General features: G+C 37.1%; 107 protein-coding genes, 3 tRNA genes, 1 pseudogene, 1 CRISPR repeat array and 2 other annotated features (1 of these 114 running past the window's edge). Of the genes and pseudogenes, 22 read left to right on the forward strand and 89 right to left on the reverse strand.

The features are described 5' to 3' along the window. The 4 genes from IGJ76_RS09190 to IGJ76_RS09205 form a co-directional block, all read right to left on the reverse strand. Positions 1 to 2,155 carry the 5' portion of a sigma 54-interacting transcriptional regulator gene (locus tag IGJ76_RS09190; RefSeq protein WP_218657888.1) on the reverse strand. Its footprint begins 659 nt before the window's first position, so 2,155 of the gene's 2,814 nt are visible here — the first part of the coding sequence; it begins with the start codon at positions 2,153 to 2,155; its stop codon lies beyond the left edge, outside the window. A gap of 223 nt (positions 2,156 to 2,378) precedes the next feature. Then, positions 2,379 to 2,531 carry a hypothetical protein gene (locus tag IGJ76_RS09195; RefSeq protein ID WP_270492380.1) on the reverse strand — a complete coding sequence of 51 codons (153 nt, stop codon included), beginning with the start codon at positions 2,529 to 2,531 and terminating at the stop codon, positions 2,379 to 2,381. A 219-nt stretch (positions 2,532 to 2,750) separates the two neighbouring features. After that, complete coding sequence (locus IGJ76_RS09200) at positions 2,751 to 2,906, reverse strand: hypothetical protein (protein WP_157495812.1); 156 nt, start codon at positions 2,904 to 2,906, stop codon at positions 2,751 to 2,753. Positions 2,907 to 3,040: 134 nt separating this feature from the next. Next, complete coding sequence (locus IGJ76_RS09205; protein WP_067480478.1) at positions 3,041 to 3,268, reverse strand: helix-turn-helix domain-containing protein; 228 nt, start codon at positions 3,266 to 3,268, stop codon at positions 3,041 to 3,043. A 255-nt stretch (positions 3,269 to 3,523) separates the two neighbouring features. Here IGJ76_RS09205 and IGJ76_RS09210 point away from each other — a divergent pair, with 255 nt between their 5' ends. Then, the gene (locus tag IGJ76_RS09210; RefSeq protein WP_067480475.1) at positions 3,524 to 4,231 is read left to right on the forward strand and encodes a GntR family transcriptional regulator; all 708 of its coding nucleotides are present in this window, start codon (positions 3,524 to 3,526) and stop codon (positions 4,229 to 4,231) included. A 132-nt stretch (positions 4,232 to 4,363) separates the two neighbouring features. Here IGJ76_RS09210 and rpmA read toward each other — a convergent pair whose 3' ends face one another. The 3 genes from rpmA to rplU are packed head-to-tail and all read right to left on the reverse strand — an operon-like array spanning position 4,364 to position 5,351. Next, positions 4,364 to 4,657: a 50S ribosomal protein L27 gene (rpmA, locus tag IGJ76_RS09215; RefSeq protein ID WP_010751514.1), complete on the reverse strand. Its 294-nt coding sequence runs from the start codon at positions 4,655 to 4,657 to the stop codon at positions 4,364 to 4,366. 12 nt (positions 4,658 to 4,669) lie between these two features. Beyond that, on the reverse strand, positions 4,670 to 5,014 hold the full coding sequence (locus IGJ76_RS09220; RefSeq protein WP_067480472.1) for a ribosomal-processing cysteine protease Prp: 345 nt from the start codon (positions 5,012 to 5,014) through the stop codon (positions 4,670 to 4,672). Between the two features lie 28 nt (positions 5,015 to 5,042). Continuing rightward, positions 5,043 to 5,351, reverse strand: coding sequence for a 50S ribosomal protein L21 (gene rplU / locus IGJ76_RS09225; RefSeq protein WP_067480469.1), 309 nt, complete (start codon positions 5,349 to 5,351; stop codon positions 5,043 to 5,045). Positions 5,352 to 5,370: 19 nt separating this feature from the next. After that, positions 5,371 to 5,446: a sequence feature (ribosomal protein L21 leader region), on the reverse strand. A gap of 149 nt (positions 5,447 to 5,595) precedes the next feature. Here rplU and IGJ76_RS09230 point away from each other — a divergent pair. Further along, positions 5,596 to 6,255 (forward strand): uracil-DNA glycosylase, encoded by a 660-nt coding sequence (locus IGJ76_RS09230; RefSeq protein WP_067481322.1) that lies wholly within the window; start codon positions 5,596 to 5,598, stop codon positions 6,253 to 6,255. Between the two features lie 35 nt (positions 6,256 to 6,290). Here IGJ76_RS09230 and IGJ76_RS09235 read toward each other — a convergent pair whose 3' ends face one another. From IGJ76_RS09235 to IGJ76_RS09260, 6 genes are all read right to left on the reverse strand, one after another. Beyond that, entirely contained in the window at positions 6,291 to 7,919 is a 1,629-nt protein-coding gene (locus tag IGJ76_RS09235) for a SulP family inorganic anion transporter (protein ID WP_270346167.1), read from the reverse strand. A gap of 253 nt (positions 7,920 to 8,172) precedes the next feature. Continuing rightward, entirely contained in the window at positions 8,173 to 8,724 is a 552-nt protein-coding gene (locus IGJ76_RS09240; RefSeq protein WP_067480463.1) for a DUF1697 domain-containing protein, read from the reverse strand. Further along, positions 8,721 to 9,182 carry a GNAT family N-acetyltransferase gene (locus IGJ76_RS09245; protein WP_067480460.1) on the reverse strand — a complete coding sequence of 154 codons (462 nt, stop codon included), beginning with the start codon at positions 9,180 to 9,182 and terminating at the stop codon, positions 8,721 to 8,723. Before IGJ76_RS09245 ends, IGJ76_RS09240 begins: the two co-directional genes overlap by 4 nt. A gap of 266 nt (positions 9,183 to 9,448) precedes the next feature. Continuing rightward, positions 9,449 to 9,522, reverse strand: a tRNA-Arg gene (locus tag IGJ76_RS09250). Between the two features lie 274 nt (positions 9,523 to 9,796). Next, positions 9,797 to 10,492 carry an O-methyltransferase gene (locus tag IGJ76_RS09255; protein ID WP_067480457.1) on the reverse strand — a complete coding sequence of 232 codons (696 nt, stop codon included), beginning with the start codon at positions 10,490 to 10,492 and terminating at the stop codon, positions 9,797 to 9,799. A 113-nt stretch (positions 10,493 to 10,605) separates the two neighbouring features. After that, complete coding sequence (locus tag IGJ76_RS09260; protein ID WP_067480455.1) at positions 10,606 to 11,118, reverse strand: signal peptidase I; 513 nt, start codon at positions 11,116 to 11,118, stop codon at positions 10,606 to 10,608. 213 nt (positions 11,119 to 11,331) lie between these two features. Here IGJ76_RS09260 and IGJ76_RS09265 point away from each other — a divergent pair. Next, positions 11,332 to 13,163 (forward strand): annotated as a pseudogene (locus IGJ76_RS09265) (hypothetical protein). Between the two features lie 65 nt (positions 13,164 to 13,228). On the opposite strand, the gene IGJ76_RS09270 reads toward IGJ76_RS09265, so the two are convergent. From IGJ76_RS09270 to IGJ76_RS09320, 11 genes are all read right to left on the reverse strand, one after another. Further along, positions 13,229 to 14,233: a lipoate--protein ligase gene (locus IGJ76_RS09270; protein ID WP_067480448.1), complete on the reverse strand. Its 1,005-nt coding sequence runs from the start codon at positions 14,231 to 14,233 to the stop codon at positions 13,229 to 13,231. Between the two features lie 10 nt (positions 14,234 to 14,243). Next, a complete protein-coding gene (locus IGJ76_RS09275) occupies positions 14,244 to 14,984 on the reverse strand; it encodes an MBL fold metallo-hydrolase (protein WP_218657890.1) in 741 nt (246 codons plus the stop codon). A gap of 62 nt (positions 14,985 to 15,046) precedes the next feature. Continuing rightward, positions 15,047 to 15,859, reverse strand: a complete 813-nt coding sequence (locus IGJ76_RS09280) for a DUF975 family protein (RefSeq protein WP_067480442.1) — start codon at positions 15,857 to 15,859, stop codon at positions 15,047 to 15,049. A 3-nt stretch (positions 15,860 to 15,862) separates the two neighbouring features. After that, the gene (locus IGJ76_RS09285; RefSeq protein ID WP_067480439.1) at positions 15,863 to 16,942 is read right to left on the reverse strand and encodes a M42 family metallopeptidase; all 1,080 of its coding nucleotides are present in this window, start codon (positions 16,940 to 16,942) and stop codon (positions 15,863 to 15,865) included. Between the two features lie 264 nt (positions 16,943 to 17,206). Further along, on the reverse strand, positions 17,207 to 18,466 hold the full coding sequence (gene dltD / locus IGJ76_RS09290; protein WP_218657891.1) for a D-alanyl-lipoteichoic acid biosynthesis protein DltD: 1,260 nt from the start codon (positions 18,464 to 18,466) through the stop codon (positions 17,207 to 17,209). 2 nt (positions 18,467 to 18,468) lie between these two features. Continuing rightward, on the reverse strand, positions 18,469 to 18,702 hold the full coding sequence (dltC, locus tag IGJ76_RS09295; RefSeq protein WP_067480435.1) for a D-alanine--poly(phosphoribitol) ligase subunit DltC: 234 nt from the start codon (positions 18,700 to 18,702) through the stop codon (positions 18,469 to 18,471). 50 nt (positions 18,703 to 18,752) lie between these two features. Continuing rightward, on the reverse strand, positions 18,753 to 19,958 hold the full coding sequence (gene dltB / locus IGJ76_RS09300) for a D-alanyl-lipoteichoic acid biosynthesis protein DltB (protein ID WP_270344775.1): 1,206 nt from the start codon (positions 19,956 to 19,958) through the stop codon (positions 18,753 to 18,755). Continuing rightward, positions 19,955 to 21,469 carry a D-alanine--poly(phosphoribitol) ligase subunit DltA gene (gene dltA / locus IGJ76_RS09305; protein ID WP_075491622.1) on the reverse strand — a complete coding sequence of 505 codons (1,515 nt, stop codon included), beginning with the start codon at positions 21,467 to 21,469 and terminating at the stop codon, positions 19,955 to 19,957. Before dltA ends, dltB begins: the two co-directional genes overlap by 4 nt. Positions 21,470 to 21,479: 10 nt before the next feature. Continuing rightward, positions 21,480 to 21,629 (reverse strand): teichoic acid D-Ala incorporation-associated protein DltX, encoded by a 150-nt coding sequence (locus tag IGJ76_RS09310; protein WP_067480430.1) that lies wholly within the window; start codon positions 21,627 to 21,629, stop codon positions 21,480 to 21,482. Between the two features lie 317 nt (positions 21,630 to 21,946). Beyond that, a complete protein-coding gene (locus IGJ76_RS09315; protein ID WP_429941398.1) occupies positions 21,947 to 24,031 on the reverse strand; it encodes an ABC transporter permease in 2,085 nt (694 codons plus the stop codon). Beyond that, the gene (locus IGJ76_RS09320; RefSeq protein WP_071868189.1) at positions 24,021 to 24,788 is read right to left on the reverse strand and encodes an ABC transporter ATP-binding protein; all 768 of its coding nucleotides are present in this window, start codon (positions 24,786 to 24,788) and stop codon (positions 24,021 to 24,023) included. Before IGJ76_RS09320 ends, IGJ76_RS09315 begins: the two co-directional genes overlap by 11 nt. A 304-nt stretch (positions 24,789 to 25,092) precedes the next feature. On the opposite strand from IGJ76_RS09320, the gene nrdD reads away from it, so the two are divergent. Together nrdD and nrdG are read left to right on the forward strand one after the other, a co-directional pair. Next, entirely contained in the window at positions 25,093 to 27,276 is a 2,184-nt protein-coding gene (gene nrdD, locus IGJ76_RS09325; protein ID WP_067480422.1) for an anaerobic ribonucleoside-triphosphate reductase, read from the forward strand. Between the two features lie 145 nt (positions 27,277 to 27,421). Next, positions 27,422 to 28,024: an anaerobic ribonucleoside-triphosphate reductase activating protein gene (gene nrdG, locus IGJ76_RS09330; protein ID WP_067480419.1), complete on the forward strand. Its 603-nt coding sequence runs from the start codon at positions 27,422 to 27,424 to the stop codon at positions 28,022 to 28,024. Positions 28,025 to 28,108: 84 nt separating this feature from the next. Here the strand turns inward: nrdG and IGJ76_RS09335 are convergent, their stop codons facing one another. The 14 genes from IGJ76_RS09335 to dnaX all read right to left on the reverse strand — a co-directional run bounded on the left by IGJ76_RS09335 (position 28,109) and on the right by dnaX (position 42,845). Beyond that, a complete protein-coding gene (locus tag IGJ76_RS09335; RefSeq protein WP_067480416.1) occupies positions 28,109 to 29,629 on the reverse strand; it encodes an MFS transporter in 1,521 nt (506 codons plus the stop codon). 20 nt (positions 29,630 to 29,649) lie between these two features. Continuing rightward, the gene (gene uxaC / locus IGJ76_RS09340; protein WP_430596572.1) at positions 29,650 to 31,065 is read right to left on the reverse strand and encodes a glucuronate isomerase; all 1,416 of its coding nucleotides are present in this window, start codon (positions 31,063 to 31,065) and stop codon (positions 29,650 to 29,652) included. A gap of 101 nt (positions 31,066 to 31,166) precedes the next feature. After that, positions 31,167 to 32,240 (reverse strand): mannonate dehydratase, encoded by a 1,074-nt coding sequence (uxuA, locus tag IGJ76_RS09345; protein WP_067480411.1) that lies wholly within the window; start codon positions 32,238 to 32,240, stop codon positions 31,167 to 31,169. A 2-nt stretch (positions 32,241 to 32,242) separates the two neighbouring features. Continuing rightward, positions 32,243 to 33,871 (reverse strand): mannitol dehydrogenase family protein, encoded by a 1,629-nt coding sequence (locus tag IGJ76_RS09350; RefSeq protein ID WP_067480408.1) that lies wholly within the window; start codon positions 33,869 to 33,871, stop codon positions 32,243 to 32,245. Positions 33,872 to 34,299: 428 nt separating this feature from the next. After that, on the reverse strand, positions 34,300 to 35,415 hold the full coding sequence (gene dinB / locus IGJ76_RS09355) for a DNA polymerase IV (protein ID WP_067480405.1): 1,116 nt from the start codon (positions 35,413 to 35,415) through the stop codon (positions 34,300 to 34,302). Positions 35,416 to 35,983: 568 nt separating this feature from the next. Further along, on the reverse strand, positions 35,984 to 36,856 hold the full coding sequence (gene rsmI, locus IGJ76_RS09360; protein ID WP_067480403.1) for a 16S rRNA (cytidine(1402)-2'-O)-methyltransferase: 873 nt from the start codon (positions 36,854 to 36,856) through the stop codon (positions 35,984 to 35,986). A gap of 84 nt (positions 36,857 to 36,940) precedes the next feature. Next, positions 36,941 to 37,288 carry a DNA replication initiation control protein YabA gene (locus IGJ76_RS09365; RefSeq protein WP_067480400.1) on the reverse strand — a complete coding sequence of 116 codons (348 nt, stop codon included), beginning with the start codon at positions 37,286 to 37,288 and terminating at the stop codon, positions 36,941 to 36,943. Beyond that, positions 37,281 to 38,105, reverse strand: a complete 825-nt coding sequence (locus tag IGJ76_RS09370; RefSeq protein ID WP_067480397.1) for a PSP1 domain-containing protein — start codon at positions 38,103 to 38,105, stop codon at positions 37,281 to 37,283. Before IGJ76_RS09370 ends, IGJ76_RS09365 begins: the two co-directional genes overlap by 8 nt. A gap of 19 nt (positions 38,106 to 38,124) precedes the next feature. Further along, the gene (gene holB, locus IGJ76_RS09375) at positions 38,125 to 39,078 is read right to left on the reverse strand and encodes a DNA polymerase III subunit delta' (RefSeq protein WP_270344780.1); all 954 of its coding nucleotides are present in this window, start codon (positions 39,076 to 39,078) and stop codon (positions 38,125 to 38,127) included. 8 nt (positions 39,079 to 39,086) lie between these two features. Next, positions 39,087 to 39,416, reverse strand: coding sequence for a cyclic-di-AMP receptor (locus IGJ76_RS09380; RefSeq protein ID WP_067480388.1), 330 nt, complete (start codon positions 39,414 to 39,416; stop codon positions 39,087 to 39,089). Between the two features lie 14 nt (positions 39,417 to 39,430). Further along, positions 39,431 to 40,075: a dTMP kinase gene (gene tmk / locus IGJ76_RS09385; RefSeq protein WP_071868183.1), complete on the reverse strand. Its 645-nt coding sequence runs from the start codon at positions 40,073 to 40,075 to the stop codon at positions 39,431 to 39,433. A gap of 64 nt (positions 40,076 to 40,139) precedes the next feature. Continuing rightward, positions 40,140 to 40,736, reverse strand: a complete 597-nt coding sequence (gene recR / locus IGJ76_RS09390; protein WP_067480382.1) for a recombination mediator RecR — start codon at positions 40,734 to 40,736, stop codon at positions 40,140 to 40,142. Positions 40,737 to 40,760: 24 nt separating this feature from the next. After that, positions 40,761 to 41,075 (reverse strand): YbaB/EbfC family nucleoid-associated protein, encoded by a 315-nt coding sequence (locus tag IGJ76_RS09395; protein ID WP_067480379.1) that lies wholly within the window; start codon positions 41,073 to 41,075, stop codon positions 40,761 to 40,763. A gap of 21 nt (positions 41,076 to 41,096) precedes the next feature. Then, positions 41,097 to 42,845: a DNA polymerase III subunit gamma/tau gene (dnaX, locus tag IGJ76_RS09400; protein WP_075491638.1), complete on the reverse strand. Its 1,749-nt coding sequence runs from the start codon at positions 42,843 to 42,845 to the stop codon at positions 41,097 to 41,099. Between the two features lie 217 nt (positions 42,846 to 43,062). Between dnaX and IGJ76_RS09405 the strand changes: the two genes are divergently transcribed. The 3 genes from IGJ76_RS09405 to IGJ76_RS09415 are packed head-to-tail and all read left to right on the forward strand — an operon-like array spanning position 43,063 to position 46,320. After that, a complete protein-coding gene (locus IGJ76_RS09405) occupies positions 43,063 to 44,310 on the forward strand; it encodes an SPFH domain-containing protein (RefSeq protein WP_067480373.1) in 1,248 nt (415 codons plus the stop codon). A 19-nt stretch (positions 44,311 to 44,329) separates the two neighbouring features. Next, positions 44,330 to 45,523, forward strand: a complete 1,194-nt coding sequence (locus IGJ76_RS09410; protein ID WP_067480370.1) for an ATP-binding protein — start codon at positions 44,330 to 44,332, stop codon at positions 45,521 to 45,523. After that, positions 45,520 to 46,320, forward strand: coding sequence for a TPM domain-containing protein (locus tag IGJ76_RS09415; protein ID WP_067480367.1), 801 nt, complete (start codon positions 45,520 to 45,522; stop codon positions 46,318 to 46,320). The genes IGJ76_RS09410 and IGJ76_RS09415 overlap by 4 nt, the downstream gene beginning before the upstream one ends. A 57-nt stretch (positions 46,321 to 46,377) precedes the next feature. On the opposite strand, the gene IGJ76_RS09420 is transcribed toward IGJ76_RS09415, so the two are convergent. Together IGJ76_RS09420 and IGJ76_RS09425 are read right to left on the reverse strand one after the other, a co-directional pair. After that, positions 46,378 to 47,292, reverse strand: a complete 915-nt coding sequence (locus tag IGJ76_RS09420; protein WP_067480364.1) for an N-acetylglucosamine kinase — start codon at positions 47,290 to 47,292, stop codon at positions 46,378 to 46,380. 8 nt (positions 47,293 to 47,300) lie between these two features. Continuing rightward, positions 47,301 to 48,749, reverse strand: coding sequence for a glycoside hydrolase family 1 protein (locus tag IGJ76_RS09425; RefSeq protein ID WP_075491642.1), 1,449 nt, complete (start codon positions 48,747 to 48,749; stop codon positions 47,301 to 47,303). Between the two features lie 232 nt (positions 48,750 to 48,981). On the opposite strand from IGJ76_RS09425, the gene IGJ76_RS09430 reads away from it, so the two are divergent. Beyond that, entirely contained in the window at positions 48,982 to 49,287 is a 306-nt protein-coding gene (locus IGJ76_RS09430) for a hypothetical protein (RefSeq protein WP_067480359.1), read from the forward strand. A 27-nt stretch (positions 49,288 to 49,314) separates the two neighbouring features. Then, on the forward strand, positions 49,315 to 50,661 hold the full coding sequence (locus tag IGJ76_RS09435) for a PTS sugar transporter subunit IIC (RefSeq protein WP_067480357.1): 1,347 nt from the start codon (positions 49,315 to 49,317) through the stop codon (positions 50,659 to 50,661). 384 nt (positions 50,662 to 51,045) lie between these two features. Here IGJ76_RS09435 and IGJ76_RS09440 read toward each other — a convergent pair whose 3' ends face one another. Continuing rightward, a complete protein-coding gene (locus IGJ76_RS09440; protein WP_086270781.1) occupies positions 51,046 to 51,702 on the reverse strand; it encodes a Crp/Fnr family transcriptional regulator in 657 nt (218 codons plus the stop codon). A gap of 193 nt (positions 51,703 to 51,895) precedes the next feature. Here IGJ76_RS09440 and IGJ76_RS09445 point away from each other — a divergent pair, with 193 nt between their 5' ends. Together IGJ76_RS09445 and IGJ76_RS09450 are read left to right on the forward strand one after the other, a co-directional pair. Beyond that, entirely contained in the window at positions 51,896 to 52,180 is a 285-nt protein-coding gene (locus IGJ76_RS09445; RefSeq protein ID WP_067480348.1) for a hypothetical protein, read from the forward strand. Positions 52,181 to 52,198: 18 nt separating this feature from the next. Beyond that, entirely contained in the window at positions 52,199 to 53,386 is a 1,188-nt protein-coding gene (locus IGJ76_RS09450; protein WP_071868177.1) for an MFS transporter, read from the forward strand. Between the two features lie 164 nt (positions 53,387 to 53,550). Here IGJ76_RS09450 and IGJ76_RS09455 read toward each other — a convergent pair whose 3' ends face one another. The 25 genes from IGJ76_RS09455 to IGJ76_RS09575 form a co-directional block, all read right to left on the reverse strand. Beyond that, positions 53,551 to 54,195 (reverse strand): sugar O-acetyltransferase, encoded by a 645-nt coding sequence (locus IGJ76_RS09455; protein WP_270492367.1) that lies wholly within the window; start codon positions 54,193 to 54,195, stop codon positions 53,551 to 53,553. Between the two features lie 28 nt (positions 54,196 to 54,223). Further along, a complete protein-coding gene (locus IGJ76_RS09460; protein ID WP_067480340.1) occupies positions 54,224 to 54,613 on the reverse strand; it encodes a VOC family protein in 390 nt (129 codons plus the stop codon). A 68-nt stretch (positions 54,614 to 54,681) separates the two neighbouring features. Continuing rightward, entirely contained in the window at positions 54,682 to 55,317 is a 636-nt protein-coding gene (locus IGJ76_RS09465; RefSeq protein ID WP_270346662.1) for an SdpI family protein, read from the reverse strand. 262 nt (positions 55,318 to 55,579) lie between these two features. Next, positions 55,580 to 58,423 (reverse strand): endo-beta-N-acetylglucosaminidase, encoded by a 2,844-nt coding sequence (locus tag IGJ76_RS09470; RefSeq protein ID WP_430596573.1) that lies wholly within the window; start codon positions 58,421 to 58,423, stop codon positions 55,580 to 55,582. 247 nt (positions 58,424 to 58,670) lie between these two features. Next, positions 58,671 to 58,934, reverse strand: a complete 264-nt coding sequence (locus tag IGJ76_RS09475) for a type B 50S ribosomal protein L31 (protein ID WP_067480331.1) — start codon at positions 58,932 to 58,934, stop codon at positions 58,671 to 58,673. A 98-nt stretch (positions 58,935 to 59,032) separates the two neighbouring features. Continuing rightward, positions 59,033 to 60,328 (reverse strand): transcription termination factor Rho, encoded by a 1,296-nt coding sequence (gene rho / locus IGJ76_RS09480; protein ID WP_067480328.1) that lies wholly within the window; start codon positions 60,326 to 60,328, stop codon positions 59,033 to 59,035. Further along, entirely contained in the window at positions 60,325 to 61,596 is a 1,272-nt protein-coding gene (locus IGJ76_RS09485; protein ID WP_067480325.1) for a UDP-N-acetylglucosamine 1-carboxyvinyltransferase, read from the reverse strand. The genes rho and IGJ76_RS09485 overlap by 4 nt, the downstream gene beginning before the upstream one ends. 223 nt (positions 61,597 to 61,819) lie before the next feature. Then, positions 61,820 to 62,752 (reverse strand): ROK family protein, encoded by a 933-nt coding sequence (locus IGJ76_RS09490; protein WP_067480322.1) that lies wholly within the window; start codon positions 62,750 to 62,752, stop codon positions 61,820 to 61,822. Between the two features lie 4 nt (positions 62,753 to 62,756). Continuing rightward, entirely contained in the window at positions 62,757 to 63,383 is a 627-nt protein-coding gene (locus tag IGJ76_RS09495) for a YesL family protein (RefSeq protein ID WP_071869267.1), read from the reverse strand. 315 nt (positions 63,384 to 63,698) lie between these two features. Then, positions 63,699 to 65,342: a sugar ABC transporter substrate-binding protein gene (locus IGJ76_RS09500; protein WP_067480317.1), complete on the reverse strand. Its 1,644-nt coding sequence runs from the start codon at positions 65,340 to 65,342 to the stop codon at positions 63,699 to 63,701. 12 nt (positions 65,343 to 65,354) lie between these two features. After that, positions 65,355 to 66,269, reverse strand: coding sequence for a carbohydrate ABC transporter permease (locus IGJ76_RS09505; RefSeq protein WP_067480314.1), 915 nt, complete (start codon positions 66,267 to 66,269; stop codon positions 65,355 to 65,357). A gap of 16 nt (positions 66,270 to 66,285) precedes the next feature. Continuing rightward, a complete protein-coding gene (locus tag IGJ76_RS09510; protein WP_197485188.1) occupies positions 66,286 to 67,146 on the reverse strand; it encodes an ABC transporter permease in 861 nt (286 codons plus the stop codon). Between the two features lie 126 nt (positions 67,147 to 67,272). Next, entirely contained in the window at positions 67,273 to 68,292 is a 1,020-nt protein-coding gene (locus IGJ76_RS09515) for a LacI family DNA-binding transcriptional regulator (RefSeq protein ID WP_067480307.1), read from the reverse strand. 174 nt (positions 68,293 to 68,466) lie between these two features. After that, a complete protein-coding gene (locus IGJ76_RS09520; RefSeq protein WP_311798174.1) occupies positions 68,467 to 70,584 on the reverse strand; it encodes a glycoside hydrolase family 3 N-terminal domain-containing protein in 2,118 nt (705 codons plus the stop codon). 16 nt (positions 70,585 to 70,600) lie between these two features. Then, complete coding sequence (locus IGJ76_RS09525) at positions 70,601 to 72,028, reverse strand: 6-phospho-beta-glucosidase (protein ID WP_075491648.1); 1,428 nt, start codon at positions 72,026 to 72,028, stop codon at positions 70,601 to 70,603. 175 nt (positions 72,029 to 72,203) lie between these two features. Then, positions 72,204 to 72,929, reverse strand: a complete 726-nt coding sequence (locus IGJ76_RS09530) for a MurR/RpiR family transcriptional regulator (protein WP_075491650.1) — start codon at positions 72,927 to 72,929, stop codon at positions 72,204 to 72,206. 408 nt (positions 72,930 to 73,337) lie between these two features. Further along, positions 73,338 to 74,207 (reverse strand): class II fructose-bisphosphate aldolase, encoded by an 870-nt coding sequence (locus IGJ76_RS09535; RefSeq protein WP_067480296.1) that lies wholly within the window; start codon positions 74,205 to 74,207, stop codon positions 73,338 to 73,340. A gap of 338 nt (positions 74,208 to 74,545) precedes the next feature. Beyond that, the gene (locus IGJ76_RS09540) at positions 74,546 to 76,156 is read right to left on the reverse strand and encodes a CTP synthase (protein ID WP_311798172.1); all 1,611 of its coding nucleotides are present in this window, start codon (positions 76,154 to 76,156) and stop codon (positions 74,546 to 74,548) included. 206 nt (positions 76,157 to 76,362) lie between these two features. Further along, a CRISPR array of direct repeats spans positions 76,363 to 76,728; the repeat unit is 36 nt; unit sequence GTTTTGGAAGCATTCTAAACAACATAGCTCTAAAAC. A gap of 184 nt (positions 76,729 to 76,912) precedes the next feature. Then, positions 76,913 to 78,253 (reverse strand): type I glutamate--ammonia ligase, encoded by a 1,341-nt coding sequence (gene glnA, locus IGJ76_RS09545; protein ID WP_067480290.1) that lies wholly within the window; start codon positions 78,251 to 78,253, stop codon positions 76,913 to 76,915. 41 nt (positions 78,254 to 78,294) lie between these two features. Continuing rightward, positions 78,295 to 78,687 (reverse strand): MerR family transcriptional regulator, encoded by a 393-nt coding sequence (locus IGJ76_RS09550; RefSeq protein ID WP_067480287.1) that lies wholly within the window; start codon positions 78,685 to 78,687, stop codon positions 78,295 to 78,297. A gap of 163 nt (positions 78,688 to 78,850) precedes the next feature. Continuing rightward, positions 78,851 to 80,104 (reverse strand): aminotransferase class I/II-fold pyridoxal phosphate-dependent enzyme, encoded by a 1,254-nt coding sequence (locus tag IGJ76_RS09555; protein ID WP_071869272.1) that lies wholly within the window; start codon positions 80,102 to 80,104, stop codon positions 78,851 to 78,853. Next, entirely contained in the window at positions 80,088 to 81,341 is a 1,254-nt protein-coding gene (hflX, locus tag IGJ76_RS09560; RefSeq protein ID WP_067480282.1) for a GTPase HflX, read from the reverse strand. The genes IGJ76_RS09555 and hflX overlap by 17 nt, the downstream gene beginning before the upstream one ends. After that, positions 81,338 to 82,267, reverse strand: a complete 930-nt coding sequence (gene miaA, locus IGJ76_RS09565) for a tRNA (adenosine(37)-N6)-dimethylallyltransferase MiaA (RefSeq protein ID WP_067480279.1) — start codon at positions 82,265 to 82,267, stop codon at positions 81,338 to 81,340. Before miaA ends, hflX begins: the two co-directional genes overlap by 4 nt. Before the next feature lie 7 nt (positions 82,268 to 82,274). Next, a complete protein-coding gene (locus IGJ76_RS09570; protein WP_067480276.1) occupies positions 82,275 to 83,006 on the reverse strand; it encodes a glycerophosphodiester phosphodiesterase in 732 nt (243 codons plus the stop codon). Between the two features lie 280 nt (positions 83,007 to 83,286). Then, a complete protein-coding gene (locus tag IGJ76_RS09575; protein ID WP_071869273.1) occupies positions 83,287 to 83,814 on the reverse strand; it encodes a hypothetical protein in 528 nt (175 codons plus the stop codon). Between the two features lie 182 nt (positions 83,815 to 83,996). On the opposite strand from IGJ76_RS09575, the gene clpP reads away from it, so the two are divergent. Continuing rightward, positions 83,997 to 84,590 (forward strand): ATP-dependent Clp endopeptidase proteolytic subunit ClpP, encoded by a 594-nt coding sequence (gene clpP, locus IGJ76_RS09580; protein ID WP_067480270.1) that lies wholly within the window; start codon positions 83,997 to 83,999, stop codon positions 84,588 to 84,590. Between the two features lie 397 nt (positions 84,591 to 84,987). Here the strand turns inward: clpP and IGJ76_RS09585 are convergent, their stop codons facing one another. The 4 genes from IGJ76_RS09585 to efrA form a co-directional block, all read right to left on the reverse strand. Further along, a complete protein-coding gene (locus tag IGJ76_RS09585; RefSeq protein WP_086270767.1) occupies positions 84,988 to 85,464 on the reverse strand; it encodes a gamma carbonic anhydrase family protein in 477 nt (158 codons plus the stop codon). Between the two features lie 136 nt (positions 85,465 to 85,600). Then, complete coding sequence (locus tag IGJ76_RS09590; RefSeq protein ID WP_370629887.1) at positions 85,601 to 85,774, reverse strand: hypothetical protein; 174 nt, start codon at positions 85,772 to 85,774, stop codon at positions 85,601 to 85,603. Between the two features lie 107 nt (positions 85,775 to 85,881). Then, a complete protein-coding gene (gene efrB, locus IGJ76_RS09595) occupies positions 85,882 to 87,642 on the reverse strand; it encodes a multidrug efflux ABC transporter subunit EfrB (protein ID WP_067480260.1) in 1,761 nt (586 codons plus the stop codon). Continuing rightward, positions 87,639 to 89,369, reverse strand: a complete 1,731-nt coding sequence (gene efrA / locus IGJ76_RS09600) for a multidrug efflux ABC transporter subunit EfrA (RefSeq protein ID WP_067480257.1) — start codon at positions 89,367 to 89,369, stop codon at positions 87,639 to 87,641. The genes efrB and efrA overlap by 4 nt, the downstream gene beginning before the upstream one ends. Before the next feature lie 382 nt (positions 89,370 to 89,751). Here efrA and IGJ76_RS09605 point away from each other — a divergent pair, with 382 nt between their 5' ends. Together IGJ76_RS09605 and rnjA are read left to right on the forward strand one after the other, a co-directional pair. After that, positions 89,752 to 89,964 carry a DNA-directed RNA polymerase subunit epsilon gene (locus IGJ76_RS09605; protein WP_067480254.1) on the forward strand — a complete coding sequence of 71 codons (213 nt, stop codon included), beginning with the start codon at positions 89,752 to 89,754 and terminating at the stop codon, positions 89,962 to 89,964. Between the two features lies 1 nt (position 89,965). After that, the gene (gene rnjA / locus IGJ76_RS09610; RefSeq protein WP_067480251.1) at positions 89,966 to 91,648 is read left to right on the forward strand and encodes a ribonuclease J1; all 1,683 of its coding nucleotides are present in this window, start codon (positions 89,966 to 89,968) and stop codon (positions 91,646 to 91,648) included. Between the two features lie 202 nt (positions 91,649 to 91,850). Here the strand turns inward: rnjA and IGJ76_RS09615 are convergent, their stop codons facing one another. From IGJ76_RS09615 to IGJ76_RS09670, 12 genes are all read right to left on the reverse strand, one after another. Further along, positions 91,851 to 92,051, reverse strand: a complete 201-nt coding sequence (locus IGJ76_RS09615) for a cold-shock protein (RefSeq protein WP_067480248.1) — start codon at positions 92,049 to 92,051, stop codon at positions 91,851 to 91,853. A 149-nt stretch (positions 92,052 to 92,200) separates the two neighbouring features. Continuing rightward, a complete protein-coding gene (gene radC, locus IGJ76_RS09620; RefSeq protein WP_067480245.1) occupies positions 92,201 to 92,893 on the reverse strand; it encodes a RadC family protein in 693 nt (230 codons plus the stop codon). A gap of 54 nt (positions 92,894 to 92,947) precedes the next feature. Beyond that, entirely contained in the window at positions 92,948 to 93,598 is a 651-nt protein-coding gene (locus IGJ76_RS09625) for an HAD family hydrolase (protein WP_067480242.1), read from the reverse strand. Then, positions 93,588 to 94,901: a bifunctional folylpolyglutamate synthase/dihydrofolate synthase gene (locus IGJ76_RS09630; protein ID WP_067480238.1), complete on the reverse strand. Its 1,314-nt coding sequence runs from the start codon at positions 94,899 to 94,901 to the stop codon at positions 93,588 to 93,590. The genes IGJ76_RS09625 and IGJ76_RS09630 overlap by 11 nt, the downstream gene beginning before the upstream one ends. A gap of 255 nt (positions 94,902 to 95,156) precedes the next feature. Further along, a complete protein-coding gene (locus tag IGJ76_RS09635; protein ID WP_075491917.1) occupies positions 95,157 to 97,802 on the reverse strand; it encodes a valine--tRNA ligase in 2,646 nt (881 codons plus the stop codon). 46 nt (positions 97,803 to 97,848) lie between these two features. Beyond that, positions 97,849 to 98,087 (reverse strand) — a binding site (T-box leader). 55 nt (positions 98,088 to 98,142) lie between these two features. Next, positions 98,143 to 98,796: a redox-sensing transcriptional repressor Rex gene (locus tag IGJ76_RS09640; protein ID WP_067480232.1), complete on the reverse strand. Its 654-nt coding sequence runs from the start codon at positions 98,794 to 98,796 to the stop codon at positions 98,143 to 98,145. Between the two features lie 534 nt (positions 98,797 to 99,330). Then, positions 99,331 to 100,542 (reverse strand): tRNA uracil 4-sulfurtransferase ThiI, encoded by a 1,212-nt coding sequence (gene thiI, locus IGJ76_RS09645; protein ID WP_071869414.1) that lies wholly within the window; start codon positions 100,540 to 100,542, stop codon positions 99,331 to 99,333. A gap of 16 nt (positions 100,543 to 100,558) precedes the next feature. Next, positions 100,559 to 101,701: a cysteine desulfurase family protein gene (locus IGJ76_RS09650; protein ID WP_067480227.1), complete on the reverse strand. Its 1,143-nt coding sequence runs from the start codon at positions 101,699 to 101,701 to the stop codon at positions 100,559 to 100,561. 744 nt (positions 101,702 to 102,445) lie between these two features. Continuing rightward, positions 102,446 to 104,167 carry a septation ring formation regulator EzrA gene (locus IGJ76_RS09655; protein WP_075491913.1) on the reverse strand — a complete coding sequence of 574 codons (1,722 nt, stop codon included), beginning with the start codon at positions 104,165 to 104,167 and terminating at the stop codon, positions 102,446 to 102,448. A 232-nt stretch (positions 104,168 to 104,399) separates the two neighbouring features. After that, positions 104,400 to 104,936 (reverse strand): HAD family hydrolase, encoded by a 537-nt coding sequence (locus IGJ76_RS09660; RefSeq protein WP_067480217.1) that lies wholly within the window; start codon positions 104,934 to 104,936, stop codon positions 104,400 to 104,402. A 34-nt stretch (positions 104,937 to 104,970) separates the two neighbouring features. Next, entirely contained in the window at positions 104,971 to 105,816 is an 846-nt protein-coding gene (locus tag IGJ76_RS09665; RefSeq protein WP_067480214.1) for a Cof-type HAD-IIB family hydrolase, read from the reverse strand. A 17-nt stretch (positions 105,817 to 105,833) separates the two neighbouring features. Beyond that, on the reverse strand, positions 105,834 to 106,667 hold the full coding sequence (locus tag IGJ76_RS09670; RefSeq protein WP_071869410.1) for a DUF72 domain-containing protein: 834 nt from the start codon (positions 106,665 to 106,667) through the stop codon (positions 105,834 to 105,836). A gap of 247 nt (positions 106,668 to 106,914) precedes the next feature. Here IGJ76_RS09670 and IGJ76_RS09675 point away from each other — a divergent pair, with 247 nt between their 5' ends. Continuing rightward, on the forward strand, positions 106,915 to 107,883 hold the full coding sequence (locus tag IGJ76_RS09675) for an asparaginase (protein WP_071869409.1): 969 nt from the start codon (positions 106,915 to 106,917) through the stop codon (positions 107,881 to 107,883). Positions 107,884 to 107,946: 63 nt separating this feature from the next. Here the strand turns inward: IGJ76_RS09675 and IGJ76_RS09680 are convergent, their stop codons facing one another. The 4 genes from IGJ76_RS09680 to IGJ76_RS09695 all read right to left on the reverse strand — a co-directional run bounded on the left by IGJ76_RS09680 (position 107,947) and on the right by IGJ76_RS09695 (position 111,323). Then, positions 107,947 to 108,684 carry an acyl-ACP thioesterase domain-containing protein gene (locus IGJ76_RS09680; RefSeq protein WP_067480208.1) on the reverse strand — a complete coding sequence of 246 codons (738 nt, stop codon included), beginning with the start codon at positions 108,682 to 108,684 and terminating at the stop codon, positions 107,947 to 107,949. 15 nt (positions 108,685 to 108,699) lie between these two features. Beyond that, complete coding sequence (locus tag IGJ76_RS09685; protein WP_071869408.1) at positions 108,700 to 109,533, reverse strand: fructosamine kinase family protein; 834 nt, start codon at positions 109,531 to 109,533, stop codon at positions 108,700 to 108,702. A 236-nt stretch (positions 109,534 to 109,769) separates the two neighbouring features. Further along, positions 109,770 to 111,098, reverse strand: coding sequence for an aminopeptidase C (locus IGJ76_RS09690; protein WP_067481320.1), 1,329 nt, complete (start codon positions 111,096 to 111,098; stop codon positions 109,770 to 109,772). A gap of 151 nt (positions 111,099 to 111,249) precedes the next feature. After that, positions 111,250 to 111,323 (reverse strand) — tRNA-Asn (locus IGJ76_RS09695). Positions 111,324 to 111,584: 261 nt separating this feature from the next. Between IGJ76_RS09695 and IGJ76_RS09700 the strand changes: the two genes are divergently transcribed. The 6 genes from IGJ76_RS09700 (at position 111,585) to IGJ76_RS09725 (ending at position 113,722) form a co-directional block, all read left to right on the forward strand. Further along, positions 111,585 to 111,657 (forward strand) — tRNA-Thr (locus tag IGJ76_RS09700). A 195-nt stretch (positions 111,658 to 111,852) separates the two neighbouring features. Next, positions 111,853 to 112,149 (forward strand): DUF5960 family protein, encoded by a 297-nt coding sequence (locus IGJ76_RS09705; RefSeq protein WP_430596574.1) that lies wholly within the window; start codon positions 111,853 to 111,855, stop codon positions 112,147 to 112,149. Positions 112,150 to 112,154: 5 nt separating this feature from the next. Beyond that, a complete protein-coding gene (locus tag IGJ76_RS09710) occupies positions 112,155 to 112,427 on the forward strand; it encodes a hypothetical protein (protein WP_430596575.1) in 273 nt (90 codons plus the stop codon). A gap of 95 nt (positions 112,428 to 112,522) precedes the next feature. Beyond that, entirely contained in the window at positions 112,523 to 112,657 is a 135-nt protein-coding gene (locus tag IGJ76_RS09715) for a hypothetical protein (protein WP_261768399.1), read from the forward strand. A gap of 165 nt (positions 112,658 to 112,822) precedes the next feature. Next, a complete protein-coding gene (locus IGJ76_RS09720) occupies positions 112,823 to 113,272 on the forward strand; it encodes a hypothetical protein (protein WP_067481108.1) in 450 nt (149 codons plus the stop codon). 12 nt (positions 113,273 to 113,284) lie between these two features. Beyond that, the gene (locus IGJ76_RS09725; RefSeq protein WP_430596576.1) at positions 113,285 to 113,722 is read left to right on the forward strand and encodes a helix-turn-helix transcriptional regulator; all 438 of its coding nucleotides are present in this window, start codon (positions 113,285 to 113,287) and stop codon (positions 113,720 to 113,722) included. Positions 113,723 to 113,863: 141 nt separating this feature from the next. Here IGJ76_RS09725 and IGJ76_RS09730 read toward each other — a convergent pair whose 3' ends face one another. The 3 genes from IGJ76_RS09730 to IGJ76_RS09740 are packed head-to-tail and all read right to left on the reverse strand — an operon-like array spanning position 113,864 to position 115,275. Continuing rightward, positions 113,864 to 114,538 (reverse strand): hypothetical protein, encoded by a 675-nt coding sequence (locus IGJ76_RS09730; RefSeq protein ID WP_368027314.1) that lies wholly within the window; start codon positions 114,536 to 114,538, stop codon positions 113,864 to 113,866. Continuing rightward, entirely contained in the window at positions 114,528 to 114,695 is a 168-nt protein-coding gene (locus tag IGJ76_RS09735) for a hypothetical protein (RefSeq protein WP_368027315.1), read from the reverse strand. The genes IGJ76_RS09730 and IGJ76_RS09735 overlap by 11 nt, the downstream gene beginning before the upstream one ends. After that, positions 114,685 to 115,275 carry a hypothetical protein gene (locus IGJ76_RS09740; RefSeq protein ID WP_368027316.1) on the reverse strand — a complete coding sequence of 197 codons (591 nt, stop codon included), beginning with the start codon at positions 115,273 to 115,275 and terminating at the stop codon, positions 114,685 to 114,687. Before IGJ76_RS09740 ends, IGJ76_RS09735 begins: the two co-directional genes overlap by 11 nt. Positions 115,276 to 115,343: the final 68 nt, after the last annotated feature.

Below are 115,343 nucleotides of genomic sequence, written 5' to 3' on the forward strand. Positions count from 1 at the left end.
CACAAATAGCTAAAATTGCTTTTTGCTCTTGGACTGGCTTCTCAATAACTGGTGCAGGGGAAACGGCCGCGTAACCACGAAAGTTTTTTAAGGAGTCATAAAGCGTATCTAAGTCTGTGCCTAGGACAGAAACTTTTCGAACAGTTTCTAAGACTAATGAGGTCGTCACCATGTCGACTGTTCGAATGGGAACCCCTGTATCTCGTTGAATTTGGGTATTGAATGAAGCCAACGACCCCATATCAACCAACAACACAACCCCACTTCCCTCATCAACTTCTTGAACATTTCGTTCAATGCGACTAAGTGCAGTTTTAGGATCCATGTCCAACGGCATATCGACTGCTCGAACATTATCAACATCTAAAAGTTGTTTCACCACTTGAACCATGCTACTAGCTGTGCTATTCCCGTGAGCTGCAACGACCACTCCGATTCGGCCAGTAGCTTGATTGGCTCTTAAAGAAACTAACAAGACCGTCAAATAATAATCTTCACTTTCCGGAATACGAACTTGAAAATATTCTTCAATGTATTTACGTACTTCTTTTGCAACAGCATACTCTTCTGGAAAATCAAATGTCATTTCTCGAATATTATCATTGGTATGTCGTTCTTCACCTAAATTGATTTTTTTCAAAAATGAACTGATGTGCAAACTCATTGCATAAATAAAATTCTGTTGAAATTCATAAGGTAAAGAGTTCTTAACCATCCTATAAATTTGATGTGTCACTTCGATTACTTTAGGATCAACAAATTCAGCTAACTTATTGTCAGCATTGAAAGAAAAACCATGATCTTTATAGAAAGATTTCAAATGAATATTGATATCTGTCGAAATAAAATGGTTGATTGCTTCTTGATCTAAGCCATCAGATTTCAACAAAGCCGCTTTATCTCCAATAATATCGTATAAGTTATAAGGTAATTCATACGAATCTGATTGAATTTTCATCACATCATCGTTTGGTACGATTGTTAGCTTCGGTTCTAAAATTTTTGATAGCTCTGCCATTGCTACTCGGTTGCTAGCTAATTGGATCAGACCACTTCGAATTCCTTCAGTTAAATCACTAACCGTAATCGAAATTTCGGGTGAGTTCATATGATTCAGGAATCCACGCGCACAAATCAATTGGATATTTGATTTCAATTGTCCAATATTCCCATAAGTAACGCTACCAATCAAGGCTTTGGCAACATCTTCTGTCAGAGAAATTTTTCGTTGGATTCGATTCGCTTCGTGAGCAATCATGATTTTTACCAAATCGACTTTTTCATTAGCAGGTCGCTTTTCAAAAGACGGCAACTGAATGTTGATTGGAATTCGTCTCACAAAAGTTTCTAATAAAGAAGAACCTGGGTCTTCTGTTGTTGCGCCAACGATCCGGACATTTGCTTCATGTGATTTTGTCGTCTCACCCAATCGGCTATAAGTTCCATGATCCATAAAATAAAAAATCATTTCTTGTCCTTCTGGTGGTAAGCGATGAATTTCATCTAAAAAGAGCATCCCGCCATCTGCCTGGTCGATAATCCCCATTTTTTCTTCAGCCGCACCAGTAAACGCTCCTTTGGTATAACCAAAAAGATGACTCATCAATAATTCTGGATTATTCGCATAATCGGCACAATTAAACACAATCAATTCATTTTCTTCATCAATGACATGATTTGCTTTGGCAAAATGAAACATTGCATGTGCAAAGTAGGTTTTTCCAGAACCAGTTGGTCCCGTAATCAAACAATTTAATCCTCTGGGTGGATATAAAATAGCAGCTTTCGCCTGTTCAACAGCATTTTTCATACTGCCATTTTCACCGATAATTTTGGAAAAAATATCTTTTGTATCAATATGAACGATTGGTTCTTCAACTGGTAGAACATCTTCTTTGTAACTAACCACGTGCTTGCTTACAGGTTTTTGATATTCGTCTGCCTTTTGATATATGTAACGGACTGGTCTGCCATCGGACTTGACTAATTTTCCTTCACGAACTAGCTGGTTTAAATCTTTACTGCTATTTGTTCGTTGAATTCCTAATATTTCAGCAATTTCTTGAGTAGTTACTCCTTGATCTGCTTCTACTTTTGTTAAATGAGCGGTTTTTTCTTTGACATAGAGATAAATTCGGTCAATACGCTTTGTCAATTGATACGCCCCTTCCTGTGTTTCCAAATTTCCTGCTACACTATTTCCTTACTATTATAGAACAAACATAACTAAAAATAGCTAACTACAAAACATAATACTATGGATTTCTAGAGGATTCGTCAACTATTTACCTCATGCTTTTTCAAAATAAACGAAACATTTGTTAAACAAGTATTTACTTTTATACACTATTGTTCTTTTTTCATTAAAAAAACTTTCTTTAAAAGTAACCAAAACTATCATTTTTTACAGTCAATTCACTTGTATTATTTAGTACCGCACTTGGAACTTTTTCACCAATCAGTGATGCGAATAAACATGTGCCCAGCAAGAACAAACAACAAAAATTGTCATTTAGAATAGCTGAATACATAACGCAAACTACAGAAGGCTTCAATTGATGATGTTTTCATCAAAATCGTTGGCAACGTTTCTCTTTCATCGTCTTAGTTTATAACAAAAAACTGTAGGACAAAGAATTTTTCCTTTGTCCTACAGTCTGAGAAACCTGACGTCTGTCAAATTTCTTTTTATTCAATGATACTTGTCATACACACAATATTTTTTAACATAGATCTTACATTACAATGTTTTACCAACCCGCAAAATAACCAATAATCACTTGCATCAACCGCCCAAACCAAACACTTACCAACAGGCAGGCAACCAGCCCAAATAAAACTTCAGCTACAAACAACAATACTTGAAGCAACGGATGCCCATTTAGGTTCACTGATTTTACCTTCATCAAAAGCCCTTCTTTTGTCCTGTGACTTATTCACTCCCCCAACTTTCCTTCACCATACAATGTATCTAAAATATTTACCATAGACAAAATTTACAAACTGTTTAGTTCCGCTTTCTTTCCACCTGTTCTTTCAATTATTTTTTCCTTCTTGGCTCTGGCAACTTCTTTGAAAAATCCGTGCGCCCTAACAAAAAATCTAAATTTGTCTCAAAAAAATCAGCGAGTGCAATCAAAATATATAGCGGAACTTCCCGTTCACCACGCTCATATTTTGAATAGACAGAATAATCACAGTGAAGATGTTCAGCTAATTTTCGAATCGTTAGCTGATGCTGCTTACGTAAATAATATAGTTTCTTCATAATGAAATCCTTTTTTGCTAATTATATAATGCGCTTTTCTCAATCGGTCAATTGTGGACAAAAAGACCACTTGTTTCAGTAAACCAGACTACACAACACGATGAATGACTTGCTCTAACTTCCCTTCTTTCTTCATTTTATTTTGACAACCGCAAATTTGTTCTTTCTATTATTCCCTTTATTGCGAAAGAAAAATGAACATGCTATTCTTAAAATTGATAACACTACACCAACATTTCGGAAAAAGGTGATTTTATGATTCCAAAGTATGAACAAATCAAACAAGATTTACTAACTGAAATCAAAACAAATAAATTTGTTCCAGGTGATAAATTTTATTCAGAAGCTGCGATTAAGCAAAAGTATGCCGTCAGCTCAATCACAGCGGTTAAAGCACTCAATGAGCTAACGAATGCCGGCTACCTTTATCGAGTACAGGGAAAAGGCACTTTTATTTCACGATCAAAAGTAGCAGAAACTGTCAAATTCTCAGATCTTGAACGGAATTCATTTGATAAAGAACACGTCACTGTATTATCCATCGAAGAAAAAAATGATGCCACGATTTTGCATGAATTAAAATTACCTAGCGATGAAACCTATTACAAAATCAAACGCGTTCGTTACTTTGATGAAACGCCTTTCTTGGTTCACCTTACTCACTTACCCAAAAAGCTAATGAAGCAACCACTTGCAGATGACTTATCAACTTACACAAGTGTCTACGAACGAATCCGTTCAGATTTCGGTATCGATCTTTTTTCCTTAGCATCTGTTGAAACAAATGAAATTGTCTTTCCTGATGATCCCGAGTTGCTTCGTTTGTTGAATCTAAGTTTTAGAGAGCCTGCTGTCAAACAGGTCAAACATTCTTACCTACCAGATAAAAGTGTTGCGGAGTATATCGTTAGTTACAAACATTGGAAATATTTCAAAACAAAAATTGAAGTAGAAGCAAAATAAATTAGCGACATTCTTTAGGTACTTTTTATTTAAAAATTACTTAGCCAATAGGTCATCAAAAAATTATACAAACTTGCTTAAAAACAAAAAAGCTCCATCCCTCGCCAAGCGAGGGATGGAGCTAACTGTTTATTAAGCTTCTTGAGCTACTGGATAAACAGACACTTGTTTTTTGTCGCGGCCTTTACGTTCGAAACGTACTACGCCATCAACTTTAGCAAATAAAGTGTCGTCTCCACCAATACCCACGTTTACACCTGGATAGATTTTTGTACCGCGTTGACGGTAAAGAATTGATCCACCTGTAACAGTTTGTCCATCAGCACGTTTAGCACCTAAACGTTTTGATTCTGAGTCACGGCCGTTAGATGTAGAACCGCCACCTTTTTTGTGGGCAAATAATTGAAGATTCATAGATAATAACATGGTCTGCACCTCCTATTTATCAGTAATTGTTTTAATTTGGATATATTCTGAATTCTCAGCTTCTATGGATTGTAAACCTAATAAAAGATTTTCCAGTAGAATTTCGGCAATATTCGTTTGTTCCTGTGTCATGATTGAGCTAACTTCGGTATAAAGATACCCGCCGTCTTCTTCATTCACGTCAACAATCGGATCAAAACCAGCTAATGAAGCAATCCCATTGACTGTGCTGATTGCTAATGCAGAAACACCTGCACATACAATGTCACTTCCATAAGGACCCGCATCAGCATGCCCTGTCAAAGTAAATGAAACGATTTGACCTGCGTCATTTCGCTTAAATGTTCCTTTGATCATCATTCAGGCCTTCTTTCTCAAACACTAATTAAGCGTTGATTGCGTCGATAACCACTTTTGTGTATGGTTGACGGTGACCTTGTTTGCGGTGTGAATGTTTTTTAGGTTTGTATTTGAAAGTAACGACTTTCTTTTGTTTGCCGTGTTTTTCAACAGTTCCTTCAACAGTTGCACCGTTGACTGTTGGAGCGCCTACTTTTGTAGATTCGCCACCTACTAAAATAACTTCGTCAAAGACAACTTTTTCACCTGCTTCAACGTCAAGTTTTTCGATGTAGATTGCTTGACCAACTTCAACTTTTACTTGTTTACCACCAGTTTTAATAATTGCGTACATGCTATAAAGCACCTCCTTATTTTATACTTAGACTCGCCATCCTAAGTGACAGCCAGGCTGTGCTTACTACTTATTCTGTGCGGTTGTAGCTGTGGAGTCCACAATTACAACGTTACTAGCTTAACAAAATAAACACTATCCGTCAACTAAAATTTCTGATCTTTCTGACCTCTTTAGTCGCATTTTTTTCTCTATCCTTTTATACTAAAAAAGAGTCAAACGAAAAATGAAAGTAGATGAACGCATGAACTACCCTACTACATTAGTGAAAGAAGTAAAACAACGAATGAATAATCGACCTGTCGAAGGTTTTGTCGCAGGGCAAGGTTCTCTTAAACCAAAAATAATGTTTGTTGGTGAAGCTCCAGGAAAAAACGAAGTTGAAAACCATATCCCTTTCAGCGGACAAGCAGGGAAAGAATTGATGGCCTGCCTTGAAGGACTGAAGTTAACCAGGGCAGATGTCTACATTACTAGTGCAGTTCGCAGTCGACCTTATCGTGTCGTTGAACGAATAAATAAGCGAACCCATGAAAAAGAAATCGTTTATCCAAACAGAACCCCGACTAAAGCTGAAGTGTTTGCACACGCCCCCATTCTCGACTATGAAATTGCCAAAATCAAACCTGATTTAATTGCTACTTTAGGAAATATCGGCCTACAACGTTTACTAGGAAAAGACCACACTGTTTCAAAAAATCATGGGCAATTATATGTGGGACCCGTTTTAGAATTGAACAAACAGAAAACACACTACGAATGGTCAAAGAAAACTTATCGCATTGTTCCCCTGTTTCATCCTGCTGCTATTTTTTACAATCGTTCTTTAGCTCCACTTATTAAGCAAGACTGGGAAATACTGGATACGCTCATCAACGATACAAGAAAAGGAAGCTCTGAATAATCTCAGGCTTCCTTTTTTTAGTTTAGTTATTTCTTTTATTCATTCGTTTCATATCGTGCATGTAATGCAGACAATGCATGTGCTACGGTTTGATGTTGTTCCGTGCTTTCTCCTTGCCACAAGTGTTTCATATATTTTTCTACTTCTGGTTGGAGGGAAGTATAGATAACTAGTTGGCCTCTTTCGTCTGCATTCGTTTGAAATTCGTCAAAGACAGACAGCGCCGTCAGGTCAATACTCGGAACACCACGCATCGAAAAGATAATGCCATCTTGGTCACTCAACTCAGCTAATTTTGATTTTAATTTTTCTGATGACATGAAAAACAAAGGGCCACTGATATAAACAACTGTCCAGTCTTTTAATTTTTCAGTTTCAGGTAAATCCATTCGTTTCCAATCAATTGTTTCAAGCGAAATCGTAATCGCCGCACTTTTCATGACAAAGAAAATGCACCCGCCAATGATTCCGATGACGATTGCAATACTTAAATCAAAAATAACCGTACAAATCATTGTTAGGAAAAATAGAAGAATAGAAGTCCAATATTTTTTTGAAAACAACTCGTGGATGGTTTCCCACTCATTCATTCGCCAAGCAGTAACAATCAAAACACCCGCCAATGCAGGCATCGGAATTTGAGACATCACTGGCGCGAAAACGAGCATAGATAGGAATAGAACACCAGCATGAATGATTCCAGCCAGACGTGTCTGAGCACCTGATTTAATCGCAACACTCGTTCGAGCAATTGCGGCTGTCGCAGGAATTCCACCAAAGAAAGGTAATAACAAGTTACCAATTCCTTGCGCCACTAATTCTTGATTACTATCTAATGGTTTGTTTGCCATTCTTCCAGCTGACGCCCCGCATAATAAACTCTCGACCATTCCTAAAAGTGCAATGCTGACTGCCGGAACTGCTACTTGTTGTAAATCGGCAATCTGAAAATCACTTAAAACTAAACGATTGCTACTAATTATTGTCTGTGGAATTTTACCTACCGTCGCCACAGGCAAATGAAAAATCAACATAGCACCTGTCGCAAGAATAATTGCTAAAAGCGAGCTTGGCATTTTTTGTGCCCAGCTTTTCGGATAAAAAGCCATTCCCAGAATCACTAAACTTCCCATGAACAAGGCGCTCCAATTAACCGTAAACCCTAACGTCTGATAACTGCTTAATTTTTCAATCACATTCGCGCCTTGTGAATGAACACCAAATAAATTATCCACTTGGCCCAAACCAATAATGATTGCGATTCCTGACGTAAAACCGGTAATTACCGGCGCCGGAATAAAAGAGGTTAATGTTCCCAACCGAAAAATTCCGGCAATCAACAAGAAAATCCCAGCTAAGAAAGTCGCCAGCAACACACCATGGATTCCTTGCGTTGCTACAATGGACATTAAGATTGCTGCCATTGCCCCAGTTGGTCCAGAAATTTGATAGAAACCACCTGACAAACCACCAATAATGACACCAGCTAAAATAGCAGTAATCAATCCTGCCGCCGCATCAGCACCACTTGAAACCCCGAACGCTAACGCAAGAGGCAAAGCAACTGCTGCAACAGTTACACCTGCCAACAAATCTTTTTGAAACTTTGCTAAATCATACCCTGAAAATTCTTTTTTTAACAACAAACGATAATTTTTGAACAACCTACAAACTCCTTTTCATGAAAATTTCTTAAATACACAATCATTAGGATAGCATAATTTTAGTCTAAAAGTAAGAACATTCACAAAGTCCTGTTATCATTAATCAGCTTTGCTACTACTGAACTAAAAAACGTGAGAAAATATATTAAAATAAATAGAACAAGAGGTAGACCAAAAAAATCTCTTCTTGATCTGCCTCTTGTCGTGTTCAATTATTCTTTTCTTTAGTTGTTTGCTTTTTATCGTAAAAAAGTCAGCTAGTCAATAATTCACTGATTTTATTTAAGGTTTTTCGATTGCGAACAGTAAAAGAATCATCGAGTTTTGTCAATTTATTTCCCAGTTTAGAATTCCGAATACTCTGCGCACTCAAGAAATAAATTTCTCTTTTTCCAACAAAAACCTTGTCTTGCCCTACAAATTCTTCAGCCAGCTTTGCTACAGCAGACGCATCGATTTCTTGATTGCCGAGATAAAAATACACGTGCTCGACCTCTGGCAAATGATCATTCATTTTCTGGATTTCAGCTTCTGTAAATGGAAACTCAGCTAAGATAGTTGCAAATTCCTCAGCTGTTCGTAAAACAATTTTGCTCTCAAAACCAAATCGTTCAACAAATGCTCTGGCAAGTTCAGACATAATCATTGTTTCTGGTCTATTTGACTCAAAAATGACATTCCCACTTTGAATATACGTTTTGACATTTTGATAACCTAAATCACTAAATAATACTCTTAAATCAGCCATCTTAATGCGATTTTTACTTCCAACATTAATTCCCCGAAAAAATGAGATATAGTTCATTTGTCTACTCCTTCTTTCTCGTTCTCGCTCTGCTTAACTAAATGAAGGATGGGATAATTTTTCCCAAAACCATCTATTTGGTCCTCTGAATCAATTGTAAATCCATGTTTCAAATAAAATGCTTTAGCGTTTTTATTTTGCGCGTTGACATCTATTTTTTGAATGTTTTTATTTTCTAATAACCAAACTAAAATTTTACTGCCATATTTTTTTCCCATAAACTCTGGGTTAAGAAATAGCATTGCTAACTCTTCATCCTGTGTACCACTAAATCCTAGCAACTGTTCATCATCGTACCATAACAAGAGTTCAACAGCATTCAAGTAGTTTGGTATAGCTTCTTGATAAAACACAAAATCTTTTTGTGATAAAAAGTTATGTGTTTCTTTAACTGATTTCCCCCAAACTTCTAGTACTTTAGGGTAATCATCCAGTACAGCTTTTTTATGCGTCAACATATGCTTTCTCCCTAACTTTAATAATAAATTTTTCTGGTGCTGGATGGATTATTTTTGTATCTATTTTCTCAAATGCATCTAGTTATTTGTTGATGATACGAACTATTTTCCGATAAATTCTAGCTATTTTGAAGTGTCAAATAGACGCATTTAAAAGACCTAGCTAACCCAACTGCTTCTAACTTTAACTGAGTAAAAACTTTTACCACAAGTTTGACACAAAAACAAAAAACCGTTAGAAACGAATGTTTCTAACGGTTTTTATACGTCACAGGAGGGATTCGAACCCCCGACCGTCCGCTTAGAAGGCGGATGCTCTATCCAGCTGAGCTACTATGACCTCACATGTTTATCACATGAATTAGCGCAACAAGGTAATTATAGAGAAACAAAAAGATTCTGTCAATAAGAATTTAGTTATTTAATTGCAAAAAGTTTTCAACAAAATCATAGAATTCAAAATAAAAGCTTTTTTTCTACGTATCTTTTTGTGAAGGCTTAGATTAGACAATTTACTAAATTAATTTCACAAAAAAGACTGGGATCTCTCCTTCCCAGCCAGATAACTATTTTTATTTTCTTTTTAGAATCAGTGATTGCTTAGTTCTGATTGTTTATTGAACTTCAGCTAATGAAACATCATCAGCTTCTTTAGTAATCATAATCACGCCATCACCCAACGGCAAGATGCTTGATGTTAGTCCAGGATGATTCATAACAACTCTTAGAAATTCATTTAATTTACGATGAATTGCTCGTTTTCCTCTGGGAATTTCTTCATCTGGTAATAAAATTGTGCCGCCTTGAAAAATATCATCTACCATCAGCACCCCGCCTTTTCTTAATAAACGCAAACATTCTGGAAGAAACTCAATATATTTTGACTTCGCACTATCCATAAAAATAAAATCGTATGGGCCTATCAATGTTGGCAAAATTTCAGCTGCTTGTCCTTCAAGTAACGTTACTTTATCTGTTAAACCAAGACGTTCATAATTTTTTTTCGCTTTTTCAATCATTACATCAAAACGATCAATCGTTGTAACGTGGCCTACCTCACTAATTGAAGTTGCCATCAAGCTAGACGAGAAGCCTATGGCAGCGCCAATTTCTAATATATTTTCTGGTTTCATTTGACCAAGGAAAAATTTCAAAAAGAGTGCCGTTTCATGAGGAATGACAGGAACTCCTGCCTCATGCGCCTCTTCTTCAAGAAGCCCTAGCTCACCAGGTAATTTTTTTTGTTGTGTTCGCATAAAATCCAGTAATTCTTCCTTTATAACTGGACGATGCATCATTTCATTGCGCATACTTCTCCTCCTCTTTCCAACATTATACTTAGAACAAATTTATTGTACAAGTTACTAAAAGTTTTTCTTAGCAAAAAAAGTTCGACAGAAATTCTGTCGAACTAAGTATTTAATCAAATCATTCTACAATTTTTCTTTTTCCGAAATTCATCTACCGTATTCCACGTCGTGACAGCAGTTAAACAAAATGCCATACCCCAAAACAAGATATTCATTTTCGAAAAGCTATCTTTAGCCAGTAGCGCACCTACATAGGGAATTTGAAAAACTGGTTTTCCAATTACACTTCGTGGTTTTATCATGCCTGATTCAACTTGTGTCTGCGTATCTGCTTTCGTATAAAAATATTCTTGGTTCTCACCTGCAGCGACCACACGCCGGGTTTTCACTCGCTCACCAGAATTTTCATAATAAGTAATGACGTCACCAACTAAAATATCTTCCGCTTTTTGTGGTCGAACATAAACAACACTTCCGTTTGAATACAGTGGAGCCATATCTTTATCAGTAACAATTTGTGGTGTTAGGCCAAGCAAGTGTGGCAATAAAACAATACATAAGATAATGGCTAAAAATAGAATCAATACAATCGAGCCAATAAGAGTTATTTTTTTGTTAAAAGGCACCGTTTTCCACCTCAATCCCCTAATTTACTAAAGTAACAATATAATAACACAAATTTTTATCTATATTTCTTTTTTATTAGAAAACTGATATTTAAAAATGGAAAATCTCCTTATTTTCTTAATTAAATAGCTAATTAAGTGTTATAAAGGCATTGACTACAAATAAAAAAAAGTTTAACCTAAATGTACTCCAATTGGAAAGGACCGTTACATATGACTCCTTTAAATAACACATATAATAAAAAAGATTTTTTTCAACAAAAATGAAATGGTTTTCTATAATAACATTATCCTTGTTATTTTTATTTGGCATTAGCTATTTCTTCTATTTTATCCTTTCTCCAGTCGATAGTGATGAAACAAAAGAAATTCAACAAGCTTGGGATTTTTATTCAAAGGATGATCCTGAGACTCGCTACAACAGTGAGTATTTAGAAAAAGTGCCCCAAGTTTCAAAAAATGAAACTTTCGTGATGGAAACCACTTTAACAAAAAAGCTTGACCAAGCCAGTATCTTGTTGAAAGGAAATCATCAATGGATCAAAGTTCGATTAGATCAACAAATTCTTTACGAACGAACAGGTGACGCAAATACCAAAAATCCTGGGTTATCACTAGCAGTCATTGATTTACCTGACAATTATGTTGGAAAAAAATTATCAATTGAAGTTGCCTCTCCTTACATAAATTTTGCGGGGATCCCACCAAAAGTTTATATTGGCACTGCCTCTTCAATGGTCACGTTTATCTTCTCTAAATCAGTACCACAGTTTTTAACTATGATTATCGCAATTCTATTAGCGGTTGGAACATTGATTATGGCAATCTATATTATGTATAAACAACAACGGCTGGATCTCTCATTGATTTTTTTAAGCTGTTTTGCATTAATCGTCGGCTTTAGCGCAATGTCTGAAGATATTTTGAGTGGATTGTTATTTGATCCAATCGTTCATTCTACTCTGTCGCATCTTTTTACCGTTTTAAGTGCATTGTTCCTAATTTCTTATTATGCGTTACGCATGGAACGTTATCGACGGCTTTTTGGAATCTGGTGTCTTATTCAAGTTTTCTTATCTTGCTTACCCATTTTATATGTTCTTTTCACACCAGAAGAGCTTCCTGAAATGATGCAATTGATTAGTATCATTCGAGTTTTCAGTACACTGGTGACTTCCCTTGCCTGTATTGGTGAAGCCTATCATGGAAATCGTTTTTTCGTTTCCTGTACGCCTTGGATCATTCTGATTGCAATTAGCCACTGCTACTTGTTTATCCAAAGCACCCTAGGAAATTACGCTAGCACACTCAACTGGTCAACTATTCTTTATATGATTATTTTGCTAGTAATTGTCATTTATAGTATTTCTGAACATATCCATGCCGTAGATCAAAATATTCGAGAAGCTAATTTTTTAAAAACTAAAACTGAGCTGCTTGAGGCGCATTATGAATCCTTACGTGCACATATGAAGGAAATCAGCACACTTCGTTTAGACTTTTTAGATCGAATGACAACAATTCAAGCAATGTTGCAAACTAGTCAACCAGAGCAAGCAGAAAACTATCTGAATGAACTTCTTGATGAAGCACAAAATTTTGAGCTTATGACTTCTTTATCTGGTCATTCATTGACAAATTTGATTTTGGCACGTTATCAAGAAATTGCGAATAAGCAAAGTATTGAAATTCATTTTAATGCCGACCTTCCAGGAACGTTATTTGTTCACGATGACGACTTGACCCAATTATTGATTCATATCTTGGAACATTCTTTCAGAGAATCACATGCAATTGAAAACCCATTACAGCGAAAAATTTTCCTTTCAATGCGTGTCAGTGATGATGATTTCATTATTCATTGTGAACACAATGCACATTATGATACAAATATTTTTGACCGTGGAATAACGACCGAATTAGATAGTCAAGAACACTTTGATTTAATGATGATAAAGCTTGTCACTGATAAGTATTCTGGTAAATTAACTCAAGAAAAAGATGAAATTTTTGATCGTGTTACGATTCAACTTTCTCGCATTTAAAAAACTAAAAAAGCTTCCGGAAAAATTTCCCGGAAGCTTTTTTAGTTACTAATCGGTCACTCTTTTTAATAAAGTAATGACAGTAAGTCTTCCGACTCGATTGCACCAAAGTATTTTTTAACGTCGATTGTATCGACCGTTTTCTCTAATGAAGCTTTTTCATATTTTTGACCAATCAACGCTTGTTCAACATCAGCGATATTTCCTAAACCAAAGAAATCACCATAAATTTTTGCATCGTCGATCAATCCATCAGCAACATCTAAATGAACTTCAATCGAGCCAATTGGAAAACGTTTTTGACGAGAAAAATTGAAATCAGGTGATTTTCCATAATTCCAATTCCAATTTCTGTAATAATCTTCAGAAATTTGATTGATTTTTTCCCAATCAGCTTCAGTTAATTGATATTCTTTAATATCAGCCTCTGATTCTACACCAAAGATTTTTAATAAGATTTCTTGACGAAACTCTTCCGTTGTCATCTCTTGTTTATCTTCTGGCAAGAATGGTTTGATATTTGTCACACGTGAACGAATAGACTTGATCCCTTTTGATTCAATCTTGTCTTTTTTCACCTTCAAAGCATTAACAACTTCATTGATATCGGAATCGAACATGATTGTCCCATGGGCAAACATTCTGCCACTTGTCGCATACATTGCATTCCCAGAAAACTTCATTCCATCAATTACTAAGTCATTTCGACCTTTTAACTCGGCACCTGTAACACCTAATTCATGAAGTGCTTGAATAATTGGTTGTGTAACTTTTGCAAAATCACGGAAAGAATTTCCATCATCAGGCATGATAAAACTGAAATTCAAATTACCAAGATCGTGATAGACAGCTCCGCCACCACTTAGTCGGCGAACCACATGGATTCCTTGCTCTTCAACATAGTCACGATTGATTTCTTCAATCGTATTTTGATTACGTCCGATAATAATCGAAGGCTCATTGATATAAAAAAGTAAAATAGGTTCATCTAAAGGCATTTCTTGTAATAAAAATTGTTCAATTGCTAAATTTACTCTTGGGTCGTGGTTTTCATTCGGTACAAAAATCATGGTCGTCCTCCTAGATTTCAAATACTTTATCGACAGCTGCCAATTCAACAATCACATCTGGACCAGCAGCTTTTTGTGCTTCGTTTCTTAGTTGTTCCAAATCACCAAATTGAGGTAAATGCGTCAAAACAAGTTTTTTCACCTGTGCAGCTTGTGCCAACTCACCAGACTCTTTTGACGTAAAATGCGCACGATGGCGTTCATTTCCTTCAAATAAATAAGTGTCTGCTAAAAATAAATCGGCTTCTCGTGCAAACGGAATAAAACTTTCCAGATAACCAGAGTCACCAGTGAACACAAATACTTTTCCAGTAGCTTCTTCTACGATTCGCATCGCATAGCAAGGAACTGGATGGATCGTCTTCATAAAAGTAATGAGAAACGGCCCCACTTTTAGTTCTTCTGGTTCATAATAAGCAATTCCTTCTGAGACACCGAGCATACTTAATTCAGCAAAATGAAAAGCATCTTCCGTATGACCATAAATCGGTAATACTGCCTCTGGGTCTTTTTCAGGATGAAGTTGCCAATAGTACTGCAACACACCTAAATCTGCAATATGGTCATGGTGATAGTGACTCAAAATCACCGCATCCAAATCCAGTGGTTCAAGATGTTCCTCCAGTTTAACTAACGTTGCACTTCCCGCATCAATTAGTAAATGAAACTTGTCAGATTGTAATAAATAACCGGTTGTTCCTTGATTTTGATAAGGATAGGCACCTAAACAGCCTAAAACCGTTAATTTCATCGTACATTCCTCCTCAAAAACTTATCCTACCACAAAAGTAATCTTTTCGATGAATAAACTGCTTACACTTGTGCAAAATATTCTGCAGGTGCGCCTTTTTCATTCCTTGCATGGTCGTAAAATCCAGCGGCAGTCACGTTAACATATGCAATAACCCATAATAAACCAAAGACTAAAGCCAACGCTCCTAAAATGTACCAGCCAACAAATGACAACTGCAATAAAATATAAGTGAACCAACGATCTTTCATCAAATACCAAGCATAGCGAAGTGCTTGCATTACGGTTAATTCTGGATAATCAAACTTTGCCCAAACAGCAAACTGAAATAAACCACCCACAATGTTCATCAAGATAACTGAGATAAAAAGTAACAATAACATGCCAAAAATGACACCAAAATCAAGAAAACCACCCTCGCTCACACTGACAGCCACTGTCCCAGATGAATTTAAAATCAAACTGGCATATGAACGAACACCAGACATCAAGATTGCTGGTAAAAACACCAATGAATTAATCAACCAATTCACTACAGTGTTCAACAAATGGATCAGCAATAATGGCACAAAATATTCCTTTTGAAAAACAACTAGCAATAGATTCATTTTTGCCTTCCCACCACGCATTACAAATAAAGCAATGTACACTAGCGAATAAGTAAATGCAAATAGTAAAAAGTTATCTAGCAAAAAGTTGAGAATATTTTCTTGCGTGCTATCTGGAGCAAAAGAGGTCATATTTCCAAAAATCATCTCAATGATGCCCGAGATCAAGCCAGCTAAAAAGATTAACCCAGCATTAATACCCCACTGTTCCTTTAACGCCGTACGCGCCTGCGCACGATAATCTGAAATGCTTACCGTCTTATTCATCAATTAATAGCTCCGAATCTTTTCAACAGTTTCATGGTCTAGACGTTTTACTAACTCCGTCACCAATTTGACTGTATTTAAATAGTCATCTTCATGAATAACCGATGTATGTGAATGTAAGTAACGAACCGGAACAGTGATTGCAACTGAAGGAACACCATCTCTTGTTAAATGCATTTGACCTGCATCTGTTCCTCCACCAGTAATGACTGTATATTGGAAAGGAATCTCCAGTTCTTCTGCTACATCAATCACAAAGTTCAATAATTTTTTATGCGGAATCATTGAAGCGTCAAAAATCAAGATTTGTGGACCTTTTCCTAAAACAGAATCTGCTTCTTTTGGTGTCATTCCTGGTGTATCACCGGCTGTTCCCGTGTCTAATGCAAAAGCAATATCTGGATTTACCAAATGGGTACTTGTTCGTGCACCACGTAAGCCAACTTCTTCTTGAACATCACTACCTGCAAATAAAACATTCGGATGACCTTCTTTGGCTAAGTTTTCTAAAACTCGTAAAGAAACGGCTGTTCCAATTCGATTGTCCCAAGCTTTGGCTAATAAAAATTTGCCACCATTTAATCGTTTATATTCAATATAAGGCGTAACCATATCTCCAGGTCGAATGCCCCACTCTTTAGCTTCCTTGTCACTCGTTGCACCAATATCAATAAACATGTCCTTGATATCATATGGTTTATTTCTAACTGCGGGCGTTAAAACGTGAGGCGGTTTTGAACCAATCACACCATGGATCACATCTCCCGCTTGTGTTTTGATTTCAACTTGTTGTGCAAGCATTACTTGTCCCCACCAGCCACCAAGTGTTTGAAATTCTAAGAAACCTTTTTCTGTAATTTTTGTAACCATGAAACCGACTTCATCCATGTGACCAGAAATAAAAACTTTTGGTCCGCCGCCAGCACCATGCTTTGCAATGACGCTTCCTAACCCATCAAAGAAAATATCATCCGCAAATGATTGCGCATACTCTTTGAAAACTTCGCGCACTTCTTCTTCATTTCCAGGTACACCTTTAGCAGATGTTAATTTGATTAATAATTCTTCTTCCTTTTTATCCAAACTCGTTCCCTCTTTTCTTATTTAGTAAACTAAATTATACCATTTCTCTGCAAGAATGGAGAAAAAGGTTTTCAAGAAAATCATGAAAAAAAGAAAAAGAGGTATGACAAAATTCGTGTCATACCTCTTTTTTTCAGAATAAATGGTATTCCCCAAGCAGCCACTTGGGCAATCAATCTTTTTCCTCTACAAATACGAGTGGCTATTTTTAGGGGAAATCCCGTATGGCTTACTTGTTGCCGCAACTTTCGACCTACTTAATCGTTAATTTAACTTATCTGGCTCTTTTTGTTGCCACTCTTTACTATAAAAAGCATTATCCAACTTGTAATGAACAGGTGCTTGCTTTTCTGCTAAAAAAGGTGCAATTTTTTGATCGGCGGCTAACCAACCTTGCCAACCTAAATGAATTGTGTCTTCCATAAAATAGGGTGTATTTGCTTGATTTGTTAGATCAACAACTTGTTCAAAGCCTTGACTGGTTAATTGGAATTTCACTTTTTTCGCAAATTGTTGCAACATCTCTTGAGACAATCCAGTGTAATCACTCCATTTTTCATTCACTGGTGGAATGATGAACATCACTTGCATTTTTTGTTTAGCAAATTGTTCCAAAACTAACTGAAAATCTGAAAACTCTGGTGAGCAACGATAGTCCCAGTTTGTCTGTGACTGCTTTAATTTTTCAATTTCTGGACGTACGCGATGCGTATAAAATTCATTTTTTAGTCCATATGGATTATTATTCGTCGATTTTTCACCAATTTTATTTGCTAGTTTTTTCAATTGTGTATCTTGATAAACTTCTGGTAATTGTCCAGTTGCATGATCAATTCGTTTTTGCTTCCCAACTAGTCCAATCTGACTAAATAATTCATCTTCTCTTTTCAATAACTGCCACGCTGGATAGAGTTTCTTACGACTTTTCTCAGTTGGCAACCGACCAGCTTTGATTTGTTGGAGCAACTCAGTCAGCGTTTGGTTTTCTGTTACTTTAGGAAAGCTAAGCAATCGGCGAGCTACATAGCGGTCAGCTGATGTCACTTTTTTCAATCCAAAGAGCCAATCATATGTTTGTAACTCTGAATAATACATATTGAAGTAATCTTTACTTACCCCCTTCTTAACAAACCACTGAGGGGAAATAATAAAGACTGCTTTCTTATCTTTCAAATGACTTCCAGCAGATTGCATCAACATAAATTGACTAAACGATTGGGTACCTGGTGCGCCTAATAAAAAAGGTTCGTAGTCACGCTGATATTTTTTTGCTAAAACACTAGGGTGGAAAGGGCTGATTCGACTTAGTTCGCTTGAACCAAAGAAGGGCACATATTTTTCTTCGGCTAACGCTTCGTTTTTGATAGCGTCCCCCTTCAACAAATTACCAGACATTGAACTAGCTGCTTCATGAATAACTTTTGGATCATTTACATTCACACGATAGGGCGAAATAAATAAGAAAACTAATAATCCGATTGCCAAAACAACTGGTCCAAATATGGCAAAAAGCTTCTTTTTCATCATTAATCCTTTAAGTTTTCCGCTTGTGCAATAATTTTATTTGGAGTCGCCCACTCTTCACGTTCAAATTCAGAAACAGGTACTTGAATTCCTAACTCGCCATCTAATTCTACTAATAGTTGAACAGTTGCAAGTGAATCAAGTAGTCCTTCATCAAATAAGTTCATATCGCGATTGTTTCGAACCTCATCCGTTCCAGTAATTTCTGTTAAAATTGTTAAAATTTGTTCTCCCATGTGTATTCTCTCCTTTTAATAAATGTAATTTTCTTTTGTTGAATCAAAGATCAAGCAAAAAGTAAGGTATTTAAAATTCCTGAAAAGATCAACAAACCAAAACAGATTGCCTGAAATGTTAAGAAAACTGCAAATGCGTGTGTCAACTTATTTGCAGGTAACTGACCTTTGTGCTTGCGTTTGAAACGAATCCACGCATCGGTCAGACAAATCAAAGTTGCGTGGTAAATCCCGTAAACAATGTAAAACCAAGTTAACCCATGCCAGACACCCATGATTAGAAATAACACAAAGTAGCCAACATTAGAGGCAACGATTTTGCTTTTAAAAACTTTATTCTTCATCAAGAAAAACATCAGGCGCATATAAATATAATCTCTAAACCAAAAAGATAACGTCATGTGCCAACGATTCCAGAATTCTTTGATGTTCCAAGATAAAAACGGTTTGTTAAAGTTGATTGGTGTCTCATAACCCATGAGATAGCTCGTGCCAATCGCAAACAAACTATAGCCAGCAAAGTCAAAGAATAGATACAAACTATAGACATACATATAACCAAGTAATGCCCACGAAATGCCACCATTATGAACCACCATATGTTTCAAAGCTGGTTCTAGAACTTGCCCTAGATAATACCCAATAATAAATTTGTAAAGAAAACCAACAAAAATATTTTGGACACCTTTTCCCAATAACTCAACATATTTCTCAGTACTTGGCGGCTGCAACTCGTCCTTTTCAAAACGACGATAGCGGTCGATTGGTCCCGATGAAATGGTTGGGAAAAAGAGTAAAAATTGGACATAACGCAATGGATGATATGCTTTGATCATGCCATCGCGAATCTCCATAATCATCTGAACGGATTTAAAGGTCAGATATGAGATGCCTAGAAATCCGATGAATGAAATTGGCTTATCTGTTAGTAATGGCATAATCTTGGTGATTGTCAAAGGTGCAATCGCCAAAAATACTGCTAAGTAAAACCAAACTGTTTCGTTCTTTCTCTGGCGATAACTGAAATAAAGCCAAACTAAGATTACCTGCCAGATAACATAGCCAATTAAAGCAACTCCTTGTTTCCAGTCTGCCCCACCAAAACTAATGAATAAGAAAAAGACAGTGACGATTGCCTGATAAATCGGTAATCGCTTGTTCCGTACGAGTAAGGAAAAAACGATAGGTGCTAACGCAACCAACAATAGCAGAAAGTACAAGGGTTGCGCATAAGGAATCATATGAGGAATCGTCATGTTGGATTCACCTCAGCCAGTAATTTCTTACGATCAATTTTATCGTTTGGTGTTTGTGGTAATTGATCAAGATAGTTGATTCTTTGTGGAATCATGTACTCCATCACTGATTGTCCTAGCTCTTGTTTAATTGCTTTCGTTAACTGAAACGATGGTTCGACCTTTTGTTCTAAGACAATAAACGCAACCAATTGCTGAACTTTCACTCCTTGATATTTAGGTACCACTACTGCTTGTTTAACATTTGGATTCATCCCTAAATAATGTTCGATGTCGCCAAGCTCAATTCGATAACCATGTAACTTGACTTGAAAATCCAAACGACCTTCATACAAAAGCATGCCATCTGTAGTCAAGCTTCCGGCATCACCTGTTCGGTAGCTTGCCTGATTTTCATAATCAAAGAATGCTGCTTCCGTTTTTTCTGGGTTATTCAAATAACCTTTTGAAACACTTGGTCCTGAAATAATGATTTCGCCTGTTTCACCGGCTACACAAGGCTGATTTTCCGCAAAGATTGTTACTTTTGTATCTGATTTCACTTTACCAATTGGAATTCGTTCATACGCATCTAACACAGCTTGCGTAACTTGAACACTAGAAATTGCAACTGTAGCTTCAGTTGGACCATAAGTATTGTAAATTGCCGCATTGGGAAATCGTTTCAATAATTCTTGTGCTGTTTTTTTCGTCAGTTCTTCTCCACAAAAAATAAATTGTTCGAGTTCAGGAACATGCTGTTCATTAAAGTTTGGTTCCATCAAACAAATATCCATAAAGGACGGTGTCGAAACCCATGTTTCCAATTTTAACTGTGGCAAAGTCTGAAATAATTGCTTGAAATCTTGAATAACTGCTTTTGCCAATGGAACAAGTATTCCACCAGAAACCAATGCTGGATAAATAGAGAAGACCGATAAGTCAAATGAAAAAGGTGCCTGTGCTAAAAAACGCATGCCGGGATGGATAGTAAAATCTGTTAATGTCCATTCCACAAAACTTTTTAAGTTGTCGTGACTAATTTGAACGCCCTTTGGTTGTCCTGTTGTTCCCGAAGTAAAAATAATATAAAAGTTTTCCGTCCTGTTTACTGGATGACTAGGCTGAAATGAAACTTTCTCTTCAAAAATAGAAACGAATTCTTTTTTTGTTAAAACTGTTTGCTGATTCAATGCTTCTGGCCATTCGCCCACTCCCACAATCAAGGTTGGCTGCGCCACCGTTAAAATGGCTTCGATTCGTTCTTGCGGTGTCTGTTCTTCAATTGGCAAATAGGCGTGTCCCGCTTTGACAGCTCCTAAAAAAGCAACCAGCATTTCAAATTCTAAATTACCAAATACGACGATTGGCTTTTTATCGTCTACATTTGATTCTAAATAATAGGCAAAAGCATCAGATGCTGCTTTCAATTTTCCATATGTGTACTCTTCGTTCGCCGTGCGGTAAGCCACGCGTTCTGGCTCAGTTACGCCCCAGCGATCGATTGCTTCAATGATTGTGCTAAATTTCATGATGTCCCTCCTAAAACTCATTGTAGATAAAGGATCCTCCCTGGATATTTTTATAGTGATACAAATAAATCAGCGCAAGGAATATCAAACTATAAAAAAGGGTGCGAATGAAAAATTTTCCCCAATAATTAACTTGAGGTTGTGCCCACCATTTCTTCATCAAAACACCTCCATATCAAACTTCTACAGAAATTTTAACGATTTTTCGTCTAAGCGGACATCTATCTAGCTTACGATAAGCGATTTCAGGCTAACACTTTTGTCACAAGGTTGAGAAATAAGGATTATGTCAAAAAAAAAAATAAAAATTAACAGAAATTTTTCTAATTCCTTCAAAAAAATTCAACCTTTTTTCCAACCTATTTTTAGTCATTCTCCCTGCAAGCATTACTCCTTCACTTTCTCCTATTCAATGCACAAAAAAACAACACTCCTATCGACTGTCCATCGATAAAAGTGTTGTGGGTTTCATTTTATTTATTCTTTGATAATTCGATAGTACCAACGACAAGTAATCACATAAAGCAGCACATAGACAACCACAAGTAGTCCACAGACTAAGTATGCAAGCCAGTAATCAGCAGTCTTAATGTATTGAGCAAAGACATTAATTGCAAAAACGGCATGCAAAATACCTAAAATCATTGACGGGAAAAAGGTAATCGCATTTTGCCCATAAATCATCAAACTTACTCTTCTTTGTGGGATACCTAGTTTCGTAAGTAAATGATAATTTCCTTTTTCTTCTTCTGCTTCTGCTAACTGCCGTACCATTAAGATACTACCAGTCGTAATGACAACAATCATCCCAACGAATAACGAAACAAACGTGTAACTCCCCGTTTGGCGATAAACCGAACGCATCTGTGGGTACCTTGCTGTAAAATTCAAGCGTGCGGACTGCCCTGTTTCTTTACTCGTATCAGCAAAATCTTCCGTTGAACTATCTTCAAATGCCTCTTCGTCTTCTGTAACTTTTGCAACGATTTTCCCAGTCAATTGCTGCTGATTGATTTCATATTGATACGCAACAGAATGATTCCAGTTGATTTCAACTTTTCGATCCAAAATCTCATTAATAGCTTCATTATTTCCACCAGTTACATTCCAATGAACAACTTGATACGCCGCTCCTGGTGTTGCGTGATAAATTTTCTCACTGACAATCAATGTTGGGCCACTGTAACGCATCGCGCTCTCACCTAAGACATCAGGATGGATGGATTGAATTTTCAAAGCTGTTTGATTCGGCAGGTAGATTCCCTTTCCATAAATCGAAATATTTCTCACTAATGACTGGACTTCATCCAACAATACCGTGTGCTTATCCGACTTCAATCGAATGTTTGGCAATCGAGGATTCATTTTTCGGAAGTCTTGATATTCTTTCTCTGTAATTAAATTCACCAGTTGAAACTCTTGCCCATCTTCTACTTGTCCAAGACGAAAATCATGTACACTTCCAACTACTTTATAGTTCAATATCATTTCTTGTGTAATTTTTTGCTTTTCTTTAGCTAAAATCGGTGCAATAAACTCAGCTGTTTGGGCATCTAATTGATAATCCGTTGCGTTTTCAATATCCGTTGTATGCGTCAATAAGGTAGATAAGGAAGTCACCCCACCAATCGTAGCTAAAGAAACACCTAAGATCAACGTAATCAAGGAACTTGTTCGCCAGCCTTTCATCAGATGGATCTGAGTATTGCCAATCATCAACAGATTAATTCCACGGTAACTAACTTTCCATTTACTAAAACTATTGAGCAAGAAGCGTAAAGAAAAACAGAAAAACAGATACGTACCAATCACGCATAGGATAAAAATCAAGAAGGGATAACTAAAAATCAACCCAAATTGAGCACCATTTTCAACTAACAAAGTCAAGTACTCTCGAAAATGAATTGCCCCAAAATAACCACTTGTCAGCAGAAATAAGCCGATAATACCCAACAAACGATGTCTGGTTCGCAAACGCATTTTTTTACTAACCACTCGCTCTGTATTACCAAAGCTTTGAATCATCGGGTAACGCCAAATCTTCCAAGTCGAGTGTACCGACACAATCAAAATAATCAGAAAAAATGCAACCAACGTATCGACAATGGACGACCAAGAGACAAAAAATGGACTAGTAATTTGCATTCGCATCATTCGGACTAAAATCATTTGAAAGAGTTTTGAAAAAATAATTCCTAACAGAATTCCTGTTATACAAGAAAATAAGCCAATCACCATCGTTTCAATCAGATAGATAGAAGAAATCTGAAACTTACTTACACCAAACAATTGATAGATACCGATTTCTTTTTCACGACGGTTTAGAAAAAAACGATTCGCACTAAAAACAAAAAACAGTAATACCAAGGTAATCATGAACGTTCCAAAACCGAGCGCACCATCAATAGAACCATCTTGACTGGCACGGCGAACTAACGATTGATCGTACGTCATCGAATTGAAGGAATAATAAATCATAACTGAAAAGGTCAGACTAAAAAAATAAATCAAGTACCCTCGCGACTGTCTAAGTAAACTTCTGGCAGCCAACTTATAAAGCATTGATTTTGCCACCTCCCCCGATTGTCGCTTGCATATCGATCACTTTTTCAAAAAATTCACTTCGCGAGCCACGACGAACAACTTCAGAAAAAATCACACCGTCTTTGATAAATAAAATGCGATTACAATAACTTGCGGTGTAAGGATCATGGGTCACCATCAAAACAGTTGCTTTTTCTTTTTGATTCATCAACGTTAAATAATTTAATAATTCTGTTGCTGATTTTGAATCAAGAGATCCTGTTGGTTCATCTGCAAAAATAACTTTTGGATGAACAACCAAGGCACGCGCCGCCGCAATTCGCTGGCGTTGTCCAACCGATAATTCATCTGGGTAGCGTTTCATGATTTCTTCAATATCGAGTAGCTGTGCCACATGTAAGACACGACGCTCCATTTCTTCTTTCGGTATTCGTTCCACTGCTAAAGGCAACAAAATATTATCTTTTGCATTCAAGGTATCTACTAAATTAAATTCCTGAAAAATAAAGCCTAATTGCTTTCGTCTAAAATCACTAAGCTGACTACTCTTCATTTTAGTGATTTCTTTTCCTTCAATCGTGACACTTCCCATAGTTGGCAAACTGATCGTCGATAAAATATTCATCAAAGTTGTTTTCCCTGCACCACTTGGACCCATGATTCCTACGAATTCTCCTTCGTCCACAGTGAAAGAAAGATTGTCTAGTACCTTGACGGGTGCTAATTTATTTCCATAAATTTTACTGAGATGTTTCACCTCAATCATTCGTTCCATGTGTTTGCCCTCCTAAAATATTCCTCACTACTTTTATTATACTTGCATCGTAGCATAGTCTTTTGTTTTTTTCTCTTTAGTTTTTGTCACTTGGAGCAAAAAAAATGTTTTTTTATTTTTTTAATTTTTTTTTATTCATTTTATAAATCCTGTACTTTCACGTTTTCACTTTTTTTCACAAGGAAATATACACCATATATGGTATATTCACTTATTTATACATCGACAAACCCACTACATATAGTTGCCCGTTTCACTGATTTGTTTTATGATAGACAAGAACAATTTAGTAGGAGTTGAGAAGATGAAGGTAAACTATAAAGAAATTCCAGCCAATGAAGTACAAGCATCAACAATCAAAATCATCAAACGTGATGGTCGTCACGTCGACTTTGATGAACAAAAAATTAATGAAGCACTAGTGAAAGCTGAAAAGAAAGTTCATGGCTCTTTATCTCCACTTGCCTATGAACGTATTCAGACAATCGTTGATTTAGTCGTTACTGAAATCAATAGTCGTTTTGTTGAAAATGTTAAAATCTATGAAGTTCAAAATATCGTTGAACACATTCTACTTGAAAAAAATGAATATGAACTTGCTGAAGAATATATCAATTATCGGACACGCCGTGATTTTGAACGTAGCAAAGCAACTGATATTAACTTTTCCATCGAAAAATTGATTAACAAGGATCAAACAGTCGTCAATGAAAATGCGAACAAAGACAGCAATGTTTTTAACACGCAACGTGATTTGACTGCCGGAATCGTTGGTAAGTCAATTGGCTTGAAGATGTTACCTCCTCATATTGCCAATGCACATCAAAAAGGCGATATCCATTATCACGATTTGGACTATCATCCATATACACCAATGACTAATTGCTGTTTGATCGACTTTAAAGGCATGTTAAATAATGGGTTTAAAATTGGAAATGCTGAAGTTGAATCACCAAAATCAATTCAAACAGCAACTGCCCAAATCTCACAAATCATCGCCAACGTAGCTTCTAGCCAATATGGTGGCTGCTCGGCAGACCGTACAGATGAATTACTTGCCCCATTTGCTGAATTAAATTACCAAAAACATTTAAAAGATGCAAAAGAATGGGTCGAAACAACTGAGCGACAAGAAGCTTATGCCAAATCAAAAACGAAAAAAGATATTTTTGATGCGATGCAAAGTTTAGAATATGAAATCAATACGCTGTTTACCTCTAACGGACAAACACCTTTTACTTCTCTTGGCTTTGGTCTTGGTGAAAATTGGTTTGAACGTGAAATTCAAAAAGCCATTCTACAAATTCGAATCAACGGACTTGGAAGCGAAAAGCGGACTGCTATTTTTCCAAAACTTATTTTTACCCTCAAAGCTGGCGTGAATCTTGCTCCAACTGATCCAAACTATGATATCAAAGAATTAGCTTTGGAATGTGCAACTAAACGGATGTATCCAGATATTTTAAATTACGATAAAATCGTTGAACTAACTGGTAGCTTCAAAGTCCCAATGGGTTGTCGCTCATTTTTACAAGGCTGGAAAGACGAAAATGGAACAGAAATCAATGTAGGACGCATGAATCTAGGTGTTGTCACACTAAACTTGCCTCGAATTGCAATTGAAGCAAAAGGAAATCAAGAAAAGTTTTGGCAATTATTATCTGACCGTCTTGAAATCATGAAAGACGCACTTGTTTATCGTGTAGAACGTTGTAAAGAAGCTATTCCTGCGAATGCGCCTATTCTATATATGTATGGTGCTTTTGGCAAACGTCTGTCACGTACAGATGCCGTTGATGAATTATTCAAAAACCGTCGGGCAACTGTCTCTCTTGGTTATATTGGTTTATACGAAGTCGCCTCTGCTTTTTATGGTGGTGAGTGGGAATCAGATCCGGAAGCAAAAGAATTTACCTTAGCTATTCTTAAAAAATTAAAAGCCAATGCAGATAATTGGGGTGATGAATATGGCTATCACTTTAGTGTATATTCAACACCAAGTGAAAGTTTAACTGATCGTTTCTGTCGTTTAGATACTGAAAAGTTTGGCATCATTGATAACATTACAGACAAAGAATACTATACAAACAGTTTCCATTACGATGTTCGTAAAAATCCAACACCTTTTGAAAAACTTGATTTTGAAAAAGATTACCCACAATATTGTTCTGGTGGTTTCATCCACTATTGTGAGTATCCAATGTTGCAACAGAATCCAAAAGCATTGGAAGCTGTTTGGGACTATGCTTACGACAAAGTTGGTTACCTTGGAACAAATACACCAATCGACCACTGCTATGAATGTGGTTTTGAAGGTGATTTCACTCCAACAGAACGTGGTTTTGAATGTCCTGAATGTGGCAACCACGATCCAAAAACTTGTGACGTTGTTAAACGTACTTGTGGTTATTTAGGTAATCCACAAGCTCGCCCAATGGTTCATGGACGTCATAAAGAAATTTCTTCTCGTGTAAAACACATGAAATAGTCCATTACCCGATTGTAAAACTGAAAGTTGTGATAAAAATCAAATTGCTTTTTGTCACAACTTTTTTGATAAGCACTTTTCCACTAATTTAGATTACTTTGGTAGCTAAACTGCAAGAACTTATACTATAGAAAGAAGTGTTTTGATGAGAAATCCAAAACCAAAAGAATGGTTAGCTGAAGATTATAGTCAAAATTATATTGCTGACTATAAAGCATTTAATTTTGTCGATGGCGAAGGTGTCCGCAATAGCTTATACGTCAGTGGTTGCCTGTTTGCTTGCGAAGGTTGTTTCAATAAAGCAGCTCAAAATTTCCGCTATGGAAAACCATTCACTCAAGAACTAGAGGAACAAGTAATCGAAGACCTTCGCCATGATTATGTTCAAGGTTTGACCTTACTTGGTGGGGAGCCCTTTTTGAATACAGATGTTTGTTTGCAAGTTGTTCGTCGAATCCGTCAAGAGTTTGGTCATACTAAAGACATCTGGTCGTGGACTGGTTATACTTTTGATGAATTGTTACAAGACTCCGAAGATAAGCTAGCTTTACTAGCAGAAATCGATATCTTAGTTGATGGTCGTTTTGATCTTTCCAAACGTGATTTGAAACTACAATTTCGTGGAAGCAGCAACCAACGAATTGTCGATGTTCAAAAATCTTTAGCACAAAATAAAGTTGTTATCTGGGAAAAATGCTTCGACGCTACTCAAACATACGAGCAAATCAAAAAACAAGATTTGATTTGACAACAAGCACAACCAGCTACCAGAGTTGATTATTCAGTCAACTTTGGTAGCTGGTTGTTTGTTTTCCTATTTTAAATTTATTATTTAAACATTCGGTTGCTTTGGCCACGCCTCTTGATAAGGATGTCCGGTTAATTCTTCTACTACATCTTTTGCTTCTGGTGTCACCATTGCTTTCAAGCCACCATCTTCCAAACGATCAATTTCATGTTTCAACACTTCATGCGTTTCACGATTCAATTTAAACGTCAGAGCCATCACTAAAGCACAAGAAATCAGAACGACGGGCGCAATAAAGAAAATCAAGGCGATGCCCGTTTGAATATGGTGAGGGGTATTCGTAAAATTCGTCATTGTTTTTGAATCAAAACCAATCGCTGCTAGTAAAATCCCGGCAATCCAAGAAGCTAATGCACCAGTTGATTTTCTAAAGAACGTCATCACTGCTGCATAAATTCCAGCACGATCGCCTCGGGTCATCATGCGGTCAACATCTGGAATAAAGGGAAAAACATTCCAAGGTGTAAATTCTAAAATTGCACGCGCACATTGATAAAATACGGAAATAATTACTAAGACCCAAAAAGCATTTTGGACGTGCAGTGCCCAAGTTAAGAGGTACCCAACCATCGTAACAATAATCGTAACGTAGCTTAGCATAAATAAGTAACGAGGGCCACGAGTTAACATCAGGCGTGCAGCCACCAATGTTGCAATGATTCCAAAAATGGAAAGTGCTTGAAGTGTCCACGGTGTATCCTCTTTTACGCCATGAATACAACAAATAATAAAAGTTGGTAACAACGTAGAATAAAAATCTTTCCCAGTAAATGATAATAAGTAAATACCTAAATGTTGACGAAATGCTCGATTTTTGAACGTTGAAAAATAATCTTGGACTGTTTTCTTCATAAATTCGCCTAAAGATAATTTGGGTTGACTTTCTAACTCTGCTAAAAATTCAGGCGTTAACGGACGTTCCCACGTTGTTCGGTAAGAAATAAAAATCGCAACAACAAAAATCACCGTCCAAATAATGCCCGTAATCAGATAAGCATTTGGGTTTTCCATATGCTGCAACGCTGCTAATACTAAGAAAACAAGTGCTGTCCCCGTTGCAGAAATAAACATACGCGAGCTAGATAAAATCGTACGCAGATTATAATCATCGGTCATTTCTGTTGGTAAAGTTTCCCACGGAATCAAAATCATGGCAATTGCAAGTTCGATTGCTACATAAATAACTAGATAATAGATCCAACTATCTGCCTGAACCCAGAACAACGGAAAGAGAATCGTAAACAAAATTCCGCCTAATAAAATAAAGAAATGACGACGTCCGAAACGTTGACCTAATTTTGTCCGATAAAAGCCATCCGTAATCGCACCAAAAAATAACGAAAACATGGCGTCAATGATCCGACCAATCCCTGTGATTGCTCCGGCAAACGCTGGATTGATTCCTTGACTCAACACGAAAGCGAAAATAACACCTGAAACGATATTATTCCAACCACCACCCATTAAATCAGTTAATCCATAGGCAACTCCTCGACCAATTGTAATTTTTTTCGGTTGATAAACCCACTGCTTATTTTTGTCCATTTCTCTTCATCCACCCTCCGTCAACTTTCAAAAAAGCCAAAATATTCATGTGCATTGCCATAACAAATATCTTTGACGATCTGTCCCAAATATTCATCTTCCTCAGGCAATCGGCCTTGATCGACCCATTCACCTAAGAGCTGACATAATACGCGACGGAAATATTCATGACGTGGATAACTCAAGAAACTTCGAGAATCAGTCAACATCCCAGTAAAGTTAGCCAACAAACTTTGTTGTGCCATAATCGTTAGTTGCTTGCGCATTCCTTCACAAGTGTCGTTAAACCACCACGCACAACCCAGTTGAAGTTTCTGAACAATTTCTCCTTGAAAACTTTGCATGGCTGTTGCTAATGGTAACCAGTCATTTGGATTCAACGAATATAAGATTGTTTTTGGTAACTGATTTGCCTCTTCTACCTCAGCAAATAAGTTTACGATATTTTTTGTCAGTTCACTTTGATCCCCCATTGAATCACCACCAACATTGATTCCGATTTCTCGTTTCATTTTCGTTGAGTCGTTGCGAAATGCGTTCATGTGCATCTGCATCGTCCATTGACGCTGATGATATTCTCCCATCAAATGCTTTTGGATTGCTGTTGTAAATTGAGCCACTTCCGTTGTTGTAAAACTCGTTTCTCCAGTTAGTGCACGTGCTAAAATTGCATCTAATTCTTCATTGGTTGCCGGCGCATACACAAACGTATTCAATCCTTGATCTGCTAAACGTCCCCCCATTTCGTGGAAAAATGCTACACGATTTGATAAAGCAGTTGTTAAATCCGCAAACGTTTGAATTGATTGTTGTGCACTCTCACCTAGTTTTTCTAAGTATTCACGATATTCTTCTGTAGTAATTGCCCAAGTGTTATCTGGACGAAAAGTTGGCAATACTTTAAAGGAATTATGTTCTTGTGCTAATACTGCATGATACCCTAAGTCATCAGTAGGATCATCAGTTGTGCAGATTGCTTTAACTTTCATCATTTCTAATAATTTTTTTGGTCGATACGCATCGGTTTGAATTTTTTCATTGGCTTGTCGCCAAATTTCTGGTGCATTTTTTTGATTAATGATTAAATCAATAGCAAAGTAACGACGCAACTCTAAATGAGACCATTCATAAATTGGATTTCCCGGAGCTTTTTCCATTGTTCGAACAAAGGCCAAAAACTTTTCATAATCATCACCATCGCCACTAATTAGTTCTTCAGCAACACCATTAGCTCGCATCAAACGCCATTTATAATGATCGCCTGCTCCGCGATCGTTGAGCCAAACTTGAGTTAGGTTCTCATACTGTTGATTTTCAAAAATGACTTTTGGCTCTAAGTGACAGTGGTAATCAATAATTGGTTCATCTTTGGCATACTGATGGAATAACTTGCGTCCTACTTCATTGGTTAATAAAAAATTTTCATCTAAAAACATAGTTAAGCGCTTCCTTCTTTTTGATTTTTATTCAGAGGCTGAACTTAAAAATTGCTCAGCCTCATTCCTTTTCTGTTGACGTTAAAGATGATTCCTTTCAATTATTTTTGATTTTCTTTTTCTAATGCTTCCCAAAGACCATTCAAATACACCGCCCCAAGTGCGCGATCATATAAGCCATAACCCGGACGTCCTGTTTCCCCCCAGATCATTCGTCCATGGTCAGGACGGATATAACCATTAAACCCATTGTCATACATTGCTTTTAAAATTCGATACATATCTAATGAACCGTATTCTGATTTGTGTGGTGCTTCATAGAAATCTTTTTCTTGGATAAATTTGATGTTACGAACATGGGCAAACGGAATCCGATCTCGTTGACAAAATTCTGCCATGATTTCATAAACATTATTTGCTGGGTCTTCCGCAATGCTACCTGTACACAACGTAATTCCATTCGCAGGACTATCAACTACTTGACAAATCCAGTCCAAGTCTTCTCGATTTTTCACGATTCGTGGCAAGCCAAAAATCGAATACGGTGGATCATCTGGATGGACCGCCATTTTTATACCAACTTCTTCACAAGTCGGAATAATCGCCTTCAGAAAATAAGCAAAGTTTTCGCGTAACTTAGCTTCATCCACCTCTTTATAGGCTTGAAGTAATTCTTTTACTTGTGCCAAACGTTCTGGTTCCCAGCCCGGTAACTCAAAGTCATTGCTGGAATTTTCCACTTTTTTAATAATCTCTTCTGGATCTTCCGGAATATCTGCTGCAATATACGCTAATGTTGAGGAACCGTCTGACAAGCGATAATCGAGATCAGATTTTACCCAGTCAAAAACAGGCATGAAATTATAACAGATTACTTCAATACCAAATGCTGCCAAATTTCGAATCGTTTGTTGATAATTTGCAATATATCGGTCCCTACTTGGCAAGCCAATCTTGATAGCATCATGAACGTTAACACTTTCTATAACTTTTAACGTTAAGCCTGCTGCTTCAATTTCTTCTTTCAGTGATTTGATTCGTTCTTTCGGCCACACTTCTCCAACGGGGATGTCCATAAGTGTTCCCACAATCCCCTTCATCGCTGGAATTTGTCGAATTTCTTCTAACGTAATCTTTTCTTCTTGTGAACCGTACCATCTAAAAGTCATTTCCATGATTATTTTCCTCCGAAATTTGTTAAGTAGGTACGAATCGTTTGTCTAACTGCTCCTGGACCTACTAACATTTCTGTTACTATTTGTTCAATTTTTTCGCCAAGGCCTACTTCATATAAATTTGAACCAAAAATTGTTTCATTGGCTAAAATACTTGCAACACTTTGATGAATTACCTCTGGCGATTGTTCACCTAAATGAAGACTTGCCAGCTGCTCCTGTAATTCAGCTAACAATGGATCAGGGCTTGGTACAAATTCATTTCCTTCATCATCAACTGCCAACAAGTAACGTAACCAAGCTGCAATTGCCACTGGAATAAATACGAGAGATTGCGCAGCTGACTTTTCTGTATATTTTTTAATGGTTTCACCAAAACGAATTGCCACTTTTTGCGAAGTATCGCTCGCAATTCGTTGCGGTGTATCAGGTATGTTGGGATTAGGCAATCGTTTCTTAATCACCTCATCAATGAATTGTTTAGGATCAATTATTTGGGGATCTTCTACTACTGGTAGGCCTTCTTGATACCCAATTGCTTTAATCAATCCCACAATCTCTTCGTCTTCCATCTCAGCTGCAATCGATTGATAACCAAGCAAACAACCAGTAATTGCCATTGCCGTATGAAGTGGATTCAAACATGTTGTTACTTTCATCACATCTGCTTTATCAACAATTTCCTGGCTCGTAAGGATGACACCTGCCTTTTCCAACGCAGGGCGCCCATTTGGAAAATGATCTTCGATAATCAAATAATGAATAACCTCTGTATTCACAAATGGTGCAATATTCGTGCGTTTTTCTGTATGAATAATTTCCATATCAACAAAACCGAGCTTCTCAAGTTCCGCCTGTACAATTTTTGCGGGGTTTGGTGTAATGCGATCAATCATGCTCCAAGGAAAGGTTACTTTTTCTGAATCAGTTAAATAATCAAGAAATTCATTGGAAACAAACCCTTTTTCTTGCCAGCATTTGGCAATTGTCAGTACGCTATCTTGGAATCGCTTTCCATTTCGCGAAAAATTATCAGTTGAAATCATGGCAATCGGTAATTTTCCCGCTAAAAATCGTTTGTGTAATAATGCGGTCACAATGCTCATCGTATGTTGAGGAGCTTCAAGACCATTTTCAATATCTGCTTCTACTACTGGGAAAAATTTCCCAGCAGCGTCTTTCAAGTGATACCCTTTTTCAGTAATCGTAAAGGTGGTAAACTGTAAGCTAGGATTTTCAAAATAATGAACAACTTGTGCAAAACTTTCTTTCTCACTAGGATGACAAAAGAAAGCATCTGCTGTTGCAGCTAAAAGCTTTTTATCTAACATTCCATCATCATGCATCACTACTTCCACTACATCACTATGAAATGGTTTGTAAGCCTTCTCAATTATTTCTTTGTCGAAAGTTTCACATACAACTATACCAGCAGCTAATTCTTTTTTATCAGCTAACCGTTGTGCAATCTCTGCGTGAAACCCACGATATAAATTTCCACCACCAAAATGAAGCCACACAGGTACTTCTTTTCCCTTTTCCTTGACTGAAGCAACATCATAGTTAGGAATAGTAATTCCTGCCTGTTTTAACTCAGTTAGTGATTTTTGCCAATCTTTTAAGTCAATCACAGAATCCCCTCCAAACTGATATATCAGTTGTTTTGATACTTGCATTATATTCGCCCATTTAGGCTTTGTCAATACGTCGATTTCATTTATTTTTATCTTATAATTAAAAAAATAGCAAATACTAATATATCAGAAAACCCAAAAAAGGGTGTGGCATAAGTCTTGCCACACCCTCTTTTTAAGAGTAAACGGTGTTCCCCAAGCAGCTTCTCGCACTAATTCATAACTGTCCAAAAATATGAAATGCTATTTTTGTCAGTTGCTCATTATTTTTTCGAAGCTGAACGCTTGGCGCCACAACCTTATCCACGGTGTTCAAGAAGTAACTTCCTCAAAATAAGTCTAAATTACTCAAAAATTTGAGAAAGATTTCTGGTAATTTATTCTTATTTATTGAAGCTAGGCACTTCTTTTACAACCTCTCCTAATTAATCCTTCAAATCCCATAAAGGTAAAACAATATTTTCATAGGTCATAGGATCTAAGTTCGTAAGTGTAATTCCTAACAATCGAACACCCTTCTCTACGCCCAAAACTTCTTCCCAAATCAAACTAGCTTGATAATATAGAGCTTCTTTTTTGTAAATGTATTCAGGTAACGTTACCCGCTTCGTAATTGTTGAATAGTCCGTATAGCGAACTTTTAATACGACTGTTTTTCCATGCTTTTGAACTTTTCGTAGTGCTTCTTCTACCTTTTCTGCCAACTGTCGAAGCTGTGCCAAAACAGCTTCTTCCGTTTGCAATGGCTGACCATAGGTATGCTCTTTACCAACTGATTTTCGCTCTCGAGTTACGTTGACTGGAGAATCATGAATCCCGCGAACTTTTCGATAAAGTGAATAGCCCATTTTTCCAAAATTTTGAATCAGCTGCATTTCACTCATTTCATATAAATCTGCACCCGTAAAAATTCCTAGCTCATTCATTTTAGGAACTGTTTTTTTACCAACACCATGAAATTTTTCAATTGGTAATTTTTTCAAAAAAGACACCGCTTCTTGAGGAGTCACCACAGTAATCCCTCTTGGCTTTTGATAATCAGAAGCCAGTTTTGCCAAAAATTTATTGTAGCTGACTCCTGCCGAGCAAGTTAAATGAACAGCTTCCCAAATATCTGCTTGGATCATTCGAGCAATTTTAATTGCTGATTTACACCCCACTTTGTTTTCTGTCACATCCAGATACGCTTCGTCAATACTGACAGGTTCAACGATATCCGTGTACCGGTGAAAAACTTCTCGAACGATTTGGGATACTTCAGAATACTTTTGATGATCACCAGGTTTAAAAATAGCTGTTGGACACAATTCAAATGCTTTTTGCGCACTCATCGCTGAGTGAATTCCATATTGTCTGGCTTCATAATTTGCTGTTGTCACGACACCCCGACCACCAGTATCACTTGGATGGCGAGCAATAACCAAAGGATGTCCTCTGAATTCTGGATGATCTCGTTCTTCAACCGAGGCGAAAAAAGCATCCATGTCGATATGGATGATTTTTCTAGATATATCATTATGTAAAGGAAACTGTAGTTCCATATTTATTCACCTCGACCTTACTCTCTTTGTTATTATAGTCGAACTTTTGTTCCCTATCAAGCAATTGTGATTTAAATCTTATGTTTTGAAACATGCGTGATTATTGATAAAGAGCGTTACTTTTTTTGTTGCTTAATCATGAGATGGTTCCATTTACTCGGTGCAAAATCATTCATTCGGTTCGCTTCATGCAAAAAAGAAGTAAAAACGATAGACTACTCACCATTCCAGCTAGTATACGCTAAATTTTTATCATCCTTAGATATGAAAAAACTTTCAATCTAAAATTTGGTTAACAGCCCTTTATTAGTCTATGGAAAGGACTTTTTTTATCGTTGAAACTATTTCGTCCACATGTAGAAACACCTAGCTGTTGTTTCGCACGTAAAACAGATGAAACCGACTAAAGTCATTAATAAACAAGCGTACACATTTCTGAAATTCAACACTCCTCTTCCCACTTATTTTGAGTAACATGTATGAAATCAGCTTTTAGACAAAAAGTCGGGAACAAAACACAAATCTGCTTTGTTCCCGACTTTTTGTCTATTACGTTGAAATTTTGTTCTCATGCATCTAATTCATGAAATTGTCGATAGACTTCTTGCTTTTTCAGATGATTCATTGCAGCCACTTTTTTAATAGCAGCATTTGGTTTCTCACCAGCTGTAATCAAGGCCTCTACTTGCTCCTTCAAAGAAACTTGATTGACTTCCTCTGCTTCGATCAGACGACCATCATCGCCCGCAACCATCAAGCAACATTCACCTTTGATTTGATTTTCTTTTAGATACATTAATAGTTCGTCTATGTCTCCACGTAGATATTCTTCATGGATCTTCGTTAGTTCTCGACATAGAACCACTTGGCGATTTCCAAATACCACGCGTATGTTTTCGAGTGTAGCACTTACACGGTATGGTGATTCATAAAAAATAAGTGTTGCTGTTTGGGTCTTTAATTGCGCCAAAGTTTCTTTTTGTTCTTTCTTTTTCCTTGGTAAAAATCCATAAAATAAAAATGGTTGTGGTACGAGACCTGAAGCAATCAAAGCCGTGATACCTGCCGTAGGTCCGGGTACCGAAACGACTGGGATTCCTTCTTCGATACATGCGACGACTAATTCGTGACCAGGATCGCTAATAGAAGGCATTCCCGCATCACTCACTTGGGCAATCGATTGTCCTATTTTCAATTGCTCGAGTAAGTACGGAATTCGTTCTTTATAGTTATGTTCATGCAAACTTTTTTGTGGTGTCTCCACTTCAAAATGGTTTAATAATTTTTGTGTATTACGTGTATCTTCACTTGCAATCAAATCTGCTTCATGTAACAGACGAACACTCCGGTAAGTCATATCTTCAAGGTTACCAATCGGCGTAGGAACAAGATACAAAGTTCCTATACCTGAATGATCCTTAAAACTTTTTTGATTATACATTTCCTGCCTCCTTAATAAAAAAAGAGCGAAGACACAAGTCGAACGACTCACGTCTTTGCCCCTAGCATAGACAACTTTTTAGTATTAGCGTCCACTTTCACGATAAATGACTTCTAAACAAAACGCGCAAGGCTCATCATTTTCGCGACGTGAACCATAGAGGTCATAACAAACATGAAATCCCTCTTCGTAAATTTTTTCTAAATTCATTCGGGATTTTGACAGTTCTTGTTTGACGCTTTCAGCAGGTGCTTCTGCCACTTGATTCAACTCACGCAAATGTTCACGCAGGCGTTGGTTTTCCATCTCAAGCGTAGTATTTTTTTCGACGATTTCATGAAGTGCGTGCTTCATTTCTACTAATTCAGTTAAGGTATTTCGTAATTCTGATTCTAGTTGGTTTAAGCCGTCATACAAAGATCGCTTATCCATTCATCTCACCTACTTGAATGAAGTCTTTTAATTCATCCCATTCATACTCCACTGGATTTTCTCGTCCTGTCAACCGAACTTTTACAATTCGGCTAAGCAGGTTTAATCCTACGACTTTCCCTTTACCATCAGGTGTTTCAATCATTTTTCCAAAGTCAGGGAGTTCTTTTTTTGCCGCCTCATATTCTGCGCTCTCATATTGCAGACAACACATCAACCGTCCACATAAGCCAGAAATTTTTGTTGGATTCAAAGAAAGCCCTTGATCTTTTGCCATTTTGATTGAAACCGGTACAAAATCTCCTAAAAATGTCGAACAGCATAATGGTCGACCACAGGGGCCTATTCCACCAATAATTTTCGCTTCATCACGAACGCCAATTTGACGTAACTCGATCCTAGTCCGAAAAATACTTGCTAACTCTTTCACCAATTCCCGAAAGTCAATTCGTCCATCAGCAGTAAAAGAAAAAATCATTTTACTTCGATCAAACGTGTACTCCACCTTCACGATTTTCATTTCTAATTCGTGTTCACGCGCTTTTTGTTTGGCAATTTTTAACGCTTCGGTAGCATCTTGTTGATTTTTTTGTTCTTTTGCTAACTCGGTAGCCGAGGCTTTATGCAAAATGGGTTTGACTTCTTCTGGTAAATCTTGGGAATCAAGTTCTCGTTTGGGAATGGCAACTGTTGCAATATGTAAGGTTTGTTGAGATTCGACTAACACCTTATCATTATAAAAATATTCAGAATCCCCTGGCGCAAAATAATAGATATGCCCAGCATCTCTATAACGGACGCCTACTACTTCTACCATTTCCAACCTCCTTGGTTACTCAGCTATAATTAAAAATCGTTTGTAAAACGAACTGTTCAGCTACTGCTTGAAAACTCACATTACTGCGTAGTTTTTGTTCAGCAACTAAAATATGTTCAATGATTTGATTGGCTTTTTTTGTCTTGTTTGATTCTTCAGCAAAAATTGCTTGTTTTTGTGCTTCTTGGAAATAAAATAACAGAATTGAAAGTGCCATAAACTGTTGACTTTTTTCCTTAAATACTTTGGTCAATTTCTTTTGGACATAGATAAATGCTTGTGGGTCTTGCTTTTGTAGATAGGTGAACCACTGATAAATCGAGTCCTTAGCCTCATTAAACCATTCATCTTCTGAGATTTCAACTGCTTTTCGTAAACTGTTGGTTAAGAATGCCAAAAGTTTCGCTTTTTCCAATGGAATTTGTTCTTCTTGTAACTTGTGGATTAAAACTTCTTTTGAAAGTTCTTGAAAATGCAAAACTTGGCAACGTGATTGAATCGTTGGTAAAATTCGGCCAATCGCATCTGTTTCTAAAATCGCTAGAAAATCACCCGGTGGCTCTTCTAAGAACTTGAGTAGACTATTTGCCGCACTCACATTCATTTTCTCTGCTTCCTTGATTATGAAAACTTTCTTTTTTGATTCATATCCACTTCGACTAAATTCTGTTTGTAAACGACGAATTTGATCTACCTTGATGGTTTGCCCTTCAGGTTCGACCACTAATACGTCTGGATGTTCGTTATTTTGAATCCGCTGGCAGTTATTGCAAACACCACAAGGCTGGTTATCTGTTAATTGTGTACAAAATAAATGCTGAGCCAACCAAATACCCATTTCATGTTTACCCGTTCCTTTTTCGCCCTCAAAAAGATAAGCATGAGCGAGGCGCCCATGCTCAAAACTTCGTTGAAGCTGTTGATAAACGAAATGTTGCATTTGAGCCAGTTTTACTAACTCTTCTTGTTTCATAGCTCCTCCTAAAAATGATGGAATCCTTCGACAGGTAAAACAAAGACTGTTGCTCCGCCAACTTCCACCTCTACTGGGTAAGGAACGCCGCCATCCATAGAAATATCCAACGTAACTGGTGTTGAAACAAATTGTTTACGAGATTCACAAGTCTTCTTGATAATTTCAAGCGCTTCATCTACTCGTTCATCTTCAATCCCTACAATAAATGTGCTATTGCCAGCTTTTAAAAAGCCACCAGTTGAAGATAATTTTGTTGCTCGGATATTGGCATCAATCAATTCATTAGATAAACGGTTACTATCTTTGTCTTGGATAATAGCTAAAATAATTTTCATACACAGTCACCTTCCTAATTTTCAAAAAATTGTGGATATTTCTCAATAATAGCATAATAACTAGCCTGAAGAACTTCTTCAAAACTCAATCTTGCATCAATTTTATGAATACGTTCTGGGTATTCTTCCGCAAGTTTTAGATACGCATGACGAACCCGTTGATGAAACTCAAGTCCCTCAGAATCTAAGCGATCAATTTGATTCTGGCGATTTTTTTGGATACGATGCAACCCAGTATCAGAATCAACATCCAGATATAAAGTAAAATCAGGCGTCAATCCTTCCGTTGCAAACTCATTCAATCGAGCGATTTCACGCATGCCAATACGTCGTCCAGCACCTTGATAGGCAAGTGAACTATCCACAAAACGATCACAAAGAACAATACTTCCTTCTTTTAATGCAGGCAAAATCTTTTCAACTAAATGTTGTCTTCTAGCAGCTGCATAAAGAAGTGCTTCTGTTCGTTCATCCATCCGTTCGTTTTTAGGATCAAGAATGACTTGGCGAATTTCTTCCGCAATTGGAATACCACCAGGTTCTCTTGTTTGAATCATTTCTGTTTTTGCGACTTTTTTCAATAGAGGAAATAATTCCTTCAGGATGCTCGTTTTTCCAGCACCATCCGGCCCCTCAATTGTGATAAATAGTCCGTTCACACTTTTGCCTCCATCTCTTGCACTACATCTTCATTGTAGCTGAAATTCAAATTATTTCAAAAAATTACAGCTCACGCCGTCCTTCAACTGCTTTTAACAACGTAACTTCATCCGCATACTCGATATCTGAACCGACAGATAAACCATGTGCTAGTCGAGTAACTTTGATGCCAGCAGGTTTGATTAAACGAGATAGATACATCGCAGTTGCTTCACCTTCCGTTGTTGCGTTTGTTGCTATGATGACTTCTTTTACCTCATCGTTATGCAGTCGTTGCAATAAAGAGGAAATATTGATATCTTCTGGTCCAGTTCCTTCAGTTGGCGATAACACGCCATGAAGAACATGGTATAAGCCATGGTACTCGCGCATTTTTTCCATTGCCATCACATCTTTGGGTTCCTCGACTACTAAAATAATACTGCGGTCGCGTGACGGATCTTTACAAATTTCGCAAGGGTCTTCTTCAGTAATGTTTCCGCAAATGCTACAAAAGTGCAAATCACGCTTGACACTCAACAACGATTTGGCAAATTCATTAACTACTTCATCTTTCATATCGATTGTAAAAAATGCTAAACGTGTAGCCGTTTTTTGACCAATCCCAGGAAGTTTCATATAGCTGTCGATCAGTTTGGCAATTGGTTCTGGATATTGCATAATCATTACTCCTTCACGAAAAAATTAGAATCCAGGCATTCCTTTGGTATATTTACCCATTGTTTTTTCAGTTTCTGTGTCAATTTTTGTTAACGCATCATTGACAGCCATAACTAACAAGTCTTGCAACATTTCTGGATCTTCTGGATCTAGTACTTCTGGTTTGATCTCAACGTCTTTCATGCGACGATCCCCAGTGAACGCTACTTTTACTAAATCATTGGTTGCTGCCCCTGTAAATTCTTTCTCATTCAACGCATCTTGTGCCTGAACCATTTCTTTTTGCATTTTTTGTACTTGTTTCATCATTCCTTGCATATTTCCCATTCCACGCATCATTGTATCGCTCTCCTTTAAATGTTAATCATCAATAATTGTTACTGAGTCTGTTCCAAATAGCTCTTCTGCCTTTGCCACCACAGTTTCTACTGTTTCTGGCTCTTGGGGAATCAACTCGATTTCTTCTTCATCTGTTTCTGGAACAAAAGAAGTGGATTGTCCGTTATCTTTACTTTGAATCAAATAATTTTTACGCAATTCTGGCCAGCTTTCTCGTGTGATATACACAGTATCTGGTGCATAATCGTGAATCATTCGACTCAAGTTATTGTGAATCGCTAATTGCAACTCATCGTCATTTGTTGCTCGTTGACAAACGATTTCGTAGTCAAAAGCGATTACCATACTTTTCGGTCCTGCCGCCACTGGTTCACTTGCTTTCAACATCGCTCGCTGTGTCACTGACAGGCTCATCAATAAATCATCCCAAACTTCTTTGACCTGATTCAAATCTTGACGAGTCGCTTCTTTTAACACTTGGTACACTCGCTCAGTCGGTACGCGATAAGAGCTTGCTTGTTTTTTATGCACTACTTGTGGCGCGGGCTGACTAGCGTTATTGGCTGTACCCTGATTACTTTTGAGTGCTTTTAATTCTTTTTTCAGCTCGGAAACTTCTTGCTGAAGCTTCTCCACTGCTTGGCTTTCAGCTGGTTCACCTTGAGGCAGTGCTTGCGGGCCTGTCAATGATGTTTTTTGCGCTAGCTTGACAGTTGCGACTTCCAAATAAATCGTAGCACTATTGGTAAACCGAATCTCATTTTGTGTTTCACTTAATATCTTGATCATTTGAAAAAGCTGTTCAGCTTTCATTTCTTGTGAAAGATTTACAAAGGTCAAAGTTAGCTGACTCGTTTTCTCCGTCACTAATTGAGGTGCTTGCTGATACATCAGCAAATCACGACAATATTGCAATAAGTCTTCTAAAAAACGACGGGCTTCTTTTCCTGCGGCTAACATCTGTTCCAACGCATTCAATGCTTGCGCAACATTCTGTTCGACACAAGCACTCAAATAGTCGTCCATCATTTCATACGTTAAGCTACCGGTTACCTGCATTGCATCATTTAGCGTAATCGTTCCTTCACTAAAAGAAATGGATTGGTCTAAGATACTCAGTGCATCCCGCATCCCGCCTTCAGCAGCGCGCGCGATGACGCCTAGCGCTTGCTCTTCATATGAAATATTTGATTCATTTAAAATAAATTCCAAATGCTCAACAATATCAGATGCATTGATTCGTTTAAAATCAAATCGCTGTGTACGAGAAATAATTGTTGCTGGAATTTTGTGTGGTTCTGTCGTTGCCAAAATAAAAATGACACTTTCTTTTGGTTCTTCTAATGTTTTTAGTAACGCATTAAAAGCCCCTGTCGAAAGCATATGGACTTCATCAATAATATAAACTTTATAGGTTGCCTTCGTGGGTGCATAATTGGCGCGATCACGAATAAAACGGATTTCTTCCACTCCGTTATTACTTGCAGCATCGATTTCAATTACATCTTCTTGTGTTCCAGCTGTAATTGATCGACACATCTCACATTCATTACAAGGTTCACCATCTTGACTGTTTGGACAGTTGATTGCTTTAGCAAAAATTTTTGCTGCACTTGTCTTACCAGTTCCTCGAGGCCCAGTAAATAAATACGCATGAGATGTTTTATGGGAAACGATAGCATTTTTCAATGTCTGTGTAACAGCTTTTTGTCCAACAATGTCATCGAAGCGTTGTGAACGCCAGACACGGTAAAGTGCTTGGTATGCCATATAGATCCCCCTCTTAAAAAAAATTCACTATTATTTATTATACGTGATTTTATTAAAAAAAACTACTCTACTCCTTGGCTTTTTCCAAGAGGAAACATTCATTCACACGAAAGCTCTTTAAGACTTTTGGCTGAGAGCATTTTCATTCCCCTATGGTATAATAAAGAAAATAATTTAAGCTGTTTCTTTAGGCTATTTATCTAAGGAGGAATTTTTTATGGGATTAATTAAAGCTGCAACAAGTACAGTCGGTGGTGGATTAGCTGATCAATGGCTTGAGGTCATTGAACCAGATAACATGAGTGATACGACCGTGATGACAAAAGGTGTCAAAGTTCGTAAAGATGATAAACGCGGTTCAAATCGTAAAGGGACGGAAGATGTTTTAACAGACGGAACTGTTGTCCATGTCTATCCAAACATGATGATGCTCCTTGTTGACGGTGGAAAAATCATTGATTACACAGCTGAAGAAGGTTACTACACCATCAAGAATGATGCTGCACCTTCTATGTTTAATGGCTCATTAAAAGACGCAATCAGCGAAACATTTAGTCGTTTTAAATTTGGTGGCGTCACACCACAAAAACAACAAGTCTTCTATATTAATTTACAAGAATTAAAAGGAATCAAGTTTGGTACAACTTCACCGTTAAATTATTTTGACAATTTTTATAATGCAGAATTATTTTTACGTGCGCATGGCGCTTACTCAATCCACATCACAGATCCAATCTTATTTTATACAAATGCTATTCCAAAAAATAAAACACAAGTGGAAATTGCCGACATCAATGAACAATATTTAGCAGAGTTTTTAACTGCTTTGCAATCGGCAATCAACCAAATGTCAGCAGATGGTCAACGAATTTCTTATGTCCCATCAAAAAGTTTGGAATTAAGTAAATATATGGCCTCTGCTTTAGATGATTCGTGGCGTGAACTACGTGGGATGGAAATTGTTTCTGTAGCCGTTGCAAGTATTTCTTACACCGATGATTCTGTCAAACTAATCAACATGCGAAATGAAGGTGCCATGCTTGGTGATCCAAGTGTTCGTGAGGGCTATGTTCAAGGCTCGATTGCTCGCGGAATGGAAGCCGCCGGAAAAAATGAAGGCGGTGCAATGACTGGTTTCATGGGTGTTGGCATGGGAATGAATGCTAACAGTGCTTACCTTGCTCAAGCTGCACAAAATAACCAAGAACAAATGAAACAACAAGCAGAAAAACAAAATCAACAAGCTGCAACTGGAAATGCTGATACTTGGACTTGTCCCGTTTGCGGTACGGAAAACACAGGTAAATTCTGTTCTAATTGTGGAGCAGCTAGACCTGCACCCGCTGCACAACCAAAACTAGAAATGAAATGCAGTGAATGTGGTGAGGTCGTTGATCTTTCAAATGGTATCCCAAAATTCTGCCCGCATTGTGGCAAACCATTTAAAGGAGTACCTTTGGACTAAAAAAGAAGGGGTGTAGCCAATGGATGTCATTACACATAAATGTCCAAACTGCGGCGGTCCTTTAACTTTTGATCCTAAAGACCAAAAATTTCATTGTGACTACTGCCTAAGCATATTTACAGAAGAAGAAGTGAGCCTCTATGAGCAACAGCAAAAAGAAGCTCGCGCTATTGATTCATCAGCTGATACAGCTGATGAATCAATAAATGCAACTGGTGACTTTACCTTCACAGCACAAGAACAATTAGATAAAATGGACGACACCGAACGTCAAGCTTATGATGAAGCCGTGGGCGCCACTGAAGCAAATGGTCAAGAAACAAATGATGAAGCGCCTACCATGGAACTATTTCTTTGTCCAAGTTGTGGAGCCGAAATCGTGACTGATGCAACAACAGCTGCGACGTATTGTTATTATTGCCATAATCCAGTTGTTTTGTCGGGCCGATTAAGTGGTGAATTTTTACCAAATAAGGTCCTCCCTTTTGCAATTGAAAAAGAGGAAGCAATCAAACAATTTTTAGCATGGACAAAGAAAAAATGGTTTATTCCAAAAGCCTTCTTTAATTCTGAACAAATCGACAAACTAACTGGCGTTTATTTTCCCTATTGGTCAACCGATGCTGAATTAGAAGGAGATTTCCAAGCAAATGGAACTGTCTTGCGCGTCTGGCGTGTTGGCGATATTGAATATACCGAGACAAAACAATTTGCTGTCTATCGTGAGGGAAAACTTTCTTTTAAAGAGTTAGTCAAGAATGCTCTATCTAAAAATACTCAGCAAAAAATGGTTGAAGGTGTCCAACCTTTTCCGTTGAATAAAGCAATCGACTTTAAAAATCAATACCTTGCTGGATTTCAGGCAGAAAAACGGGATATTGAATATCAAGCGATTCGTTCAGAAGTCGAATCAGAATTAAAAGACTATTCCGAAAAACTTTTACGCGAAACAGCCTCTGGTTACACCACTTTAACTGGTGTTCGTAGTTCCGTTGCAATTAACAATCAAAAAAATAATTATTTGTTACTTCCGGTCTGGCTGGTGACTTACCGTAGTCGTGACTCAAAAAAAGTTTACTATTATGCAATGAATGGACAGACAGGAAAAGTAAGTGGTGTTCTGCCTGTCAGCAAAAAGAAATTGGGGTTCACATCACTTGGTATCTTCACCATTACTGCTATCTTGTTGATGATTGTGGGGTATTTGATATGAAAAAACAACTTTCGATTTTCTTTTTCGTTCTAATTGGCTGTTTTTTCCCGCTTGTTGCTCATGCCGCAACCCCGACAGTCAATGATGAAGCTGGTTTGTTTACAACCGAACAAATTCAAGCATTAGAAAACCAAGCTAAGCCTATCAACGAAAAAATCAAAGGCGAAGTCTTAATCGTTACAACAACAAACAATTCTGATGAACCACGTGATTTTGCAGATGATTACTTGCGAGATGCCGTTGGAAATAATGAAAATGGTTCTGTTTTATTGTTAGATATGGGGCAAAGAGAAATTTACATTTCAACCTCGGGCAACATGATTGATTACTTGGATGACAATCGAATCGAATCAACACTTGATGAAGTCTATGATGGCATGTCCAATCAAGATTACTACCAAGCTGCGACTGCTTATCTTACCAAGGTTGCCGATTACGTCGAAGCAGGTGTTCCAGGTGGGCACTATCGAGTGGATGAAGAAACTGGAAAGATCACTCGCTACAAAGTCTTAACAACTGTTGAAATTGTACTTGCGCTCATCGTTGCATTGGTATTGAGCCTTGTTTTTTACTTTGTAACAGTTTCTAAATATCAACTAAAATTTGGTTCATATAAATATCCTTATCGTGAAAATTCAAGCATCAAGTTAACTGATAAAACCGATCGTTTAACAAACTCTTTTGTCACTACTAGACGAATTCCTAAAAGCCCACCGCCAGGAAGTGGCGGTGGTGGCGGAAGCACTACTCACTCAAGTGGTGGTGGAACTTTTGGCGGTGGTGGAAGAAGCTTTTAAGCCATTATCTGCCAAAGAAAAACTCCTCAAAATCGGATTGATTTCGAGGAGTTTTTTTTAGCGAAAGTTAGCAGTACTTATGCTTTGTGCAGCCAACTGATTTTTCCAAATAACTAATGCAGCCTTCGCATTCTGAACCGTATCAGGTATAAGCACAACTTCGTAACTTTTTAATTGTTCGAGAAAAACTTGTCGCACCGTCGCCTGTTTTTCCAGCAAGCTACCATTAATCCCCAAATAAAATCCTGAGGTTAACTTCATTTTTTTAGCTAACTGAGTGACTTGCTTGGCTAGTAATTCACCCGTTTGTTTCAGCAGTTCTGACACACGCGCATCTTTTTGTTCATAGCTTGAACAAAAAGATGCTACGCTAGCAATTTCGCCTTTGTTTTTTTGATAAATTATCTTTACCAAGTTCATCACATCCTCCGCACCAAAAAAAGCTAATAAATCTTGAGCAAAAGGTGACAATGTTTTTCCTTCATCAAATTCTGCTAGAACTAATTTGATAGCAGCAATTGCTAAATGATAAGCGGAACCTTCATCACCTAATAACTGACCCCAGCCACCTACGCGGTACCACTGTTTTTCTTTTAGACCAAAAAATGCAGAACCTGTTCCAGCAATTGCTAAAATTCCTGGTTGAAACCCCACCTTTGCTAAATAGCTAAATTGTGCATCATTATATAAATAAACAGGATAGTCATAGTACGCTAACTCGTTCTGAATTTTCTCTCGTAAACCACCACCATCAATACCAGCGATGCCTAACGCAATCAATTGACAGTCAGCTCTTCCAAATTTAGTTAGCAAGTCGTCAATTGCTCGAAAAATATTCGCCTTTGCTTGTTCATAAGAAATCAACAAATTGCCAAAGCCTTCAATTGCCTCTCCTAAAACATTCTCTTCTAAATCATACGCAATCGCCTGTGTTTTCGTTCCTCCACAATCAATTCCAATGACATATTTCATAACTTCCTCTACTCCACTTTTTGTGACTTTCTTCTTTCTGCTTTTTGCTCGGCAATAAATGTTTGATACCAATAAAAGCTATCTTTTTTATAACGATTATAAGATCCATTTCCTTGGTTATCTGCTTCAACAAAAATAACACCATATCGTTTTTCCATTTCACAACTTCCCGCCGAAACAATGTCAATAATCCCCCAAGCAAAGTATGCTAGGACATTTACTCCTACTTGCTCTGCTTCTAAAATTTGCTTAAAATGCTGCTTAAAGTATTCGATACGATACACATCATGGATACCATCTGCCTCTTTCAAATCTCTTGCACCCAATCCATTTTCAGCAATCATTACTGGTTTTTGATAACGGTCATACACCTTTAGCAGTGTTGTCTTCAATCCAACTGGATCAATTTGCCAGCCCCATTCACTTGCTTTTAAATAAGGATTTTTTGTCGTCGCTACTAAATTTCCAGCCGTTTGCTGTTGACTTTCTTCTACCGAACTAATACTTGAAGAATAATAAGAAAAGGAGACAAAATCACAAGTATTTTCTTTTAAAAGCTGACGATCTGCTTCACTTATTTCAAAATCGACATTGTGTTCCAAGAAAAATTTGTCCATATAATAAGGATATTCTCCTCTTGCTAGGACGTCCATACAGAACCATTGATTGATTTGTTCATCTAAAACTAACTGTAAATTATCCTCAGGTTTTGGTGTTAAAGGATAGTAACAAAAACATGAAATCATTGCACCAAATTGTCCTTTGACCTTCATTTTTTTCCCTAGAGCAATCGCTTGTGCACTAGCAATAAATTGATGATGCAAACTTAAAAAGATGTCATTGTACGCGTAAGCATCATCTTCTGGCTTCAATAATCCCGTACCATTATAAGGACTAAAGTATCCAGCATTGATTTCATTGAAAGGTAAATAATAATCAATCAACTCGCCCCAATGACTAAAAATAACTGTAACTAATCTCAAATAACTATCAATTGTTTTACGATTTTTCCATCCGCCTTGTTCTGTTACTAATTGAAGTGGCAACGCATAGTGATTGATTGTCAAAAAGATTTTGATTTTTTGTTTGGTTAGCTCTTTAAAAATGTCGTCGTAATACTTCATTCCGTCTTCATTAGGAATCTCTTCATCACCATTTGGAAATAAGCGTGACCAACTAATTGATAAACGATAAACATCTAAGCCTAGCTCACTAAGCAATGTTAAGTCTTCAGCCGTTCGTTCCTCTCCGCTAGATCCTTTTCTGAACGGATAAAAAAATTGATTTTCTTCCATCGCTTGTTCAACAGTCTTTTTAGTTAGCAATCGTGTAGCCACTGTCGCATTCGATGTTTTTTCTAAATAAGGTCGACAGTCTTGTGTATCTATCCCTCTCTTTGTGTAACCGCCTTCATATTGACTGGCAGCAGTTGCCCCGCCCCATAAAATTTTTGTCATTGTCCTCCTCCTTCTTAATTGCCTTTATCATACCATCTAAGAAATGCGTTTTCAAACATATAAAAAAATAAAGAAATTTCAATTCTACTAAGAAACAAAATTACAAAAAAATAAAAAATATATTGATTTTTAATTTCTTAACTGTATACTAAAAAAGAAGAGATCTCTAGGCGCTCTTTTTTATTGTTATCTTTTGTAAGCGTTTAATTAATTGTTGAAAGGAGGTAATTTTATGCAAAGAGAAACAAATGAAACATTGCATATTCACTTTGGTGTGAAAACAGCTGGATTACTTTTACTTGCTTGCATTTTTGGTGGTATTTTTATTCCTTATTTATTTTACTTGGCAAACTGGAGTATCAATCTTGGCGTTATGCTTTTCTTACCCATTAGCTTAGCGACAGTTTTAGCGGTGAATCCATATTTCATCCAAACAAAAAGAGGATTTTGTAAGGGCTTTTTTATTACTTTTGGCATCTCACTGATTATTTTAGAAATTTTAGCGTACATTTGGATCTATCAAGGAATTATTTTTTAATTGATTTTATTTAAAGGAGTGTAAACTATGTTAACAGCTTTCACTAATTTTATTGAGTTACATTTAGCTGGACCAATGGCAAAAATAGCCAATCAACGACACTTACGAGCGATTCGTGACGGAATCATTGCAACGCTACCGTTAATTATTGTTGGTTCGTTCTTTTTGATTATTGCCTTTCCACCACTACCACAATCATGGGGCATTTATCAGTTTTTGTCTTCTAACGCCGCAACAATCTTGTTACCTTATCGTATGACCATGTACATTATGTCCCTTTATGCAACATTCGGAATTGGGGCTAGCCTTTCAAAAACGTACAACTTAGATGTTGTTTCCGGCGGCATTCTGTCTACAATTGCTTTTCTGTTGACTTTTGTACCTGTAAATATTCCTTTAGAAGCTGCTGATGCTGCTGGAACTTCTGGTTTTGTCTTACCAATGGCGAACCTTGGTGGTGGAGGAATGTTTGTCGGCATCATCACATCAATTTTTGCAGTTGAAGTCTATCGCTTAACAGATAAATCAAAATTCAAAATCACTATGCCCGACCAAGTACCACCTGCAGTTGCTCGTTCTTTTGAATCATTAACACCAACGTTAATCGTCATTCTAGTTATCTCTACTATTAGCTATTATATTGGTTTTGACTGGCATTCAGCTGTTTCAAAAATTGTTAGTCCTTTAATCAGTGCAACTGATACGCTGCCAAGTGTATTGCTACTGATTTTCATGATTACTTTCTTCTGGGCATTTGGGATTCACGGCGTTTCAATTATTGGATCACTGGCGCGTCCACTATGGTTACAAATCTTAGAAGCTAATACTACAGCTGCTGCTGCTGGTGAAACTTTACCAAATATTGCAGCTGAGCCTTTTTACCAATGGTTTATCTGGATTGGCGGATCTGGTTGTACAATCGGCCTTGCTATCTTACTAGCCTTCACTGCCAAATCAAAATACGCTTCAAAACTAGGAAAAGCAATTATTACACCATCCATTTTCAATATCAATGAACCAGTTATTTTTGGTGTCCCAATTGTTTTAAACCCAACATTGATTATTCCCTTCATTTTAACTCCGATGGCTTGCGCAACTATTGCTTGGTTCGCAACTAGACTAGGTTTTGTCAGTGCCGTTACAATCACTGCTCCTTGGACTCTACCTGGACCAATTGGTGCGTATTTAGCTACTGGAGGCGACTGGCGCGCAGCAGTTTTAAACTGTCTGTTGATTGTTCTGTCAGTCGTAATGTACTATCCATTTGTTAAAATTTATGACAAAAATGAATTAGCAAAAGAGCATGCCTTAGAACAAGAAAAAACTGAGACTGAAGAATTAGTTTCAACAACTGTTGTTGAAAGCAAATCCTAAGTCGTTTAAATAATTATGTTACTAACATCCGTTAAAAAGAGGGGAAGACAGTGTTGTCTTCCCCTCTTTTACTATTGATCAAACTGTTGTGCTTGCTTACTTGCTAACGTGTTAGAGCTAGACGTTTTGTGCTTCAATCTTTTTTCTCGGTGTTCCCCAAGCAGCTTCTTCGGCAATAAGTCTTTTTTTCATAAAAACATGAGTAGCTATTTTTAGAAAAATTCCTTATTGCTTGAAGCTGAACGCTTGGCGCCACAACCTTTCTCTCGGTGTTCCCAAAACAACTCCTCCATATAGCTTTCATTCACTTCAAAACATGAGATACTGTTTTGAGTGACTGCTCGCTATCTGTTCGGAGCTGAACGTTTTGCGCCACAACCTTTTTTAAAAAATAATATTATCTTCCAACAGATCCATATTCGTAATGATCAAATGGTGATCCTGAACTGTAATAATCCCCTTATCTTTTAGTTGCTTCAAAATTCGACTGACACTACTTGCCGTCGAAATACCACAAAACTTAGCAATTTCTTCATTCGTAATTGGAAAATCAATCAGCAACCCTTCAGGTGTTCGCACACCAAACATGTCATACAATTCATACAACTGCGTACAAACTGCGCCCAATTTTCCATTTAATAGCATCTGTTGCATTTTTTTCATGACGCTTAATAAGCGAAAACGGTAAAATTCTTTTACATGATGCTGCAAATCAGGATTATTATTGATGTCCTCCCAGAACTTCACCCGATTGACACGATAAAACTCCGCATATTCTGATTCCACCCGAATATTATAAGGTGAATCAATAAATTGTGAGTATTCATCTTTAATTAGTGATACCACTTCTAAGTCATTGACATATCTTAGATTGAATTCTCTTCCGTCGTTTGAGATCACGCTTGCTTTAACGATTCCCTCTTTCAAGATGTAAGTGTAACAATCCTCGACTCCTTCAAATGTTAAATACTTGTGATACCCCTTTCGTATAATTGGAATATTTTTACTTGTTACATATTCTGCTAGTGCTCGATTATCCAATCATGCTCCCCCATCCAAACATTTATCTAAAAAAATAATACAAGATTTCCAAGATTTTTAAAGTTCATAGGTATTTTACTAATGATAGTAACATTTGTTAAGTACCTTTTTGTATAACCAAGTTCATTTTCTTCATTTTTTTTCTTCGCTATACTCCGTATGTAAAAAAAATTACTGAATCGAGGTCAAAAAAATGCAATTTTGGATGAACACTATTATTAACCGATTAGAAACAGCGTACCGCACAAGATTTGATATGAAAGCATCATTAGTTTTCCTAAATGATGCTTATCAAAACTCAATTGAGTTGATTAAATCTGTTGAAGAAACGCCAGATGAAGAGTGTCAAGAATTCTTACAATTGTTTATGGAAACACGTGATCTATTTATCCAACAACTTGTCGATCGTTATCCATCAAATTATCACGATGTTGAAGTTCAAATTGAAAAACTAAAAGCATATTCATATGTACATTAAGGGGAATTAGCAAAACAAATGGAAGACAAATTATTCAACAAACATTTTATTGGTATCACACTTATTAACTTTATTGTTTATCTCGTTTATTACTTATTAATGGTCATCATCGCAGTTATCGCCCAAGACAGCTTACACGCTAGCTTAAGTCAAGCAGGATTTGCTTCTGGCATTTATATTATTGGTACTTTGCTTGCTCGTTTATTGATGGGGAAACAACTTGAATTGATTGGCCGAAAAATTACGTTACAAGGTGGTGCAATTTTTTATCTATTGACTACCATCGCTTATCTTTACATGCCTTCCATCGGAATTCTTTACCTTGTTCGCTTTTTAAATGGTTTTGGTTATGGAACAGTTTCAACTGCAACAAATGCAATCGTGACGGCATATATTCCAATGAATAAAAAAGGTGAAGGAATCAATTATTATGGTTTGAGTACTAGCTTAGCCGCTGCAATTGGACCATTTTTAGGAATGATCTTGTTAAACATGACTGATTTCCATTTCATCATTTGGTTCACGATTGTCTTAGTTTTCTTAGTCACTATCGCTTGTCTGTTCTTCCCTGTCAAAAACATTGTTTTGTCAGCTGAACAAAAAGAACAATTGACTTCATGGACAGTTGATAGTTTTATTGAGAAAAAAGCCTTATTTATTACAGGAATCGCTTTTTTGATGGGCTTATCTTATTCAAGTGTTCTGTCCTTCTTATCTTCTTATACGCAAGTGATTCATTTAGTTAGCGCTGGTTCTTTTTTCTTTGTTGTTTACGCGTTGGTAATCACTTTTACTCGCCCATTGACGGGTCGAATTTTTGATACAAAAGGTGAACAATACGTTATGTATCCTAGTTATCTTTTCTTAACTGCTGGCTTGTTTTTACTTAGTGCAACAACCAATAGTTTCATGTTACTGGTTTCAGGAGCCTTAGTTGGACTTGGTTATGGAACCTTTATGTCTAACGGACAAGCAGTTTGTTTGAAAATCGTTCGTGAACATCGAATCAGTATTGCGTTATCTACTTACTTCATCGGATTAGATTTAGGATTAGGCGTTGGTCCTTATATTATGGGAACCTTGAAATCGTTCACTTCATTCAGAGGATTATACATTGTTTCTGGAATCATTCCATTGATTTGTACCTTCCTTTATTTCATAAACAAACGGAAAAAGAAAGTGGTAGAAGAAGTATCCAGCTTCTAAAAAATCGTTCATATCTGTTTGAGAAAAGAATGTGGATTGGGGCAGAAAAATATTTTTGAGAATGTGCCAGTGTCCTCACTGCTCAATTAAATAAAGTAAAAAAACGAGATTAGGAAAGAACATTTCCTCGTCTCGTTTTTTATCTAGTTGGTTTACTGTCTATTTTACTCACTCATTTTATTGAGATGTTCTTCCTTACGCAAGTGATATTTTTTCATTTGCTTTTGCCATTTTTCTTTATCAGCTTGATTGACTTTCCGAATCACTTTTGCTGGGTTTCCGCCAACAATCGTATGATCAGGTACGTCTTTTGTAACAACTGCCCCCGCCGCAATAATCGAATTGTTTCCAACCGTTATTCCAGGTAGTAGAACACTGTTTCCACCAATCCAAACATTATTTCCAACAGTAATCGGTAAGCCAAATTCTAAATCTGTTATGCGGATTTCTGCATCTGTTGGGTGACCTGCGGTAAAGAAACTGACTCTTGGCCCCACCATGACATTATCCCCAATTTTTATTTTATTCACGTCTAGAAAGATGCAATCCATATTTGCATAAAAATTTTCGCCAATCTCCACATGACGACCATAATCGACATGAAGAGGTGGATTGACATAAATATGTTCACCCGTTTTACCAAAAAGTTCTTTTTCCAGTGCCACAATTTTTTTCGTTTCATCAATTGGTAATTGATTGATTTTCTGTGCTAGCTTTTGTCCATTAATCGAGCGATTTTCTGGAAAAATACCTGATGCCTTATAAAGTTCCCCAGCTAGCATTTGCTCGTAATCAAAATCTCTTGCCATTCGCTTTAACCACCTTTTTTATCTTTGATTAGTCGATCGCATCTGTCGTTAATTCAATCAAGTTTCCTTCTGGATCTTGGATTACTGCCTCATAATAACCATCACCTGTTGTTCTTGGTCCGCTCAGTAAAGGATAGCCATCTTGGACAAATCGATCAGCGAAACGATCAACTTCTTCTTTCGTCCCTACCGCCATCGCTAAGTGTGCATAGCCTAAATGATCTGTGACTCGATTTGCTAGATGTGGTTTCGTTGTCAATTCTAAGCGACTCCCTGAACCAAAACTTAAAAAGTAAGATTGAAATTGTGTTTTTGGATTACGATAGCGTTCACTACTTGTTGCCTGAAAATATTTTTCGTAAAACGTTCTCATTTTTTCCAAATCTTTCGTCCAAACAGCTAAATGTTCAATATGCATCCTTCTTCATCTCCTAAAATAGTTCATTTTCATCCTATTTTCTGCTATTTTTACTAGTTTTCACTTTATCAAATTCCTTTTCGATGCAGCCAAAATGAATAAATCGTTGGAATCAAAATAACAATCACGATAATTGGCATCATTAAAAATTCCCATGAAACAAAACTTGCGAGTAACATCAAAATACCGCCTGCAATAAATGTTTTGGCACCCAGTCGATTTGTTTGTAGCCAATTCTGTTCACTGCTCAACGTCCAAGGTAAACGAATACCCACTGTATAATTTTGCGGAACAGCGGTCAGAATCACTCCTGAAACAATAAAGATGATTCCGATAAATGCAGCGGGACTAATTTTCATCAACCATGTTGCCTGATTGCCTAAAGCATAACTGATGGTCAATGATTGAACAAAAAGTGCAATCAGCGGAATGATTCCTAAAACGCTGTAGATAATCCAACGTTTTGTCACTTTTTGCTTTGGATCATTTAACACGAAAAAGGCAACCAATAATTGTAAGCCTGCCAGAAGAAATGGTAAGCCAATCAACGCAAATCCCTTTGAGCTCCAGCCATTCGCTTGCCAATTCAAATCAAAATGTGTCGCAACTTGATTCGGAATTTCTTCCCAAAAAATGGCACTTGCCACAAGTGGTAACAAGGTAATGATTACCGAGATAACAATTGCTCCACGATATTTTTTCATTTCAGACCACGTCCTTTTTTCTCTTAATGATTGTCAGCAACTCTTTTGATAATCGCTATTTCTAAGTGTACCTTTTAACTGGCAAACTGCCAACTTTTTGTCTGGATTATCCGAAAAAGGATAGACTTTTTTGATGATTAACAAAAAAGTCTAATTAAAGGAAAAAGAAAGAGCTGTGACACGAGTTTTGTCACAGCTCCTAAATTTTTATTCACTTGTTTCCTTTTTTGCAATAGGGCTGACCTATCTTCTTGTCAATTTTTTATTTCAATAAATCTTTCATTCCATAAACACCCAATTCATACATTCGCACTGCTGTGTCTGAACCTTGTGTAGGTTTATCCACACTTACTTTCACATATCGTGCTTGTTCCACGGCAAAGGTATTGGTGCTATTTTTTTCCGTATTATTGATTGTTCGTGAAACTTTCTTGTACTCTTTTCCATCTTGGCTTACTTCGATTGTATAAGCCTTTGTATTCATATCTGCATTTTCGCCACCAGCCTCTGCATGTGCGAATCGAACTTCACTGACTGTTTGGCTATTACCCAAATCGACAATGATTTCATGGGGAGGTGTTCCCGTTGCACACCATTTTGTTTCAAGTTTCCCATCAACTGCAAATTCAGGCGCTTCCGAATCATTTGTAAACGAAGAGGCTTCTGTTTTCGCATTTAAAGATAGCAACACCAATTCGGCAGGGACTTTTTGACTGATTGTAATCAAACCTTCCATCTCAATCGGTGTTTTTCCTTCTTCATTTTCTGCGGTCAGTTTTACTTTATACACACCCTCTTTATCATAAGTAACGACAGGCTCATTTTCGGTACTTGTTTCAATATCGCCACCTTCAAATTCCCAAGTCACTTTGTCCGTATTGGAAGAAGATGTATTTGTGAAACTAATTTGTTCCCCGGGAGCCGCCAATGTTTTAGAAGCCGTAAAACTTGCTTTTGGTAATGTATTATCTGGCCATTCAAAAGAGATTGGATCTGATGCCATGCCTCGATTTCCAAGAGTATCAACGGGAACAATTTCCAATTTTGTCTGTTGCACGTTCTTTTGTCTTTCCAGTCCATTGATGTAATGTGTCGTCGCAGGTGTTGCACCTAGGAAAGAACGAGTATTATCTTTATTTATTCGATAAATTTCATAATGTTCTGCTTCACTGTCTTTACTATCCCATGTCAAGCGAATCCCTGCATAATTACTTTCTTCTTCATCAAAAACAACATCTTCCACTTCAGCATTTGCAACAGCCATTTTTTCTGTAGCAGGTGAGTCCGTCATTGCAAGCTGCCCTAAATGTAATTCATAAGTGTCATTTGTTTTTTCTGAAGTTATTTTATAAGAAAGTGATGTGACTGTTTTTCCTGCAAATTTTTCTAATGAATACTTCAAGGTTGTCCAATCATTTGTTACTTTTTGACTTGATGCAACTGTTTCTGTACTTCCGTCTTCAAACGTCAAGACAATCTCCAGCTTGGTAGCATCTGATGCTTTAGCGGTTGTAGTTATCTCTGAATCTTTTGTTAGCGTTGTTTCCATTCGATAAAGCTTCACTTGGCTAACCGCATTTTTTGTCATATTTCCTCTAAACAATAATGAATTACCTCCATTGAAAGCATCTGCATAATCCATTCTAATTGATAAATCATTGTTATTTTCATGCTCCATTATCCAACGGTAAGTCGGCATGATATCTTGCATGCTTCGGTTATTCCAATCTAGACTTGATACCTTTTGGCCTTTGATAAAATAATTATACCCATTTCCTGTATTGAAATTCGTTACAAAAGGCAAAGAAGTGATTGCTGTTTGCTCCAGCGCATACGTCGAAACTCCCGGCCAATCTTGCCCTTTTAAGGCGATATTTTGAGTTGGATCTCCCTTGTCATTGACCCAAAAACGTTCTTCTCGATTTTGAAAATCATCTGGATCACTAGCAGAACTGTACGTCCAACTAGGAACGTATAATCCCAAAGAAGTATAAGGGACACCTTTATCATCCACAAATAACTCCCAATCAACTGGGGTAGCGTAACCTTTTTCTTGAACATCGATTCCTGCAAATAAATCATAAGGATCAATGCCTAATTCATTTGCTTTTTTCTTAGATGCTTTCAAAAGTTCCTTGCTTGCTAATTGCTCCGTATTCCACCAAAAATTCAAAAACATGCTATCCGCTACTGGATTCATGTCTGCATCTACTAAATAAGCTTGGTTTTGATCGGTCAAAGCGTTTTGCCAATCCATTTTTCCTTCAGATGTCATCGAATCATACCACATGATATCTAAATCAGCTTGCTTCCCTTTAAATTCTTTGATAAATTCTTGCATCAAATCGGCATGTTCTTTGTTCAATCCATCAGCTTTATCTGCTGCTTGAGCATTTTTGTTTTCTTTAGCTTCATCAAAGCTAGTCACAACTGTATCTGTTTCTTGGTTAATGAACCAGCCATCAAACCCGTAACTTTGCGCAACTTCAATCAGCTTGTCGACTAAAGGAAATGTCCCATTAGCATCTTTTTCCAAGAAAGTATCTAGCCATTCAATTTTTCCACCATGCGCAGTTTGTGGAAAGAACACAGTTCCTAACACTGGCACACCATTTTTATGAGCCGCATCAATCACATCCGGACTTGGTGGAACAATAATTCCTTCACCAGATGAACCCCCCCAGTAAACTAATTGATCGATATATTGCCAGTTAGAAAAAACATTGGCATCAAAAGTGTTCACACCTCGTGGTGCATTGCCGCTGGTACTACTGTTCATAATGGATAAAGCTACTACTTTCATCTCTGTATTTTGTGTTTTATTTGAAGGAATCAACTTTGTTTTATCTACCCGTTGTGCCAATGGTACAGCACTAACATTGTATTTTGCATCTTCGTCTTTTGAAAAGTCCCATTGCAATAACTCTTCTGGAAACCAATAAGAAGATTCTGGCTGATTAGCCATCCCTCGATCAACTTTTGCTTCTTCCGTTTCTTGATAGTCAATCGAATTTGACTCTGCTTGATTTTTGACGCCACATCCTGAGACACCAACTACACCAATTGCCAACAACAGCCCTACTCCACTTTTAAACCAACACTTCATCCATGATTCCTCCTATAGTTTTTTTATCCCAGTAAAATGATAGCGCTTACTTAGAGATAAGTACATGAACAAACTATAGAAATGTGAATACAAAATATAGATTCAAACTAATTTATTATGTGCGATTTTTTCTTTGTTTTCAATGAACTAACTCGGCTATGTCGAGAACCAAGTATAAAAAACCTGCAAAAAAACAGACCCCATCCGAAGATGAGGCCTGCCAAATATTGCATAAACAATGTTTTGATTATTCTGCAGCGTTTTGATCTTTGAGACCGTATTTTTTGTTGAAACGGTCCACACGTCCGTCTGCTTGTGTGAATTTTTGACGTCCAGTGTAGAATGGATGTGAGTCAGAAGTTACTTCGACACGGATTACTGGGTATGTATTACCGTCTTCCCATTCAACTGTTTCTTGTGAAGATTTTGTTGAACCTGACAAGAATTTGAAACCAGTTGTTGAATCCATGAATACTACTGGATGGTAATCTGGATGAATGTTTGCTTTCATAGTTTTTTCGCTCCTTTGCCCTGCTTCATTTGCTGAACCAGAGTTGATTTGTCGATTTACAACAGTAACATCTTATCATGTTTCATTCAAGGTTGCAATTATCTTTTTTGATTTCTCATTTGATTTTTCTTACCAAAGGAAACATCTTGAAACTCCGCAAAAAATTGTTGATTGTTCTTCGTTTTTCGTAAGAAACGAATCAATTGCTCAGTGTATTCCAAAGAATCACCAATCATATTTTTCCGTAGCTTCCAAATTTCTTCTAATTGCGCACTTGGAATCAATAACTCTTCTTTACGAGTTCCTGATTTTTTGATGTCGATTGCTGGGAAAATTCTTCTTTCTGCCAATTCACGTGACAATTGGAGTTCAAGATTTCCCGTTCCTTTGAACTCTTCGTAAATGACATCGTCCATTCGACTACCCGTATCGACTAAAGCAGTTGCTAGAATCGTTAAGCTCCCGCCTTCTTCGATATTACGTGCCGCTCCAAAAAATTTCTTTGGTTTGTACAACGCAGCTGGATCAATCCCTCCACTTAAAGTTCTACCACTTGGCGGAACAACTAAGTTATAGGCTCTGGCAAGTCGCGTGATACTGTCCATTAAAATGACAACATCTCGCTTATCTTCAACCAAACGCATTGCACGTTCTAAAACTAATTCCGCGACACGCGTATGATTCTGTGGTTGTAAATCAAACGTTGAAGACACCACATCACCTTTTACGCTACGCTCCAAATCGGTCACTTCTTCTGGTCGTTCATCAATTAATAAAACAATCAATTCAACATCAGGATAATTCTCAGTGATACCATTTGCAATTTCTTTTAAAACCGTTGTTTTCCCTGCTTTAGGTGGAGCAACGATTAATCCACGTTGACCAAAACCAACAGGAGAAAAAATGTCAATCATTCGTGTGGATAATCGATTAGTAGTCGTTTCTAACGTTAACTGTTCTTGTGGATAAAGAGGTGTTAGTGCTGGAAAATGAGGGCGCTCTTTCGCTTCTTCTGGGTCTTTTCCATTGACACTTTCAACATGCATCAAGCCATAATAACGTTCTGATTCTTTCGGTGGGCGGGCTTTCCCGGCAACTTTATCCCCATTTCTCAAACCAAAACGGCGAATTTGTGAAGCAGAAATATAGATGTCTTCTACACTGGGACCATAATTAATTGGACGTAAAAATCCATACCCATCTTGTCCTACGATATCTAAAATTCCTTCCATATAATAGAATCCTTGTTTTTCTGCTTGTGCACGAATGACAGAGAGTGCGAGTTCTTTTTTATTCATTTTACTGTAATAAGGAATTTTAAAATCCTTTGCGTAGCTGTAAATTTCTTTTAACGTTTTATTTTCCAGCTCCGCCATTGTCAAATAATCGCTCATTCGGCCTCCACTTCCTCAATCATTTCAATTGATGCACCTAAAGCAGTCAACTTTTCAATAATATGATCATAGCCACGTAAAATATATTCGACATTATAAATTGTCGTCGTTCCTTCTGCTAGCAACCCAGCAATAACTAAACAAGCTCCTGCCCGAAGATCAGATGCCACAACTTCTGCCCCATGTAACTTACTTGGACCATTTATAATAATCATGTTTCCTTCAACTGAAATGTCTGCACCCATTCGCGCTAGCTCAGGTACATGATTGACACGCTTGGCATAGATCGTATCAATGATTTCTGCGGTGCCAGATGTCATTAACAATAATGGCGTCAATGGTTGTTGCAAATCTGTCGCAAAACCTGGATATGGATAAGTCATCACATTCACAGCTTTCAACTCCGTTGCCGGATAGACTTCAATCTCGTCCTCACTGATTTTCATTTTGACACCAATTTCTTGTAATTTAGCAATGAAGCTTTCAAGATGCTCATAAATAACGTTTTTTACTTTTATTCCATCTCCTGCAGCTGCTGCAAGAGCTAAGTACGTTCCCGCTTCAATTCGGTCAGGAATCATGAAATGACGACAACCATGTAATTCATCAACACCGTCGATACGGATAATGTCCGTACCTGCACCACGAACGTTTGCACCCATGTTGTTCAATAATGTCGCAACGTCAATAATTTCTGGCTCACGAGCCGCGTTTTCAATGATTGTTTGGCCTTTTGCTTTTACTGCCGCAAGCATGACATTGATTGTCGCACCTACAGAAACAACATCCATAAAAATTCGATTTCCTTGCATTTGGCCATTTTCAGTTCGCAAATACATTGCGCCATGTTCATTTGTAACTTGTGCGCCTAGCGCCTCGAATCCTTTAACATGTAAATCAATTGGTCGCGGACCTAAATAACAGCCACCAGGCAAGCCAACTACAGCTTCACCAAATTTTCCTAATAATGTTCCCATAAAATAGTACGATGCACGTAAACTATTGATTTTCCCATTTGGCATTGGCACAGATACGATTTCTGTTGGATCAATTTCTAATACGTTATTTGAAAAAGTAATCTTTGCACCCATAATTTCTAAAATTTCAATTAATGAATGGACATCCTGAATATCAGGGACACCTTCTAAAATCACTGGGGAATTTGCTAAAATAGCCGCCGGAATCAATGCCACAGCACTATTTTTTGCCCCACTAATCGTTACTTCACCTGTTAGTGAACGGCCACCATTGATAACGATTTTCTTCATAAAATCCACCTATTCTTAATTTATTCATACTCGCTAATTTTACCATAGACTGTCATTTTTCAAAAGCTTGGGATCATATCTACACATAAACAACTTTTTATTGTCCCTTTCGACCACTTTTTTACAAAAAAAAGAGACTGAAAAATAATTTTCCAGCCTACTTTCTATTTAGTAATTTGAACTATTTTTTCTCAAACATTCTTTGAATAATCAAGTGCTTTATTCACTTTGTCACTTGACGATGAATTTGATAAACAGCACCAATCATGCCTGCATCATTTTGCAATTTAGCTGGGCGAACAGCAGCAATCGTTTTGTTTTTAAGATAATGAATTGATTCGTGACGATTCATCACTTCTTCCAAACGTTTTTGAAATCGTTGATTAAATTCCTCGTTGGAACTGATTCCTCCACCAAATAAAATCAGTTCTGGATCAAAAAAACTAATCAGATTCAACATTCCCACAGATAGATCTGTTAAAAATTGTTCTACTATATTGATTGCCAGCACTTCTCCTTCTGCCTCTCTTTGAAAAATTTCTCGAGCATCTAAAATCATTGGTGCAGCTGCATCTAATTTTTTTTGGCTCAAATTATATTGATAACAGAGACCGCCAACGGTTGCTGCTCGTTTGTTCCACGAAACTTCTTCGATATCGCCTTCTGCTGGTAAGTGATCAATGATACTCCACCCAAATTCGCCAGCCATCCCATGAGCGCCTCGAAAAACTTCCCCATTGAGCACGATTCCTCCGCCAATACCTGTTCCTAAAACAATGCATAAATAATTTTCTAGCCCTTGTGCATTCCCAATCCAATGTTCTGCAATCGCTGCGGCATTCGCATCATTTTCGATAGAAACAGGCAAGCCAGTTAGTCGTTCCAGTTCTATTTTGATATTGGCTCCATAAAAAGGTCTAATTGCACCAGCAGTAAGCATGTATCCATCTTCTTGGATAATACCTGGCGCACTAATACCAATCCCCTCAATTTTTTCATATCGTTTTTGAGCATCTTTCACGATTGTATCTAGCTCAACCAAAAAGTCTGCCAACTGATAATTTGTTGGAATTGCAGATTTTTCTAAAATATTCCCAACTTCATCTAGAACACCATATTTGACAGTCGTTCCACCAATATCAAATCCTACATACATATGATCAACTTCCCTCTTCTAAATTCTCGTACGAATGAAAAACGCCCAACAATAACTTTGCTTTGATAAAAATGATCGTGCCGATTCCTAAAAAGAGCCATGCAAATAATAAACTTGGCAAATAAAGAGGCAGCATTATCCCTCCACCAATTGTTATAAAAAACAACAGGATACTACTTGGTAAATGTTTTAGTGATAAGATGCAAGCATTGACCAATGTTCCTGTTAAATTATTTTCAAAACGAGCAATTAACGGAAACAGATATAATCCCATCAAAACAAGTAATGTGACAAATAACATTACTAAATAATAGGCAATTTTATTTCCAATCAATAACGGTTGAATGAAAGGCAACAGAAAAAAAACACCACTACTCACACCCAAAATCAGCAACCACATTTTCGTTGCCAGAACAAAATTTTGTTTAAACTGATGAACATATTCTTTATACAAGACACCTTCTCTATGATCGACCATTTTATAAGCAGTCCCATAAGCACTAGCCATCGCCGCACCAATTGTGAGTACTGGTAAACAGGAAAGTATAAAAATAATCGTCAATAATAGCACTTGATAAATTCGTTGCATTCCTTCGTAGATTTTACCTTCTGTACTAAAAATTTTTTGCATTTTTTTCCCTCCTGAATAATCCTGTTCATACAAATCAAAAAGATGGTCACAGATTAGAAATGTTTCGTTGCTCGCGTTTTAACTTTTCTTCACAAGGTAGTTCAGTCATTTCGCCTCAATTCAAAACTATGGCACTTATTTTGATTCTTTGAACATTTTTAGCCGTCATTCAGCTAGCTTATTTGAACGAACTCTGTTTATTTCGTAGGTGTTCACAGACTCCTTTTTCAAAAAGAAGTCGAGCTTCTCGAAAATTGATGCGTACATTTTTGAGAAGCTCTTTTTTATTTAAGACTTCTTTTTTATTTTTAAAGATTACATCGCTAATTTTTCTTTATTCTCTTGAATTTTCTCATTACGAACTTTATTCACATCATCGATTTTGTTTTCTTCTTGGAACGTTTTGTACTTAGCTAATAAATCATCTAGTTCTTTTTCATCTTTGGCACGTAACATACCAACCAATGTTGTACTCCAGTTTGTTTGGATGGCACTTAAGGCACGCGCTTCTTGACTTCCAGCATCTGGTCCAATATTTTCCGTTAAGAATTGAGAAGTTAGTTTGCCTTCTCCCCATTGTTGCATTTGTTTAACTGCATCAACGTAGGAATCATCGTTCATTGCTTTAAAACGGTCATGACCAAACTGGATAAATTCACCCATTCGATACTCCAATTGCCACTTTTCTGGATCTTCTTGTTGAATTTTTCTTGCTTCATCTGTCCATTGTACTTTATCACCATCTTTGGTATAAGTTTCGCCTTCAATCCCAAAGTTCGTTAACATTTCGCCTTCATCACTTAGCAAATAAGTAAATAATTGGATTGCTTTTGCAGGATCTTGACAATTTTTACCAATATAGTTGATCATCCAACCAGAGATACCTGCCTGTGTTAACGTTGGATCATTTCCTTTGGTGCTTTGAATTCCATCAACTGCAATGTATTCAGAATCAGGATTAGCAGCTTTAAATGTTTGCAGCGGGATACCTTGGTTAACAAATGAACCAATCATTACAGCGCCATATTTTCCAGTTTGTAATTTTTCTTTGAATTTATCACCATCATCAGTAAACGTGTCATCCGAGATATTTCCATCTTCATGGACTTGGCGGAATGCTTTGACCCATTTGATATAATCTTCGTCTAAATTACGATCGTAGTAATCATCACCATCTGTATAAGGAACACCCAGCATATCTTGAACCACACTATCCATTGAACCATTGGATGAACCATCTTTGGCAAAGTCATTAAATCCAAACGGAATCAATTCAGGAAACTGTTCTTTGATTTTCTTCATTCCAGCAACAAAACCATCTGGTGTAGTGAAATCTGGTTTGCCAATTGCTTCATAAACATCTTTTCGAATAATGAACGCATCACGGGCAAAAATATCACCACTGTCAAAATCTGCTTGAACATTTGAATAATCTGGATAGCCATAAGATTTTCCATCTGAGAGTTTGTACCAGTTTAATGTTTCTTGACGTGCCACTTGATTGAAATATGGATCATACTTTTCAGCTAGATCTTGTAATGGAAGCGCCCAAGAGTTGGCTTTTCTAGCTACTTGTGAATTTGAATCAAAGACAGTCACGATATCTGGCATGTCACCACCAGCAAAATAAGTATTTAATTTTGTGTCATCACCTGTGATGAATTTAATATCAATATTCAAGTCTTCTTTTACTTTTTTTGTCACCATATCTTTCCCAAATTCAGTATTCCACCAGTCGGCATTGACATACCAAGTTAATTTCGTTGCCTCTTCTTTTTTATCTAACTTCCAAGCAGGTGTATCTTTCTCTGGTGTATAGCGATCTTCAATTGAGGGAAGTTCTACTGTTTTATCTGCTGATGCTTCCTCTTTGCCGCTACCACAAGCACCTAAAGCTAGTAACACCGTACTCGTTAATGCCAACATACCTACGACCTTTTTCTTTGAGACTCCAAACATTGATTATTCCTCCTATTCTTTGACTGCCCCAAGCATCATGCCTGAGATAAAATGTTTTTGTAGCAATGGATAAATGATTAAAATTGGAACGGTCGTAACAACGATCGTTGCCAACTGTACTCCTTTAGATGTAGTACTGATTTCAACAGCAGCATTCAATCCTTGCTGTGAGGCTGCCTGAGATTGTGTAATGATTTCATAAAGTTTCATTTGTAATGGATAGAGTGCTTTATCCGTAACATACAGTTTTGCTGTCATGAAATCATTCCATTGCCAGACACCGTGAAAGAGGGCAATTGTTGCAAGTGCTGGCTTTGATAATGGCACAAAAATTTTTAAGAAAACGCCCCAATCGCTTGCGCCATCAATTTTTGCTGACTCTTCTAGTGAAGTCGGTACATCACGGAAAAAATTCATTAAAATAATAACATCATAGTATGACAACAACGCTGGGATAATATAAACCCAAAAAGTATTCAACAGGCCTAACGATTTGATTAATAAATAGGTTGGGATCATTCCCCCTGAGAAAAACATCGTAATAATTCCCATTGTCGAGTAAAGATTGCGGCCTTTTAAATTGCGCTTAGACAAAGCATAGGCCATAATTGCACAAAAAGCCGTATGTGCTAACACACCAAGAACCGTTTTTCCAATCGAGATAATCAATGCCTGCCACATAGAGGAATCGCCAAGCACTTTGCGATAGTTATCCATCGAGATTTCCGAAGGCCAAAAGACAAAATCTCCTTTTGCCAAAGCATCACTTGAAGCAAAAGAGGAAGCAACAATATTCCAAACAGGTACGATAATCATGATTGTGAAAACTAGCAAGAGCAAGACATTGACAAAATTAAAGATCTTACTGTCTTTGTCTTGTACAACATTACTCTTGGGTTTTGATAAAGATAATTTTCTTTTTTCCATCGTCTTTACTCCTTTCTTATAAAACGGACTGATTATCGTTTAATTTCTTAGTTACGATATTCGTTGCAACCAGTAAGATAACTGAAATGATTGAAATACCTAATCCAACAGCCGTGGCGTAAGAAAAATCTCCCTGCATTAAACCAACTCGATAAACATATGAATTGATTACTTCTGCCTTGGGTTGATTTTGTGAGTTCATTAAAACCAATGTCTGATCTAAATTCGAATTAAATAAACCGCTTACACTAAGGATCAAGTTTAAAGAAATAATATTTCGAATCATCGGGATCGTGATACTCCAAATTTGACGCATTCGAGTGGCACCATCCATTTTTGCTGCTTCATAATACGTGGGATCAATTCGTGACATCGTCGCAAGGTACAAAATCGTTCCCCACCCGGCTTCTTTCCACACATCAGATAAAGAAGCAATCCACCAATATTTTCCTGCATCCAACATATGGTTTTGCTTCGCTTGGATACCAATGAAATTCAAAAGTTCATTAATCATTCCGTTAGAAGAAAACCAAGTAATCAACATCCCACCGAGTATAATCCAAGAAAGGAAGTGTGGTAAGTAAGAAATCGTTTGGATCGTCCGTTTAAAGACGCTGTCTCTTAATTCATAAATCATCACCGCAATAATAATCGGTAGGACAAAACCAAAAGCTAGTTTTAAGCCACTAATTCCTAACGTATTGACCACTGATTGCCAGAAATATTTATCTTCCATAATAATTTTAAAGTTTTCCAGTCCCACCCATTGTGCACTTTCAATCGTATCAATCACTGTATAATTTTTAAAAGCAATCACTAAGCCATAGATGGGAATAAAGCTGAATATAATCATGTAGACAATACCTGGAATCGCCATCGATTGTAATTGCCACTGGCGACCAAAATTTCGAAACCACTTCTTGATACGAACGTTTAGTGTTGGTTTTACTTTTGCTTCCAACTGATCTTCCTCCTCGTTGTTTTTCCTTTTAAATCTATTACGCTAACTTTCGTGTTTGTTACGCAACTCTTTCGCTGTTTCTCCCGCAATCAACTGGCAGTCTAAACTTTTATTCTCACCAGTTTTTTGGTTATCAATCAAATGCAATAGCTCAATAACTGCTTGACGTCCCTGCTCACGAATCGGATTCCGAATCGTCGATATCTTTGGTTTGAAATAACGAAGTAATTCAATATCATCAAACCCAACCACACTAAAATCTTCTGGTACCGACATTGCTAACCCTTCGATTGCTTTGATAACGCCGATTGCACTTAAATCATTTCCAGCAATCCACGCTGTAGGCCAGCTGTTCTTTTCTTGCATGTTTAAGTACTGTGTCATATTGTTAAAACTAGCTTTTTCTTCAAATAATCCTGGGATAATCCACTGTTCGTTAATTGTCAATCCAGCTTCCTTCATAGTCTCTTCAAAGCCTAAATAACGTTCATCACTATCATAGACACCTGGATGTCCGGGTAAAAACCCAATTTTTTGATGTCCTTTTTCAATTAAATACTGTGTCGCTAATTTTCCAGCCTTTCGAGAAGAAAAGACCACACTACTGATACTTTGATCCTCAATTTCTCGATCCATAAAAACAGCTTTGATTCCTTCTGACTGAATCGTACCTAGTGCTTCATCATCAATCAGATCTTCAAATCCGATAAACCCATCAACCATATTTCCTAATAGATGCGAGCTTAGCACCTTTTTATCAGAAGAAATAATTACGTTCACACCATAGTGATGCTGTTCTGCTTCCTTCACGATTGCTTCGATCAGGGTACTAAAGTAAGGACCGATAATCGTATGCGTATAAAAGCCAATCATATTGGTGTGTTTTGCTTTTAGATTTTTCCCAAATAAATTCGGTGTATAATGCAGTTTTTTAGCCGCAGTCAGGACTTTTTCTTTTGTTTTTGGTGTTACCACATCAACATTATTCAATGCTTTTGAAACAGTCGCAATTGAGACATTCGCTTCTTGAGCAACTTCACGAATAGTTATTCGTTCTTTCATAACTCCCTCCAAATAAAAACGTTTTTATTTTTCTTAAATAAGTAAAGAAGTCTTTTTTACATTCACATCATAGATAAAAACGTTTTCAAAAACAATAACTTGTCCCCTTAATGGTTTTCGTTTCCCACTTTTGAAAAAAAAGTCATAGTGGCACAAGCTGTACCACTAAGAAAATTATGTTAGAATAAATCGGCTTTCTGCCACAATATTCGCTACACTTTCCCCTAAAAATAAACGAAATCCGCCCGATTCAATCGTCTTTTTTAAATCTATATGACTATAGGCCAATTCAGCTGGCGAAACTACAAACTCGACTTTCTTTGTTTCGCCTGCAGCTAGTTCAACTTTTGTCCACTTCAAAAGTTCGATTTTTGGTCGAATAACTTCGGTAACCTCATCTTGGAAATAAAGTTGTGGTAACGCCCACCCTTTAATCTTGGAGTTATTCCTCACTTCAAAACTCACTGTCAACTCTTCCTCTTTCGTTAGCGTATCACTTGAGAGGGAAAAATTTTTATATTGAAACTCGCTATAAGACAATCCATGACCGAAACAGTACAATGGATGATTTTCTTCATCCATATAGCGTGAAATATATTTTTCATGATAGTTTTCTTTTGTTTGTGGCCGTCCAGTCGACATCTCTTGATAAGAATAAGGCAGTTGCCCAACACTACGAGGAAAACTCATCGGTAAGTGTGCCGTAAAATTTTCTGCACCACTCAAAAGCATCGCTAAAGCATCTCCTGTTTGGCTACCTAAAAACCAAGCAGAAACAATAGCATCTACTTTCTCAACGACATCTGTCAGAACTAATGGCCGTCCACTAAAGGTCACTAAAATCTTTTCAATCTCATATGTCGCTAATAAATCAATCAATTCGAGTTCGATCGCTTTTAATTTTAATTCTGCGCGACTTGCAGCTTCGCCCGCTTCTTCGCTTTTCTCCCCAACTGCGATGATAACTTTATCAGCGACTTGGATTGCTTGCTCAATTGCTTTTTTGTCAAGTTGGTCAGTCACTGAAATAAGCTGGACTTCAGAAAATTGCTGTTTTAGACCACTAGCAAGTGAAATGGCTTTTTTCGAATCGCCAATCCATGACCATGCTCCAAGTACGTCTTGTGTTGTTGCTTTCGTACCGATCAATAAAATTTTTTCTGTTGATTCTAAAGGAAGAACAGCATTATTTTTCAAAAGTACAGCAGAATTAAGAGCTGCTTGATAACTTAATTCTTGGAGTTCAGATAAATCAACCGTCACGTCCAGCCCACGATACGGATTTTCAAATAAGCCTAACTCATTCTTCAAAGTCAAGATACGCCAAACTGCTTCATCTAATTTTTTTAATTGCTCTTTTGTTTCAATCATTTCTGCAAGCTCATTTAAATAGCAATCTGTCATCATATCGATATCAACGGTTGCCTCGAAGGCTTTTTTTGCTGCTTCACGTGGGTTTTCAGCTACGCGGTGATTCATCAACTCAGCAATTGCTGCCCAATCTGAAATTACGACACCGTCAAAACCCAATTCATCTCGCAAAATGCCTTTAATCAGCTTTCGATTTCCCGTTACTGGTACCCCATGTAAACTATTGAATGACGTCATAACCATTTTTACGCCATTCGCAATTGCTCCTTCAAAAGCAGGCAGATAGTTTTGGTACAACTCAACATCAGAAAAATCTACCGTATTATAATCACGACCACCCTCGGCAGCTCCGTAACCAACAAAGTGCTTCACACAAGCCGCTACACGATGTGATTCTGTTGCTAAATTTTTTCCTTGATAGCCTTTGACATACGCTTCTGTTAATGCGCGAGAAAGTCTAGGGTCTTCACCATTACTTTCTAATACGCGTCCCCAACGAGGATCTTTGACATAGTCTGCCATCGGAGAAAAAGTTACTTGAATACCCTCACTGGCAGCTTCTGCGGCAGATGCCTTTGCTACTTTTTCAATCAATTCAGGATCAAAACTACTAGCTAGCGCTAATGGAATCGGAAAAATCGTTTCATAACCATGAATAACATCTGCCATAAACATTAAAGGAATCTGATGTTGACTGTGCGCTAAATAATCTTCTTGAATTTTTCTGACTTCCGTTCCTCGGTGGGTACCTAAAACAGATCCTACTTGATAAAGCTGATCCATCCCCATTGACCACTCTGACATTGGGCCAGTAATTTCTCCTTGATTTCCAAAAAAATTAGGCGTTACTTGAGCTAATTGCCCAATTTTTTCAGCTAGACTTAACTTGTCCATTACTTTTTTTAGTTCACGAATTTCCATGATGTGCTCCTTTAGGCTATTGATTTTCTTGAATCAATTTTTGATACCAAGCAAAGGAATCTTTTTTCAAACGAACCAAACTTCCCTTGCCTTCATTATCTTTATCAACATAAATCATGCCGTAGCGTTTTTCCATTTCACCGGAACCAAAGCTAACTAAATCAATGATCCCCCAAGGTGTATAGCCCAGCAAATCAACACCATCAACATGTACAGCCAGATTCATTTGCTCAATGTGTTTTTGCAAATAGTCAATCCGATAGGTATCATGGACTTGCCCATCTTCTAATCGGTCGTAGGCACCAAAACCATTTTCAACAATAAAAAGAGGTAGATTATAACGTTCATAGACAACATTCAAGGTATAACGCAACCCGACTGGATCAATTTGCCAACCCCAATCACTTGCTTGAACATAAGGATTTCGAACGACTTTTGCACCTGGAAAATCAGTGATGTTTTCCCCTGAAATCTCTGGTAAAGTCGTTACTGCACCAGACATATAATAACTGAAACCAATATAATCAACTGTTCCTTCTTTCAAAGCTTGTGTTTCGTCTTCGGTAATTTCGATTTGATACCCTTTTTCTTCCCAATATTTTTTGGCATAAGTAGGAATAACACCACGAGCATGAATATCAGAATAAAAGAAGCGACGATCCATTACTTTGACGGATGCCATTAAATCTTCTGGATTACAAGAATATGGATAAACTGGTACGTACGCCATCATGCAACCAATTTGAAACTCAGGATTGATTTTATGTCCTAGTCGAACGACTTTTGCACTGGCAATCAACTCATTTAAACCTGCTTGAAAAGTCAATTCTTCTTTATTTTCACCCGCCTGAAAAAGCATGGCAGAATTGGTCCAAGTGTGTAGCTCATGTTGTCCGTCTGCCTGATTATTGATTTCGTTAAAGGTCATCCAATATTTCACTTTTTTCTGATAGCGCGTCATGACTGTTTCAGCATAATGAACGAAGAAATCAATCAACTTTTTATTTTTGAATCCACCATATGCTTCATGTAAATGATAAGGAATTTCAAAATGTGATAAAGTAATCACCGGTTCAATCCCATTTCTCAATAATTCATCAAATAAATCATCATAAAATTGCAAACCTGCTTCATTTGGCTCTTCCTCATCTCCATTCGGAAAAATTCTTGCCCAGTTGATTGATGTTCGAAACACGTTTAAGCCTAATTCTTTAAACAAAGCAATATCTTCTTTGTAACGATGATAGAAGTCGATTGCTTCATGGTTGGGATAATTTTTACCAGGGATCACACCTTTCGTAATTTCTCGTGCAACCCCATTTGCACCAGCTGTCATTACGTCAGCAATACTGATTCCTTTGCCGTCAGCATTCCAAGCACCTTCAATTTGATGAGCTGCTACTGCGCCACCCCATAAAAAATCTTTTGGAAATTTATTTGCCATTATTGGTCACCTCAATTAGTTAATGCCCTTAGTATAGTTAGGAAATCTGACTTACTCAATGCCTGTACAAAACTCTGGCATGAAATCCAGTAAATAGAAAAAAACACCATCATGGTACATTCTGTACCAAAATAGTGTTTTCCAAAACGCCATGTACCTAAAAGTAATAATCTTTTTAGTCGCGTTGTTGAAGTCGATCCGCGAGTTGTTCAATCAAAAAAATACAAGGTATCTGACTTGTTAAATCTTCATGTTTTTTTACTCGGCGAACATCCACATGATAGTCTAGCACACAATCAGACATTCGACTCAAGGTCGAATTGATATCTGAAGTAATGGCAATCGTCAAACAATCGTCTTGATTTCGGAAACCATTCACTACTTCGACCACCTCATTTGTCATTCCTGAAACGGATAAGGTCACTAGCACATTGTCACTCGTATTTTGCAGTTTCGATTTAATTGGATAAGTTGGATCAATTAATGGATAACTATTGTACCCCATCAAAGCAAAACGACGTGCCGCATACTCACAAATCGCCCCTGATGCTCCCATACCAAAAAAGACGATATTCTCACAATATTGGATTTTCTCCACAACTTGATTTAATTTACTTTCAATATCTTTACGAAAACTATCCCGACTCAAAATTGTCAAAGCCGCGTTAAAATCTTCTCCTTCTACCACACTCGTACTAAACTGACTGCGAAATTCAGTATAACTTTCATAACCTAGCTTACGAATCAAACGCATCACGGAAGATGCCGAGGTATGCGATTCTTGTGCAATGTCTCGCACGCGCATATACGGAACTTTATCCACATTGCTACTCATATAATGATAAATTGCTTGGTCGGTATCAGACAAAGCATTAAAATCAATATTACCAAAAAAACTCATTTGTTCTCCCCCTAGTTGCAACTAAATTCAAATTTTCCCACTTATTTCTATTTTTTCAAGTAGCAAAAAAACGGTTACAAAGCTTATTCTAGAACAAAATAACTCATAATAGCTAGCAAATCAAGTAAGGAATAATTTTTTAAATAGTTCACGATAAGATTTTTCAGATTTTTTGTTAAACAATTCAGGAACAAAGGAACAAAAATGTTTATGTAAGCCTCGTTTTATTTCGCCATTAAATCAATGAGGCTTCAATTAAGATTAACTCGTCATCTTCCATTTTGTGCATGACAGCAACCTCTTCTTTTTTTAATTTAGAGAAACGAAAATCTTTAGTAAGCAAAAAAGAGTGAGACAAAACGAATCCGTTTTGTCCCACCCTTTTCATCAGTCAACAAAGGAAGCAAATTAAGCTTTGTTTGCTGAACCGAACCAGTCAATATGAGATTCTGCATCTTTAACGATTGCAGCTTTACCTGGTGCTAATAATTTACGAGGGTCAAATCCTTTACCTTCGCGGTCTTTACCAGCTTCGATGTATTCACGAGTAGCAGCAGCAAATGATAATTGGAATTCAGTATTAACATTAACTTTTGAAATACCCATTGAGATAGCTTTTTCGATTTGGTCTTGAGGAATACCTGATCCGCCGTGTAATACTAAAGGCATGTCTGGACCTACAGCATCAGCAATTGCTTGTAAGTGATCAAATGCTAATCCGTTCCAGTTTTCTGGGTATTGACCGTGGATGTTACCGATACCACATGCTAAGTAGTCGATACCTGTAGCAACCATTTGTTTACATTCTTCAATGTCAGCTAATTCGCCGTTACCGATGATTCCGTCTTCTTCTCCGCCGATTGAACCAACTTCACATTCTACAGAGATTCCTTTAGCGTGAGCTCTTTCAACAACGTCTTTAGCTAATTTCAAGTTTTCTTCGAATGGTAAATGAGAACCATCGAACATAACTGAAGTATAGCCGATTTCGATACATTCTAAAGCTGCATCGTAGTCACCATGGTCTAAGTGGATAGCAACTGGAACAGTGATGTTCATTGCTTCAACTAAATCAGTGATTAAATCTTTACATACTTTGTAACCACCCATGTATTTAGCTGCACCCATTGAAGTTTGGATAAGTACTGGTGCTTTTTTAGCTTCAGCTGCTTCAAGAATAGCTTGAGTCCATTCTAAGTTGTTTGTGTTGAATCCGCCGACAGCGTAACCGCCTTTACGAGCAGCTTTTAAAAATTCAGCTCCTGATACTACTGGCATAATAAAATTCCTCCTAAGTTTTGTAAAAACTAAATTTGTTAAGACAATTCTTAACCAACGACCTTATTTTACCAAACATTGTGGTACTTTTCTACTAAAATCATTGAAAATGAAAATTTTCAACAAGTTTTTTGTAAAAAAGAAACACAATAACGAACCACAATTAGATAAAAATACTGTTTTATTATGTTTCTTCTTCTCATTTAATAACAAAAAAACAAATAGAAAAAATCATTCTTTTTTCATAAACCCGCATTTATTTCACTTAATTCCTGCTTTTGACTCTTCCCGCAAAAAAACAGAGCAGTTTATGAAAACTACTCTGTTTGACCTATTTCTTATTTTGCTTCGCGATCTGCTAGCGAAGCACCAACAAATGCTTTGATTAATTTTTGTGGACGATTTGGTCGTGAAATCAACTCTGGATGGAATTGACAACCAACAAAGAATTTCTTCTCAGGAATTTCAACGATTTCAACCAAGCGATTGTCTGGTGAAACACCAGAGAAAACCAATCCTTGTTCTTCAAACATTTCACGGTATTGGTTGTTGAATTCATAACGATGACGGTGACGTTCTTGAACGACATCTGCCTCTTCGTATGCTGTTGCTGTTTTCGTTCCTTTTTTGATTTTACATGGATATAAGCCCAAACGAAGTGTGCCACCAAGGTTTTCAACATTTTCTTGGTCAGCCATCAAATCAATAATATTATTTTGAGCATCAGGATTTGTTTCAGCTGAAGCTGCGTCAGGAAGACCCACTACATTGCGTGCAAATTCAACACAAGCCATTTGCATACCTAAACAAATACCTAAAAATGGAATATCATTTTCTCTGGCAAAACGAATTGCTTCAATTTTACCTTCAACGCCTCGATCACCAAATCCACCAGGAACTAAAATTCCGTCAGCATCTTTCAAGCGTTCTGCGACATTTTCTTCCGTTAATTCTTGTGCTTTGACCCAATCCAATTCAATATCTGCATCATAAGCAAAGCCTGAATGTTTCAAAGCTTCTACTACTGAGATATAAGCATCAGGTAACTCAACATATTTACCAACTAAAGCAATACGGACTTTTTTCTTCAAGTTCAAGACACGTTCTTCTAATTCTTTCCATTCCGTCATGTCTGCTTCTGGTGTTTCAAGTTTCAAGTGCTCGCAAACAATTCGGTCCATCCCTTGTTTTTGTAGCAATAATGGAATGGAATATAATGTATCCACATCCGGTGATTCAATCACGGCTTCTGGGTCAACGTCACAAAATTGTGCTAATTTATTTTTTACGTTTTGTGAAACAGGTTGTTCCGTACGAACGACTAAAATATTTGGTTGGATTCCCAAGCCACGTAATTCTTTCACACTGTGTTGTGTTGGTTTTGTTTTCATTTCACCAGCAGCTTTTAAATAAGGAATCAATGTTGTATGCACGTACATTACGTTATCTGCACCAACATCAGCTTTCATTTGACGCAAAGCCTCCAAGAATGGTAATGATTCGATATCACCCACTGTTCCGCCAACTTCGGTGATGATGACATCAGAGTCTGTTAATTTTGCGGCACGCATGATCTTTTCTTTGATTTCATTTGTGATATGTGGAATCACTTGGACAGTTGCTCCTAAGTATTCCCCTTTACGTTCTTTACGCAATACTTCAGAATAGATTTTTCCTGTGGTAACATTGGAGTATTTGTTCAAATTGATGTCGATAAAACGTTCATAGTGTCCTAAGTCTAAGTCTGTTTCCGCACCATCATCTGTTACAAATACTTCTCCATGTTGATAAGGACTCATTGTTCCTGGGTCAACATTGATATACGGATCAAATTTTTGGATAGTTACCTTTAGGCCACGATTTTTCAACAAGCGACCCAATGAAGCTGCTACGATCCCTTTACCAATCGAAGATACAACGCCGCCAGTTACAAAAATGTATTTTGTCATAAATTCAAAAACTCCTTCTTGTTTTATCTGCAGGAAAAGTCCCAGAAAAAATAAAGAAAGCTCCCTATTCTTCTAACAAGAATAGGGAGCTGAAATTTCTGTAAACTTCTGACCCTTTAAAAGGGTGCCCAAGGAGTATAATACAAGCTCCAGAATTGAAAGTCAAGACATCAATTTGATGATTGCGATTTCAAAAAAATTTGTTGGTGTTGGAAGCATTGAATACAGCATAACTCTAAAACTTACCTTACTACGTTGCAAACTATTTGATTATTTTGGAAGCATTCTAAACAACATAGCTCTAAAACACTTATACAAAAAACGGAAATCCCATGACGGTTTTGGAAGCATTCTAAACAACATAGCTCTAAAACGCGCATTATGCGATTTCAAATGAAGCGATTGTTTTGGAAGCATTCTAAACAACATAGCTCTAAAACACACAAAACGATCCAACAAGAGCAGGCGCAGTTTTGGAAGCATTCTAAACAACATAGCTCTAAAACCAACAGCCTTTCAAACGTTGGATCAAGAACGTTTTGGAAGCATTCTAAACAACATAGCTCTAAAACCCTCGCAAAAAAATTCAAGGTTTCGTAATCGCACTACTCGTCCATAGCAAAACTTCAGTTAAAGTACTTCAACAATTGTTTTTTCTTATTATATCATGGGAAAATAAACCTGTGGGAAACAAAACATAATGGATGAAAAAACACAGAGACAAAAGATTGCCTCTGTGTTTACTACTTTTTTGACTTAATAAAGTTCTAAATATTGTTCTCTTTCCCACTCAGAAACTGTTTGACGGAAAGCTGCCCATTCCAAACGTTTCGCTTCAACAAAGTTTGAGAAGATGTGTTGACCTAGTGCATCGATCATCACTTCATCTTTACGCAATTCTTTAATTGCGTTGTGAATCGTTGAAGGTAAATCTTGAATTTGCGCTGCTTCACGTTCTTCTTCGTTCATCACATAAATATTACGGTCAACCGCATCTGGCGGTGTTAATTCACGACGGATACCATCTAAACCAGCTTGCAATAATACGGCCATTGCCAAGTAAGGATTTGCAGATGGATCAACTGAACGTAATTCTAAACGAGTGGATACGCCACGTGATTCAGGAACTCGAACTAATGGTGAACGATTATGCCCACTCCATGCAACGTAAACAGGTGCTTCATATCCAGGAACTAAACGTTTGTATGAGTTCACTGTTGGATTGCAAACAGCTGTGTAAGCACGCGCATGATGCAACAACCCACCTAAGAAATGATAAGCGGTTTGACTTAATTCTAATTCGCCATCTTTATCATAAAAAGCGTTGCCGTCTTCATTAAACAAGGACATATTACAATGCATTCCTGATCCATTGATTCCATATAATGGTTTTGGCATAAAGGTTGCATGTAGGCCATGTTTTCTAGCAATTGTTTTGACAACCAACTTGAACGTTTGAATGTTATCACAAGCATCTACTACATCTGCATATTTAAAATCAATTTCATGTTGTCCTGGCGCAACTTCATGGTGAGAAGCTTCGACTTCAAATCCTAAACTCTCCAATTCTAAAACGATATCACGACGACAATTTTCCCCTAAATCTGTTGGGGCAAAATCAAAGTAACCGCCCTTGTCATTTAATGTCGTAGTAATTCCGCCATCCTCATCAAGTTTAAATAAGAAGAATTCAGGTTCTGGGCCTAAGTTGAAAGAGGTAAAACCAAGTTCTCTCATGTCTGACAACGCACGTTTTAAGTTTCCACGAGGGTCGCCAGCAAACGGTGTTCCATTTGGGTTGTAAATATCACAAATTAAACGTGCAACTTTTCCATGCGCACTCTCCCATGGGAAAATCATCCAAGTTGAAAGATCTGGATACAAATACATATCGCTTTCTTCAATTCGAACAAATCCTTCGATTGAAGAACCATCAAACATCATTTTATTTTCTAAAACCTTGTCAATTTGACTTACTGGAACTTCAACATTTTTGATTGTTCCTAAAATATCTGTGAACATTAAACGTAAAAAACGTACGTTTTCTTCCTCAATAATTCGTTTGATTTCTTCGCCAGTTATTTGTTTCTTTACCATGGTATCCCTCTTTCTCTTTCATTTTTATTTTTTTATTTTATTCAGTCATAGAATTGATGTTGCATTCCTTGCGACTGATAGTGCCCAGTTTTACTTAGCCCACCTTGTGATAACATTTCATCACGAAAGATTTGACGGACATCATGATCGGTCAATGGTCGTTTTTTCTTGGCTTCTTTTTTCTTCGCCTGCGCCATTTCATATACACGTTTGATTCCTGCCATATTCAGACCATCCGAAAGATAATCTTTGATTTCCAACAATGTATCAATATCATTCAACGAATACATACGACGATTTCCTTCGCTACGTTCAGGATGAACAAGCTCTTGCTCCTCATAATAACGAATCTGTCTCGCAGTTAGATCAGTCAACTTCATAACTGTACCAATTGGAAAAACTGACATTGAGCGTCGTAATTCCTTTTCTCCCATCAGATGTCCCCTTTCGTTTTCTAAGTTGAGAAAAGTGTACCAATTTATTTTTTACTTGTCAACGATTCATGTTAGGTTTTCTAACATGAAAGATAAAAAATTTTTCCGTACAAAAAAATGAGCTCTTTCTTTGCTAGAAAAAGCTCATAGATAGATTGATTATTTATTGATGGTAAACAGCATTCACTGCGTGAGAAACCGCAATTTTTACATGTTCAAAGGTCAAGCCACCTTGAATATACAGAGCATAGGGCTCTCTCAAAGGACCGTCTGCACTTAGTTCAATACTCGCACCTTGGACAAAAGTACCTGCTGCCATAATAATATCGTCTTCATATCCAGCCATATAAGAAGGAATCGGCGCAACAAATGAATCAATTGGTGAAAACTTTTGGATTGCTTGGCAAAACGTGACCATCGCTTCCGCATTTTCCATTTCAACTAATTGAATCAAATCCGTTCGTGGCTCATCCCAACGTGGTGTCGAACGTAGTTGATAACTCTCTAATAAAGCTGCCGTAAATACTGCACCTTGAATCGCTTGACTAACTACATGTGGCGCTAGGAAAAATCCTTGCAGCATATCATAAACATTCCCTAACATTGCGCCCCCTTCTGCACCAACGCCTGGTGTAGTCAAACGATAAGCCGCACGCTCAACAAACTCTTTTTTTCCAGCAATGTAACCACCCGTTTTCGCAATTCCACCACCAGGATTCTTGATTAATGACCCAGCAATGAGATCCGCACCAATTTGAGTGGGTTCCATTAGTTCAGCAAATTCTCCATAACAATTATCAACGAAAATGACCACATTTGGATCAATTTCATGCACAAATGTACACATTTCTTTTATTTTTTCAATCGTAAAGGATGGACGCGTAGCATAACCTCGTGAACGTTGAATCGCAACCACTTTTGTTTTGCTTGTCATCTTCTTTTTAACTTGTTCAAAGTCTACTTTTCCATTTGTTTGCAAGTCAACATGATCGTAGCCAATCCCGTACTCTTTAAACGAACCAATCCCGTTTCCGGCAACACCGATGACTTCTAATAAAGTATCATATGGAGTTCCTGTAATATAAAGCAAATCATCCCCAGGGCGCAATACACCAAAAAGGGCTGTCGCAATTGCATGTGTCCCCGAAACAATTTGTGGACGAACAAGTGCAGCTTCCGCCCCGAAAACTTGAGCATACACAGCTTCCAGAACGTCGCGACCTAAATCGTCATTTCCATAACCAGTTGATGGTAAAAAGTGAGTTTCTGATACTTGTTGCTCTCGAAATGCTGTTAATACTTTTGCTTGATTCGTCAATGCTACTTCTCGAACCTCCGCTAATCGCTTAGCAATCTTTTGATCCACTTCATCCATTTTTTCAACTAGTTCAGGCGCTAACTCAGCTGTCCAACTCATCTGTCATTCTCCTTATCCATTTCGAAGTACTTTTAGCAAAGCCTCTGACTTCATAGCTATTCTTTTCTTCGATAAATTCCTCACTTAACACCAAGGTTTGCCGCTTGATTTCACTTAACTGTTGCCCTGCCTCACTTGGTAAGAAAAGCGTATAGGGGGTTAGTAGTTCCATGATTTCTCGCTTGATTGCTCGTGTTAATTCTTGTTTTCCCGATTCACTTTTGGCTGAAATTAAACGATTAGGAAATAAAGTTGGTGTGAAAGCTCCACGATTGACTTGGTCTGCTTTATTATAAACAGTCAAGATTGGTACATCTTTCATTTCAAGTTCATCCATTAATTTCAAAACCGTTTGTTCCTGTAAAATTCGTTCAGGTGCGCTAGCATCTACGACATGTAGAAGTAAATCCATGTTTTGGCTTTCTTCTAACGTTGAATGGAACGCATCAATCAGTTGTGTTGGCAAATCTTGAATAAAACCAACAGTATCCGTCATCGTTACTTCAAACCCTTCAGGAAAATGCCATTTTTTTGTCAATGGATCAAGTGTTGCAAATAACTGATCTTTTGAATACGTATCTGCTTGGGTCAACAGATTTAAAATCGTTGATTTACCAGCATTCGTGTAACCAATTAGACCAATTTGAAAAATCTCATTGTTTTTTCGTTGTTGTCGATTGCGCTCACGATGTGCCTCAACTTCTTTCAGTTCACGTTTGACTGCATAGATTTTGTTGCGAATATGCCGACGATCCGTTTCCAGTTTTGTTTCCCCAGGTCCTCTTGTCCCAATTCCCCCGCCTAAACGAGATAAAGTCTTCCCTTGTCCCACCAATCGCGGCAACAAATATTCAAGTTGTGCCAACTCAACTTGCAATTTACCTTCTCTTGAACGCGCACGCATCGCAAAAATATCTAAAATCAATTGTACTCGGTCGATCACCGGCAATCCTACGGCATCCGAAATGATTTGGCTTTGTCGTGGCGTTAGCTCGTGGTTAAAAATAATCAAATCAGCTTCATAAGCAGTTGCTTGCTGGATTAATTCTTCTAATTTACCTTTACCAATCAATGTTTGGCGATCAACTTGTGGTCTTTTTTGTGTAAGCGAAAAAACCACTTCTCCCGCCGCGGTTTTCGTTAATTGAATCAATTCTTTCATTGATTCTGCAAAATAAGATTGATTTTTTTCCGTTTCGACCCCGACGATCACCACTTTTTCTTTCTCTTCAATCATTGTGATTCCTCCAGCCATTTTTGAATTTTCGTTTCAATTACTTGCTGTTTTTCGGGTTGCTCCACCAAATCAAACCACTGGGCAGTTAGTCGATTTCTAAACCAAGTGAGTTGTCGTTTTGCATAACGTCTGGAATTCTGTTTGATTTGTTCTGCGACTTCTTCTAAAGAATTCTGTCCATTAAAATAAGGGAAAAATTCTTTATAACCAATTCCTTGACTCGCTTGTGTGTCACCTAATTGATAAACAAAACGTGCCTCCTCTTCCAAACCAGCTTTTAGCATCAAATCCACGCGTAAATTGATTCGCTCGTAAAGCTTTTCTCGGTTCGTATCCAAACCAATCATGTAATAATCATAGAATTGTTTTGGCTGTTCTTTGGGAGCAGTAATACTGAAGCCTGTCATTTCTAAAACTTCCAGTGCCCGGACAACTTTTCGTTGATTGTTCCAATGGATTTTTTCTGCTGCTTCTGGATCTTTTTCCTTAAGCATCGTCCATAAAGCTTCGTTTCCATACTCGTCAGCAAATGCTTCGTATTTTTGGCGAACTATTTTTGTTTCCTCTTGCTGTTTGTCTGCAGCGCCTAATTGATAATCATAAAGTAAAGACTGAATATATAACCCCGTACCACCTGCAATAATTGGCAAATGACCTCGAGCCGTGATTTCAGCAATCAATTGTCTAGCAGACCGCTGAAAATCAGCAGCTGAGTAGCGTTGTGTCGGCTCAATCACATCAATTAAATGATGTGGCACGCCCGCCATTTCTTCTGAGGTGACCTTGGCTGTTCCAATGTCTAGTTTTCGGTACACTTGCAAAGAATCACCGCTAATAATTTCTCCATTAAATTTTTTTGCTAATTCAATGCTCAAAGCTGTTTTACCAACAGCCGTTGGGCCAACAATTACTAATACTTTTTCCATAAACATCCTACTTTTTCATAAATTGTTTCAGGCGAATGGCTCTCTCTGGATAATCGGTAATGATTCCTGTCACTCCAAGTCCATAGCACCAATTGATTTCTTCTTCTGTATTGATTGTCCACGGTCGAATAGGCTTGTCAAAGATTCCTAATTGTTCGGGCTGTTCTTGCAACCAAGTTTTCTTAGGATGAACGCCTTCGATAAATTTGTTTTCCTTTGCATACATGATTTTATTTTTTGAAGTCCCTGTCAAAACATCTAATTGAACATCGGGTTCTAGTTTCGCCATGCGCTCCAAAGAAGCCAGGTTAAAACTGCAATACCCATGTTCAAACGGCCAAGACTGTTGCAACAAAGCAGACACTTTTTCCTCGATTTGAGGATACTCATACTTGTCTGTCTTTAATTCAATCATTAATACACCGCGATAATTTTTTTGGAGCAAAAGGTTCAGTACCTCTTTTAACGTTGGCACTTTTGCCGCAGAAAAATCTTTGCTAAACCAACTACCGGCGTTCAACTTTTTGATTTCTTCCAACGTTTTTTCGCGAAGCAATCCTTTACCATTCGTTGTCCGATCGACTTCCTCATCATGCATCACAACTATTTGGCCATCTGCACTAAGATGAACGTCTAACTCGATTCCATCTGAACCAACACGAACTGCTTCAGCAAATGCTGGCAAAGTATTTTCAGGATGTGTTCCGCTACTTCCACGATGTGCGTAAATCTGTACCATATTCATTCACTCCAATCGAGTACTATTGTAACATATGGAAGAAGTTTCAGCTCAAGCACTGAGCTAGTTGAACAAGTACATAAGCAGTTCAAAGAACTTTCCCTGTTTTTAGATAGCTACGCATTTTTTGGATTTCTTACTTTAAAAGCTCACAAATAAATTTGTTACTAAAAAGTGTCCATTACACAAAAGTAAAAAATCTTTTTAAGAAAGCTTTTCTATCTGCAACAAAAAAGAACCCTGACTCTCGTCACGGTTCTGCTACTAGTTGATTTGCTAGTTAGCTCCACACGTCGTCTTTTGAAAAGAAGCCGATTGGTTGTTTCGTCAGATTTTTTAATTGCAATTTTTTCTCGTTAATCATCTCAGTCAAATTATCGCTAAAGTTTTCTAAAATGACACGACCACCTTTGTACGCGTACCCGCCTACTTTCATCGTTTCATCAGGTGAAAGAATTACTTTTCGATGAGCGATTGTTTTGAATAATTCATCTAAAATGTAATTAGGTAAATAAAAATTGTTTTGTGTCGCATATGATTGCAAATAAGCAAAGTCATCAATCGTGATGTAACAGTCATCAAATGCATCAAAGCTAACATACTCTTCCATTAAAGTCGAACGTTTTTGCAAAATCTCGTTGACCTTCTTATTCAATTGATTCAACGTTTCAATTTCTTTGACCTTTAGTTCTAGTTCACGTCGACGTGTTTCTTTATTTTCTAAATGACGCATCTGGATTGCCATGCCAAGATAGACAACCAACGCACCCAAAAGAACGCCAATAAATCCTATGATTCCCACTTCCAAATCTACTGCTCCCCCTTGTTTCTATTCTCTTTTTATCATAACATAAAGATGACTTTCTTCGATTAATTTATCGAAGTTTTTTCATTTGACCTTTGTTGACCAAAAAGGTATACTTCTTCTTAGGTATTAAGAATACTTTATGTTACACTAACTTTGAAAGAATTTTAAGGAGGAAATTTAGAATGAATTTAATTCCTACAGTTATCGAACAATCATCTCGTGGTGAAAGAGCCTACGATATTTATTCTCGCCTATTAAAAGACCGCATCATCATGTTGAGTGGACAAGTAACAGATGATCTTGCAAATTCAATCATTGCACAATTGCTTTTCCTTGATGCACAAGACTCTGAAAAAGATATTTATCTTTACATCAACTCTCCAGGTGGATCTGTGACAGCAGGTATGGCTATTTATGACACAATGAACTTTGTCAAAGCAGATGTTCAAACAATCGTTATGGGGATGGCTGCTTCAATGGGTAGCTTCTTACTAACTGCTGGTACAAAAGGGAAACGTTTTGCTTTACCAAACGCAGAAATCATGATTCACCAACCACTTGGTGGCGCGCAAGGCCAAGCAACTGAGATTGAAATCGCTGCTCGCCATATTTTACAAACCCGTGAACGCTTAAATAAAATCTTGGCTGAACGCACAGGTCAACCACTTGAAGTCATCGAAAAAGATACTGATCGTGACAACTATATGACTGCTCAACAAGCAAAAGATTATGGCTTGATCGACGAAGTAATGGAAAACAATTCTGCTTTAAAATAAGCATAAAAAGACTGGGACAAAACTAGAAAACCAAGTCTTCCGTAACACCTTTTTCAATTTTAAAACCGCCTAAAGTTCGTTTTTGGAAACGAACTTTAGGCGGTTTTTCTATTTAGGATATTTTGCCTCAAACTTTTTTTACGAATAAACAGTGTTCCGAAAACAACTCCTCAATATAACTTGATAGCTTGCATTTACTTCAAAATATAAAATGCTATTTTTAATCCCTGCTCGCTAGATTGTCAGAGCTCAGCATTTTGCACCACAACTTTATCCACGGTGTTCCCCAAGCAACTCCTCAATATAATTCATAACTGTCTAAAAACATGAACAGCTATTTTTGTCAGTTGCTCTTTATTTTTTCGAAGCTGACCGCTTGGAACCACAACCTTTTCATTTAATATTTGCCTGCTAAATATTCTTGCCCTAACTCAATATAGTGTTGAATATTTGCTTGATTTTTTTGAATTTCTTCCTCCGTTAACGGACGGATCACTCTAGCTGGTCGTCCAAATGCCAAAACATTTGGTGGAATCACTTTGCCCTCGGTTACCAAAGATCCTGCCCCAATCAAACTATTCTCTCCGATTTGAGCATGGTTTAGAATTGTTGAACCCATTCCAATCAACACACCTTTTTCTATTTTACACCCATGGAGCATACATTGATGACCAACAGTAACATTTTCTGCAATTTCTGTCGGCGCATCATGATCCACATGGATGATTGTTCCATCTTGAATATTGGTTCCTTGTCCTACCTTAATCCAGTTACTATCTCCTCGCAAAACGGCTTGATACCAAATCGTTACATCCTTTGCTAAAGTAACATCACCGACTACTGTTGCATTTGGTGCAATAAAGAGTTTCTCCATTTGTCCCCCTCCTTCATTCATTATTTGTTCAAAGTATAGCAATACTTTTCAGTGAATACTAGAAAAAACTAGACGAAAAAAGGTTGCAACAAAAGTCGACAGACTTCATGTTACAACCTTAAACTTCGTTTGAATCTTATAGTTGTTCTAAAACAGCTTCATAAGCTTCAACTTGTGCTAATAAACGTTCAATTTGTACTTCGTTTTCGATAAAATTGATTGAATTGCCTAGTTCTTCTTCTCGGCGTGTTGTCAAACGGTCGATTTCTTTTTTTGCTTCAGCAATTTGTTTGTTTAGGAATTGTTCCATTATTTCCATCTCCGTTTCTTCTTGATACTTTAACTGTATCACCAAGTTTTTGGAAAAACAAAAATTTCGCATCGAAAAATAATCTCTCATTTAACAAGTTAACACTACTACTCGACTTCTTCTGCAAATTGGCTGTTATAAAGTTTCTCATAAAAACCACCTTGCGCAAGCAAACTTTCATGTGTTCCTTTTTCGATAATTGATCCTTGATCCATTACTAAAATCAAATCCGCATCACGAATCGTCGACAATCGGTGCGCAATCACAAAGCTCGTGCGCCCTTTCATGACACGATCCATTGCCTTTTGAATCAAAGCTTCAAGACGTGTGTCAACTGAACTTGTTGCCTCATCCAAAATCAAAATCTTAGGATCAGAAATCACAGCACGGGCAATTGTTAATAACTGCTTCTGTCCAAGAGAAACATTGTCACCTTCAGCATTGATTTCCATTTCATAACCGTCTGGCATTGTACGAATAAAGTGATCGACATTCGCTGTTTTCGCTGCATCAACGACTTCATAATCAGTAGCATCTAATTTCCCAAAGCGAATATTATCCGCAATGGTTCCTTCATATAACCAAGCATCTTGCAACACCATTCCAAATAATGAACGGACATCACTTCGACTCAAGGATTTTGTGTCAATACCGTCAATTTTGATCGCACCGCTATTCACATCATAAAAGCGCATCAATAAATTAATCAAGGTCGTTTTCCCTGCACCAGTTGGTCCAACTACAGCAACCATCTGTCCTGCTTTGACTTCAAAATTCAAGTCTTGAATCAACGGCTTACTTGGATCGTATGCAAAGTCAACATGTTCAAACTTGACTGCACCTTCAACAACCTCAGGTAAAATCGCATCAACTTCATTTAATGGTTCTTCTGGCTCATCAAGAATTTCGAATACGCGTTTTGTTGCTGCAGAAGCACTTTGCAATACAGAAGAAAGTTGAGTGATATTCCCCATTGGTTGACTGATTTGCCAAATGTATTGAATAAACGCTTGAAGTTGCCCCACAACGATTACACCAGTAATAACATAAAAACTTCCCATAACAGCCATACCAATATACGTTGCATAAGCAGTCAATTGAACTAATGGCATCATTAAACCAGAAATAAAGGCCGCTTTAAACCCAAAGTATTTTAGTTGATGATTGACAGCTTTAAAACCATCTAATGTTTGTTTTTCACGTCCATAAACTTTTAAAACAGTAAATCCTGTCATATTTTCTTGGACATATCCGTTCAAATCACCAAGTGAATTTTGCATGTTTTGGAAATCTTTTTGCGAAACATTCACGATTTTTTTAGAAATCCAAATGGAAGCTGGAATCATGATCATTGAGATAAGTGCCATGATTGGTTGGATATAAAACATCATCACTGCAGCCATTGCAATCGCAAGTACAGCATTGACAATTCCGATAAAAGCTTGCTGTAATGCACCACTCACAGCATCCACATCATTGGTTACCCGAGATAAAATATTACCTTGTTGGTTTTTATCAAAATAAGATACGGGCAAACGATTGATCTTTTCTTCAATATCACGACGTAAATCTTGCATCGCACTTTGCACCACATTCGTCATCAGCACACCTGATAACAATTGCGAAACACAGTAACCGATCCCGACAATCGTGATCCAAATCAGACATTGAATAATATAAGAAAAGTTGATTGGTTCATTGTTTGCTAAATTTCGGCTGATTTCCGTTGTTGGTAGCCCCGTTACATAAGGAAGAGCCGCATTGAACGCAACCGTTAAGACCGTAAATAAAAGAACTAGCATAAATGTTGCTTTATAAGGATTAATATAATGTGCCAGTCTTTTTAAAGAAGAAAATGTTTGTTTCATGCTAATTCCTCCTTCGATAGTTGAGAGGCAGCAATATCGTAATAGATTGGGCAATTTTCCAGTAATTCACGGTGCGTACCCATTCCAACAACTTCCCCTTCGTTCAACACAACAATTTTATCTGCGTGCATAATCGTTCCGACACGTTGCGCCACAATCAAAACAGTGGATTCCGTTGTTTCTTTCTTCAAGCGAGCACGAAGTTTCGCGTCTGTTTGGTAATCCAAAGCAGAGAAACTATCGTCAAAAATGTAAATTTCTGGTCGGCGGATAATTGCGCGGGCAATGGCTAACCGTTGCTTTTGTCCACCAGAAAAGTTTGCGCCTCCCTCTGAAAGATGTTCATTGAATCCATCTGGTTTACGAGAAATAAAGTCAGTGGCTTGTGCAATATCTGCTGCTTCTTTCATTTCTTCATCTGTCGCATCTTCTTTTCCGTAACGGAGATTTTCTGCGATTGTTCCAGTAAACAACAAGGCTTTTTGCGGAATAAAACCAATCTTGTCACGTAAAGTGCTTAAACGATAGTCTCGCACATCTACCCCGTCAATCAGAACTTCGCCTTCACTCACGTCATAAAATCGCGGGATCAGCTGGATCAAGGTTGACTTGCCACTCCCCGTACTTCCGATAAATGCAACCGTCTCACCTGGTGAAGCGGTAAAACTTACATTACGAATGACTGGTTCTTGTGCATGACCAGGGTAAGCAAATGTTACATTCTTAAATTCAACAAATCCTTTCGTTTTCGTTTCCGAAACACCTTCAGGATTTTCTGAAATCTCAGGTTGAGCATCTAAAGCTTCTTGGATACGCGAAGCAGAAACAGCTGCCCGTGGATACATCATAAAGACACTTGCAAAAAGCATGAACGAGAAGAGCGCGTGGAAAATATATTCGATAAATGCAATCAAGTCCCCTACTTTTAGTGACCCAGCATCAATTTGTAGTGTCCCGCTCCAAATAATCAAGACCATTACAATATTAAACAGGAAGTAAAAACCTGGTTGTGCTACTGCCATCAAACGAAATAAACTTTTTGAGCTTGATGCATAATTTTCATTGACTTCGCCAAAACGTTTTTCTTCGAATTTTTCATTCACAAAAGCGCGGATAACACGCAGACCAGATAAATTTTCTCTTAGTATACTGTTGATTTTATCTAAATTCTTTTGTTGCTTTTTGGATAATGGTTCAGAAACTTTCGCAATCGCTATCACTGCGAGTAATAAGAAAGGGAGTGCGCCGACTACATACAACCCTAATATCGCACTTGTCCGAACAACCATATATAGACTGACTGCAAACATCATCGGTGTCATAAAACCAATTCGCAAAATGTTTTGTAAAAACAACATAATCTGATACGCATCATTCGTCGTACGCGTAATCAGAGAAGAAACACCTAAATTTTCATACTCTTGATGCGAATAACTTTGAATTTTTTCAAATAAATCATCACGAATATCTGCAACAATATTCGTCGTGATTCTTGAACCAAAATAGCCTAAAAGAATATTTAAAATAATTCCGATAACGGTGATTACAATCATGACAATCCCTTGTTGTTTGACGTAATCAAAATCATCTTGTAATATCCCAAAGTCAATCATTCGTGCCAAAATCGTTGGTAAACCTAATTCAATGAGGATAAAACCAAATACACAAATAAAATTCAAAAGTAAGAATTTCTTGTACCTCATTGTGTAGTGCCACATTAACTTCACTTTCTCATCTCCCTTTTAAAAATTTCATTTTTTTGCCATTAAATCCCATGATAGCACACTAAAAACCTTATTAGAACACTTCACGTTCAAAAAATTACTGGAAATAAATCCTCAAGATTTTTTAGGACTCTGCTGTTGATTTCTATACTTATTCCCCAATTTGTGCTAGAATAACAAGTAATTATTGTATAATTTTTTATACAAAGGTACGGTTGAAGAAAATTCCGAACAGAACAAGCAAAGCGAGGCTTGTCTCTTTGATTCAAATAATTAATTTGAGTCAAAGCATATCAAAATTCAGGTGGCTTGCCCACTCGTTTTGTGTTGTCTAAAAAATCAACTAGCTAAATTCCTGCGTATGCAGATAAAGGAGACAAAATAAATGATTTACAAAGTTTACTATCAAGAATCAAAAATCCGTAACCCTAAACGGGAAGAAACACAAGTGCTTTACATTGACGCGAAAGATGATGTCGAAGCACGTCAACGCGTTGAAGAAAATACCCCATACAATATCGAGTTCGTTCAACTTCTAGAAGGAAATCACCTAGAATACGAAAAAGAGAACGTTCAATTTACTTTAGTGGAGTTTTAAGATGAAACTTTCCATCAAAAATAATGAGACAGGCGTCTTTGCAATTGGTGGATTAGGTGAAATTGGGAAAAACACGTATGGGGTACAATTTCAAGATGAAATTATCATCATTGATGCTGGAATTAAATTCCCAGAAGATGATTTACTTGGAATTGACTATGTGATTCCTGACTACAGCTACATCGTTCAAAACTTGCACAAGGTGAAAGCTCTTGTGATCACTCATGGCCATGAAGATCATATCGGCGGTATTCCTTATCTTTTGAAACAAGCAAACATTCCTATTTATGCTGGACCTCTTGCATTAGCCTTGATTACAAATAAATTGGATGAACATGGCTTGCTTCGTGATGCTGAGCTTCACGAAATCAATGAAGATACGATTATTCGTTTTAGAAAAACATCCGTTAGCTTTTTCCGTACAACTCATAGTATTCCAGATGCTTTAGGTGTTGTAGTTAAAACGCCATCTGGAAACATCGTTGCAACAGGTGACTTCAAATTTGATTTCACACCCGTTGGCGAACCAGCTAACTTACACAAAATGGCACGTATCGGCGAAGAAGGTGTTCTATGTTTACTATCCGATAGTACGAACGCTGAAATTCCAACCTTTACAAAGTCAGAAAAAACCATTGGCTTATCCATTTTAAAAATCTTTGAAAAAATCGAAGGACGTATTATTTTTGCCAGCTTTGCTTCAAACATCTTCCGTTTACAGCAAGCCGCAGATGCAGCAGTCGCAACTGGTCGAAAAATTGCAGTCTTTGGTCGAAGCATGGAAAATGCAATCGTTAATGGACAACGTCTAGGCTACATCAATGTTCCTGATGGTACATTTGTCGATGCTCATGAGATTAATCGTTTGCCTGCAAATGAAACAATGATTTTATGTACTGGTTCTCAAGGTGAACCAATGGCAGCTCTTAGTCGTATCGCTAATGGAACTCACCGTCAAATTCAAATCCAACCAGATGATACTGTGATTTTTTCAAGCTCACCAATTCCAGGAAATACAACAAGTGTTAATCACTTGATTAATTTGTTATCTGAAGCTGGTGCTGAAGTTATTCACGGAAAAATCAACAACATCCATACTTCTGGTCATGGTGGCCAAGAAGAACAAAAATTGATGTTGCGTTTAATGAAACCAAAATATTTCATTCCCGTTCACGGTGAATTTCGAATGTTAAAAATCCATGCTTCCTTAGCACAAGATGTAGGTGTTCCTGCTGAAAACTGCTTTATTATGGAAAACGGGGATGTCTTAGCATTAACTGCGGACTCTGCTCGACCAGCCGGTCACTTTATTTCTGGCGATGTCTATATTGATGGTAGCGGAATTGGTGACATCGGTAATGTTGTCTTGCGTGATCGCCACACCTTATCTCAAGAAGGACTTGTGTTAGCTGTCGCTACAGTTGACATCAAGAAAAAAGAAATCTTGGCTGGACCAGATATCTTATCACGCGGCTTTGTTTATATGCGTGAATCTGGTGAAATGATCAACGAGGCACAGCGAATTTTATTCCACGCCTTACGAGAATGTTTGAACGCACCTGATTGCTCAGAACATAAATTAAAAGAAGCAATGACTAGTGCATTACAACCTTTCTTATTTGATCGAACAGAAAGACATCCAATGATTTTACCAATGATTATGACTCCCGATATGGGCGAATAACTAGCAACTTACTCCCACAAAATAAGTGAGAATAAACGAAAAAACACTTCTATTCCCTTCATTTTAATAATGAAGAAAATAGCGGTGTTTTTCTTTGTCTAAAAAAGTAACTTGTTTTTTCTCTTATTACCACATATTCACCTAAAAAAAAAAGACAGTAACCACAAGAATTGTAGTTACCGCCTTTTGAATATTGAGTGAATTAAGCTTTCTCAACGTTTGTAGCTTGTGGTCCACGATCTGAATCTTCTACATCAAAAGTTACAGCTTGGCCTTCTTCTAATGTTTTGAATCCGTCGCCTTGAATTGCTGAGAAGTGAACGAATACGTCGCTTCCGTCTTCACGTGAAATGAAGCCAAATCCTTTTTCAGCATTAAACCATTTAACTGTTCCATGTTCCATTATATAATAGCCTCCTCGTGCATAAGAGCACTTATTTGTTTGTAACATTGCTCGTGTACGATAGAGGTGAACAAATGTCTAACTTCTATTCCCAAACAAAATTACACTATAATTGTACACTTGCTCAGTTTTTTTTGCAAGAATGTCACCTACTCCTCTTCCAGTAATCCCTCTTCTCTTAAGCTCAAATATTGCTTCGTACCAATAATCAAATGATCTAATACTTCGATTCCCATCAACTCGCCACACTCTCTCACCCGTTTAGTAAAATGTAGATCTTGTTTGGATGGAAGAACATTACCAGATGGATGATTATGCGCCAAGATGATTTTTGCTGCAGAAACTCTCACAGCAAAATGAAAAATTTCTCGTGGATGAGCAATCGACTGATTTAAAGAACCAATAAACAACGTTTTCTTCAAAATGAGTTGATTCTGGGTATCCAAATAAATACATACTAAATGTTCTTGTTGAAAATCACGCATCTCCATAATCAGCTGTTGCGCAAGGTCATAGCTTGAGCGTATCAGTGCACTTGCTGGTCGGGCTTCCACTTGAATGCGTTGACCTAACTCAATCAACGCACAAATTTCTAATGCTTTGACTCGACCGATTCCACGAATTTCCCGCAACTCAGTTAATGATGCTTGTCGTAATGCAGTTAAATTAGCAAATTTTTTCAAGACCTCACCTGCAATATCCATTACATTATATGGGTGTTGTCCTGTACGTAGTAAAATCGCTAGCAATTCTTGATCAGACAAAGCCTCTACACCATAAGATTCCATTCGCTCTCTTGGAAGTGATGTCGTCGGTACTTCTTTCATCAATCGTTTCCCCATAAAAAAACCTCCTATTCCGTTCACTATAACTTACGAAAAAAGAGGTGTTTTTTATCAAATAAATGTTGGAATTTCATGTAATGAAGAGACCACAGCAACTGTTTTATCTGCAAGTTCAGCAGATGGCTCCAATAAATCTGGTACCATAATAACAGGTATTTCTGCTGCTTCTGCTGCTAAAATCCCATTTTGTGAATCTTCTAAAATCAAGGTATTTTCTTTAGTTGTTCCTAACTTTTGTTGCGCTAATAAAAAGATTTCTGGATCTGGTTTGGCACGTTTTACATTTTCAGCAGAAACGATCATATCAAAACGAGTCAATAAATTATTTTTTTCTAATAAGAGTTCGATCACTTTTCGTTGATTGCTAGAAGCCACCACTTTAGGAATATCTTGTTCCTCCAAGAAATCTAGTAGTTCCATCACACCAGGCTTTAGTTGAACATTTCCGGAAGCAAAACGAGTAAGCGTTTCCTGGAAAGACTCGTCAATAAATCTCTGAACGGTTTCTCGGCCATACTCAGCAAAAATCTCATGATAATTTGCCCAGACTTCTTCATCAGAAACACCGAGAAAGCGCAAATAAAATTCTTTATCGTACGGAAAACCCATTTGATCGGCTACCATCTGAGTTGCTTCATAATAAACCATTTCTGTATCAAACAATAAGCCATCCATGTCAAAAATCACTGCGTTAACCTTCATCATTTCCTCCTAATTCAACTAATAGTTTACGAACTTCTGAAATAAAGTAAAGAGAACCTGTTACCAGTAATACATCTTCGTCTGTCATTTTTTCTAAAATTTCCGCTAATCCAAATTGCCAAAGTGAAACGATTGACACTTTTTGATTGGCTAAATCTGCTACTTGATCCAGTTCAATTGCTTTTGGATACTCAAATGTAGTGAGATAAATATGGGCGTTAGGAATATCTTGTAATTGTTGCAACATACTATTTACATTTTTGGTAGTCAATGCCGAAAACAAGATATTGATTCGATAACCAGAAAATTCTTTTTTCATATTTTGAACCAATCGCTTCATCGCATGGGGGTTATGTGCACCATCTAAAATAACTAATGGTTCTTCACTTAAACGTTCCATTCTGCCAGGCCAGTGTGCTTGTTTCAAGCCATTTTTGACTTCTTTTTCGCGAAACGGCAATTTTTCCATTTGGCAATAAAGTGCATACAATTCAATAGCAACGCCTGCATTTTCTACCTGATGTTGGCCCAACATACTTGTACTTAGACCGACCATTTTTCCGGATTCATTATAAAAGTCAAAAACTTCACCCCAATTTTTTGCTGGATGTTGATAGATGACTCGATACTCTTCACCAAATAAATAATGTTTCGCATTTTTATTTTTAGCTGTCTCATTAATCACGGCTAATGCATTTGGTTCAATTTTCCCTGTCACAACAGGTATACCTTGCTTAATGATTCCCGCTTTTTGTGCTGCAATTTCTTCTAGTGTTTTTCCAAGAACCTCCGTATGATCCAGCCCAATCGTTGTGATGGCTGTCAGCATTGGCTGGGCAACATTCGTTGAGTCCAACAAGCCACCTAAGCCAACTTCAATAATTGCGATATCGACCTGTTTTTCTAAAAAATAATCAAATGCCATTGCAGTTAAAGTTTCAAACTCCGTAATTCCAGCAACTACTTCAAATTTATCAAGATGTTCAACCAGCGGCTGATACTTTTCCACTAATTGAATCAATTCTTCATCAGGAATTCCTTTCCCATTGATTGAAATTCGTTCATTAAATGTTTCAATGTAAGGAGAGGTAAAGGTTCCTACTGTTAACCCTGCTTCTTCTAACAAACAACGTAGATATGTCACAGTTGAACCCTTGCCATTGGTCCCAGCAATATGAATCGTTTTGACTTTTTTTTCTGGGTGATCAACGACTTCCAGTAATGCATTCACGCGATCTAAACCTGGACGTGAGCCAAAAGGTAATCGGCTATGGATCCAAGCAATTGCTTCTTCAATTGTCATCAACAATGCCCCCATTTCTCTTTCATTATAGCAAAAAGAACGGCTGAAAGAAGTGTTCCGCTTAAAGAAAACCGAAAAATCATTCAAAATCAGCTTTCTACTTTTTTATTTTGTCTTCTTCTGAGAAAAAGACAAAAAATTTCTTAGTCTTCATTTCAAAAAAAGAGAAGACCAAAAAATTCTGGCCTCCCCTTTATGCTTAAATTTCTTTAGTTGTAAGCATTATTTTGTTGAAAGTAGTTCTTTTTTCACTGTTTAGCCAATCGTACGCAAACTTTCAATACGATCTTTAACAGCGGCTTGTTTTTCTAAATAATCTTTTTCTTTTGCACGTTCTGCCTCAACAACATCATCAGGCGCATTGGATACAAAACGTTCATTACCAAGTTTTCCTTGAACTCGTTTCACTTCACCTGTCCATTTAGCTAATTCTTTTTCAAGACGTTTGATTTCTTCTTCAATATTGATCAATCCAGCCAATGGTAAGAAAATTTCAGCCCCTGTTAGGACAGCAGACATTGCTAAATCTGGTGCAGTAATCTCACTTGAAATAACTAATTCTTCCGGATTACAGAAACGTTCAATATAATTGGTATTCTCAACCAAGAATTGATCAATTTTGGGATCCGTCGTCTTAATCAATAGAGTGATTGGTTTTGATAACGGTGTATTCACTTCTGAACGAATATTACGTACTGCACGAATCAACTCTTTTAGAACTTCCATTCCTTTTGAAGCTGTTTCGTCATCAAATTCAGGACGAACAACAGGATAGTTAGCAACAACCAATGAAGTACCTTCATGTGGGATATGTTGCCAAATTTCTTCCGTTACAAATGGCATGATTGGATGCAACAGACGCAAGATTTGATCTAACGTGTGGACTAAGATACTACGTGTTGTTTGTTTTGAATCAGTATCATCCCCGTAAAGAACTTCTTTACTCATTTCGATATACCAATCACAAAAGTCATCCCAGATAAAGTTGTACAATTGACGACCTGCTTCACCAAATTCAAAGTGGTCAAATAAATCTGTTACTTTAGCAACTGTTTCATTTAGACGTGTCAAAATCCAACGATCAGCAACTGATTTTTCACCAGTTAGATCAATGTCGTTACTTGTCATGCCTTCCACATTCATGATAACAAAACGTGAAGCATTCCAAATTTTATTGATAAAGTTCCAAGCAGCATCCATTTTTTCATAACTGAAACGCATATCTTGTCCTGGCGCAGAACCATTTGATAAGAACCAACGAAGTGCATCAGCACCATATTTTTCAATGACTTCCATTGGATCAATTCCGTTGCCCAGTGATTTACTCATCTTGCGACCATCTTCTGCACGAATCAATCCATGGATTAAGACGTTATTAAATGGTCGTTCCCCAGTAAACTCTAAACTTTGGAAAATCATTCGGCTAACCCAGAAGAAAATAATATCGTAGCCAGTCACCAATGTGCTTGTTGGGAAATAACGTTGATAGTCTTCACTCTCTGTATCGGGCCAGCCCATTGTTGAAAACGGCCATAAAGCAGAGCTGAACCATGTATCTAAAACATCAGGATCTTGTACCCAGTTTTCGCTATCTGCAGGTGCTTCCATTCCAACATACATTTCGCCAGTTTCTTTGTGATACCAAGCAGGAATTTGATGTCCCCACCATAATTGACGAGAGATAACCCAGTCATGCACATTGTCCATCCAACGTAAGAACGTCTGGTCAAAACGTGGTGGGAAAAACTCTACGGCATTATCTGTTTCTTGGTTTTCAATTGCTTTTTGAGCAAGTGGTTGCATTTTAACAAACCATTGTGTTGATAAGCGAGGTTCAACAACAACTCCTGTACGTTCAGAATGACCGACACTATGCGTCATCGTCTCGATTTTGATTAAACGCCCAATTTCTTTTAAGTCATTGACAACCGCTTTTCTTGCTTCAAAACGATCCATACCAGCATATTTTCCAGCTAACTCGTTCATTGTACCATCTTCATTCATTACATTGACACGAGGTAAATCATGACGATTACCAACCTCAAAGTCATTCGGATCATGTGCTGGTGTAATTTTAACAACACCTGTTCCAAATTCCATATCAACGTACGTATCCGCAACAACCGGAATTTCTTTGTTAACTAATGGTAAGATAACTGTTTTGCCAATCAACTCTTGGTAACGTTCGTCATCGGGATGAACGGCTACTGCTGTATCCCCAAGCATTGTTTCCGGACGCGTTGTTGCAATCTCAACGACACCAGAGCCATCAGCTAGTTCATAGCTCATATGGTAAAATGCGCCTTCGATGTCTTTGTGGATTACTTCAATATCAGATAACGCCGTTCTAGCTTGTGGATCCCAGTTGATAATGTACTCACCACGATAGATCAACTCTTTTTCATATAACGTCACGAAAACTTTACGGACAGCTTCTGACAAACCATCATCCAAAGTGAAACGTTCACGACTATAGTCTAAAGACAATCCCATTGTTGCCCATTGTTCCCGGATATGGCTAGCATATTCTTCCTTCCAATCCCAAACTTGATCGATAAATTTTTCACGCCCTAAATCATAACGAGAGATTCCTTGCTCACGAAGCTTTTCTTCTACTTTTGCTTGCGTTGCAATTCCTGCATGGTCCATTCCTGGTAACCATAATGTATCGAAACCTTGCATTCTCTTTTGGCGAATCAACATATCTTGTAATGTTGTATCCCAAGCATGACCCAAATGTAATTTACCTGTTACATTTGGTGGTGGAATAACAATCGAATAAGGTTTCGCTTTCTTGTCACCACTTGGTTTGAATAAATCTTGATCTAACCAGTTTTGATAGCGACCAGCTTCAACTTCTTGCGGATTGTATTTTGTTGATAAGTTTTTTTCTTCCGTCATCCTGTTTCCTCCTTTAAAATAAAAAAAGTCCTAAAATACTTTCGTATTTTAGGACGTATAATTTACGCGGTACCACCTAATTTGTACTAGCAAGTTTTGCTACTACCTCTCAAGTGAGTTAACGATCACGACTCGTTTATCTCTACTCCCTCATTGAATAGCATAATGAGATTCAAGACAAAGACTTCCAAGCTACCTTCACCAGCTATTATTAAGAACGTTTCAGCTATTCGCTCTCTCTCTAAAAATAAATCACTAGTTACTCCTCTTGTTCAACGTCATGATTCATTCTACATTCCTTTTTTTTATGTGTCAACTAGACTTTATTATTAGCTAACAGTTAAGAGAAAACAGTTGAATAATTTTCGTCAAAATAAATCAGGGTTTGCAGTTCTGTTGTTAAGTCAATGTACTGAATATTGATATGCTCCGGCACAACGACCCGGTCAGGTGCAAAATTTAAGATAGCTGTAACTTCACTTTTGACAATTTCATCAATAGCTGACTGTGAGTATTTGCTTGGCACAGTGGTAATCGCTACGCTGACTTGCATTTCTTTTGAGACTTCGGCAAAACGTTCGATTGGATAAATCGTTAAGCCATCTATTTCTCGGCCAATTAGTTCAGGATCATTGTCAAACACACAAACGATATTTAAGTTATCATTCCGACGAAAGTTATTATGTCGTAAAGCTTTTCCTAAATTTCCATAACCAACTAACGCGATTCTTTTTTCTTCACGGGTATTTAAAATACTATTAAAAACTTCGATTAGGAAAGGAACATCATACCCATAACCACTTCTTCCCAACTCGCCAAGATGTGAAAAATCTCTTCGAATCGTTGCAGGCGGTACTTGCGTAATCTCACTAAATTCTTTTGATTTGATGCGAACAATTCCTGAATCATCCAACATCTTTAAGTAACGTAAGTATAACGGTAAACGTTTTGCTGTTGCTTTTGGTAACGTTTCAGATTTTTTCAACTCTCGCATGTTCAAAGCTCCTTGTTCATATTTTCACATATTTAGTGTATCATGTTTGAATCGTTGGAACAAGCTTTCATCCCAATGAAAAAAGCAAAGGACAATAAAAATCATCCTTTGCTTTCTAGTTAGTCAATCCATTAATCATCTAGTTCTTTGCTATTTTTAAAAAAATACCTGCTTGTTATTATTTGATTTCGAAGTAACCCCTCGAAATTACTCATAACTGTTCAAAAATATAAAAACTATTTTTGTCAGTTATTCATTATTTTTGGGAGCTGGAAGTTTTGCGCCACAACCTTATTTACGGTGTTCCCAAAGTAGCTTCTTCGGTAATAAGTCCTCTTTTCTTAAAAATATGGAAAGCTATTTTTAGAAAAGCTTTCTTATTGCTTGAAGCTAAGCACTTTGCGCCACAACCTCTTTCACGGTGTTCCCAAAACAACTCCTCCACATAGCTTTCAGTCATCTCAAAATATGAAAAACTATTTTGAATGCCTGCTCGCTATCTTTTCGGAGCTGAACATTTTGCGCCACAACCTTTTACAACAAATCAGCAAATTCCTCTTCTTGCTCCTGAGCAGCTTCCACACGAATACCCACGATTTTCAACCCTGCCAGCGCACGCTCAATCATTTCATCAATCGCTAAACGCTCTTCATACTGATGAACTTTATCCAAGTTTGGACGCGTTTTTGGTTGTGGCGGCGCAAATATAGTACAGCAGTCCTCGAATGGCTGAATGGATAACTCAAATGTATCAATTTTTTCAGCAACTTCGATAATTTCTAGTTTGTCCATTGTTGCCACAGGACGAATAATTGGTGTATTTGTTACTTCATTGATTGCAACCATACTTTGCAATGTTTGAGAAGCTACTTGGCCTAATGATTCACCATTTAAGATAACCAACCCATTGCGAATGCGACGGATTTCATCCGTTAATCGTAACATCATTCGACGAGTAATCGTCATCCAGTATCCTTGTGGGACTGATTTTTTAATTTCTTCTTGAATTTCTGTAAATGGTACTTCAATAAACTGAATTGTTCCCACATAAGGTGCTAACTTAGCAGTTAAGTCTTTTGCCTTTTGTAAGGCTTGCTCACTTGTATAAGGTGGGCTAGCAAAATGAACAGCTTCAATTTCGACACCACGTTTCATAGCAAAATAGCCCGCAACAGGTGAGTCGATCCCGCCAGATAACATTAACATCCCTTTACCACTTGTTCCGACAGGTAGTCCCCCCGCACCTTTGATTGTTTCATAAGACAGGTAGGCGCCATCCCGACGAATTTCCACACGTAATGGAATATCTGGTTTTTTCATTTGAACGTTGATTTCTGGGAAAATATCGAATACAGCGTTTCCCAGTGTTTGGTTCAATTCATTACTGGTTAATTCAAAATCGTGATCGCTACGTTTCGCAACAATTTTAAATGTTTGCTCACCTGTATAAATTTCTTTCATGATTGCTTGAACACTATCTTTTAAGACTTGAACATCTTTTTCTACACGAATACTTGGTGAAAAATTTTGAATACCAAAAATTTTTGCAAGTTTTGGTATAACCAAATGACCATCTGCACCATTTAACAATAGATGCATGCGATCACGATCTGCATGAATTTTGATTTCTGGGAACTCTTTTAACGCTTGACGCACATTTTGTGCCAACTGCATAATAAACGTTTTGCGATTTTTCCCTTTTGTTGATAGTTCACCGTAGCGAACCATAATTTCACTATATTTCACAGGAACACTCCTTCATTTAATTAATAGCTGAGAACTTTTGATAAAGTTGTTTAAAAATAATCATAAACTGTTCTACTTCAGCCATTGAATTGCTTTCATCCAAACTAATTCGGACAGCAGATGTCGCCAAATCATGAGGAACATGCATCGCATGTAATGTACTACTAGCCATGTGTTTACGAGAAGAGCAAGCACTCGTTGTTGAAATAAAGATTTGTTTTTCTTCCAACGCATGTACGAGTACTTCACCACGAATTCCTTTTAATGAAAAACATAAAATATGTGGTGCATACTTTTCTCCTTCAGAAAAAATCGTCACCTTGTCATACGTTTTCAGCGCACCGATTAATGCCGTTTTAAGATTTTGTGTATGCTCAGGTTTTCGTGCTTTCGTATCTAAAGAAAGTCGTAATGCTTTTGCCATTGCGACGACTGCAGGAACATTCTCCGTCCCGCTTCGTTGATTGTTTTCTTGTCCTCCACCAGTTAGTAAAGGTGCTAAGCGACGACCTTTTTTCCAATAAATAAAACCAATTCCACGAGGTCCATGAAATTTGTGCGCAGAAAATGTCGCAAAATCAACACGTTCGGTTAACCATTGGTCAAATGAAACTTTTCCAATTGCTTGTACGGCATCAACATGAAAGTGAATTTTTGGATAGTCTGTTAAAAATTCACTGATTTCTTGAATTGGTTGAATGGATCCAACTTCATTGTTGACACCCATGATTGAAATCAGCACGGTTTCTTTGCGAACTAGTTTTTTAAGCTCTTCTACAATCACGAAACCATTTTTATCCACAGGCGCAATACTAACTTCCATTCCTAATTCTTTCAGTTGTTCGGCGGTTTCACTCACTGCGGGATGTTCGATTCCAGAAATAATCAAATGATTGCCATATTCACGTTTCTCGATCATTGTGCCTTTTAGAACCCAATTGTCTCCTTCTGTTCCACCAGAGGTAAAATAAATTTCTTCTGGAGTTGCGCCAATAAGCTCAGCAATCTGCTTTCTTGCCTGTTGTAATAAACGATTGGCTTGGTTACCCAAGTCATGTAAACTTGATGGATTCCCAATAATCCGCTGACTTGTCTTCACATAGGCATCTAAACTTTGCGGAAAAATTGGGGTTGTCGCGCTATTGTCAAAATATATCATAAGAAACCCCTCTTTTTTGAAATTCTTTTCTATTATAACGGTTGTCCTATATGCTTTCAAGAATTCTTTTTTTGCAAAAGGTTGTGGCGCAAAGTGCTTAGCTTCAAGTAATAAGGAAGCTTTTCTAAAAATAGTTTTCCATATTTTTAAGAAAAGAGGACTTATTACCGAAGAAGCTACTTTGGGAACACCGTAAATAAGGTTGTGGCGCAAAGTACTTAGCTTCAAGCAATAAGAAAGCTTTTCTAAAAATAGCTTTCCATATTTTTAAGAAAAGAGGACTTATTACCGAAGAAGCTACTTTGGGAACACCGTAAATAAGGTTGTGGCGCAAAACGTTCAGCTCCGAAAAGATAGCGAGCAGGCATTCAAAATAGTTTTTCATATTTTGAGATGACTGAAAGCTATGTGGAGGAGTTGTTTTGGGAACACCGTGAAAGAGGTTGTGGCGCAAAGTGCTTAGCTTCAAGCAATAAGAAAGCTTTTCTAAAAATAGCTTTCCATATTTTTAAGAAAAGAGGACTTATTACCGAAGAAGCTACTTTGGGAACACCGTGAAAAAGGTTGTGGCGCAAAACGTTCAGCTCCGAAAAGATAGCAAACAACTGACAAAACACTACCTCTCCAAAAAAATTTTCCACAGCTTACTTTCTTCCATTAAACAGACAAAAAAAGAAAGTAGGATCAGTTTCCCACTTTCTTTTCTTTATTTATTGTTGATTATGCAAACTAAGCGTTGGCTAACTAAACTAAGTCAGGATTATTGAAGTAAAAATCTTCAATTCGCTTAAATGCACCTGGTTCCACACGTTCTAATGCTGTGCCGATTTCATCCAAAGCTTCTTGATATTGATTTTCTTTATTAAATAAATAAAAACTTTTATCAATTGCTTCTTTGATTTCTGCATGAGTATGACGATAACGATTTGCATATTGCAACATTTGTTCAGTCAATGCAGCAGCATCTACTAAGTCATGCGTTTTCTTATCCAGTAGTTCCAAATCTTCTTCGCAAAGATCAACTAAGCGATTGACTTCTTCCATGTTGATTCTGATTTTATTCAAAACAACACTTAATTCTTCAATTCGGTCAGTTGCTACGTAGAAGAACTCTAGATAGTCTTTTGGTAAGCCTGGCAAACGTTGTTTTTCAACAAAACGTTTTAGACTACGCAATTTAAATTCAAACACATCGATTTTTTCTTGCGCAATCTTTTCACCTTTTCGTAATTCATGTAATGAGTCATCGATTTCAATTTGCTGAGTTTCGATATCTTCCAAGACTTTGAAGACATTCTTGTAAAAAGTCCGTACTTCAGAATAAGGAATCTCATGTTTCTCAATTTGTGGTGTCATCTGTGTATTTTGGCGCTCGATTTCTTCCACTTCAGATTGGAAACCACGTACTCGACCAATCTCGTTATGATTTAGTGCATAGCTTTGAGAAGTATGATCCAATTCAATCAGTAATTGACGATTGTTTTTTGTTGCATGTGTGATATACTCGTCAATCGTTGCTTGATTTTTCATCACATATGCTTTGGCTTCCATTTCTCTTTCTAATACATCGTATAACGAATCGATCAAATCAGCTGTTTCACGATTTTCGATTTCAACCGTTTCAACTTCTGTTTTTTCGAGATTCGCAAGTGAACTTTCAATTCGTTTGTTCACACGCTCAATATCGTTCGCAAAATCTTCCTCTGGGAAAACATATTCTTCCTTCAAAAGCTTTGTATAAGTGTCGTTGATCTCTTCGATTTGTTCTGGGAAAGTTGTATTCAAGTCTTCGAATAAAGGTGGTACTTTTTTCATCCAAGCTTCAACTTCATACGTACGCTTTTCAGCATTATCCAAAACTTCACGGGCTTCGACAGGATCACCTGAGGTATTTAACGTTACAAATTTAGTAAATTCATCTTCAATCGTCTTAATTTGTTTGCGTAACTCAGCGATTGCCGGACCGTACTCGTTTTCGTCCTCATTGACTTTTTTCTTCAATTCTTCATAGACATCCAAAGCTTGTTGGACAGCTAAAGAGTTACGTTCTTCTGTTTCGCGCAATTCTTTTAAACCATCACGGATCTCAGTAACTTCTTTTTCCATTTTATCCATAGTAGCTTCAGCAACTAGGACAGCTTTCTTGCCTTTTAAAAATCGAAAACTTTCATTGAGGTTCTCAACTTCAAAAATTTGGCTTTCTAACTCAGCAAATGAAGAGGTAGATATGTCGTTCCATTTTTGACTCCATTCACGAAAAGTATTTTGGCTTTGCCCAACCAGATGCATCTTCTTTACATCATCAACTTCTTCTATCACAGGCAAGTCGAATAATTCTTCCTTGCGTTTTTCCAAAGCATTCAACCGGTCTTGATTTTTTTTCTTTAGCAAATAACCAACCAGAAAAACGACGATGGCTACAATAATAATTGCAGTGACGATTCCGATGATAACATTACTTCCCATTTAAGGTTCCTCCGTTTTCAATGTGCATCTCTTTACGCACGAAATAACATTCTTTCACGCATAAAAACCAATAGTAATCTTTCGTGTAAAAAGACATCTATCTTAGATTATAGCACACTCTTTTCGAGCATTCACTAACTTAGAAAAAAATCTTTCATTTTTATCTAAGCAAAACATAACGAAATTTTGGTTATTTAATTTACATTCAGACTTGAATTTAATCAAGGAGCAATTACTCTTTTTCTGTGATTTTTTGTTGTGCTTGAGCAATTTGATTCGCAATTTCTTGTTTAATTCGTGGCTCAGGCGCGTAGTCTTTTTCCCAATTTTCAGGTTTCAATACTTTATTGGTCACAGGATGATAATGTGGTTGTTGATCTGGAAAGAGTTTTCCCATATTTGCTTGATGCACAATATCAAAAATGTTCGTTGGATCAACGCCTAAAAGTGAAAATGATCCGTAAGTAAAGTACAAGATATCTGTTAGTGCATCAACTTGTTCAACGAGTGGCTGTTGCCCCCAGTGTTCTTTGGTTAGCATCTTTTGTTCTGCTTGATCGATTGCTTCATGAAGTTGTTGGACAGCCTGATGAAGCTGATCTTTTTGCCCATTAGTCGTTGCAGCAATCAGCTCGACTAATTCTTCTGCTTTGAATCCAGCACGATAAATCGCTTCTTTTTCTGAAAATGCAGTGGGCTGCTCTGGTTTTCTTGGATCAAATACTGCATGAAATTCTTCCACTTGCTCAAAAGGCGTCTTGTCTGACATCTTGTTTATTCCCTTCCATTAATCCTTAATTGGTTTATTTTGATGTTCCGATTCCAAAGTGTTGAAATGCTGCAAATATCCCGGCTTGGTCGTTTGTTTTCGTGATATAATCTGCGGCTGCTTTTACGCTCGGCTGCCCATTTTCCATCGCGACACCAATACCAACACCTTTCAACATCTCTACATCATTAAAATGATCGCCAAACGCCATGATTTCGGACATTTCAATGCCTTTTGCTTTGGCAAATGCCTGAATTCCTAACAATTTGGACCCCCCTTTAGGAATCATGTCAACGGTATAGGTATTCGAACGTTGAAACGTACACTCTGGGAAAGTTTTACTTAATTTTTGTTGTTCCGACTCTGCGCTCAACAAAATACATTGATAAACTGGCTCTTTCAGAATGGGCAAAGTTTCATACCTTTCTTTTTGTCGGTGTGGACTAAAAAGTTGCAACATTTTTTTTAATAAACGGACCGGAAATTTTTTTGGTAATAACGCAACTAAACGTTTGATATTTGTTGACTGGGCAAGAAGCATTGTAGACGATCCTTCTAAACGATCTCTTCCGCCAAATAAAATTTGTCGATGATTTTCATCTGAAAATACAACGATTTTTTGTAAAACAGCTGGTGTAAAAGGCTGACTAACCAGTGTCTCTTCTGCTGTAAAAACAAGTTGACCATTGTAGACCACATACATATCAAGATCTAGCCCGTCTAACATTTCCTCTAATCGTATAGGACTTCGCCCTGTAGCTACCCCACATAAGATTCCTTGTTTTTGGGCTTCCTGGATTGCTTTTTTTGTTGACGCAAGCACTTTTGAATGACTATTAACCAGTGTGCCATCGATATCAAAAAAGATTGCTTTAATCATATGTCTCCGACTCCTTCTTAGAATAAGTCAATCTGGGTTGGATTCAGTCCCTCTGGCTTAAGCCCCAAAATACGTTGTAATGCCAACGCATTTTCAGCAGCATCTCCGCCAGAATTATTATTGAAAATAATTCCGATTTCTTGCGTTTCGTCTTGTAAAGCGATGATTTCTTGCGCTAATTCTTCTAGTTCTTCTTCCGAATAACGGTAAAGTGTTCGTTTCTTGCGCCAATCTGCATCATTTGCTTGCCAGCCTTGCACATTTCGACCGTGAAAACGAAATAAAGTGAAGGCCTCATTCGTGATAAACAAATCTCGAGGAACCGTTGCATTCAATAATTGCGGCTCATCAATAATTGCTAATGAAAACTGCGCACGACGCATAAAATCATGTGTTCTTTCTAAATAGTTTTCGCTGTACCAAGAATAGTCACGTAATTCAATTGCGACAGGTAAGCCCTTAAACCAAGCATGTAATTTGCGTAAATATGCGACACTTTCTTTTGTACATTTAAACGAAGCAGGAAATTGAATCAAAAAGCAAAATAACTTACCAGCATCACTCATCGGCTTCATCACATCTAAAAACTTATCAATCATTTCTTTCTCAGACTGATAATAGTCTTGCCAATTTCCCTGACCACTAATACCTTGATAGGCTTTCACAACAAAACGAAAAGAATCAGGAACTTCTTGAATCCATTTTTCAACAGATGTTTTCCTGGGAATTCCATAATAAGCGGTATCTAATTCAACAAGCGGTAAAAATGCGCCATATTCAAACAAGGTATTATTTTTTTTACCGGTTAATTTATCATGTTCTTTAAATGAGGTCAGACCTACACGAATCATCTACTTCCCTCCTAATTTGTTTTAGCAAAGAGCTTTCTAAAAATGAAAAACTCAACTGCATTCTCCGCTAAGATAGTGGAAAATAAGCTGAGTTATCTAAATACTTCCATAAGCATAGACTTTTATTTGTCTTTTTATCAACAGAATCAACCAAATCTCACTTGTTTTCATAGATAGCAAAACTCTTTTATATAGTATACAATAAGCATGAAACTCTATGCAAAATTATTGGTAAGGAAGTCGTCGAATGAAAAAAATTCTTGTACTACACACTGGCGGAACAATCGCCATGAAAGAAAATGTTTTAACCGGTGGCGTCAGTCCAGATGTTGCCAATCCATTAATGGATGCAGAAATCCAAATTCCCGAAAATGTGGAGCTATTAGTTGAAGATATCTTTAATCTTCCCTCCCCACATATCATGCCAAATCATATGCTGATTTTGAAGAATCGAATTCAAGAAGCGATCAAAGCTGGCGTATCAGGTGTCGTTATTACACATGGTACAGATACATTAGAAGAAACAGCTTTCTTTTTAGATACAACGATTGGCGAGCAACTTCCGATTGTCTTAACAGGGGCGATGCGCTCTAGTAATGAACTTGGTAGTGACGGCTTATATAATTTTGAAAGTGCGATTCGAGTAGCTAGTTGTGCTGAAGCAAAAGATAAAGGTGTCCTGATTGTGATGAATGATGAGATTCATTCCGCACGTTACGTAACGAAAACACACACCACAAACGTAGCTACTTTCCGAACACCAACTTTAGGTCCCATTGGTTTAGTTACTAAAAATCGAATTCTTTTTATGCAAGAACTCTTGCCTACTCGTCACTTAGATATTGCAACAGTGGATGGTGTCATTCCAATTGTAAAAGCCTATGCAGGAATGCACGGAGAATTGATTGAAGCACTAGCTCACACTAAAGTAGATGGCTTAGTTATTGAAGCCCTCGGTGCAGGAAATCTTCCACCACAAACACTTGCTGCATTAAAAAAACTACTTATTCAAAAAATTCCAATAGTTCTTGTTTCAAGATGCTTTAATGGAATTGCTGAACCAGTCTATGATTATTCTGGTGGCGGTAAAGAACTGGAAGACATGGGTGTGATTTTCTGCGATAGCATCAATAGTCAAAAAGCACGACTAAAATTGTTAATTGCGCTCAACTATGGTCTTTCTGCGAAAGAACTAGTTACATTTATTCATAACTAAAGAAATCAAAACAAAAAGAGGTTGGAATGTACCAAATGTACAGCTATTCCAGCCTCTCTTTAATTATTTATGCTCCCACATGATATTCGCTTCACAGTAAATTTGATCCTGCATTCGAATTTCATGTCTAGTTTTAACACCATTTTCCACAGGAATTTGTTCAAAATGACTTTCGATTTCGTGACCATACTCAACCTCTTTATCAAAGCGAATCACGACACTTTTTGGTACATGCGTTGTTAAGAACTCACGGCCCAAAACATCAATCATCCAGTTAAAATACATTGCATTATTCACATGCTGATTGCTATCAATGTCATAAAATCGAACGCGATAAGGCAACATAAAACCTGCTTCAATTTTCTCGATTTTAGGTTGTCTTTTAATTTTTTTGATTTTTTCACTTTCAAAAGGTGCGATGATTTCTTCATTCACACTACTCATTTTTCGATTCACAAAGTCCATCAAAACAAACACAGAATCAATCTTTACTAATTCATTTCCTGCTTCATCATGAATCCAGAAGTTTCGATAGCAAAAATATTTATTATACTCCATTGCTTGGGTTGTCACATTGACGATTTCACCCACTCGTGGAAGTCGTGTAATTTCCATCGAATAATTAGTTATCACCCATGTTAACCCAAAATTTTTGATAAAGTCACTACTTCTCCCCAGCGAATCACTTTGATCCTCTGATGTTTTAATCACGATTCCTAGCATTGCTGGAAAAGTCATCGTTTGATTAATATCACATTCGTAATATGCTACTTCATGTTTTCTGGAATATTTCTTTGCCAAAAAATTATCCTCCTCTTACTTCCTAGCTAATAATTGATCAACTTGCGCACCATAACTTTCGCCAAACATATTCAAGTGAGCAAGTAAATAATATAACTGATAGACAGGTAAACGTTCTTCCCAGCCTTTATCCAGCGGATTTAGTTCTTGATAGCCTACTAAAAATTCAGGGCGAAAACCGCCAAATAACTGACTCATGGCTATATCTTGCTCGCGATTACCATATGAAACAGCTGGGTCAATCAACACTGGATGTCCTTGTTGGTCAAAGAAAACATTACCACTCCACAGGTCACCATGCAAGAGGCTCGGGATAATCTTTTGTTTCCCGACATCTCGTAAAAAAGCTTCTTTGAATCGAAAAAATTTTTCTTGTCGCCAGTGATTCCAATGATTATTCGCTTCTGCAATCATGAGTTGCTTTTCTAGTCGATTCTTAAAGAAAAAGGTCCACCAATTTTCTTCAAAAGTATTCGTTTGTTCCAAAATACCTAAATAATTATCTTCATAAAAACCAAATTGTGGTGCCGTTGCTTGATGTACTGTTGCCAAGGCACGTCCTAAGTCTGCTTGATCCCCACTTCCAGGCTCAATCCATTCCATTAGCAAGTAAGCTCCTTCGATTGTTTCGCCTAATAAATAGGTTTCAGGAACTCTGACATAAGGTGACAATTCTTTCAAACCATTCACTTCGACTTCAAAAAAACGACGTTTGACTTTTGGGTGAATCTTTAAAAAATAAGTTCTCGTTTGGTCTTCGATTCGATATGCCTGATTGACATCCCCACCAACAACTGGTACAACTTTACCAGTCAGATTTAATTCTTTTAGCACCGATTGAATTTCCATCTTATTCCCCCCCTAATGTAAATAACTCAGCCCTTTCATTTCTCAATTACCCACAGCACTTATTTAACCTTTCTGTTATTAAAAATTATAGCATAGCTGATTAAAAAAACATTGTTCCTCGATTGAAGAACAAAACTAAAAAAACCAGTTCAGAGCAAATCAAGTCAATGATTTGTCTAAACTGGATTTCTTTCGAATAATCAACTATTTAGGCCATACAGCCCATACTATTTCGATTAAGCTAAAGCGCCCATTGGATCCCAAGGTGCTAAAACAATTGGTTCTGCGTTAAATGCCGCAAGTTGTTCTTCAGTTAATAAGTCTTTTCGAACAACGATTTGATAAGTATACTCATCCATCCATTCATCACTCATTACAAAGAAACCTTTTGTTCCAACTTTTTCTCCCCAACTATTTTCAACTTTCCATTTAGTTGATTGATCGTCCACTAGATCAACACCCGTTAAGACCATTGCATGGGTCATCAAGCTTTCACCAAAATCTAAACGTTCAGCTTTAGTCATTGTAAAATCAACATCAAATAAATCATTCATATCATACGCGTCTAGCGCCATGATTCCACTATCTCTAGTTGAAGATTGACCTACATCGCAGCCAAACCAAACAGATTCTCCTTGTTCCAATTGTGCAATCGCTAATTTTTTAAATGTTTCCATATCAACATTTAGATATTTAACTTCTTTTCCACCAACGACATTGCCTAACATTTCAACTGTATATGAGCGATCAAAAGGCTTGTCTTCAGTTGGCGCATTAATGATGCTAACATAGTCGTCCAAATTCACACCAACATACTTATCGTAAAACGTTTTTGGTGTTAGATTTTGGTCGATATGGTAATTTTTGTCTTCATCACGGTATTCAAAATCAAAAGATTCTGGTGGTGTGCCTAATGAAATAGCCAAAAATTGATACACTTCTTTAAGCATTCCTTCTTTTTTAGCTTGAATTTCTGCTTCAGGTAATCCTTCAGCAACCATTTTGCGCAAAGTAACTGCATCTTTACGTAAAATTTTGTTTAAATAATTATTTAAGTCGCGAGAATTAGAACTATTTGCACTTTCTGGCATAACAGATTTAGGAACTACTCCATATTTTTGGAATAAAGAAACAATCATATCCCATTGGCCACCATCTTGTTGTGGTGTTGCTAACAAGAAGGCTACTTTACGGCTTGTTAAATCCTCTTTACCAGTTGCAATAACATTTTCATAGAAATAATTTGCTTTTTCATACTTATCCCAGAAAAAAGTATAATTCTGTGATAATTCAAAATCTTTTAATTGAAATTGAGTAAGCATTTTATGACGGAACGTATTCAATGCTGCAAACATCCAGCAGCGTCCAGATTGTTTTTGATTTGCGACATTCCCTGTTGCTAAATCAATTGAAAATACGGGTGTATTTGCAACATGAGCAGAAATATTCTCTGCTGATGCAGAAATTCCGTTTTTCACAACGGTACGCTGTAGCGCCTGTTGTTTATTGTTTTCTAAAAATTGTTCCTCAAATTTTTTTGTCATCTCAGGTGTAATAGCTGACATCCAATCATCCTTTCCAAATCCATGATACAACCATCATTCTACTCTTCTACTCTACTAATTTCAATCTGCTAAATAGACTTTCCCAAGGAGAACAACTATTCAAATGGAAAACAAAAAAACACAACTCCAAAAAGTTGTGTTTTTATTCTTACTCCGGCAGTAGGACTCGAACCTACGACATCATGATTAACAGTCATGCGCTACTACCAACTGAGCTATGCCGGAATCAAGTACATAAATATAATAGCAATTTATTCCATCACGTGCAATACTTTTTTTGTTTTTTTTAAGGTTTTTTTGCTAGAAAAAGGTCATTGCTCTTTCCGTTATTTTCAAATGCGGTAAACTACTTTCTCATTCATAAAATACCATACAAAATAATTCTCTAACTCACTTATTTCCAATCCATTATGTTCACTTTTCACTATAAATAGGATTGACAAATTTCAATATTTTCGCTATTCTATTAGTTGTAAAAATATTCATGCCGCTTTAGCTCAGCTGGTAGAGCACCACCATGGTAAGGTGGGGGTCGACGGTTCGAGCCCGTCAAGTGGCTTCCTTAAATAGCACAATACGTTGTTAAAACAGCGTATCTGTGCTGTTTTTTTATTTTATTCCACGAAAATACCACAAAATCATTTTTATTTTAAAATATTCGCTTCTTATAGTAGTTAAGTATAAACTAGTCTAATATCTTTTGTAAGTTTACAAAAAGAACATTTGTTCGTATAATGTTTTTTGAGGTGATACTATGCTAGAAATCGATGGGTTCTATTTGTGGTTCAATTATGATCCGTCGCACAAATTCGTTAACGACTTGTATAGGTTTTGGAATACTGAAATCATATTTGAAGCTATCGAAGATAGATTACTAATCAATTTATATTATAGTCAAAAGAATTACATTAAAATATCTGCATCTAAGAGTAGGAATTGTAAGCCAGTGTACTTTCTATTTGATGTAAAAACAGATGTCCCCGATGTGCGTAAAAAACACCAACGCTACGACTACGCTGGCTATTCTTTCATTAAACCAGATAAGGAGTGATCGCTTTGGAACGACTTTATGGAACCATTGATAAAATAAAAATTGTGCAATATAGTTCTACTCCGCTCGTCCGCTTTAGTTTGAATGATGTTAATTGCTTAATTGCTAATCACAGTTTGAACTTCTTAGCCGATGTCGAAGAAAAAATGAATATCACTATTTTTGGATATTATAATAGTAGAAAACAATTTGTCGTAAAAAAATATAAGCTAAATAGCAAACCAAAAATCGTTGTCGAATTTGAAAAGAGCATTTATCCAAACAAAAAACCTTACTAAAAAGTAAGGTTTTTTTGCTTTTTATTATGTAAAAGTGTTGACCTATATCTATATCCGATATATAATAAATATATAGTCAAGGAGGTGATAAACGATTGAGTCGGAAAGATAAGAGGGAAGAAAAAAAGCTTGAACAGCAAAAACAACTTACAACTAAAATCGGATTAGCAATCGCAGTGCTTTCTCTGATTGATAAGTTAATAGATTTGCTGAACAAGCTACTCAAGTAGGGTTAAGGGCTGAAAAGCCCTCCCTTCCCTTTTATTATATCATATATGAAAGGATTGATTTAAATGAAAAGAAAATTATTAAATGGATTTTTAATTATTGTGATGATAATTTTGATTATTTCAATCGTAGTTAAGTTAGCTAACTTATTTTGAGGAGTGAACAGCATGACAGAAAAAAAGACATCAGACGCACAAATTAAAGCTAGTCGTAAATGGCAAGAAAAAAATAAAGAACAAATGAACTATATTAGAAAGCGATCTGCCGCACGTGGATTTTTGAAAATTACTAACAAGGAAGATATCAATGAAATGGAACAATTACTTAAAAATAGAAAAGAGGAACTTGTCATGGAAGAATACGAATCATTAAAAACGTTTATCGAAAACGACTACGCAGAAAAAGATTTTGGACACGGCGATTTAGAAGAATTTGATCCAGAAAAAATTATGAATGGTGAAACTGTAGAAGTATTATCAGACGATTTTGGGCATAAGCATTCTCGCGTAAAAGTAATTATTTCTTCAGATGACCTTAAACTAAACGACACACTAGACGTATATACTGTTAATTTTATGGATAAAGAAGTTTATGTTTACTATGTAAATGCCGATTGAGGAGATTGCAAAATGAAAACTGAATTTGCAGGTATTACCTCTTACTTTCAAAACGAAGTAAAAAAATATCGAGTTGACTTAGTCGTCAATCGTAAACACTATCAAAAAAGAGGATTTACAACTTTAGAGTCTGCTCGTAAATACAGAAATGAATTAGAAGAAAAATACAAAAAAACTGTTCAAGTAAATGCGGACGATATTGTTCGCACTTACTTGAATAATAGCTCTATTCGAGAAACAGCTATTCATCATAATATGTCACGACAGAAAGTGCGAAAAATTTTGATAACTGAAGGTGTCTACTCTACTCCACAAAGCATTAAGATCAATGAGTTGCTATCTAGTGGTTATACAACACAAGAAGTTGCTGAAAAACTTTCCGTCTCTGTCGGTACAGTTAATAATTTAGCCGCTTACCGCAAAGGTGAATATGGTGTTGGTGAAAAATAAAAAGCCCTCAGCCAATATTGATTGGTTGAGGGCTTTCGCAACCTGAAGAATAATCAGGTACATAAAGTTATTTCATATTTTAGAATCGTTATCTCAAACGAACACACGCCGTTGAGAAAGGCCCTAGAAAAAAGTGAATTCCTATCTACCACTAATTAAGTCCTTATACTCGTTAGCTTTAATATTAGGTTTATATCCTGTAGATATTACTTTAGATATTCCATAAATGTTCTGTTGAGGATATCTAAAGAATCCATTACCACTATTAGAATCATTAGTCAAAATATTATTGATTCCAAATTCGTTAGCAATAGCTATATGTTCAGCATCCTTAATTCCACCGCCGTATGTTGTATATATTTTTCTAGCATTTTCCCTAATAATAATTCTGCTATCGGGTTGAGAAGCTGGATTTACATCATCAAGTACGTCCCCATACTGCCTTAACACATTGATGGCCGAACTAAATCTATCGTTCGATTCATTATTTATTGTAGCAAAACTTCCTTGATCAAGCTCGTTTTCCATATCTTTCCATTTTGCCGGTTGATATCCAAATTGTTTTGCTTTACTTTTTAAAGTATCAACGTGTATACAATCAAATAGCTCCCTTTCGGTTAAAACTGACCAAAAAACATCATTTCCACGCGTGATAGAATACTCCTTCAGAAACTCTTCAATCTTATAAAAATTAGGTTGCCGTAACACTAACATTAAAGCAAGATTTGTATCTAGATACATTTCACTGGGAAACAAATTATCATCTGCCCAATTTTTTTTTGATATATCAAAAGGCAAAGAAGAGTTAAACGTCATATTTTTTCTCCCCTTCTTTTAAGTTACTATTTTCTTGATAAAAAGGGATTAAAGTAGTTACACTTATAATTTTACCACTAACTCTAATTTCTTCTAATCTTTTAGCTCTATTTTTTTTCTTTTGTTCTTTAATTAAAACAAGCTCTTTATTGGCCACTAATACCACCTTTTTCTAAATAAAATTGTTTATATTCATCAGTCTTATCTAGTAAATATCTTACCGAATTCAGAATAAATTCTTCAGTAAGCTCTGCAATATTGATTTGTGACTGATTACAAAAAATATACAATTTATTAAAATCATCAATACGAGGTTCAATTTTAAATTCTTTTGGATTATCTCCAAACGTATCTACTAAGAACCTAAATCCAACTCCGTCTGTTTCATTATCATTTATTCCTAATTTCCCCAAACTTACATCAGCTACAGAATATTCTAAATCTACTATATCTTCTATAGAAATATTAGTTTTTCCAGTATTGTCGAGGTCTAAAAGATCTAACAAAGTAGTTAACTTCACAAATGAAGTACTTATCAAATCAGTAGACGGGAATGCTACAGCAATTTCATTATTAGGACGATTCAAAATTAAAGCATGGTCGCTGAATTGAAAAAGGGCAATTTGTGAATCAATGTTTTGTACATTCACAACATCATTAAAATTTTTAGTAATTCTATTGATTTTTTTCTCTGTGAGTTCTCCAAATTCTTTATTTATGCTAACCGTAATATTCATGCTGCCATTCCTCCAAATTATGATTGTGTACGCAAAAAGCAGCGCTTTTCTGCGCTTGTTTTAAGACA

Source organism: Enterococcus sp. DIV0175 (assembly GCF_050529075.1).
GTDB classification, from domain to species: Bacteria; Bacillota; Bacilli; order Lactobacillales; family Enterococcaceae; genus Enterococcus_B; species Enterococcus_B thailandicus.

What these genes read in the sequence shown, in the direction of transcription:
- IGJ76_RS09670 (WP_071869410.1), bottom strand. Translation starts at nt 106,667, where the DNA reads ATGATTCGTGTAGGTCTGACCTCATTTAAAGAACATGATAAATTAACC.
- IGJ76_RS09240 (WP_067480463.1), bottom strand. Translation starts at nt 8,724, where the DNA reads ATGAACTATATCTCATTTTTTCGGGGAATTAATGTTGGAAGTAAAAAT.
- IGJ76_RS09705 (WP_430596574.1), top strand. Translation starts at nt 111,853, where the DNA reads ATGCTAGAAATCGATGGGTTCTATTTGTGGTTCAATTATGATCCGTCG.
- IGJ76_RS09665 (WP_067480214.1), bottom strand. Translation starts at nt 105,816, where the DNA reads ATGATTAAAGCAATCTTTTTTGATATCGATGGCACACTGGTTAATAGT.
- IGJ76_RS09425 (WP_075491642.1), bottom strand. Translation starts at nt 48,749, where the DNA reads ATGACAAAAATTTTATGGGGCGGGGCAACTGCTGCCAGTCAATATGAA.
- holB (WP_270344780.1), bottom strand. Translation starts at nt 39,078, where the DNA reads ATGAAACAAGAAGAGTTAGTAAAACTGGCTCAAATGCAACATTTCGTT.
- IGJ76_RS09655 (WP_075491913.1), bottom strand. Translation starts at nt 104,167, where the DNA reads ATGGGAAGTAATGTTATCATCGGAATCGTCACTGCAATTATTATTGTA.
- IGJ76_RS09625 (WP_067480242.1), bottom strand. Translation starts at nt 93,598, where the DNA reads ATGAAGGTTAACGCAGTGATTTTTGACATGGATGGCTTATTGTTTGAT.
- rpmA (WP_010751514.1), bottom strand. Translation starts at nt 4,657, where the DNA reads ATGTTATTATCTATGAATCTTCAATTATTTGCCCACAAAAAAGGTGGC.
- IGJ76_RS09495 (WP_071869267.1), bottom strand. Translation starts at nt 63,383, where the DNA reads ATGCAAAAAATTTTTAGTACAGAAGGTAAAATCTACGAAGGAATGCAA.
- IGJ76_RS09550 (WP_067480287.1), bottom strand. Translation starts at nt 78,687, where the DNA reads ATGGGAGAAAAGGAATTACGACGCTCAATGTCAGTTTTTCCAATTGGT.
- IGJ76_RS09420 (WP_067480364.1), bottom strand. Translation starts at nt 47,292, where the DNA reads ATGAAATATGTCATTGGAATTGATTGTGGAGGAACGAAAACACAGGCG.
- IGJ76_RS09510 (WP_197485188.1), bottom strand. Translation starts at nt 67,146, where the DNA reads ATGGCGATTCCAGGTATTGTCTACATGATTATATTCAGCTTTATTCCC.
- rsmI (WP_067480403.1), bottom strand. Translation starts at nt 36,856, where the DNA reads ATGTATAATCAAAAAAGTTTTAAGGATCATTCAGGTATAGGAACTTTG.
- IGJ76_RS09505 (WP_067480314.1), bottom strand. Translation starts at nt 66,269, where the DNA reads ATGGAAAAAAGAAAATTATCTTTATCAAAACCCAAGAGTAATGTTGTA.
- IGJ76_RS09605 (WP_067480254.1), top strand. Translation starts at nt 89,752, where the DNA reads ATGATTTACAAAGTTTACTATCAAGAATCAAAAATCCGTAACCCTAAA.
- IGJ76_RS09590 (WP_370629887.1), bottom strand. Translation starts at nt 85,774, where the DNA reads ATGGAACAATTCCTAAACAAACAAATTGCTGAAGCAAAAAAAGAAATC.
- IGJ76_RS09365 (WP_067480400.1), bottom strand. Translation starts at nt 37,288, where the DNA reads ATGGATAAGCGATCTTTGTATGACGGCTTAAACCAACTAGAATCAGAA.
- IGJ76_RS09230 (WP_067481322.1), top strand. Translation starts at nt 5,596, where the DNA reads ATGAACTACCCTACTACATTAGTGAAAGAAGTAAAACAACGAATGAAT.
- IGJ76_RS09500 (WP_067480317.1), bottom strand. Translation starts at nt 65,342, where the DNA reads ATGTTTGGAGTCTCAAAGAAAAAGGTCGTAGGTATGTTGGCATTAACG.
- IGJ76_RS09470 (WP_430596573.1), bottom strand. Translation starts at nt 58,423, where the DNA reads ATGAAGTGTTGGTTTAAAAGTGGAGTAGGGCTGTTGTTGGCAATTGGT.
- IGJ76_RS09535 (WP_067480296.1), bottom strand. Translation starts at nt 74,207, where the DNA reads ATGCCAGTAGTATCAGGAGCTGAATTTTTAAAAGCTGCTCGTAAAGGC.
- rho (WP_067480328.1), bottom strand. Translation starts at nt 60,328, where the DNA reads ATGAGCGATTATTTGACAATGGCGGAGCTGGAAAATAAAACGTTAAAA.
- IGJ76_RS09615 (WP_067480248.1), bottom strand. Translation starts at nt 92,051, where the DNA reads ATGGAACATGGAACAGTTAAATGGTTTAATGCTGAAAAAGGATTTGGC.
- IGJ76_RS09410 (WP_067480370.1), top strand. Translation starts at nt 44,330, where the DNA reads ATGGATGTCATTACACATAAATGTCCAAACTGCGGCGGTCCTTTAACT.
- dltB (WP_270344775.1), bottom strand. Translation starts at nt 19,958, where the DNA reads ATGACGATTCCTCATATGATTCCTTATGCGCAACCCTTGTACTTTCTG.
- IGJ76_RS09490 (WP_067480322.1), bottom strand. Translation starts at nt 62,752, where the DNA reads ATGTATGTAGGATTTGATATTGGTGGAACGACTGTCAAATATGGTGTT.
- IGJ76_RS09725 (WP_430596576.1), top strand. Translation starts at nt 113,285, where the DNA reads ATGAAAACTGAATTTGCAGGTATTACCTCTTACTTTCAAAACGAAGTA.
- IGJ76_RS09310 (WP_067480430.1), bottom strand. Translation starts at nt 21,629, where the DNA reads ATGAAGAAATGGTGGGCACAACCTCAAGTTAATTATTGGGGAAAATTT.
- IGJ76_RS09245 (WP_067480460.1), bottom strand. Translation starts at nt 9,182, where the DNA reads ATGTTGACGCATAAAAAAGCTGTACTGGATGATTACCCTAAAGTACTA.
- IGJ76_RS09280 (WP_067480442.1), bottom strand. Translation starts at nt 15,859, where the DNA reads ATGAATAAGACGGTAAGCATTTCAGATTATCGTGCGCAGGCGCGTACG.
- IGJ76_RS09220 (WP_067480472.1), bottom strand. Translation starts at nt 5,014, where the DNA reads ATGATCAAAGGAACATTTAAGCGAAATGACGCAGGTCAAATCGTTTCA.
- IGJ76_RS09435 (WP_067480357.1), top strand. Translation starts at nt 49,315, where the DNA reads ATGTTAACAGCTTTCACTAATTTTATTGAGTTACATTTAGCTGGACCA.
- IGJ76_RS09465 (WP_270346662.1), bottom strand. Translation starts at nt 55,317, where the DNA reads ATGAAAAAATATCGTGGAGCAATTGTTATCTCGGTAATCATTACCTTG.
- IGJ76_RS09320 (WP_071868189.1), bottom strand. Translation starts at nt 24,788, where the DNA reads ATGGAACGAATGATTGAGGTGAAACATCTCAGTAAAATTTATGGAAAT.
- IGJ76_RS09335 (WP_067480416.1), bottom strand. Translation starts at nt 29,629, where the DNA reads ATGGACAAAAATAAGCAGTGGGTTTATCAACCGAAAAAAATTACAATT.
- IGJ76_RS09740 (WP_368027316.1), bottom strand. Translation starts at nt 115,275, where the DNA reads ATGAATATTACGGTTAGCATAAATAAAGAATTTGGAGAACTCACAGAG.
- uxuA (WP_067480411.1), bottom strand. Translation starts at nt 32,240, where the DNA reads ATGGAAATGACTTTTAGATGGTACGGTTCACAAGAAGAAAAGATTACG.
- clpP (WP_067480270.1), top strand. Translation starts at nt 83,997, where the DNA reads ATGAATTTAATTCCTACAGTTATCGAACAATCATCTCGTGGTGAAAGA.
- nrdG (WP_067480419.1), top strand. Translation starts at nt 27,422, where the DNA reads ATGAGAAATCCAAAACCAAAAGAATGGTTAGCTGAAGATTATAGTCAA.
- IGJ76_RS09730 (WP_368027314.1), bottom strand. Translation starts at nt 114,538, where the DNA reads ATGACGTTTAACTCTTCTTTGCCTTTTGATATATCAAAAAAAAATTGG.
- IGJ76_RS09455 (WP_270492367.1), bottom strand. Translation starts at nt 54,195, where the DNA reads ATGGCAAGAGATTTTGATTACGAGCAAATGCTAGCTGGGGAACTTTAT.
- IGJ76_RS09675 (WP_071869409.1), top strand. Translation starts at nt 106,915, where the DNA reads ATGAAAAAAATTCTTGTACTACACACTGGCGGAACAATCGCCATGAAA.
- IGJ76_RS09540 (WP_311798172.1), bottom strand. Translation starts at nt 76,156, where the DNA reads ATGACAAAATACATTTTTGTAACTGGCGGCGTTGTATCTTCGATTGGT.
- IGJ76_RS09630 (WP_067480238.1), bottom strand. Translation starts at nt 94,901, where the DNA reads ATGACAATTGAAGAAGCAATTGCTTGGATCCATAGCCGATTACCTTTT.
- IGJ76_RS09530 (WP_075491650.1), bottom strand. Translation starts at nt 72,929, where the DNA reads ATGAGTTTTTTTGGTAATATTGATTTTAATGCTTTGTCTGATACCGAC.
- IGJ76_RS09475 (WP_067480331.1), bottom strand. Translation starts at nt 58,934, where the DNA reads ATGAAAGCAAACATTCATCCAGATTACCATCCAGTAGTATTCATGGAT.
- dinB (WP_067480405.1), bottom strand. Translation starts at nt 35,415, where the DNA reads ATGGAACTACAGTTTCCTTTACATAATGATATATCTAGAAAAATCATC.
- efrB (WP_067480260.1), bottom strand. Translation starts at nt 87,642, where the DNA reads ATGAAACAAACATTTTCTTCTTTAAAAAGACTGGCACATTATATTAAT.
- IGJ76_RS09585 (WP_086270767.1), bottom strand. Translation starts at nt 85,464, where the DNA reads ATGGAGAAACTCTTTATTGCACCAAATGCAACAGTAGTCGGTGATGTT.
- IGJ76_RS09380 (WP_067480388.1), bottom strand. Translation starts at nt 39,416, where the DNA reads ATGAAAATTATTTTAGCTATTATCCAAGACAAAGATAGTAACCGTTTA.
- uxaC (WP_430596572.1), bottom strand. Translation starts at nt 31,065, where the DNA reads ATGTTTTTAGATGAAAATTTTTTATTAACCAATGAAGTAGGACGCAAG.
- IGJ76_RS09445 (WP_067480348.1), top strand. Translation starts at nt 51,896, where the DNA reads ATGCAATTTTGGATGAACACTATTATTAACCGATTAGAAACAGCGTAC.
- IGJ76_RS09520 (WP_311798174.1), bottom strand. Translation starts at nt 70,584, where the DNA reads ATGGAAATTCGTGAACTAAAAAAAGTAATGGACAAGTTAAGTCTAGCT.
- IGJ76_RS09485 (WP_067480325.1), bottom strand. Translation starts at nt 61,596, where the DNA reads ATGAAGAAAATCGTTATCAATGGTGGCCGTTCACTAACAGGTGAAGTA.
- IGJ76_RS09200 (WP_157495812.1), bottom strand. Translation starts at nt 2,906, where the DNA reads ATGAAGGTAAAATCAGTGAACCTAAATGGGCATCCGTTGCTTCAAGTA.
- radC (WP_067480245.1), bottom strand. Translation starts at nt 92,893, where the DNA reads ATGGGGAAACGATTGATGAAAGAAGTACCGACGACATCACTTCCAAGA.
- IGJ76_RS09555 (WP_071869272.1), bottom strand. Translation starts at nt 80,104, where the DNA reads ATGAGTTGGACAGCTGAGTTAGCGCCTGAACTAGTTGAAAAAATGGAT.
- IGJ76_RS09515 (WP_067480307.1), bottom strand. Translation starts at nt 68,292, where the DNA reads ATGAAAGAACGAATAACTATTCGTGAAGTTGCTCAAGAAGCGAATGTC.
- IGJ76_RS09690 (WP_067481320.1), bottom strand. Translation starts at nt 111,098, where the DNA reads ATGTCAGCTATTACACCTGAGATGACAAAAAAATTTGAGGAACAATTT.
- IGJ76_RS09395 (WP_067480379.1), bottom strand. Translation starts at nt 41,075, where the DNA reads ATGATGCGTGGAATGGGAAATATGCAAGGAATGATGAAACAAGTACAA.
- IGJ76_RS09370 (WP_067480397.1), bottom strand. Translation starts at nt 38,105, where the DNA reads ATGGTAGAAGTAGTAGGCGTCCGTTATAGAGATGCTGGGCATATCTAT.
- IGJ76_RS09210 (WP_067480475.1), top strand. Translation starts at nt 3,524, where the DNA reads ATGATTCCAAAGTATGAACAAATCAAACAAGATTTACTAACTGAAATC.
- IGJ76_RS09195 (WP_270492380.1), bottom strand. Translation starts at nt 2,531, where the DNA reads ATGTATTCAGCTATTCTAAATGACAATTTTTGTTGTTTGTTCTTGCTG.
- IGJ76_RS09720 (WP_067481108.1), top strand. Translation starts at nt 112,823, where the DNA reads ATGACAGAAAAAAAGACATCAGACGCACAAATTAAAGCTAGTCGTAAA.
- IGJ76_RS09450 (WP_071868177.1), top strand. Translation starts at nt 52,199, where the DNA reads ATGGAAGACAAATTATTCAACAAACATTTTATTGGTATCACACTTATT.
- IGJ76_RS09640 (WP_067480232.1), bottom strand. Translation starts at nt 98,796, where the DNA reads ATGCGAGAGTTGAAAAAATCTGAAACGTTACCAAAAGCAACAGCAAAA.
- IGJ76_RS09405 (WP_067480373.1), top strand. Translation starts at nt 43,063, where the DNA reads ATGGGATTAATTAAAGCTGCAACAAGTACAGTCGGTGGTGGATTAGCT.
- rnjA (WP_067480251.1), top strand. Translation starts at nt 89,966, where the DNA reads ATGAAACTTTCCATCAAAAATAATGAGACAGGCGTCTTTGCAATTGGT.
- IGJ76_RS09525 (WP_075491648.1), bottom strand. Translation starts at nt 72,028, where the DNA reads ATGGCAAATAAATTTCCAAAAGATTTTTTATGGGGTGGCGCAGTAGCA.
- IGJ76_RS09270 (WP_067480448.1), bottom strand. Translation starts at nt 14,233, where the DNA reads ATGATTTTTGTACCGAATGAAAACCACGACCCAAGAGTAAATTTAGCA.
- IGJ76_RS09430 (WP_067480359.1), top strand. Translation starts at nt 48,982, where the DNA reads ATGCAAAGAGAAACAAATGAAACATTGCATATTCACTTTGGTGTGAAA.
- hflX (WP_067480282.1), bottom strand. Translation starts at nt 81,341, where the DNA reads ATGATTGAAGAGAAAGAAAAAGTGGTGATCGTCGGGGTCGAAACGGAA.
- nrdD (WP_067480422.1), top strand. Translation starts at nt 25,093, where the DNA reads ATGAAGGTAAACTATAAAGAAATTCCAGCCAATGAAGTACAAGCATCA.
- miaA (WP_067480279.1), bottom strand. Translation starts at nt 82,267, where the DNA reads ATGGAAAAAGTATTAGTAATTGTTGGCCCAACGGCTGTTGGTAAAACA.
- dnaX (WP_075491638.1), bottom strand. Translation starts at nt 42,845, where the DNA reads ATGGCATACCAAGCACTTTACCGTGTCTGGCGTTCACAACGCTTCGAT.
- IGJ76_RS09275 (WP_218657890.1), bottom strand. Translation starts at nt 14,984, where the DNA reads ATGAAATTAACGGTTTTAGGCTGTTTAGGTGCCTATCCTTATCAAAAT.
- recR (WP_067480382.1), bottom strand. Translation starts at nt 40,736, where the DNA reads ATGCAATATCCAGAACCAATTGCCAAACTGATCGACAGCTATATGAAA.
- IGJ76_RS09255 (WP_067480457.1), bottom strand. Translation starts at nt 10,492, where the DNA reads ATGCGCAATGAAATGATGCATCGTCCAGTTATAAAGGAAGAATTACTG.
- dltC (WP_067480435.1), bottom strand. Translation starts at nt 18,702, where the DNA reads ATGGGAGAACAAATTTTAACAATTTTAACAGAAATTACTGGAACGGAT.
- rplU (WP_067480469.1), bottom strand. Translation starts at nt 5,351, where the DNA reads ATGTACGCAATTATTAAAACTGGTGGTAAACAAGTAAAAGTTGAAGTT.
- IGJ76_RS09460 (WP_067480340.1), bottom strand. Translation starts at nt 54,613, where the DNA reads ATGCATATTGAACATTTAGCTGTTTGGACGAAAGATTTGGAAAAAATG.
- IGJ76_RS09570 (WP_067480276.1), bottom strand. Translation starts at nt 83,006, where the DNA reads ATGGTACAGATTTACGCACATCGTGGAAGTAGCGGAACACATCCTGAA.
- IGJ76_RS09650 (WP_067480227.1), bottom strand. Translation starts at nt 101,701, where the DNA reads ATGATATATTTTGACAATAGCGCGACAACCCCAATTTTTCCGCAAAGT.
- IGJ76_RS09205 (WP_067480478.1), bottom strand. Translation starts at nt 3,268, where the DNA reads ATGAAGAAACTATATTATTTACGTAAGCAGCATCAGCTAACGATTCGA.
- IGJ76_RS09635 (WP_075491917.1), bottom strand. Translation starts at nt 97,802, where the DNA reads ATGACGGAAGAAAAAAACTTATCAACAAAATACAATCCGCAAGAAGTT.
- IGJ76_RS09660 (WP_067480217.1), bottom strand. Translation starts at nt 104,936, where the DNA reads ATGTCAGACAAGACGCCTTTTGAGCAAGTGGAAGAATTTCATGCAGTA.
- dltD (WP_218657891.1), bottom strand. Translation starts at nt 18,466, where the DNA reads ATGAAAAAGAAGCTTTTTGCCATATTTGGACCAGTTGTTTTGGCAATC.
- dltA (WP_075491622.1), bottom strand. Translation starts at nt 21,469, where the DNA reads ATGAAATTTAGCACAATCATTGAAGCAATCGATCGCTGGGGCGTAACT.
- IGJ76_RS09415 (WP_067480367.1), top strand. Translation starts at nt 45,520, where the DNA reads ATGAAAAAACAACTTTCGATTTTCTTTTTCGTTCTAATTGGCTGTTTT.
- IGJ76_RS09315 (WP_429941398.1), bottom strand. Translation starts at nt 24,031, where the DNA reads ATGCTTTATAAGTTGGCTGCCAGAAGTTTACTTAGACAGTCGCGAGGG.
- IGJ76_RS09685 (WP_071869408.1), bottom strand. Translation starts at nt 109,533, where the DNA reads ATGGAAATTCAATCGGTGCTAAAAGAATTAAATCTGACTGGTAAAGTT.
- glnA (WP_067480290.1), bottom strand. Translation starts at nt 78,253, where the DNA reads ATGGTAAAGAAACAAATAACTGGCGAAGAAATCAAACGAATTATTGAG.